The 115,343-nt window shown below is 56.4% G+C and carries 106 protein-coding genes and 1 other RNA gene (1 of these 107 running past the window's edge); 59 read left to right on the top strand and 48 right to left on the bottom strand.

Annotated elements, in window-relative coordinates:
• The coding region (locus tag AACY09_RS13465) for a TRAP transporter large permease (RefSeq protein ID WP_339488729.1) at positions 1-770 on the top strand (770 nt) is incomplete at its 5' end.
• Positions 771-940: 170 nt separating this feature from the next.
• Here AACY09_RS13465 and AACY09_RS13470 read toward each other — a convergent pair.
• Entirely contained in the window at positions 941-2,578 is a 1,638-nt protein-coding gene (locus tag AACY09_RS13470) for an acyl-CoA synthetase (protein ID WP_339488732.1), read from the bottom strand.
• A 275-nt stretch (positions 2,579-2,853) separates the two neighbouring features.
• On the opposite strand from AACY09_RS13470, the gene AACY09_RS13475 reads away from it, so the two are divergent.
• Complete coding sequence (locus tag AACY09_RS13475) at positions 2,854-4,761, top strand: beta-ketoacyl synthase (RefSeq protein WP_339488734.1); 1,908 nt, start codon at positions 2,854-2,856, stop codon at positions 4,759-4,761.
• A gap of 189 nt (positions 4,762-4,950) precedes the next feature.
• On the opposite strand, the gene cysQ is transcribed toward AACY09_RS13475, so the two are convergent.
• Both cysQ and nudE read right to left on the bottom strand, forming a co-directional pair.
• A complete protein-coding gene (gene cysQ / locus AACY09_RS13480) occupies positions 4,951-5,772 on the bottom strand; it encodes a 3'(2'),5'-bisphosphate nucleotidase CysQ (RefSeq protein ID WP_339488735.1) in 822 nt (273 codons plus the stop codon).
• Positions 5,769-6,335 carry an ADP compounds hydrolase NudE gene (gene nudE, locus AACY09_RS13485; RefSeq protein WP_339488736.1) on the bottom strand — a complete coding sequence of 189 codons (567 nt, stop codon included), beginning with the start codon at positions 6,333-6,335 and terminating at the stop codon, positions 5,769-5,771. The genes cysQ and nudE overlap by 4 nt, the downstream gene beginning before the upstream one ends.
• Positions 6,336-6,468: 133 nt before the next feature.
• Between nudE and yrfG the strand changes: the two genes are divergently transcribed.
• On the top strand, positions 6,469-7,131 hold the full coding sequence (gene yrfG / locus AACY09_RS13490) for a GMP/IMP nucleotidase (protein WP_339488737.1): 663 nt from the start codon (positions 6,469-6,471) through the stop codon (positions 7,129-7,131).
• 120 nt (positions 7,132-7,251) lie between these two features.
• Here yrfG and lysM read toward each other — a convergent pair whose 3' ends face one another.
• The gene (gene lysM, locus AACY09_RS13495; protein ID WP_339488738.1) at positions 7,252-7,692 is read right to left on the bottom strand and encodes a peptidoglycan-binding protein LysM; all 441 of its coding nucleotides are present in this window, start codon (positions 7,690-7,692) and stop codon (positions 7,252-7,254) included.
• A gap of 194 nt (positions 7,693-7,886) precedes the next feature.
• On the opposite strand from lysM, the gene AACY09_RS13500 reads away from it, so the two are divergent.
• The 5 genes from AACY09_RS13500 (at position 7,887) to AACY09_RS13520 (ending at position 13,359) form a co-directional block, all read left to right on the top strand.
• Positions 7,887-8,774 carry a LysR family transcriptional regulator gene (locus AACY09_RS13500; RefSeq protein ID WP_339488740.1) on the top strand — a complete coding sequence of 296 codons (888 nt, stop codon included), beginning with the start codon at positions 7,887-7,889 and terminating at the stop codon, positions 8,772-8,774.
• A 120-nt stretch (positions 8,775-8,894) separates the two neighbouring features.
• Positions 8,895-9,740 carry a formate dehydrogenase accessory sulfurtransferase FdhD gene (gene fdhD / locus AACY09_RS13505; RefSeq protein WP_339488742.1) on the top strand — a complete coding sequence of 282 codons (846 nt, stop codon included), beginning with the start codon at positions 8,895-8,897 and terminating at the stop codon, positions 9,738-9,740.
• Positions 9,737-12,073, top strand: coding sequence for an FdhF/YdeP family oxidoreductase (locus AACY09_RS13510; protein ID WP_339488743.1), 2,337 nt, complete (start codon positions 9,737-9,739; stop codon positions 12,071-12,073). The genes fdhD and AACY09_RS13510 overlap by 4 nt, the downstream gene beginning before the upstream one ends.
• Before the next feature lie 224 nt (positions 12,074-12,297).
• On the top strand, positions 12,298-12,783 hold the full coding sequence (locus AACY09_RS13515) for a hypothetical protein (protein WP_339488744.1): 486 nt from the start codon (positions 12,298-12,300) through the stop codon (positions 12,781-12,783).
• A gap of 165 nt (positions 12,784-12,948) precedes the next feature.
• On the top strand, positions 12,949-13,359 hold the full coding sequence (locus AACY09_RS13520; protein WP_339488745.1) for a glycine zipper domain-containing protein: 411 nt from the start codon (positions 12,949-12,951) through the stop codon (positions 13,357-13,359).
• A gap of 103 nt (positions 13,360-13,462) precedes the next feature.
• Here AACY09_RS13520 and AACY09_RS13525 read toward each other — a convergent pair whose 3' ends face one another.
• From AACY09_RS13525 to AACY09_RS13540, 4 genes are all read right to left on the bottom strand, one after another.
• The gene (locus AACY09_RS13525) at positions 13,463-13,900 is read right to left on the bottom strand and encodes an acyl-CoA thioesterase (RefSeq protein ID WP_339488746.1); all 438 of its coding nucleotides are present in this window, start codon (positions 13,898-13,900) and stop codon (positions 13,463-13,465) included.
• A 39-nt stretch (positions 13,901-13,939) separates the two neighbouring features.
• On the bottom strand, positions 13,940-15,103 hold the full coding sequence (locus AACY09_RS13530; RefSeq protein ID WP_339488747.1) for an iron-containing alcohol dehydrogenase: 1,164 nt from the start codon (positions 15,101-15,103) through the stop codon (positions 13,940-13,942).
• 68 nt (positions 15,104-15,171) lie between these two features.
• On the bottom strand, positions 15,172-16,962 hold the full coding sequence (locus tag AACY09_RS13535) for an acyl-CoA dehydrogenase C-terminal domain-containing protein (protein WP_339488748.1): 1,791 nt from the start codon (positions 16,960-16,962) through the stop codon (positions 15,172-15,174).
• Positions 16,959-18,197 (bottom strand): 3-hydroxyacyl-CoA dehydrogenase, encoded by a 1,239-nt coding sequence (locus AACY09_RS13540; protein WP_339488749.1) that lies wholly within the window; start codon positions 18,195-18,197, stop codon positions 16,959-16,961. The genes AACY09_RS13535 and AACY09_RS13540 overlap by 4 nt, the downstream gene beginning before the upstream one ends.
• Before the next feature lie 102 nt (positions 18,198-18,299).
• On the opposite strand from AACY09_RS13540, the gene AACY09_RS13545 reads away from it, so the two are divergent.
• Both AACY09_RS13545 and AACY09_RS13550 read left to right on the top strand, forming a co-directional pair.
• Positions 18,300-19,199 carry a LysR family transcriptional regulator gene (locus AACY09_RS13545; RefSeq protein ID WP_339488750.1) on the top strand — a complete coding sequence of 300 codons (900 nt, stop codon included), beginning with the start codon at positions 18,300-18,302 and terminating at the stop codon, positions 19,197-19,199.
• 107 nt (positions 19,200-19,306) lie between these two features.
• A complete protein-coding gene (locus AACY09_RS13550) occupies positions 19,307-19,561 on the top strand; it encodes a hypothetical protein (RefSeq protein WP_339488751.1) in 255 nt (84 codons plus the stop codon).
• Between the two features lie 3 nt (positions 19,562-19,564).
• Here the strand turns inward: AACY09_RS13550 and AACY09_RS13555 are convergent, their stop codons facing one another.
• Positions 19,565-19,996 carry a DUF3465 domain-containing protein gene (locus AACY09_RS13555; RefSeq protein WP_339488752.1) on the bottom strand — a complete coding sequence of 144 codons (432 nt, stop codon included), beginning with the start codon at positions 19,994-19,996 and terminating at the stop codon, positions 19,565-19,567.
• Between the two features lie 186 nt (positions 19,997-20,182).
• Between AACY09_RS13555 and AACY09_RS13560 the strand changes: the two genes are divergently transcribed.
• Genes AACY09_RS13560 through AACY09_RS13575 form a run of 4 tightly spaced genes read left to right on the top strand, consistent with a single transcriptional unit; the run spans position 20,183 to position 23,644 of the window.
• Positions 20,183-21,328, top strand: coding sequence for an ABC transporter permease (locus AACY09_RS13560; RefSeq protein WP_339488753.1), 1,146 nt, complete (start codon positions 20,183-20,185; stop codon positions 21,326-21,328).
• Positions 21,325-22,113 (top strand): ABC transporter ATP-binding protein, encoded by a 789-nt coding sequence (locus tag AACY09_RS13565; RefSeq protein ID WP_339488754.1) that lies wholly within the window; start codon positions 21,325-21,327, stop codon positions 22,111-22,113. Before AACY09_RS13560 ends, AACY09_RS13565 begins: the two co-directional genes overlap by 4 nt.
• A complete protein-coding gene (locus tag AACY09_RS13570) occupies positions 22,113-23,027 on the top strand; it encodes an MlaD family protein (RefSeq protein ID WP_339488756.1) in 915 nt (304 codons plus the stop codon). The genes AACY09_RS13565 and AACY09_RS13570 overlap by 1 nt, the downstream gene beginning before the upstream one ends.
• Positions 23,024-23,644: an ABC-type transport auxiliary lipoprotein family protein gene (locus tag AACY09_RS13575; protein WP_339488758.1), complete on the top strand. Its 621-nt coding sequence runs from the start codon at positions 23,024-23,026 to the stop codon at positions 23,642-23,644. The genes AACY09_RS13570 and AACY09_RS13575 overlap by 4 nt, the downstream gene beginning before the upstream one ends.
• Here the strand turns inward: AACY09_RS13575 and AACY09_RS13580 are convergent.
• The 6 genes from AACY09_RS13580 to AACY09_RS13605 form a co-directional block, all read right to left on the bottom strand.
• Positions 23,641-25,569: a RecQ family ATP-dependent DNA helicase gene (locus AACY09_RS13580; RefSeq protein ID WP_339488760.1), complete on the bottom strand. Its 1,929-nt coding sequence runs from the start codon at positions 25,567-25,569 to the stop codon at positions 23,641-23,643. The genes AACY09_RS13575 and AACY09_RS13580 overlap by 4 nt on opposite strands.
• A gap of 829 nt (positions 25,570-26,398) precedes the next feature.
• Positions 26,399-27,742, bottom strand: coding sequence for a DUF1329 domain-containing protein (locus tag AACY09_RS13585; protein WP_339488763.1), 1,344 nt, complete (start codon positions 27,740-27,742; stop codon positions 26,399-26,401).
• Positions 27,743-28,199: 457 nt separating this feature from the next.
• Positions 28,200-28,871 (bottom strand): tRNA (guanosine(46)-N7)-methyltransferase TrmB, encoded by a 672-nt coding sequence (trmB, locus tag AACY09_RS13590; RefSeq protein ID WP_339489362.1) that lies wholly within the window; start codon positions 28,869-28,871, stop codon positions 28,200-28,202.
• 171 nt (positions 28,872-29,042) lie between these two features.
• Positions 29,043-29,837, bottom strand: a complete 795-nt coding sequence (locus tag AACY09_RS13595; RefSeq protein ID WP_339488764.1) for a thiazole synthase — start codon at positions 29,835-29,837, stop codon at positions 29,043-29,045.
• Positions 29,838-29,941: 104 nt separating this feature from the next.
• On the bottom strand, positions 29,942-30,142 hold the full coding sequence (thiS, locus tag AACY09_RS13600; protein WP_339488766.1) for a sulfur carrier protein ThiS: 201 nt from the start codon (positions 30,140-30,142) through the stop codon (positions 29,942-29,944).
• Between the two features lie 127 nt (positions 30,143-30,269).
• Positions 30,270-30,647 (bottom strand): DUF423 domain-containing protein, encoded by a 378-nt coding sequence (locus AACY09_RS13605; RefSeq protein WP_339488768.1) that lies wholly within the window; start codon positions 30,645-30,647, stop codon positions 30,270-30,272.
• A 67-nt stretch (positions 30,648-30,714) separates the two neighbouring features.
• Between AACY09_RS13605 and mtgA the strand changes: the two genes are divergently transcribed.
• A complete protein-coding gene (mtgA, locus tag AACY09_RS13610; protein WP_339488769.1) occupies positions 30,715-31,449 on the top strand; it encodes a monofunctional biosynthetic peptidoglycan transglycosylase in 735 nt (244 codons plus the stop codon).
• A gap of 2 nt (positions 31,450-31,451) precedes the next feature.
• Here mtgA and AACY09_RS13615 read toward each other — a convergent pair whose 3' ends face one another.
• From AACY09_RS13615 to ftsY, 5 genes are all read right to left on the bottom strand, one after another.
• A complete protein-coding gene (locus AACY09_RS13615) occupies positions 31,452-32,069 on the bottom strand; it encodes a hypothetical protein (RefSeq protein WP_339488770.1) in 618 nt (205 codons plus the stop codon).
• A gap of 57 nt (positions 32,070-32,126) precedes the next feature.
• Entirely contained in the window at positions 32,127-32,981 is an 855-nt protein-coding gene (gene rpoH / locus AACY09_RS13620) for an RNA polymerase sigma factor RpoH (protein ID WP_339488772.1), read from the bottom strand.
• A 111-nt stretch (positions 32,982-33,092) separates the two neighbouring features.
• Positions 33,093-34,109: a permease-like cell division protein FtsX gene (gene ftsX, locus AACY09_RS13625; RefSeq protein WP_339488774.1), complete on the bottom strand. Its 1,017-nt coding sequence runs from the start codon at positions 34,107-34,109 to the stop codon at positions 33,093-33,095.
• Positions 34,109-34,777: a cell division ATP-binding protein FtsE gene (gene ftsE / locus AACY09_RS13630; RefSeq protein ID WP_010489490.1), complete on the bottom strand. Its 669-nt coding sequence runs from the start codon at positions 34,775-34,777 to the stop codon at positions 34,109-34,111. Before ftsE ends, ftsX begins: the two co-directional genes overlap by 1 nt.
• A gap of 91 nt (positions 34,778-34,868) precedes the next feature.
• Complete coding sequence (gene ftsY, locus AACY09_RS13635) at positions 34,869-36,203, bottom strand: signal recognition particle-docking protein FtsY (protein WP_339488778.1); 1,335 nt, start codon at positions 36,201-36,203, stop codon at positions 34,869-34,871.
• A gap of 363 nt (positions 36,204-36,566) precedes the next feature.
• Here ftsY and AACY09_RS13640 point away from each other — a divergent pair, with 363 nt between their 5' ends.
• The 4 genes from AACY09_RS13640 to AACY09_RS13655 all read left to right on the top strand — a co-directional run bounded on the left by AACY09_RS13640 (position 36,567) and on the right by AACY09_RS13655 (position 41,036).
• Positions 36,567-37,922 (top strand): M16 family metallopeptidase, encoded by a 1,356-nt coding sequence (locus tag AACY09_RS13640; protein ID WP_339488780.1) that lies wholly within the window; start codon positions 36,567-36,569, stop codon positions 37,920-37,922.
• Positions 37,915-39,378 carry a M16 family metallopeptidase gene (locus AACY09_RS13645; RefSeq protein ID WP_339488782.1) on the top strand — a complete coding sequence of 488 codons (1,464 nt, stop codon included), beginning with the start codon at positions 37,915-37,917 and terminating at the stop codon, positions 39,376-39,378. The genes AACY09_RS13640 and AACY09_RS13645 overlap by 8 nt, the downstream gene beginning before the upstream one ends.
• Positions 39,378-39,977, top strand: coding sequence for a 16S rRNA (guanine(966)-N(2))-methyltransferase RsmD (gene rsmD, locus AACY09_RS13650; protein WP_339488783.1), 600 nt, complete (start codon positions 39,378-39,380; stop codon positions 39,975-39,977). Before AACY09_RS13645 ends, rsmD begins: the two co-directional genes overlap by 1 nt.
• A 66-nt stretch (positions 39,978-40,043) precedes the next feature.
• Complete coding sequence (locus tag AACY09_RS13655) at positions 40,044-41,036, top strand: hydrolase (protein WP_339488785.1); 993 nt, start codon at positions 40,044-40,046, stop codon at positions 41,034-41,036.
• Here AACY09_RS13655 and AACY09_RS13660 read toward each other — a convergent pair.
• A complete protein-coding gene (locus AACY09_RS13660; protein WP_339489363.1) occupies positions 41,033-41,692 on the bottom strand; it encodes a TetR/AcrR family transcriptional regulator in 660 nt (219 codons plus the stop codon). The genes AACY09_RS13655 and AACY09_RS13660 overlap by 4 nt on opposite strands.
• A gap of 270 nt (positions 41,693-41,962) precedes the next feature.
• Between AACY09_RS13660 and AACY09_RS13665 the strand changes: the two genes are divergently transcribed.
• From AACY09_RS13665 to ggt, 6 genes are all read left to right on the top strand, one after another.
• The gene (locus tag AACY09_RS13665) at positions 41,963-43,393 is read left to right on the top strand and encodes a coniferyl aldehyde dehydrogenase (protein ID WP_339488787.1); all 1,431 of its coding nucleotides are present in this window, start codon (positions 41,963-41,965) and stop codon (positions 43,391-43,393) included.
• Between the two features lie 63 nt (positions 43,394-43,456).
• A complete protein-coding gene (locus AACY09_RS13670; RefSeq protein WP_339488788.1) occupies positions 43,457-44,002 on the top strand; it encodes a twin-arginine translocation signal domain-containing protein in 546 nt (181 codons plus the stop codon).
• Between the two features lie 67 nt (positions 44,003-44,069).
• Positions 44,070-45,665, top strand: a complete 1,596-nt coding sequence (locus tag AACY09_RS13675) for a GMC family oxidoreductase (RefSeq protein WP_339488789.1) — start codon at positions 44,070-44,072, stop codon at positions 45,663-45,665.
• Between the two features lie 150 nt (positions 45,666-45,815).
• Complete coding sequence (gene coaD, locus AACY09_RS13680) at positions 45,816-46,295, top strand: pantetheine-phosphate adenylyltransferase (RefSeq protein WP_339488791.1); 480 nt, start codon at positions 45,816-45,818, stop codon at positions 46,293-46,295.
• Between the two features lie 177 nt (positions 46,296-46,472).
• Entirely contained in the window at positions 46,473-46,724 is a 252-nt protein-coding gene (locus tag AACY09_RS13685) for a YfhL family 4Fe-4S dicluster ferredoxin (protein ID WP_339488794.1), read from the top strand.
• Between the two features lie 102 nt (positions 46,725-46,826).
• The gene (gene ggt, locus AACY09_RS13690) at positions 46,827-48,521 is read left to right on the top strand and encodes a gamma-glutamyltransferase (protein WP_339488796.1); all 1,695 of its coding nucleotides are present in this window, start codon (positions 46,827-46,829) and stop codon (positions 48,519-48,521) included.
• Between the two features lie 141 nt (positions 48,522-48,662).
• Here the strand turns inward: ggt and AACY09_RS13695 are convergent, their stop codons facing one another.
• The 3 genes from AACY09_RS13695 to ehuR all read right to left on the bottom strand — a co-directional run bounded on the left by AACY09_RS13695 (position 48,663) and on the right by ehuR (position 52,040).
• Complete coding sequence (locus AACY09_RS13695; protein ID WP_339489365.1) at positions 48,663-49,940, bottom strand: TRAP transporter large permease; 1,278 nt, start codon at positions 49,938-49,940, stop codon at positions 48,663-48,665.
• Positions 49,941-49,956: 16 nt separating this feature from the next.
• On the bottom strand, positions 49,957-50,493 hold the full coding sequence (locus AACY09_RS13700; RefSeq protein WP_339488799.1) for a TRAP transporter small permease: 537 nt from the start codon (positions 50,491-50,493) through the stop codon (positions 49,957-49,959).
• Between the two features lie 146 nt (positions 50,494-50,639).
• Positions 50,640-52,040 (bottom strand): MocR-like ectoine utilization transcription factor EhuR, encoded by a 1,401-nt coding sequence (ehuR, locus tag AACY09_RS13705; RefSeq protein WP_339488802.1) that lies wholly within the window; start codon positions 52,038-52,040, stop codon positions 50,640-50,642.
• Positions 52,041-52,310: 270 nt separating this feature from the next.
• On the opposite strand from ehuR, the gene doeA reads away from it, so the two are divergent.
• The 9 genes from doeA to AACY09_RS13750 all read left to right on the top strand — a co-directional run bounded on the left by doeA (position 52,311) and on the right by AACY09_RS13750 (position 62,072).
• Positions 52,311-53,498, top strand: coding sequence for an ectoine hydrolase DoeA (gene doeA / locus AACY09_RS13710; protein WP_339488803.1), 1,188 nt, complete (start codon positions 52,311-52,313; stop codon positions 53,496-53,498).
• A gap of 82 nt (positions 53,499-53,580) precedes the next feature.
• Entirely contained in the window at positions 53,581-54,567 is a 987-nt protein-coding gene (doeB, locus tag AACY09_RS13715) for a N(2)-acetyl-L-2,4-diaminobutanoate deacetylase DoeB (RefSeq protein WP_339489367.1), read from the top strand.
• Positions 54,568-54,605: 38 nt separating this feature from the next.
• Positions 54,606-55,640 carry a TRAP transporter substrate-binding protein gene (locus AACY09_RS13720; protein WP_339488804.1) on the top strand — a complete coding sequence of 345 codons (1,035 nt, stop codon included), beginning with the start codon at positions 54,606-54,608 and terminating at the stop codon, positions 55,638-55,640.
• Between the two features lie 79 nt (positions 55,641-55,719).
• On the top strand, positions 55,720-56,196 hold the full coding sequence (locus AACY09_RS13725; protein WP_339488805.1) for an Lrp/AsnC family transcriptional regulator: 477 nt from the start codon (positions 55,720-55,722) through the stop codon (positions 56,194-56,196).
• Positions 56,197-56,367: 171 nt separating this feature from the next.
• Positions 56,368-57,840, top strand: a complete 1,473-nt coding sequence (locus AACY09_RS13730) for an NAD-dependent succinate-semialdehyde dehydrogenase (protein ID WP_339488806.1) — start codon at positions 56,368-56,370, stop codon at positions 57,838-57,840.
• A 55-nt stretch (positions 57,841-57,895) separates the two neighbouring features.
• The gene (locus AACY09_RS13735) at positions 57,896-59,302 is read left to right on the top strand and encodes an aspartate aminotransferase family protein (protein WP_339488807.1); all 1,407 of its coding nucleotides are present in this window, start codon (positions 57,896-57,898) and stop codon (positions 59,300-59,302) included.
• A 71-nt stretch (positions 59,303-59,373) separates the two neighbouring features.
• The gene (gene eutB, locus AACY09_RS13740) at positions 59,374-60,369 is read left to right on the top strand and encodes a hydroxyectoine utilization dehydratase EutB (RefSeq protein ID WP_339488808.1); all 996 of its coding nucleotides are present in this window, start codon (positions 59,374-59,376) and stop codon (positions 60,367-60,369) included.
• Positions 60,356-61,300, top strand: coding sequence for a cyclodeaminase (locus tag AACY09_RS13745; RefSeq protein WP_339488809.1), 945 nt, complete (start codon positions 60,356-60,358; stop codon positions 61,298-61,300). Before eutB ends, AACY09_RS13745 begins: the two co-directional genes overlap by 14 nt.
• A gap of 1 nt (position 61,301) precedes the next feature.
• Complete coding sequence (locus AACY09_RS13750; RefSeq protein WP_339488810.1) at positions 61,302-62,072, top strand: maleate cis-trans isomerase family protein; 771 nt, start codon at positions 61,302-61,304, stop codon at positions 62,070-62,072.
• A 328-nt stretch (positions 62,073-62,400) separates the two neighbouring features.
• On the opposite strand, the gene AACY09_RS13755 is transcribed toward AACY09_RS13750, so the two are convergent.
• Both AACY09_RS13755 and mutM read right to left on the bottom strand, forming a co-directional pair.
• Positions 62,401-62,748 (bottom strand): multidrug transporter, encoded by a 348-nt coding sequence (locus tag AACY09_RS13755; RefSeq protein ID WP_339488811.1) that lies wholly within the window; start codon positions 62,746-62,748, stop codon positions 62,401-62,403.
• Positions 62,749-62,932: 184 nt separating this feature from the next.
• Positions 62,933-63,745 (bottom strand): bifunctional DNA-formamidopyrimidine glycosylase/DNA-(apurinic or apyrimidinic site) lyase, encoded by an 813-nt coding sequence (gene mutM, locus AACY09_RS13760; RefSeq protein WP_339489368.1) that lies wholly within the window; start codon positions 63,743-63,745, stop codon positions 62,933-62,935.
• A 126-nt stretch (positions 63,746-63,871) separates the two neighbouring features.
• On the opposite strand from mutM, the gene AACY09_RS13765 reads away from it, so the two are divergent.
• The 9 genes from AACY09_RS13765 to AACY09_RS13805 all read left to right on the top strand — a co-directional run bounded on the left by AACY09_RS13765 (position 63,872) and on the right by AACY09_RS13805 (position 74,511).
• Complete coding sequence (locus AACY09_RS13765) at positions 63,872-65,068, top strand: class I SAM-dependent rRNA methyltransferase (RefSeq protein ID WP_339488812.1); 1,197 nt, start codon at positions 63,872-63,874, stop codon at positions 65,066-65,068.
• Positions 65,069-65,540: 472 nt separating this feature from the next.
• On the top strand, positions 65,541-66,659 hold the full coding sequence (locus tag AACY09_RS13770; protein ID WP_339488813.1) for an ABC transporter ATP-binding protein: 1,119 nt from the start codon (positions 65,541-65,543) through the stop codon (positions 66,657-66,659).
• A 133-nt stretch (positions 66,660-66,792) separates the two neighbouring features.
• Positions 66,793-67,866, top strand: coding sequence for an ABC transporter substrate-binding protein (locus AACY09_RS13775; RefSeq protein WP_339488814.1), 1,074 nt, complete (start codon positions 66,793-66,795; stop codon positions 67,864-67,866).
• A gap of 81 nt (positions 67,867-67,947) precedes the next feature.
• Positions 67,948-69,180 (top strand): ABC transporter permease, encoded by a 1,233-nt coding sequence (locus AACY09_RS13780; RefSeq protein WP_339488815.1) that lies wholly within the window; start codon positions 67,948-67,950, stop codon positions 69,178-69,180.
• Between the two features lie 3 nt (positions 69,181-69,183).
• Positions 69,184-70,035 carry an ABC transporter permease gene (locus tag AACY09_RS13785; protein ID WP_339488816.1) on the top strand — a complete coding sequence of 284 codons (852 nt, stop codon included), beginning with the start codon at positions 69,184-69,186 and terminating at the stop codon, positions 70,033-70,035.
• Positions 70,036-70,339: 304 nt separating this feature from the next.
• A complete protein-coding gene (ilvD, locus tag AACY09_RS13790) occupies positions 70,340-72,187 on the top strand; it encodes a dihydroxy-acid dehydratase (protein WP_339488818.1) in 1,848 nt (615 codons plus the stop codon).
• A gap of 137 nt (positions 72,188-72,324) precedes the next feature.
• A complete protein-coding gene (locus tag AACY09_RS13795; RefSeq protein WP_339488820.1) occupies positions 72,325-72,621 on the top strand; it encodes a type II toxin-antitoxin system MqsR family toxin in 297 nt (98 codons plus the stop codon).
• 2 nt (positions 72,622-72,623) lie between these two features.
• Complete coding sequence (locus tag AACY09_RS13800) at positions 72,624-73,025, top strand: type II toxin-antitoxin system MqsA family antitoxin (RefSeq protein WP_339488821.1); 402 nt, start codon at positions 72,624-72,626, stop codon at positions 73,023-73,025.
• A 97-nt stretch (positions 73,026-73,122) separates the two neighbouring features.
• The gene (locus AACY09_RS13805) at positions 73,123-74,511 is read left to right on the top strand and encodes a nucleobase:cation symporter-2 family protein (RefSeq protein WP_339488822.1); all 1,389 of its coding nucleotides are present in this window, start codon (positions 73,123-73,125) and stop codon (positions 74,509-74,511) included.
• A 104-nt stretch (positions 74,512-74,615) separates the two neighbouring features.
• On the opposite strand, the gene argA is transcribed toward AACY09_RS13805, so the two are convergent.
• The 4 genes from argA to AACY09_RS13825 form a co-directional block, all read right to left on the bottom strand.
• Positions 74,616-75,914 (bottom strand): amino-acid N-acetyltransferase, encoded by a 1,299-nt coding sequence (gene argA, locus AACY09_RS13810; protein ID WP_339488823.1) that lies wholly within the window; start codon positions 75,912-75,914, stop codon positions 74,616-74,618.
• 134 nt (positions 75,915-76,048) lie between these two features.
• Positions 76,049-77,221, bottom strand: a complete 1,173-nt coding sequence (gene argE / locus AACY09_RS13815; RefSeq protein WP_339488825.1) for an acetylornithine deacetylase — start codon at positions 77,219-77,221, stop codon at positions 76,049-76,051.
• Between the two features lie 270 nt (positions 77,222-77,491).
• Positions 77,492-78,760 (bottom strand): inorganic phosphate transporter, encoded by a 1,269-nt coding sequence (locus AACY09_RS13820; RefSeq protein ID WP_339488827.1) that lies wholly within the window; start codon positions 78,758-78,760, stop codon positions 77,492-77,494.
• A gap of 38 nt (positions 78,761-78,798) precedes the next feature.
• Entirely contained in the window at positions 78,799-79,476 is a 678-nt protein-coding gene (locus AACY09_RS13825; RefSeq protein WP_339488829.1) for a TIGR00153 family protein, read from the bottom strand.
• Positions 79,477-79,586: 110 nt separating this feature from the next.
• Between AACY09_RS13825 and AACY09_RS13830 the strand changes: the two genes are divergently transcribed.
• From AACY09_RS13830 to AACY09_RS13845, 4 genes are all read left to right on the top strand, one after another.
• Entirely contained in the window at positions 79,587-80,951 is a 1,365-nt protein-coding gene (locus AACY09_RS13830) for a CYTH domain-containing protein (RefSeq protein WP_339488830.1), read from the top strand.
• 236 nt (positions 80,952-81,187) lie between these two features.
• Positions 81,188-82,972 (top strand): GspE/PulE family protein, encoded by a 1,785-nt coding sequence (locus tag AACY09_RS13835; RefSeq protein ID WP_339488831.1) that lies wholly within the window; start codon positions 81,188-81,190, stop codon positions 82,970-82,972.
• Between the two features lie 167 nt (positions 82,973-83,139).
• Positions 83,140-84,063: an SPFH domain-containing protein gene (locus tag AACY09_RS13840; protein WP_339489369.1), complete on the top strand. Its 924-nt coding sequence runs from the start codon at positions 83,140-83,142 to the stop codon at positions 84,061-84,063.
• On the top strand, positions 84,063-84,512 hold the full coding sequence (locus AACY09_RS13845; RefSeq protein ID WP_339488832.1) for an NfeD family protein: 450 nt from the start codon (positions 84,063-84,065) through the stop codon (positions 84,510-84,512). The genes AACY09_RS13840 and AACY09_RS13845 overlap by 1 nt, the downstream gene beginning before the upstream one ends.
• Positions 84,513-84,547: 35 nt before the next feature.
• Here AACY09_RS13845 and gcvP read toward each other — a convergent pair whose 3' ends face one another.
• The 10 genes from gcvP to AACY09_RS13895 form a co-directional block, all read right to left on the bottom strand.
• Positions 84,548-87,424, bottom strand: a complete 2,877-nt coding sequence (gcvP, locus tag AACY09_RS13850) for an aminomethyl-transferring glycine dehydrogenase (RefSeq protein WP_339488833.1) — start codon at positions 87,422-87,424, stop codon at positions 84,548-84,550.
• 209 nt (positions 87,425-87,633) lie between these two features.
• Entirely contained in the window at positions 87,634-88,017 is a 384-nt protein-coding gene (gene gcvH / locus AACY09_RS13855) for a glycine cleavage system protein GcvH (RefSeq protein WP_339488835.1), read from the bottom strand.
• Positions 88,018-88,158: 141 nt separating this feature from the next.
• Positions 88,159-89,241, bottom strand: coding sequence for a glycine cleavage system aminomethyltransferase GcvT (gene gcvT / locus AACY09_RS13860; RefSeq protein WP_339488837.1), 1,083 nt, complete (start codon positions 89,239-89,241; stop codon positions 88,159-88,161).
• A gap of 218 nt (positions 89,242-89,459) precedes the next feature.
• A complete protein-coding gene (locus AACY09_RS13865; protein ID WP_339488839.1) occupies positions 89,460-91,076 on the bottom strand; it encodes an ABC transporter permease in 1,617 nt (538 codons plus the stop codon).
• A 77-nt stretch (positions 91,077-91,153) separates the two neighbouring features.
• A complete protein-coding gene (locus AACY09_RS13870) occupies positions 91,154-92,155 on the bottom strand; it encodes an extracellular solute-binding protein (protein ID WP_339488841.1) in 1,002 nt (333 codons plus the stop codon).
• A 145-nt stretch (positions 92,156-92,300) separates the two neighbouring features.
• The gene (locus tag AACY09_RS13875; RefSeq protein WP_339488843.1) at positions 92,301-93,521 is read right to left on the bottom strand and encodes a 2-octaprenyl-3-methyl-6-methoxy-1,4-benzoquinol hydroxylase; all 1,221 of its coding nucleotides are present in this window, start codon (positions 93,519-93,521) and stop codon (positions 92,301-92,303) included.
• A gap of 9 nt (positions 93,522-93,530) precedes the next feature.
• Entirely contained in the window at positions 93,531-94,019 is a 489-nt protein-coding gene (locus AACY09_RS13880) for a DUF4442 domain-containing protein (protein WP_339488845.1), read from the bottom strand.
• Entirely contained in the window at positions 94,016-95,215 is a 1,200-nt protein-coding gene (ubiH, locus tag AACY09_RS13885) for a 2-octaprenyl-6-methoxyphenyl hydroxylase (RefSeq protein ID WP_339488846.1), read from the bottom strand. The genes AACY09_RS13880 and ubiH overlap by 4 nt, the downstream gene beginning before the upstream one ends.
• Positions 95,208-96,539, bottom strand: coding sequence for a Xaa-Pro aminopeptidase (gene pepP, locus AACY09_RS13890; protein WP_339488847.1), 1,332 nt, complete (start codon positions 96,537-96,539; stop codon positions 95,208-95,210). The genes ubiH and pepP overlap by 8 nt, the downstream gene beginning before the upstream one ends.
• Before the next feature lie 32 nt (positions 96,540-96,571).
• Positions 96,572-97,126, bottom strand: a complete 555-nt coding sequence (locus AACY09_RS13895) for a YecA/YgfB family protein (protein WP_339488848.1) — start codon at positions 97,124-97,126, stop codon at positions 96,572-96,574.
• 284 nt (positions 97,127-97,410) lie between these two features.
• On the opposite strand from AACY09_RS13895, the gene AACY09_RS13900 reads away from it, so the two are divergent.
• The 4 genes from AACY09_RS13900 (at position 97,411) to AACY09_RS13915 (ending at position 98,793) form a co-directional block, all read left to right on the top strand.
• Positions 97,411-97,620, top strand: a complete 210-nt coding sequence (locus AACY09_RS13900) for a TIGR02449 family protein (protein ID WP_339488849.1) — start codon at positions 97,411-97,413, stop codon at positions 97,618-97,620.
• On the top strand, positions 97,617-97,931 hold the full coding sequence (locus AACY09_RS13905; protein ID WP_339488851.1) for a cell division protein ZapA: 315 nt from the start codon (positions 97,617-97,619) through the stop codon (positions 97,929-97,931). Before AACY09_RS13900 ends, AACY09_RS13905 begins: the two co-directional genes overlap by 4 nt.
• Before the next feature lie 31 nt (positions 97,932-97,962).
• A non-coding RNA gene (gene ssrS / locus AACY09_RS13910) (6S RNA) lies at positions 97,963-98,141 on the top strand.
• Positions 98,142-98,196: 55 nt separating this feature from the next.
• Positions 98,197-98,793, top strand: a complete 597-nt coding sequence (locus AACY09_RS13915; protein ID WP_339488853.1) for a 5-formyltetrahydrofolate cyclo-ligase — start codon at positions 98,197-98,199, stop codon at positions 98,791-98,793.
• A 43-nt stretch (positions 98,794-98,836) separates the two neighbouring features.
• On the opposite strand, the gene AACY09_RS13920 is transcribed toward AACY09_RS13915, so the two are convergent.
• On the bottom strand, positions 98,837-98,968 hold the full coding sequence (locus AACY09_RS13920) for a hypothetical protein (RefSeq protein ID WP_339488854.1): 132 nt from the start codon (positions 98,966-98,968) through the stop codon (positions 98,837-98,839).
• A gap of 225 nt (positions 98,969-99,193) precedes the next feature.
• Between AACY09_RS13920 and AACY09_RS13925 the strand changes: the two genes are divergently transcribed.
• Both AACY09_RS13925 and AACY09_RS13930 read left to right on the top strand, forming a co-directional pair.
• Positions 99,194-99,643: an EVE domain-containing protein gene (locus AACY09_RS13925; protein ID WP_339488856.1), complete on the top strand. Its 450-nt coding sequence runs from the start codon at positions 99,194-99,196 to the stop codon at positions 99,641-99,643.
• 32 nt (positions 99,644-99,675) lie between these two features.
• Complete coding sequence (locus tag AACY09_RS13930; RefSeq protein ID WP_339488858.1) at positions 99,676-101,520, top strand: sensor domain-containing diguanylate cyclase; 1,845 nt, start codon at positions 99,676-99,678, stop codon at positions 101,518-101,520.
• 16 nt (positions 101,521-101,536) lie between these two features.
• On the opposite strand, the gene AACY09_RS13935 is transcribed toward AACY09_RS13930, so the two are convergent.
• A complete protein-coding gene (locus tag AACY09_RS13935) occupies positions 101,537-101,950 on the bottom strand; it encodes a flagellar basal body-associated protein FliL (protein ID WP_339488859.1) in 414 nt (137 codons plus the stop codon).
• A 158-nt stretch (positions 101,951-102,108) separates the two neighbouring features.
• Between AACY09_RS13935 and AACY09_RS13940 the strand changes: the two genes are divergently transcribed.
• On the top strand, positions 102,109-103,086 hold the full coding sequence (locus tag AACY09_RS13940; RefSeq protein ID WP_339488860.1) for an NADPH:quinone oxidoreductase family protein: 978 nt from the start codon (positions 102,109-102,111) through the stop codon (positions 103,084-103,086).
• Between the two features lie 46 nt (positions 103,087-103,132).
• Here the strand turns inward: AACY09_RS13940 and AACY09_RS13945 are convergent, their stop codons facing one another.
• The 5 genes from AACY09_RS13945 to AACY09_RS13965 all read right to left on the bottom strand — a co-directional run bounded on the left by AACY09_RS13945 (position 103,133) and on the right by AACY09_RS13965 (position 108,667).
• Entirely contained in the window at positions 103,133-104,101 is a 969-nt protein-coding gene (locus AACY09_RS13945; RefSeq protein ID WP_339488861.1) for a CDP-6-deoxy-delta-3,4-glucoseen reductase, read from the bottom strand.
• Between the two features lie 11 nt (positions 104,102-104,112).
• A complete protein-coding gene (gene ubiD / locus AACY09_RS13950) occupies positions 104,113-105,579 on the bottom strand; it encodes a 4-hydroxy-3-polyprenylbenzoate decarboxylase (RefSeq protein WP_339488862.1) in 1,467 nt (488 codons plus the stop codon).
• 441 nt (positions 105,580-106,020) lie between these two features.
• Positions 106,021-107,280: a transcription termination factor Rho gene (rho, locus tag AACY09_RS13955; RefSeq protein ID WP_087518683.1), complete on the bottom strand. Its 1,260-nt coding sequence runs from the start codon at positions 107,278-107,280 to the stop codon at positions 106,021-106,023.
• A 235-nt stretch (positions 107,281-107,515) separates the two neighbouring features.
• Entirely contained in the window at positions 107,516-107,842 is a 327-nt protein-coding gene (gene trxA / locus AACY09_RS13960) for a thioredoxin TrxA (protein WP_339488867.1), read from the bottom strand.
• Positions 107,843-107,959: 117 nt separating this feature from the next.
• Positions 107,960-108,667 (bottom strand): FadR/GntR family transcriptional regulator, encoded by a 708-nt coding sequence (locus tag AACY09_RS13965; RefSeq protein WP_339488869.1) that lies wholly within the window; start codon positions 108,665-108,667, stop codon positions 107,960-107,962.
• 285 nt (positions 108,668-108,952) lie between these two features.
• Here AACY09_RS13965 and AACY09_RS13970 point away from each other — a divergent pair, with 285 nt between their 5' ends.
• The 5 genes from AACY09_RS13970 (at position 108,953) to ppx (ending at position 113,587) form a co-directional block, all read left to right on the top strand.
• The gene (locus tag AACY09_RS13970) at positions 108,953-109,738 is read left to right on the top strand and encodes a transporter substrate-binding domain-containing protein (RefSeq protein ID WP_339488870.1); all 786 of its coding nucleotides are present in this window, start codon (positions 108,953-108,955) and stop codon (positions 109,736-109,738) included.
• Between the two features lie 29 nt (positions 109,739-109,767).
• A complete protein-coding gene (locus tag AACY09_RS13975) occupies positions 109,768-110,433 on the top strand; it encodes an amino acid ABC transporter permease (protein ID WP_339488872.1) in 666 nt (221 codons plus the stop codon).
• Entirely contained in the window at positions 110,433-111,080 is a 648-nt protein-coding gene (locus AACY09_RS13980) for an amino acid ABC transporter permease (protein WP_339488874.1), read from the top strand. Before AACY09_RS13975 ends, AACY09_RS13980 begins: the two co-directional genes overlap by 1 nt.
• Entirely contained in the window at positions 111,067-111,798 is a 732-nt protein-coding gene (locus AACY09_RS13985) for an amino acid ABC transporter ATP-binding protein (protein WP_339488876.1), read from the top strand. The genes AACY09_RS13980 and AACY09_RS13985 overlap by 14 nt, the downstream gene beginning before the upstream one ends.
• A gap of 286 nt (positions 111,799-112,084) precedes the next feature.
• Positions 112,085-113,587, top strand: coding sequence for an exopolyphosphatase (ppx, locus tag AACY09_RS13990; RefSeq protein WP_339489370.1), 1,503 nt, complete (start codon positions 112,085-112,087; stop codon positions 113,585-113,587).
• On the opposite strand, the gene ppk1 is transcribed toward ppx, so the two are convergent.
• Positions 113,574-115,343, bottom strand: partial view of a polyphosphate kinase 1 gene (ppk1, locus tag AACY09_RS13995; protein WP_339488879.1) — the 3' portion only. The gene runs 441 nt beyond the window's last position; only the last 1,770 of its 2,211 coding nucleotides appear in the window; the start codon falls outside the window, past its right edge — the gene reads right to left on this strand; its stop codon occupies positions 113,574-113,576. The genes ppx and ppk1 overlap by 14 nt on opposite strands.

Consider the following 115,343-nt stretch of genomic DNA (forward strand, 5'->3'; position numbering starts at 1 on the left):
TGGCCGGGGTGATTCCGGGTCTGCTGCTGGGCTTTGCCTTGATGCTGGCGATCTACATCGTCGCACGCAAGATGAACCTGCCAGCCCAACCACGCGCTACCTTCCGCGAATTTCTGACCGCTGCACGCAAAGCCGTTTGGGGCTTGCTGCTGATGGTGGTGATTCTTGGCGGTATCTATTCGGGTATGTTTACCCCGACTGAAGCGGCAGCCGTGGCAGCGGTCTATGCCGGTTTTGTCGCGCTGTTCGTCTACAAAGACCTGACGTTCCGCGATTGCCCGCAGGTGCTGCTCGACTCCGGCAAGCTGACCATCATGTTGATGTTCATCATTGCCAACGCCATGTTGTTCGCCCACGTACTGACCACCGAGCAGATCCCGCAGACCATCACCGCCTGGGTGATCGAAGCAGGCTTGCAGCCTTGGCAGTTCCTGTTGGTAGTCAACATCGTGCTACTGGTCGCCGGTGCCTTTATGGAGCCGTCGGCCATTATCCTGATTCTGGCACCGATCCTGTTCCCGATTGCCGTGCAACTGGGCATCGACCCGATCCACCTGGGCATCATCATGGTGGTCAACATGGAAATCGGCTTGATAACCCCGCCTGTGGGCCTGAACCTGTTCGTGACCTCGGCGGTCACCGGCATGCCACTGACGCAGGTTATCCGCGCAGCATGGCCTTGGCTGATGCTGCTGCTGGGCTTCCTGATGGTGATTACCTACATCCCTGCGGTGTCCATGGCCCTGCCAAACTGGTTAGGCATGAACTAAGCAAAAGTACCGATTGCAACACTTCAGCCCGGCCTTGTGCCGGGCTTTTTTATGGGGTTGAACTGACGCAATGACTGGAAGAACGGCGGACAGCGCGTTTTCGTCCACCTTTTGCCCCTGCATATTCGCGCTATAAACCGTTTCGCTGAACAGGCTTCGTGTTGTCGCACCTAGGTGTTTTTCAATCTTCGCGCCTGCTCACGCAGGACGAACTTCTGCACCTTGCCAGTCGAGGTTTTGGGCAGCTCGCAAAACACCACTTTGCCGGGCACTTTAAAGCGCGCCATATGCTGCTGACAAAACCGCAGCATCGACTCTTCAGTCGATTCAGTGCCCGGTTTCAAAGTGATAAACGCGCAAGGTGTTTCGCCCCACTTTTCACTGTCCATTGCCACCACTGCCGCCTCCAGCACATAGGGGTGACGGTACAAAATGCCTTCGAGCTCGATCGATGAAATATTCTCACCGCCAGAGATAATAATGTCTTTCGAGCGATCCTTAATTTCGACATAGCCATCGCTGTGCCACACGGCCAAATCACCGGAATGGAACCAGCCACCGGCAAAAGCTTCAGCCGTTGCAGTCGGGTTTTTCAGGTAACCCTTCATCACCACGTTACCGCGCATAAAGATCTCGCCAATGGTCTCGCCGTCCTTGGGCACGGGCTGCAGGGTTTCAGGGTCGGCCACCATCAAGGCATCCAACAATGGCGCACGCACGCCTTGGCGTGACTTCAACGTGGCCTGCTGCTCAGGCGACTCCTCATCCCACTCAGACTTCCACTCACAAGCCACACTGGGGCCATAGGTCTCAGTCAGGCCGTAAACATGGGTGACCTTGAAGTCGAGCGATTCCATTGCCTCAATCACTGCTGCAGGCGGCGCAGCACCTGCAGTCAGCACTTTTACCGGCTTGGTTTTCAGCGCCTTGAGCTCATCCGAGGCATTGGCCAGCATGTTCAAGACGATTGGCGCGCCGCAGAAATGATCAACCCCATGCTCGGCCAGTGCCGGGTATATGGCGTCAGCACGAACATGGCGCAAGCACACGCTGGTGCCGATATAAGCGGCCAGCGCCCATGGGAAACACCAGCCGTTGCAATGGAACATCGGCAAGGTCCAGAGGTACACGGGAAAGCGCGTCATGTCCCAGCACATGGCATTCGACAGCGCATTGAGGTGCGCGCCACGGTGGTGGTAAACCACGCCCTTTGGATTGCCCGTTGTGCCCGAGGTGTAATTCAAGGCAATCGCCTGCCATTCATCCGCCGGCAAACTCCAGGCATAGTCGGGGTCACCCTCAGCCAGCAGCGCCTCGTAATCAAGCTCCCCGATGAGCACGCCTTCCAGGTACTCGGCATCATCAATGCCAATAACCAAGGGCCGCTTAGCCATTTGCCCAAGCGCACGCTCAACCGTATCGCTGAATTCCTTATCAACCAGCAGCACTTTGGCCTCACCATGCTGGAGGATAAAGGCAATGGTTTCAGCATCAAGGCGGGTATTGATGGCATTCAACACGGCACCGCACATTGGCACCGCGAAGTGCGCCTCGAACATGGCCTGACCGTTAGGCGCGATCACCGCGACGGTGTCACCCAGACCAATACCACGCTGCGCCAGCGCTGAAGCAAAACGCACACAGCGGCTGTATGTCTCACCCCAGGTTTGCCGCAGGCCACCGTTAATCAGGGCCAGCTTTTGCGGATAGACGAATGCGGCGCGCTCAAGAAAACTCAATGGACTTAATGCCTGAAAATTTGCCGCATCGCGCGGCATGCCGAACTCGTAGGGATTGCTGCTGTTCATTATTGTTCTCCAGCGAAACCAGAAATAGCCCTTGCCAATACAACGCCTGACCACCGTTACAGCTTGTAGTATGGGTCGAGTATTAACCCTAACAGGCGTAAGGTGATGGTGAACCGCTACCTTGGTCGACAACAGTGACTTATAAGTCACCAAATGCGTCAGCATAGGCATCCGAAAATTTAAACACCGCTGCGCGCTAACCGCGCATTCAAGACAGGCTTCATCTTTTCAGCTATGTCGGTCTTGGTTTACCTATTCAAGGAGTTAACTGCGCCATGTCTCGTTTACCCGTTATTGTTGGTTTTGGTGGTTATAACGCAGCAGGACGCAGCTCGTTTCACCACGGTTTTCGTCGCACCGTGATCGAGTCAATGGACCTTGCAAGCCGTCAGGCAACCATCGCCGGGCTGGCGGTGTTGATGAAGCTGATCAAGGTGGTCGGTGGCCAATACCAGACGCTGGAAGATGAGGCGCTGAGCATCGGCCAGATCGACGAGCAGTTTTCTCAGTACATTTTTGCCTCCACGCTGGTGCGCCGCATTGAGAAAAAACATGTGGATGTCGATGCCGCACATTGGCAAAAGAGCATCACCATTGATGCCACAGCCGGTAACCCGCTGAGCTTTATTACCCTGCGCAAGCAATTGCCTGATCCGCTACCGTCCGACTGGGCAGTTGAAGACCTGAGCCCAAGTGAAGTGCGGGTCACGCTGTATGACAGCTGTGATTTCAAGATTGATAGCTACCGCGCACTGCCTGTGAAATCGGCCGGGCAATTGCCGAATGGTTTCGAACCAAGCGAGCTCTATAACGCCCGCTTTCACCCGCGCGGCCTAGCCATGACGGTGGTCGGTGCAACCGACGCGCTGCGCTCTACCGGTATCGATTGGCAGGTAATCAGCAAGCACGTGGCACCGGATGAAGTTGCGGTGTTCTCTGGCAGCATCATGAGCCAGCTCGATGAGAACGGTTATGGCGGCCTGATGCAGTCGCGCCTCAAAGGCGGACGCGTCACCGCCAAACAATTACCGCTGGGTTTCAACAGCATGCCGACTGACTTTATCAATGCCTATGTGCTGGGCAGCGTCGGCACCACCGGCAGTATTACCGGCGCCTGCGCAACCTTTCTCTACAACTTGCAGAAAGGCATCGAACACATTCAGTCGGGCAAGGCGCGCGTAGCGTTAATCGGCAACAGCGAAGCACCGATCACCCAGGAATGCATTGAAGGTTACGGCGCCATGGGCGCCTTGGCCACTGAAGAAGGCCTGCGTCAGATCCAGGGCACTGACGAGGTCGACTTCCAGCGTGCCAGCCGTCCCTTCGGCAAGAACTGCGGCTTCACCCTCGCGGAATCGTGCCAGTACATCATGTTGATGGATGACGAGTTGGCAATGGAGTTGGGCGCAGATATTCATGGCGCCGTGCCGGACGTGTTCATCAACGCGGATGGCTTCAAGAAATCCATTTCTGCGCCAGGCCCGGGCAATTACTTGACCATGGCTAAAGCCGTCGCCTGTGCCCGCCAGTTGCTTGGCGACGAAGCCGTACAACAGCGCAGCTTCGTTCACGCCCACGGCTCAAGCACCCCAGCCAACCGCACCACTGAGTCTGACTTGCTTGACCGCATCGCCGAGGCTTTCGGCATCGAAAGCTGGCCCGTCACAGCGGTCAAAGCCTTTGTCGGCCACTCCCTGGCCACGGCTAGCGGCGACCAAATGATCTCGGCGCTGGGCACCTTCAAATATGGCATTTTGCCGGGCATCAAAACCATCGATGAGGTGGCGGACGATGTGCATCAGCAGCATTTGAGCATTGCCAACCACGACCGCGATCTTGGCGAGCAGGCGATGGATGTGTGCTTTATCAATTCCAAGGGCTTTGGCGGCAATAACGCCAGCGGCGTGGTGCTGGCACCGCATATTGCTGAACGGATGTTGCGCAAGCGTTATGGCGAAACCGCGTTCAATGCTTATTTACAGCGTCGCGAGAAGACCCGCGCCGCTGCCGCCGAATACGACCGCAAGGCCCTGCTCGGCCAATTGGACATCATCTATAACTTCGGCAAAGACCTGATCGACGACCGAGAGATTGAGCTAGGCACCGAGCGCATCGTCATCCCAGGTTTCGAACAGCCGTTGGTGTTCAAGCAGGATGATCGCTACACCGATATGCTCGACTAGGTGACGGCAAGTGGATGACGCCTTTTTCATCCACCCCTTCCTCCGGCACATGCGATTATCGGTTGACCCTTGGTGAACAAGCGTTGCGTTGTCACACCCGACGAAAAGCCGCCGTCGACGCCCCGTCGCGGGTGGTCGACACTTTTTTCGGCCACCATTTCGGCGCTGTGCAGATCGGGATCTACTAAGTTAGCTAATCTCGCGGGCCAAGCTTAATAATTGTCCGCGCCACTGGGCGGAGGCGGGCAAGGCCAGAAAGAACGGGTTGAGCAGCGACTCACGGGCTTCATAAGTCAGCGCATCGCCTTGTAAGGTCAGCACCTCTCCACCGGCGCCTTCAAGCACGCCCTGAGCCGCGGCTGTATCCCACTGCGAGGTCGGCGCAAGCCGCGGATAACAATCGGCAATGCCCTGCGCCAGCTGGCAAAACTTAAGCGAGCTGCCGACACTGACTAACTCCAGATCACCAAACTGCTCAGCCAAACCGGCGAGCAAGCTTTCTTGCTCCGGGCTGGAATGACGGCGGCTGGCGACCACGGTAAAGGCACTGGTCGGGGCAATGCGCACATGAATGGGTTGCGCTTCACCCTGAGCATCTTCACGCCACGCGCCGAGGCCCGGGCCGCCATAAAAACAGTGGTCGTTGACCGGCATGCCAACCACGCCGAATACCACTTGGCCTTTTTCGATCAGCGCGACATTGACCGTAAACTCTTCGCTTCCGGCAATAAATTCCTTGGTGCCATCGAGGGGATCAACCAACCACCAGCGGGTCCATTGCTCGCGCTCACTTAGGGCGATATTTGCTGCCTCTTCCGACAGCACGGGAATGTTCGGCGCTAACGCCTGCAGGCCATCATTGAGAATATGATGGGCCGCCAGGTCAGCCGCAGTGACCGGCGAATCGTCAGCTTTTTGGCTGACTTCGACACCTGACCGCCAGTGCGGCAACGTCGCCTTTCCGGCCTCGCGCACCAGCTTAACAACGGCTGCAATTAAATCATCATTCACTGCGAAAACTCCCCGCGCTGAGTCAAGATATCTCGCGCCAGATACAACGCAGCCAATGCCCGCCCTTCACTGAACAGTGGCTGCTGTACCAAACTCGACAGCTCACGCAGGCTGACTTTATCCACGCGCATCGGCTCAGGCTCATCGCCAGGCAGACGCTCTTCGTACAAGTCAGAGGCCAGCACCACTTGGATTTTCTGGCTCATATAACCCGGTGACAAACTGAGTTCAGTAAGCAGCTCAAGTTTGCGCGCACCATACCCGGCCTCTTCCTTGAGCTCTCGGTTGGCCGCATCCAACACGTCTTCACCCGGCTCGATCAGGCCTTTGGGCAGCGACACCTGATAGTCATCCGTACCGCCGCAATATTCCTCAACCAACAGTGCATGTTCGTCATCAAGCATGGCCACAATCATCACGGCGCCGTAGCCCACGCCTTTACCTACCAAGCGTTCGTAGGTGCGTTCAACGCCATTACTGAAGCGCAGCTGGAGTTCCTCAATACGAAACAAGCGACTGCTGGCGACAATTTCTCGGGCGAGTACGGTGGGCTTCTGACGCATGAAGAGCGCTCCTTAACTATTCTTGCGAGTTATCATACCGTGCTTAGTCGAATATTCAGCCTTGAGATTGCCGAATCACAAGCTGAAATGAATCTTGACCACACAAAACGCACAGACCGACGATGAGCCGCATATGACTGCACTGCCTTGGCGCGACATAGACACCGTTCTGCTGGATATGGACGGCACCTTGCTGGATCTGCACTTCGACAATCACTTTTGGTTGGAACACCTGCCGCAGCGCTATGCCGAACATCACAATATCAGCCGTGAGCATGCTGACGCAGAGTTGATGCCGCTGTTCAAGGAGCACGCCGGACAACTGAATTGGTATTGCACTGATTTCTGGAGCCGCGAGCTTAAGCTTTCGATTCGCGACCTTAAGCGCGAAGTGGCTGAGCTGATTGCCCTGCGTCCAGACGCTGATACCTTTCTGGCTGCCATTCGCGCGGCGGGTAAAAGAGTGGTGCTGATCACCAACGCACACCGCGACTCCCTGTCACTCAAGCTTGAGCGCATCGAACTGGCTGTTTATTTCGAGCGCATGATCAGTTCCCATGATTATGGCTTCGCCAAGGAAAACCAGCAGTTCTGGTTCGCGCTCCAGCAAGACTTGGTATTCGATCCGGCACGCAGTCTGTTTATTGATGACAGTTTGTCAGTGCTGCGCAGCGCCGCTCGGTTTGGCATTTCCCACCTGCTGGCAGTGCGCGAGCCAGACAGCCGCCAAGGGCCGCGTGATACCGGAGAATTTGCAGCGGTTGAGGATTATCGGGCAATACTGCAGGGTTTGTAATCTGATTGGCTCAGCCATATTGCATGGCTAGCCTGAACTCGTGGGGAAATCCTGGCGTTTGAATGCAGCAGCACTCAAACGCCAAGTTGTGATTTAGCGAATCAAGCCAAACTTGACTGCTTATTCCTGTGGAATACGCAGGACCTGTCCCGGATAGATTTTGTCCGGATGGCTAAGCATCGGCTTGTTCGCTTCAAAAATCTTGTTGTAGTCGTTGGCATTGCCGTATTCGGCTTTGGCGATCGCACTGAGCGTATCGCCCTTCTTGACCGTGACAAAGCGCGCTTCCGGAGCCGGTGTGGCAACGGTGATCTTGTCTTCGACTTCAGATACGCCTTCAACGTTACCCAGCGCCAAGAGAATTTTTTCTTTCTCCTCCTGGCTGGCCACTTCTCCGCTGGCAATCACCTTCTCGCCCTCAACACTCAGTTGAATCGCAGGATTGCCCAGGCCAACCTTAGCCACATGCGCCTGAAGTGACTCAGCAGCTTGCGCCTCCTGGCCAACTACTGACTCCCAGAGCTTTACTCCGGCTTCTTTGACGAAACTGAAAATACTCATCGCTATTCCTCTCATTCCTTGGGAAATTCCCGACCCCTTAAGGCCCGGACTCTCAAGTCTAGCGTGAAATCCACAGATGCCAGTCCCGTTCATCCTTGATCGGTAAGATTTGTTCAGATTGATCCAACAGCGACCCGCATGGGGCAAAAAATCGCGCAGCACACTAGAATCGAGCCTCAAGTGGAGGCGAACCCATGGATATCAAACAGCTTAAATTTCTAATTGCTCTGGATGAGACCCGCCACTTTGGCCAGGCAGCCGCACGCTGCCATATCACCCAGCCGACCCTGTCCATGCGCCTGCGGAGTCTGGAGCAGGAACTGGGGCTTGAGCTGGTGCACCGCGGCCAGCGCTTTGAAGGTTTCAGTGAGGACGGCAAACGGATTCTAGCGTGGGCGCGGACCATTATCGCCGCCCATGATGGGCTGTACGCCGAGGCCGCCGCCTGCCGTGGCCAGTTGGTTGGCACGCTGCGCGTAGGCGTGGTGCCGCTTGCCGGTTTTGATCCGATGCGCCTGATCAAACTGTTCGCCGAAACCCATCCTGGCTTGCGGTTTGAGCTGTTCTCACTGAGCAGCGAGCAGGTTCTGGAGCGCTTGAGCAGCAATCAAATTGACCTCGGTTTGTCGTATATAGAGCGACTTGATCGCCAGCATTATCAAAGCCTCGAACTGGCCGAATCACGCATGGGGCTGTTGTATGACCGCCGCCACTTCCAATTTACTCAGCCGCAACTGAAGTGGGAAGATCTCGCAGAACTGCCGCTGGGCCTGCTTTCAAGCGGTATGCACTTTCGCCAGTCCATCGACCACAACCTGCGTTCACGGGGCATCACCCCGGTGCCAAGGCTGGAAACAGATGCGGTTCACCAATTACTACAAGCGGTAAGTGGCGGTATTTGCTGCGCGGTGATGCCATTGAATAGTGGCCTGAGTGACTTCACCGAAAATTTGGCGCTCACACCGATAGAGGACGCCCACACCCTCGCCCCGTTTGGCCTGATTATGCGCGGCAGCGGGCAACGCTCTGCCTTGGCCCAAGCATGCTTTGATCAAGCTAAAGGCTTGTTATTAAAGCTATAAGCTTGTTTCAGCGAGTCTTCATAGAGCGCGTCGATCATACTATCGGCAATAGCGATTAGACGCTCACGCCTTAAAGCAATAGGCTTGATTGAAACCAACGCATTAGTGGGGGAGCCTTGCATGCCCCGTCCTGACACTACCAAAGCTGGCAAAGACGCGACCGACAGCACCGAAAGCCCTGCAGATTACCACTACGCCGAGCTGACCGAAGCCAATGCCACCGATGCCGTGACCCTGGCCGATGAATGTGCACTTGCGATCAGCTACAACGGCATCAATCACGCCGTAATGATGGTTTCGCCATCCTTCGTTGAAGACTTTATCGCCGGTTTTAGCCTGAGCAATTCCCTGGTAAACGGCATCGAAGAAATTTATGACATCCAGCTCGAACGCAGCGGTGATGCTCTTACAGCCCAGGTAACCCTGAGCAACCGTGCCTTTTGGGCGCTCAAAGACCACCGCCGCCAATTGGCTGGCACCAGTGGCTGTGGCCTGTGCGGCGTAGAAGCGCTGGATCAGGCCTTGCCTGCGCTTGCACCATTGCCTGCAAGCCCGCTACCGCCCGCTGAACATCTTCTAGAGCTGCGACAGCGCATCAGTGCCCAGCAGCAACTGGCACGCAGCAGCGGCGCATTGCATGCGGCGCTGATGGTTGATGCCGATGGCGCCATCAAGCTCTGCCGCGAGGATATCGGACGGCACAATGCGCTGGATAAACTGATTGGCGCACTCGCCCATAGATCACTTGATCCACAGCGGGGTTTCGCAGTGATCACCAGCCGCTGCAGCCTGGAGCTCATCCAAAAGGCCATACGTGCAGGGATCAGCACCTTGGTCAGCTTGTCGGCGCCAACAGCACTCAGCGTGCAGTGGGCGAGACGGCATAACCTGAACCTGATTCATTTACCTCACCACAGTTCTCCAAGGGTCTTCAGCCCTGCACCAACAAGGGCGCCTAACCGATGAACATGCAAGTCGTTAACCCACGCTACCAGCCGTACACAGGCCCAGCAGCCGGCTGGGGCGCACTACGCAGCGTGACGCGCTTCTGGCTCAACAGTAAACAGCCTTTAAAAAATCTGCGCGCGCTGCTCAAGACCAACCAGAATGGCGGCTTCGATTGCCCCGGTTGTGCATGGGGCGACTCCGCAGAAAGTGGCATGGTGAAATTCTGCGAAAACGGCGCCAAGGCGGTCAATTGGGAAGCGACCAGCCGCGCGGTCAATGCCAGCTTTTTTGCTCGCTACAGTGTCAGTCAACTGCGTGAACAGAGTGACTACTGGCTCGAATACCAAGGTCGCCTGACCGAGCCCATGCGTTACGACAGCGCAAGCGATCACTATGTGCCGACCAGTTGGGAAGACGCCTTTGCCTTGATCGCCAAGCACCTCAAGGCCCTCGACAACCCGAATCAGGTTGATTTCTACACCTCAGGCCGCGCCAGTAACGAAGCGGCCTACCTCTACCAGCTATTTGCCCGTGCGTTTGGCACCAATAACTTTCCAGACTGCTCGAACATGTGCCACGAGGCCAGCGGTGTGGCCCTGGGTCAAAGCATTGGGATTGGCAAAGGCACCGTCACCTTTGAAGATTTCGACAAGGCCGATGCGATCTTTGTGCTGGGCCAGAATCCAGGCACCAACCACCCACGCATGCTTGAACCGCTGCGAGAAGCCGTGGAGCGCGGCGCCCAAGTGGTGTGTTTCAACCCCTTGAAAGAGCGTGGGCTTGAACGCTTTCAACACCCGCAACACCCCATTGAAATGCTCACCAATGGCTCCGAACCCATCAACACCCATTTCTTTCGCCCTGCACTGGGCGGTGACATGGCGGCCATGCGCGCCATCGCCAAATTCTTGTTGCAGTGGGAGCGAGAAGCGGCAGACAACAACATGCCCAGCGTCTTCGATCATGCCTTTATCGACGCGCACACCCAAGGGATTGATGACTATCTGCAGCTGCTCGACGAGAGCCCTTGGCCTGCACTGGTTGAACAGTCTGGCTTAACCCTGCAAGCGCTGGAGCAGGCTGCAACGCTTTACCGTGAGGCTGAACGGGTGATCATGTGCTGGGCCATGGGCATTACCCAGCATCAACACTCGGTGGCGATCATTCAAGAGATCACCAACCTGCAGCTACTGCGCGGCAATATTGGTCGCCCTGGGGCGGGTTTGTGTCCGGTGCGTGGCCATAGCAATGTTCAGGGCGACCGCACCATGGGTATCAACGAACGCCCATCGGCAGAGCTACTCGATGCGCTGGAGCACCGTTTCAACTTCAGGGCACCACGCCAAGCAGGGCACAACGTGGTTGAAGCTATCAATTCCATGCTGGCAGGCACCACCCGCGTATTTGTTGCACTGGGCGGTAACTTTGCCCAGGCCACACCGGACACGCCACTGAGCCACAAAGCCCTGCAGAATTGCGCGCTGACGGTGCAAATCAGCACCAAGCTCAACCGTAGCCACCTGACCACAGGCGCCGACGCACTGATTCTGCCGTGCTTGGGCCGTACCGATATCGACCGACAGGCGAATGGCCCGCAAGCCATTACCGTTGAAGACTCATTCAGCATGATCCACGCCTCTTACGGTCAGCTAACCCCGCTATCGACGCAGATGCGTTCAGAACCTGCGATTATCGCCGGCATGGCCAAGGCCACACTAGGCGACCATCCGGTCAACTGGAATGAGCTGATTGCCGATTACGGTGAAATCCGTAAGCTGATTGCCGACACCATTCCCGGCTTCACAGATTTCAATCAGCGACTGGAAAATCCCGGTGGCTTCTATCTGGGCAACTCGGCGGCACAACGCCAATGGCAAACCGGCTCGGGCAAAGCCAACTTCAAGGCTAATCCGCTGCTTGACGATTTAATCCCTGAGCAAGCAAAACGCAGCGGCCAACAGGCTGATTTGATCATGCAGACCTTGCGTTCCCATGATCAATACAACACCACGATTTATGGCTTGGACGATCGCTATCGCGGCGTCACCGGCCAGCGCAAGGTGATATTTGCCAATGAGGCAGACATTATCCGTTTAGGTCTAAAACCGGGTCAGAAAGTCGATGCAATATCACTCTGGGACGATGACATTGAGCGCAAGATTGTGGGTTTCACAGTGCTCGCCTTTGATATACCGGCAGGCCAGGCGGCAGCTTATTACCCGGAAGCAAACCCGCTAGTGCCTTTGCAGAGTTATGGCAGCGGCAGCTTCACCCCGACCTCAAAATTCATCGCCATCCGCTTGTTTGCCAGCGTGGCCGATAAACAAAGCATTGAGCTCAAAAGCGCCTGAAATCACAGCCCGCGATAGTGGCGGGTTGATCTCAAAACTAGCCGAAAGTAGCTCAGACTTGAGCTAGGCAAGTAATCTCAGACACCCCCAGATCTAACAAAGTTCTCGTTTAAAAACATATATTTACGATATGTGGAAATGTCAGGTTATTGGTCGGATTATGCTTGCGCAGTCAGCCACACAACAAGAGGATCGCGGCATCAACTTCCATTGAGTGACCGGTTATGAAGTACTCCTCAATTATCCTTCTAAGCCTTGGCATGAGCCTGGGCAGTACCAGCGTGTTTGCCGGTGGCACTGAGGCAGGCCTGGGTGGCGCCCTAGGTGGCGTATTAGGCGCAGCTGTTGGTCAGCAATTTGGTGGCAGCACTGGCGCAGCTATTGGTGCGGGTGTTGGCGGCGCAGCGGGGGGTGCTGCCGGGGCGGATCGGCGCAACCGCACGGAAGCAGCTATTGGCGGCGGCCTTGGTGGTGCAGGCGGCAACATTGCCGGGCGCAGCGTTGGAGGCACCAATGGCGGCCTGGTTGGCGCGGCCTTAGGTGGTGGCGCAGGCGGCGCGCTGGGTAACTATTATGCGAATGAAAGCCGCGCTGATGACCATGAGAGTTATCGCCGGGATCAACATCATCGCGACCGCGATCGCCATGGCAGGAAGCACGGTAAACATCATCACAAAAAACACGGCAATCGCAGCTGGCACCGTCGCTAGGGCCTGATTTCGCTGTGGCTTCCCAAGCCACGCCACCTAGCGGATTGACTGAACTCCCGCGGCATATTGCCATCAGACTTATCAGTAACGCCGTATTGACTGTTTTTAAACAGTCCATGCGGCCAGTGCCCCGCGGGTTGTGGGCGTCTGTATAAGGAGATTTCTATGCGCAAGTTAATCACAGCACTAACGCTGAGCGCCTTTGTGCTGCCAACGGCTTTCGCCGACGACGGCAAGACCGCGATAGGCAGCGGCGTTGGCGGAGCACTGGGTAATGTAATCGGCGGACAAGTCGGCGGAAGCACTGGCGCAGCCGTCGGTGCGGGTTTGGGTGGCGCTGCCGGTGGTGCAGTATCGTCAGACAAGGGCAGCAAGACTGAATCTGCTATCGGTGGTGGATTGGGCGCGGCTGGCGGCTCGGTGCTGGGTAACCAACTAGGCGGTAGCACCGGTTCGGCCATTGGCGCTGGGGTTGGCGGCGCTGCGGGTGGCGCGCTGGGTAACAACCTTGGTGATGATGACGATCACGACAGCCACGGCAAGAACAAGCACAAGAAACACAAAAAGCATCACTGAACCCAGACTACGCGATGCAAAAGCCCGCAAAATTGTGGGCTTTTTGTTGGATGACTTTTGCTTGGCTACCGAGGTTGGCCAAGCAAGCAACAACCCACGCGGACTAGGACTCGACCACAAGTTCGGCCAAAGCACTGCGTAAAGAGTCGGGAATTGCCACTGGCCGATTCGTTTGCCGGTCAACGAATACATGGACAAAGCGCCCCGCCGCACAGGCCAGCTCTTCGCCTTGCTTAAATACTGCCAGTTCGTACTGCACCGAGCTATTGCCCAGTTTGCCGACTCGCAGCCCGAGTTCGATCTGGTCCGGGAACGCGATGGAGGAAAAGTAATCGCAGCTGGAACTGACCACAAAGCCCACCACTTCACCCTGATGAATGTCCAAACCACCGACCTCGATCAGGTAGCTGTTTACCGCACTGTCGAAGTAGCTGTAATAGGTCACGTTATTCACATGGCCGTAGATATCATTGTCATGCCAGCGGGTGGTGACTGCTTGCAGGTGACAGTAGTCAGTGCGCAGGTGTTGGGCTTGGTTCATGCAAAATCCTTATCCGAAATGGCCATGCGCGGCGATCGATCAATAGGCTGACTGGTAGATTGCCAGTGCGTGCTGTTCGGTCATCTCAACCGGATTGTTAACCAACAAACGCTGTTGCAGCATGGCATCGCGGGCCAGTTGCTCAAGCATGTTCTGGCCAACGCCAGCGTCACGCAACCGGGTTGGCAAGCCGCTGCGCTCACTGAAATCTGCCAGTTCCATAATAAATTGCTCGGTGTGATCAATCGCCGTCCCGCTGCGTAGTTTCTCGCCCAACACCAGGGGTGCCAGCTCAGCGTAAAGCGGCGCCGCGACGCTGGCGTTAAAGCCCAGCACATGGGGCAATACCAAGGCGTTGCTCAAGCCATGGGGAATGTGAAAATGCCCGCCCAAGGGATACGCCAGTGCATGCACCGCGGCAACAGGGGAATTGGCGAACGCCTGCCCGGCCAAGCAGGCACCAAGCAACATAGCCTGACGCGCTTCGCGATTGGCGCCGTTGTGTACCACCTCATCAAGGTTCGCAGCTAGCAGACGCAAGGCTTCGCGCGCCAGCATGTCAGACAGTGGGTTTTTCTTGTGCACGCTGGTGTAGGCCTCAATCGCATGCACCATGGCATCAATGCCGGTGGCAGCGGTGACCGCTGGTGGTAAACCCAAGGTCAAATCAGCGTCCAACAACGCCAAATCAGGCAGCAATAGCGGCGAGACTGCGCCCATCTTGGTCGTTTCGCCAGTGGTGACAATCGCCACCGGGGTGACTTCAGAGCCGGTGCCAGCCGTCGTAGGCACTTGAATCAGCGGCAGACGCTGGCCGGTCGCGTTGGCTACACCATAGATTTCAGACAACTGCTGGCTACTCTGTGGATGCGCCAGCAAGGCGACCAGCTTGGCAACGTCCATCGAACTGCCGCCACCGAAACCAACAATCAATTCGGCTTGCAGCGCACGGGCTTGTGCAACAGCGGCTAAAACGATGGCTTCGGGCGGGTCCGCCACAACCTGATCAAACACCTCGAACGCCACCTGCTCGCTGGCGAAACCCGACAGCACCGAATCCAATAACCCCAGTTTGGTGATCCCGGGATCGGTCACAATCAATACACGTTTACCGCCACGTTCACGGCATAGCGCCGCCAGGCGACTCGAAGCACCGGGCTCGCAGATAATCTGTGCGGTTGTAGCAAAACTGAATGGGCGCATGATCGTTGTCCTCTTATTATCTGTTCTAGGCGGGCAGCGCTATTTAGCGGCGCTGCCACTTTCAGCCATTAAAACGCAAAGCTGGCCTCAGGCATGGCCATCAGACAGTCGGCACCGCCCAATATCGCTTCACGGTGCATGCTGGCGCGCGGCAGAACACGTTGCAGGTAGAAATTGGCGCTGTGCAATTTAGCTTGATAGAACTCGGCATCCGTATCGCTGCCCTCGAGCTGGTCTTGGGCACGCGCCGCAGCCTGCAACCAGAAGCCTGCCAACAACACATAGGCGGAATACTGCAAGAAGTCCACTGAGCAGGCGCCAATCTCTTGCGGGTCACGCTGGCAGGCACTGATCACGACGCCGGTTAGCTCACGCCATTGGTCGATACGCGCCTGTACAGTTGCAGCCATCACCTGCAAGGCTGGACGCTTATCCTGAGCAGCGCAAAGCTGGCTGAATTCATCACAGAGTGCAGTCAACTGCTGTCCTCCATCGCCCAGCAACTTACGACGGATGTAGTCCAACGCCTGAATACCGTTGGTGCCCTCATAAAGCTGGGTGATACGACTGTCGCGCATCAATTGCTCGATGCCCCACTCGCGTATGTAACCGTGCCCGCCGTAGACCTGCACCGCATGACTGGCGACTTCCTGGCCCATGTCGGTGAAGAATGCTTTGACGATCGGAATCAGCAGCGCCACGCGTTTGCCGGCGGCTTTACGCTCAGCCGCTACAGGGTGGCCATGCTCCAAATCGAGCAAACGTGCGGTATAGGCCGCCAACATGCGTGAGCCTTCGACCAGGGTCTTCTGCGTCAACAGCATGCGCCGCACATCCGGGTGGACGATGATCGGGTCGGCTGCTTTTTCCGGGGCGACGGGGCCGGTGAGTGCGCGCGACTGCAAACGCTCGCGGGCATAACTCAGCGCCCCCTGAAAAGCCGCTTCAGCCACGCCCAGGCCTTGCAACCCGACCTGAAAACGCGCGTCGTTCATCATCGTGAACATACCCGCCAAGCCCTGATTGGCCTCGCCGATCAGCCAGCCGGTAGCGCCATCGAAGTTCATAACGCAGGTCGCCGCGCCCTTGATACCCATCTTGTGTTCGAGGGCGCCGCAGCTCAATGCGTTACGTTCACCCACGCTACCATCGGCATTAGCGGTAAACTTGGGCACCAGCAACAAGCTGATGCCTTTGACCCCAGCGGGGGCATCTGGCAGGCGAGCCAATACCAGATGGACAATATTCTCACTGAGGTCCTGCTCACCACCGCTGATAAAAATCTTGTTGCCGCTAATCCGATAGCTGCCATCCGCTTGCGGCTCAGCTTTGGTCCGCAGCAAGGCCAGGTCAGTCCCAGCCTGCGGTTCGGTCAGGCACATGGTGCCGGTCCATTCGCCACTGACCAGCTTGTGCAGATAGGCCTGCTTCAGTTCCTCACTGCCGTGGGCATTGAGCGCCAGCACCGCACCTTCGGTGAGGCCCGAATAGACCCGGAACGACAAGCTTGCGCCCATCAACATCTCGTGAAAATTGCAGGCCAACAGTTGCGGCAGTGCCTGGCCGCCAAAATCGGCGGGGCCGGTCATGCTTGCCCAACCGTTCGCCACATATCGCTGGTATGCCTCACGGAAGCCATCCGGAGTCGTCACCTCGCCATTGGCAAGACTGGCACCCTGCTCGTCGCTATTGCGATTGAGCGGCGCGACTACTTCACCGGCATAGCGCGCGGCTTCTTCCATCACGCCATCAATCAGCTCGCGATCAAGGCCATTGCCCAACACCTGGCAGTGACCACTGATATCGAATAATTCGTGCATGACGAAACGCATGTCACGCAGCGGCGCCTGATAACTCATAGCGAACCCTCTTGCACATCAGCGAAACGTTTCTGCTGCTCGGCCAGTTGTGCAATTAATCGAGCAGGTTGCCAATGCTCGCCATGGATGGCCTGCAAATGCTCCAGTCGTGCCTTGATATCGGCCACGCCTTGGGTATCCGCCCAACTCATCGGCCCACCTTTGTCAGCCGGGAAGCCATACCCATTGAGATAGACCAAATCGATATCATGGCTATTGGCAGCGATATTTTCCTCAAGGATTTTCGCCCCTTCGTTGACCAGCGCCAGCAAGCAACGCTCGAGAATCTCTTCCGGGCCTATATCGCGGCGCCTGAAGCCAAGGGACTCGGAAACCTTGAGCACCAGCGCATCCACTTCAGGGTCTTGCTCGGCCTGACGACTGCCTTCGGCGTAGCGGTAATACCCCATGCCTGCCTTCTGACCGAAGCGGCCCAATTCACATAGGCGATTATCGACTTGAACCACAGGTTGGTCCTGACCTTTGCCAGCCAATTCGCGCGCCCGCCATTCCAGATCGATACCGACCACGTCGTACATGCGGAACGGCCCCATGGCGAAGCCAAAACCTTGCAGCGCAGCGTCTACCTGATGCGGATAGGCGCCTTCAAGCAACATCATCCGTGCCTCACGAACATAAGTGCTGAGCATGCGATTGCCAATAAAGCCGTCGCAATTACCGGCCACCACACTGACTTTGCCAATCCGCTTACCCAGCGCCAGCGCAGCATCGAGTACTGCCTTTGAGGTTTTATCGCCGCGCACAATTTCCAGCAGTTTCATGATGTGCGCAGGGCTAAAGAAGTGCAGGCCCAAGACGTGATCGGGACGCTGGGTCACAGCAGCAATGGCATCTATATCCAAAGCCGAGGTATTGCTGGCCAAAATCGCTCCCGGCTTGAGCGTGGCATCCAGGGTGCGGAAAATTTGCTGCTTAAGTTCGAGATTCTCGTAAACGGCCTCGATCACCAGATCGGCATCTGCCAACGCCGCATAATCAGCAACCGCTGTAATACAGGCATAGCGCGCAGCCGACTGTTCAGCAGTGATGCGCTGCAATTCAACGTTGCGCGCGTTGGTCTTGGCGACCGCGTCCAGCGCCTGCTCCAGCATTTGCGCATTATTGTCGAGCCAAAGAACCTGAATGCCCGCATTTGCCAGGCTCATGACAATGCCACGGCCCATGGTTCCGGCGCCAATAACGGCGGCTCGCTGAATATCAAAAACACTGCTCATGATTATCCCTCTTGTAATTGAGCGAGCAAAAGATCGCCCATCACAATAAGCAACGCGCTACTATTTTTGAAATTTAGTCTTGTGATACTTATTATTCAGCCGATGAATATACTTAGTTTCGACCTCAACCTGCTGCGGGTGCTGGATGCATTGATGCGCGAGAAGAATGTCTCGCGGGCCGCAGAACGCCTGGCCTTGAGCCAACCCGCAGTAAGCAATGCGCTGAACCGCTTGCGGGTCTTACTGGATGATCCACTGCTGGTGCGTACCGGCCGCAGCATGCAACCAACCCCCCGGGCCCTGGCATTGGCCGGACCGATTCGGCTGGCGTTGCAACAAATCGAGCAAAGTTTGACGGCTGGCCAGACATTTGAACCGGCCAGCAGCACTCAACACTTCAGCATCGCCCTGACCGATTATGTCGAACTGATTTGCATGCCGCAGTTAATGCGTAGGCTCAGTGAAACGGCGCCGGGGATTCGCATTGATATTCACCATCTTGATCCGCGCTTACCGATCGAGGCACTGGATAACGGCGACCTGGATCTGGTTTTGGGACGTTTTCATGATATCCCCGCCCGCTTCAGCCGCCAGCACTGGGGCAGTGAAACCCTGCAGTTGGCTGTGCGTAAAGGCCACCCCCTGATCACCAACGGTGTTGACCTCGAGCTGTTTCTCAAGCTTCGCCAGTTGTGGGTACATGGCGGACAAACCCGCGGCATGGTTGATCAATGGTTAAACGAACAAGGCTTACAACGTGATGTGGTGTACACCACGCCAAACTACCTCCAGGCCGCGCACATCGTCGCCAGTAGCGATCTGGGCGCCGTGCTCCCAGACCAACTGGCCAAGCACTTTGCCGCACTGCTGCCACTGCAACTGTTCGATTTACCTTTCGAGCTTGAAGCCTTTCACCTCGAGGTGGTGAGCCTCAGCCAGCGTCAGCGCGACCCCGCCCTGCAATGGCTTATCGAACAACTGCTGAGCGTTGCAGCGGACTAGGCCAGCGTATTCAAAAGACACTGTAATCGTCGGGCACAAGCCAGCTTGAGCGGCTAGGCTTGGAGTAAACCCAGCCAACACTGCGCACCGACCATGGAGTTGTCCGAATGATACCGCTCAAACATCTTTACCTGTATTTCCAAGATGGCCAACGCTTGGCGATGCGTTTCCCTCAGCAAAGCAAAGACCCAGTAGAGGTAGCACGCGGTATTCGCAAACAGCTCGAATCGCCGTTTTTATCCATCGAGGTCGATGGCGACTTGCTGATGATTCCCCGTGAAAGCATCAAGTACCTGCAAATCTCGCCAGCCCCTGTAGCCCTGCCCGATCCAGTAATCGCCGGTGCCGAGATGATTGACTAGTCCCTAGTGGAAGGTTTGGCCGTCATGCTTGAGCCAACCATCAACATGACGGCGCCCCGGGTCGCGGTGCGTCCAGTGCACAACTCCGCCTTTGTCGGTCCACTCGTATTCGCCATAAAACTCAACCCTGTCGCCGGCACGTAAGCCACGGATACGCGGCGCGAGGTCAATGTTGTGGGCGATCAAGATGCTCGGACCATTAGCGATTTTGAGAATAAATTTCTGGTGCCGCGAGCCTTTCAAATCATCGCGCAGAACCTTGACCACAACCCCCTCGCCCATCACCTGCACATCACTCTGCTGGCGACTGTAGGCCTGCAACAACGCAGCATTCGAGGTTGTTGCAGGGGTACTCCCTGGCAGTGAAATCCCCTGCTCTTTGGCAAAGCCGTAGGCCAGCACCAGGGCAATAATCAAATAGGCAAATTTTTTCATAAGTAGTGGCAATCCATACGCTGCGCCGAGCACGGCGACTGTCCATTGGCTATTTAGCGATTCTAGCCGGACAACGGAAGGCCGCGCTGCAAATACCCTGCAGACGTCGCTGAATCTATCGACGGGTGATGGCTGCGCGCCGAGTCTGTTACTGTTAGCCGTAACGCAAGCAGGCTAAGTCAGGACATGACCACAGCACCCTTTATTAACCCGCTTCAATCAGACCGCAAGGATGCAGGCTCTGGCTTGCACGTGGGCGGTGATTGGACCTTGGCCCACTTCGCTGCGCTTGAGCCGCAAGTCATGAGCGCCCGTGAAACAATGGCTGCTGATGCGACAATCGATCTCAGCGAGATCAACCAGTTAGATACCGCTGGCGCCGCCTTGTTGGTCGACCTACTCGGCGCAGCACGGCTAGAGAGCCTGGCGGTTGATTCACCGCAATTAAGCGCCGAACGCCGGCTGCTGCTACAGAGCGTTGGCCATGCGATAACTGAGTCCCGTCGGACACCGCCGGCGAAAAGTCCTTCGGCAATTTCTGAGTTTTTCGGCCACGTTGGCATGGCGGTCGATGATGTCTTTTGCAAAGCCCGCGAGCTGCTCGGATTCTTTGGTTTGACCGTCAGCACCATGCTCAGCGTGTTGTTCAAACCCAACCGCTGGCGCATTACCTCGCTGACTTCACACCTGGAACAAACCGGGCTCAATGCAGTGCCCATTGTGGCGCTACTGACCTTTCTGGTCGGCGCGGTAGTGGCATTTCTAGGTGCAACCATTCTTGCTGACTTCGGCGCCAGCATTTACACCATCAACTTGGTGGCGTTCTCTTTCCTCCGGGAATTTGGCGTACTGCTCACAGCCATCTTGATGGCGGGACGCACTGCCAGTGCCTTCACCGCGCAAATTGGCTCAATGAAGGCCAATGAAGAAATTGATGCAATCCGCACGCTTGGCCTGAGCCCGATTGAAATACTGGTGGTGCCACGGGTCTATGCCATGCTGATTGCCCTGCCGATCCTGACATTTATCGCCATGATCTGCGGCATCGTCGGCGGCGCCATGGTCTGCGCCTTGACTCTGAATATCTCGGTCACCAGCTTTATCAGCATCTTTCACGAAAGCATCGAACTTAAGCATTTTCTGGTGGGCATGATCAAAGCGCCGATCTTTGCTTTCCTGATTGCGATTATTGGCTGCCTAGAAGGTTTCAAGGTCACCGGCAGCGCCCAGTCCGTCGGTGAGCGCACCACCTCCAGCGTGGTTCAGTCGATCTTCGTGGTGATTCTGTTGGATGCCATCTTCGCGCTGTTTATGGTGGAGATGGGCTGGTGACCAAAGAAACGGTGATTGAAGTGCGCGGCCTGTGCAATCGCTTTGGTGCGCAGAGCGTGCATGAAAACCTCGACCTCGACTTATACCGGGGTGAAGTGCTCGGCGTGGTGGGCGGTTCAGGTACGGGCAAGTCGGTGCTGCTGCGCTCGATTGTCGGCTTGCGCGAACCCAATGCAGGCAAGATTGATGTCTTCGGGCAAACCTTGCTGGAGCTGGACGACCATCAACGCTCCTTGATTGAGCGACGTTTCGGCGTGCTTTACCAGCGCGGTGCTTTGTTTTCGTCACTCACCGTCACCGAGAACATTGCCCTGCCACTCATTGAGCACGCCAAACTCAGCCGCGCCTCGGCCGAGCGTCTGGCGCGGGTTAAAATAGCCATGGTCGGATTACCCTGTGTAACCGGCGACAAGTACCCCTCGGAGTTGTCCGGTGGCATGATCAAACGTGCGGCCTTGGCGCGAGCATTGGCACTTGAGCCTGACATTCTGTTTCTAGATGAACCCACGGCTGGTCTGGACCCCATTGGCGCCGCCGATTTCGACCGGTTGATTCTGACCCTGCGCGACGCCCTTGGCCTCAGCGTATTTCTGGTCACCCACGACCTCGACACCCTTTACACCATTTGTGACCGCATCGCCGTGCTCTCACAGAAACGCGTGCTGGTCGCTGACACTCTGGAAAACGTCGCGGCAACTGACGACCCATGGATTCAGCAGTATTTTCACGGCCCGCGTGGACGCGCGGCCAAGCAGGCGGCGGATAACGCGCCACGGAGAGCTTAATGGAACCTCGCGCACATCATGTTTTGATTGGCCTGTTTACCGTGCTGGTGGTCAGCGCTGCGCTGGTATTTGCAATCTGGCTAAGCAAGCACTCTGCCGACCAGCAGTACAACGAATACAGCGTGGTGTTCAATGAGACGGTTAATGGCCTGTCACGCGGCAGCGCTGTGCAATACAGCGGCATTACCGTCGGCGATGTTCAGCGCTTGTTCCTCGACCCAAAAGACCCGCGCAAGGTCATAGCCTGGATTCGTATCGCCAGCAATACCCCGATCAAAACAGACACCCGCGCACGCCTCTCGATTACCGGCATTACGGGCACGGCAGTGATCCAAATGCACAGCGGCACACCGCAAAGCCCACGCTTGCTTAGCAAAGAAGGCGAGCGCCCCCAAATCATTGCTGACCGTTCGCCACTGGCCAAATTGCTCGCCAATGGGGATGACCTGGTGTTCAACGTCAATCACTTGATCAATCAGGCCAATCACCTGCTCAACGATGAAAATCTGGACAACGTAGCCAAAACTCTGAACAACCTTGAAGCGGTCACCGCGATGGTTGCAGAGCAGCGCGACACCCTGAACAAGACCGCGAATCAGATCAGCATCGCCAGCACTGAAACCGCCACCCTGATGCGTAATGCCAACAAGCTGCTCACCACCTCAGGGCGCAAGAGCTTTGACAATATTGAGCGGATCAGCGAATCGCTGGAGCGCAGCAGCAACAATATCGAACGTATTCTTAGTGAGAACCGCAACGCACTGCGCCAAGGCATGCAGGGTGTAAGCAACCTGGGCCCGGCGATCAATGAGCTGCGCGACACCATGGGGGCCATCCGCTCCTTCTCGCGCCGTGTCGAGGACGATCCGGCCTATCTACTGCGCAGCGATACCATCAAGGAGTTTCAGCCATGAGCCGGTTTATCAGCATCAGTGCTCTTGCCTTCAGCACGCTTATGCTCAGCGCCTGCTCTATCTTGCCGGAGCCTGAACAGCTGCATGTTTATCGCTTGCCAAGCACTGTACCTAGTGCGGCCGCCAGCGCAAGCCGCAGCCCCATGACCTTGCAGATCAACCGGCCAAACAGCAATCAGATTCTCGATAGCTCGCGCATTGTGGTGCTGCCCGACGGCAATCAAGTCAGCACTTACCAAGGCGTGCGCTGGAGTGACCGGGCACCGACGGTGCTGCGTGATCGCTTGATCGACGGCTTCGTCAACGCCAACCGCTTTGCCGCGGTGAGCAGTGACGACAATCACTTGCAAACCGATCTGCAATTGGTGAGTAGCCTGCGTGCCTTCCAAAGTGAATACCGCAACGGTGCACCACAGGTGCAAATTCAGTTGGATGCTCAGTTGGTGAACAGTCACCAGCAGATTATCGCCAGCCGACGTTTTAATGTCAGCCAAGGCGCCACAGACACGGCTATCGACAATGTAGTTGCAGCTTTCGGTAGCGCGGCGGACAGCTTGTCCACACAGGTGATCGAGTGGACGGTCAGGCAGAGCAAAACCGCCTCAAAGCAGCCCTAACCGGCTTCAACCCATGCCCGCACCTGGGCATAAGGGTATTGCTGCAGCGCTGCGAACCCGGCCACGTTGCGCGCCTTGAGCTTGGTCAGCAGGGGCACGCTAATACCGCAGAAAAAGCGGGTTAAGCATTCGCTACTCGGGGTGCCGCCTTTGGCCGCTTGGTAACGCAGAATAAATTCAGCCGCCAATGCGCTTACAGACTGCTGAGCAAGAGGCGCCAATGCTGGCGGCTCCGGCAGGCGGGCAACCTGGCCCTCGCACACGGAACAATGACCACACTGCAACGGCGCATGTTCGTCTCCAAAGTAACTGGCAAGACGCTGACTCAAGCATCTGTCACTGGCGAATAGGTCGAGCATGGCGTGGATCCGTTCAATCTCACTGTGCTCTTGCTGCTTGAAGTAGCGGTGCAGATCCTCGCTCAGTTGGCCGGGATCAAACTCCGTATCGAGCAGTGCATAGACATCGGTCATTTGCTTGCTTTCAAGCTCGATCCAGCCGCTCTCGTGAAAATAATCCAGCGCTTTTATCACCCGCGCACGCTCGGCTTGGTATTGCTGGTACAGCTGATCGAAGTCAACCGTACACCAGGTTCGCGCGCGCTTGGATGACTCCACCAAAGCCGCAACAAAGGCTTGGCGCTCGCCTTCGAACTTGGCGATCAGCTGTTCAGGCTCAATCAGATATTTGAAGCGATACTCCGCGAAGTAGGCGTATTTCGGGGCAATAATCTGCCGAAGCTCAAGCTGCACCAACAAGGTTTTCAAGGCCAACAGGCGAATATTGCTCTGCTCTGAAAGTGCATTGAAGGTCAGCTCCCACTGGCCGTCAGCGCAGCTGGCGAGCAACTCGTCGAGTACATAGGCGATACCGTCCAACTCCGGCGTATCACCGTAGACGAAGTTTTCCAGCACATTCAGGCTGTCCCGATTGGCCATGACCCAACAGTCCGAAGGCTGGCCATCACGCCCTGCACGTCCGATTTCCTGACTGTAATTTTCCACCGATTTGGGTAAGTCGTAATGCACCACATTGCGAATATCACTTTTATCGATGCCCATGCCAAAGGCGATAGTGGCGACAATGCAATTCAACTCGCCGCCCATAAACTGGCGCTGGATAGACTCCCGTCGTTCATGGGGCATACCGGCATGGTAAGCGCTGGCAGGGAAGCCTTTGGCAGCGAGCAAATCAGCCACCTGCTCGGCGGTTTTCTGCTGGGTGACATACACGATACTGGGCTGTCCGACTTTGGCAGACAGCCACTCGACCAGGCGCCGCTGCTTGTCAGCCCCGGCAACCGGCTCCACCAGTAAGTTCAGGTTGGGCCGGTAGAAACCGGTGGTCACCACATCTGACTCGGCGATTTCGAACTTGCGCTGCATATCAGCGATGACCGGCGGCGTAGCGGTCGCGGTAAGCAGCAACACCTGAGCAATGTTGAACTGCCGGCGATACTCGGGCAGTTTCAAGTAATCCGGCCGGAAGTTATGACCCCATTCCGAGATACAGTGGGCCTCATCGACCACCAGCAACGAGATCGGCACTTGCTGGATAAAATTGCGGAAGCGTTCGTTCTTCAGCCGTTCCACCGAAATCATCAAGACTTTTAATTCACCGCTTTTGGCGTCGCGCATGACCTGCGCGGTCTGCTCGCGGCTCTGGGCAGAATCAATGCTCGCCGCCTTGATCGAGTGACGTTGCAAGAACCCTAATTGATCCTGCATCAACGCCAGCAGAGGCGAGACCACCAAGGTCAGGTGCGGCAGGTGCATAGCGGGCAACTGGTAACACATCGACTTACCGGAGCCGGTCGGAAAGATTGCCGCAACAGACCGGCCAGCCATGATGGCGTTGATCGCCGCCTCCTGGCCGGGGCGAAATTGTTGGTAGCCAAAGATGCGTTGCAGGCTCTCGTAAATCAACAGTCTCTCCTTTTGAATCATGCACAGGATGCAATGTGACAGCTGGAACCTCAGGCGAACACCCTCTCGACGACTGGTCAGTTGCAAGCGGATGCAGGATTTCAGCTCAACCACCCGCATTTACTGGGCCCGACTGTCCCTCAATGTCTTAAAGAAATATCAGTCCGCTGGCTATGCCCAATCCTTCTAACGGCGGTGCTGAGCTTGGGGTAGATTAGGTTCATGAACAGTTGCACAGGAGATCAATATGAAGGAATCGGCTTTTACGGCAGCTTGTCTGCTTTGAACTGAACCATCAACAAAGCGGGCCGAACACCCTACGCACCTAACGCTTTTGCCTTGCAGGAGCCGGTACACGAGGCCAACGACCTTGCCACTGGTTGAGTATCAAAACCCTCAAGTTAGCCGACAACTGGGCCTGGAAACTCGACGTCACGTTGCCATATCAACGTTCGGCACCAACAGTTTGGAGCGGCACACCGGCATTCGTCTGATGACGACCAGTAAATCTGGAGCTGGCAGCGCACAAATGAGTTGGATCTACTGTAGAACCAAGAATGCCAACGCTACTCAGTCTTCAGCGCACAGCACATAGGCAGGACTTATAGCCGTGATGAGCGGCCCCGTTTCAACCGTATCTCCATCGTTTCATCCGCGTAACGTGTAGGAACTGTATCAGCAGTCACTCACAAAAAGCCGCCTTAAGGCGGCTTTTCCGCGTCTGGCTGGCCGTCCTGCTCAGCGGCTGAAGGAGCCAGCGTAATGCCCTGCAAAAACAAAACACCCCGCGCAGTTCCCTTCGCAGGGTGCTGGGTCACGCGGGCGCGCTTCAGTTGCCCGAGCGGCGCAACGCCTGGGGCGTGAAATCACGCGGCGTCAGGTCGGCATTGAAATTGTACATCGGCTCATTGTTATCCAGACCATCGACAAAATAGCGCTCGCCTTTGAAGTCATAGATGGTTTCCAGCGTGCTGCCAAACATGGGCACATCGTAGTAACTGATCGGATGGCTTTCTTGCAAGCCGCTCAACTCGCCGTCCTTGTTGTACAGGTCAACCGCCAGAATCTGCCAGCTGTCTTCATCAATGTAGAAACGGCGTTTGGCATAAGGGTGGCTGAAGCCCTTGCGCAACTCCGCCTCCACAACCCATACCCGATGCAGCTCATAGCGTAGCAACTCAGGGTTGAGCGTGCTGCGCTTGAGAATTGTCTCGTATGGGATACCTTGCTGATGCACCGCGTAGCTGTTGTACGGCACGATCATTTCTTGCTTGCCCAGCAGCTTCCACTCGTAACGGTTTGGCGCACCGTTGTAGGAGTCGACTACGTCGGCAGTGGCCATGCCATTGGTGTCAGGTTGCAAGGTGTCATACGCTAGCATTGGCAAACGGCGCACGCGACGTTCACCGCGGTTGAAGCGCCAGGCTTTGCGAATCGCCAGAACCTGGTCGAGGGTTTCCTGCACAACCAACGCAGAACCAGCCAGCTTGGATGGCGCGACCACCTTGTATTTGTAATAGAACAAGGTGTTATTGAGGTCTTTCGGCGTCACGCCCTCGCGGCCGTATAAAAAATAAACGTCACGCTCGAGCTTGAGCAGGTTGTAAGAGCCGTTCGCAAGCACCGCCGCCTGATTGGTGACAAAACTGATCTGGTCTCCACGGTAACGCATGATGTGGTTCCAGATGGCTTCCTGGCCGTTTTGCGGCAACGGGAACGGTATGCCCGAGGCAACACCGTCCACGCCATTGCCACCGGATATCAGCTCGGCGTTAACTGCGTTATACCGGGTGGCATCGTAAATACGTTGCGGCGCAGCAGCGCTTCGATGAGTGGGGAATACCTGCAGATAATAATCTGGGTGCTTCTCCAGCAGTACCTTGAGGCCCAAGGGCAACTGCGCTTGGTACTGGCTTATGTTTTGACTATTGACCTGATACAGCGGCTGCTCGCCAGCGTATGGATCAGGATGATGCATGCCTGCCGAGTAATTGGCGGGTGGCTTGGCCAAGCCGCCTTCCCAGCGGGGAATAGTGCCAGCGGCGTTGCCGGCTATTTCACCACCGAGCGGGGTCAGGTCCTGGCCAAGCCGGTTAGCCTGACTATTATCAACCTTGGCTTGGGCGTTCAGCGCCACTGCAGCCAACAACAGAATCGAGAATTTGCGCAACACAGTACTCTCCCACAGCGCAGACTACTTTCATGCACCGCTGTTTTTTATCCCAAGCAATGGCTTGGCTTTATTGGTCAGTCTTGGTGAGAAGCCATCCTGGCGCCGAGTCCTCCCGGCTTTGTGCTCATCCTTGAGTTGACGTATCAGCCTGGCGGTTACTGACTCAAGTGCCTGCACTAAGGGCAAACACAGGCGACCTACGGCTAAAAGTCGGGCGCAGTCTACCCTTTCAAACAAGCATTTGCTTTGGGTGCGAGGTAAATTTGTTACTCAGGGCGCGGTGTGGCGCACATGCGGTGCAAGCAAGGCTTGAATCACGGGCGATTGGGCGGATCAGCGCAATTGCAAATTTTTGTAAACGACGCTGCTTCGCGCGGTGTTTAACATCATCGCTCAGCCACGTTTAGAAAACAGACCGGTGCAGCCTGTGCCGGGACACAGGCTGCTGGCTGAAGGCCTAGTCCTGGCGCTCGAACTTTAAGTCCCAGACACCATGGCCCAGGCGCTCACCACGGCGTTCAAACTTGGTGATTGGTCGCTCTGCAGGACGTGGAACCCAGGTGCCGTCGTCCGCCAGGTTTTTGTAACCGGGCGCCGCGTTCATCACTTCCAGCATGTACTCGGCATAAGGCTCCCAGTCAGTGGCCATGTGCAGCACACCGCCGACTTTAAGCTTCTGCCGAACCAGCTCAGCAAACTCGAGCTGAACAATGCGCCGCTTGTGGTGACGCGCCTTGTGCCATGGGTCCGGAAAAAACAGCATCAGCCTGTCGAGGCTGTTGTCGGCAACACAGTTGCGCAGCACTTCCAAGGCATCGCAGCTATAAACGCGGACGTTACTTATGTTCTGCGTCAGCAAACCATTAAGCAAAGCGCCCACGCCAGGACGGTGCACCTCGACCCCGATAAAGTCGTGCTCAGGCGCCGCTGCAGCCATCTCAAGCAAGGAATGGCCCATGCCAAAGCCAATTTCAAAGGTGCGTGGCGCTTGACGCCCGAACACGGCATCAAAATCCTGAGGGCCGTCTTCAAGCTTTAAACCAAACTTGCTCAAACCCTGATCCAGACCCCGCTGTTGTCCTTCGGTCATGCGCCCAGCGCGCATAACAAAGCTCTTGATGGTGCGCAGCTTAGGCGAAGTGTCAGGGGTGGCCTGTGGAGAATCAGTCATTTCGTACTCTTACTCGGGGGTACTGCGTCTGCCGGCGCCAAGGCTTAGCCCGACGCGGGTAGACAATTAAGGAAAACTGGAGCTTGGTAAATTGCTTACAACGCAGCGCAGTAGTTTTTCCGTGATTTATTAGCGGATCATACCGTCCAGGGGCGATGAAGCACTGGCATACAGCTTCTTCGGCATGCGCCCCGCCAAGTAAGCCAGACGACCGGCTTCAATGGCGTACTTCATGGCTTCAGCCATCATTACCGGGTTTTGTGCATGGGCGATTGCGCTGTTCATCAGCACGGCTTCACAGCCCAGTTCCATGGCGATGGTGGCATCCGAGGCAGTGCCCACGCCGGCATCAACCAGCACCGGCACTGTGGCTTCTTCGAGGATGATGCGCAGGTTGTACGGGTTGCAGATACCCAAGCCAGTGCCGATCAAACCGGCCAGCGGCATCACCGCGATGCAGCCCATCTCGGCCAGCAGGCGAGCGATAATCGGGTCGTCGCTGGTATACACCATTACATCAAAGCCATCTTTGACCAGAATTTCAGCGGCCTTGATGGTTTCGATCACGTTCGGAAACAAGGTCTTCTGATCGGCCAACACTTCAAGCTTGACCAGATTGTGGCCATCGAGCAGTTCACGGGCCAGGCGGCAAGTACGCACAGCCTCGGCAGCATCGTAACAACCTGCGGTATTCGGCAGAATGGTGTAGCGATCAGGGGAAATGACATCAAGCAGGTTTGGCTCGCCCGGGTTCTGGCCGATGTTGGTGCGACGCACCGCTACGGTGACGATCTCTGCACCAGAGGCCTCAATGGCGACCCGGGTTTGCTCCAGATCCTGGTACTTACCGGTGCCCACCAATAAACGCGATTGATAGGTACGACCGGCCAGCGTGAAAGGTTTGTCGTTACGAACTTGGCTCATCGAAAACTCCTCGTGCGGGTTGCGCTCTATAAGCCTGAGCTTGAGCACCTAGCAAAATTGGCGGGATGTAACACCTACTGATCCGCTGAAAAGGCAGCGCGTGCTTAGCCGCCACCGATTGCGTGGACAACTTCTATTCGATCACCTTCTGCCAACACAGTGCTGGCATGCTGGCTGCGAGGCACAATATCCAGATTGAGTTCGACCGCCACGCGGCGGCCCGTCAGATCCAGCTGAGCAATCAGCCCAGCGACAGTCTGGCCATCGGTAAGCTCAAGTGGCTCACCATTGAGTTGAATGCGCATGAAGTAGCGGTCCCAAATTCAAAGGGGTCAGCATTCTAGCCCGATCAACCGCTACGACCAAGGCCAAAGCGCATCATTCTCGCTATTTTCTGACGCGCGAGTCAGCTTGCATACATTGGCAGCTTTCTCAGTTCGGCGTTAAGCGCCAAGCGGCCAAGCCCAGGCATAACCAACCCAGCAAAAATGCCAAACCACCGAAGGGAGTGATTATCCCCAGCTTGCCGATTCCACTGAGGCTCAAGGCATACAAACTGCCGGAGAACAGCGCGATGCCTGCGCAAAAGAACACGCCCGCCAAGGTCACCCAGCGCCCCGGCGCGTACAGCGCAAGCAAGCCGACACCAAACAGCGCCAAGGCATGAATCAACTGGTAATGGGTGCCGGTTTGGAACACCGCCAAATAGTCGCTGCTGAGGGTCTTCTTCAGGCCATGGGCAGCAAATGCACCAAGGCCCACACCGGTGAAACCGGCAACAGCTGACAAGATTAACCACAAACGCGCCATCGATCACTCCAGACAAGGCCAGTATGATCGTTATAATGGCCTGCAAACTCAGCCGGGCCAAGCACGCATGTTTCAAACCATCCGCCGCATTCTGTTTAAATCCCTGCTCTGGTTCATGGCCGGTTCGGCCCTGCTGGTTTTGGTGCTGCGTTGGGTGCCACCACCGGGCAGCGCGCTGATGGTCGAGCGCAAGGTGCAATCATGGATGAATGGCAAGCCCATTGACCTGCAACGCACATGGCGACCGTGGAAAGAGCTGCCTGATGATTTGAAAATCGCCGTGATCGCCGGTGAAGACCAGAAATTTTCTGAGCACTGGGGCTTTGACGTTGCCGCGATCCGCGCAGCGATTGAACACAATCAGGAAGGCGGCAGCATGCGCGGCGCCAGCACCCTGAGCCAGCAAGTGGCGAAAAACCTGTTTCTCTGGTCAGGCCGCAGCTGGCTGCGCAAAGGCATCGAGGTCTGGTTCACCGGCCTGCTCGAGTTGCTTTGGCCTAAACAACGAATTCTCGAAGTCTATTTGAACACCGCCGAATGGGGCGTCGGTGTATTCGGCGCACAGGCCGCAGCAGAGCATCACTTTGGCACTGGCGCATCCTATTTATCAGCACACCAGGCCAGCTTACTTGCGGCCGTGCTGCCGAACCCGCGCGAATGGAGTGCCAGCAGGCCAACCGCTTATATCAACCGGAGGGCGAGCTGGATTCGCCGGCAAATGCGCCAACTCGGTGGCAGCCATTACCTGAATCAGCTCAGCCCTTCAAAACCACAGTGGATGGCGGACGCGCTGGGCAAGTAAGCTCAGGGCGCAAGCAGGCGCTGGGGCACGGCAAACAGCAATTCGACATCGTCATCAAGGGTGTGCACGGTAATCCCGAACTGTGGATAAACCAGAGCCTGCCCGCCTTCCTTCAGTTCGAGACGTAGTTTCGGCTGACCCAGGGTACTGACTATTTGCTCAATGCTGACGGCATCCAAGGGCTTGAGGCTCAGGTAAATAATCTCGTAATGCCCAAGCTGCCTGACCAATTGCGCACTCAGTGGCTGCTCCTCGCCTTTCTCGTCAACGCCCGCCGCCGCCATCAGGCTAGTCAACTCATCATCACTCAGGGCGATACGGGCTTCGACTGTCCAGACCTGATCATCAGCCTGTAACTCACTGCGGTAAAGCAGCCGAGAGCCGTCGAGACGTGGCTGCAACCAAAGCTCACCGTCGTCTTCAACTTCACCGCTCAGGCCGGACAAGGAGAGTTGATCAGCGGCCAATGGATCAAAAATATCGGTCTGCCATTTCTGCAGCCATGCCAGCGGCTCGACCGTTTGTGGGCCGCGCATCAGCCATGCGCCCCAGCTAAAAAAGATCACCGCGACACCTGCAAAAATTAACCAGTGTTGAACACGCAACGGCGGCAACTTCATATTTTTCCTCAGGCAGAAAAAAGCCGCACTGATGTGCGGCTTCTTGAATCCCTAGGCTCAGGCAGCAATTGAGCCTTTGAGCTTACTCATAGCATTTTTCTCTAACTGGCGAATGCGCTCAGCAGAAACATTGTACTTCGCCGCCAAGTCATGCAGCGTGGCTTTTTCTTCTGATAACCAGCGCTGATAGAGAATATCGCGACTGCGTTCATCAAGGCCGTCCAGCGCTTCGTGCAGGTTAGCCGTAGAGCTATCACTCCAATCCGCGTCTTCAAGCTGCACCGCTGGATCGTAGCGGTGATCCTCAAGGTACTGAGCGGGTGTCTGGAATGCGCGGTCGTCATCATCGTCAGCCGCCGGATCGAAGGCCATGTCGTGACCAGTCAGACGACTTTCCATTTCGCGCACTTCACGGGGTTCAACACCGAGGCTTTCAGCCACTGCGTTGACCTCATCATTGTTCAACCAAGCCAGACGTTTCTTTTGGCTGCGCAGGTTAAAGAACAGCTTACGCTGAGCTTTGGTGGTTGCCACTTTGACAATGCGCCAGTTGCGCAGGATGAACTCGTGAATTTCTGCACGAATCCAGTGCACGGCAAAGGACACCAGACGCACACCCATTTCTGGGTTGAAGCGTTTAACCGCTTTCATAAGGCCGACATTGCCTTCTTGGATCAGGTCAGCTTGCGCCAAGCCATAACCCGAGTAGCTACGTGCGATGTGCACGACAAAGCGCAGGTGAGCGAGCACCATTTGCCGTGCAGCCTCTAAATTCTGTTGGTAGAAGAGACTTTCGGCCAGCTCGCGCTCCTGCTCAGGCGTCAGCAGCGGAATGCTGTTGACCGCATGCACATAAGCCTCCAGGTTGGCGCCTGGAACTAAAGCATGAACAGGTTGCAAGGAAGTGGACATTTGTATCCTCCAAACGACTTAACAGGTGCAGCTTACCACTGCTCGATATGACTTAGAACGCCTCTACAAGTTCCGTCACTAATAGTCAATATCAATCAAATCAATAACTTGTCACTTAGGTGCCAGCTCGCGCAGATGACGCGCTACCGCTAGCCAGGCGCCAATATAACCGAGCAATACCGCGCCGAGTAGTAGTGATAGACCATCGGCTACTGCGACACCGCCCAAACTGAAATCGCTGCCATACAAATCGGCCAACCGGACCACGGCTCCGTCCAGCCAATTCAGACCGTATGCAAGCACCAGCCACGCCAGCACGCCGGCGCCGAAGCCATAGAGCGCGCCCATATACAGAAAGGGCCTGCGCACGTAGCTGTCGGTACCGCCGACCAGCTTGATGACTTCAATCTCGGTGCGGCGATTCTCAATATGCAGGCGGATGGTGTTACCGATAACCAGCAGCAGCGCCATAATCAGCAGCAAGGTCAGCCCGAAGATAAAGCGCTCGCCAAGCTTGAGAATGGCGGTTAAGCGTTCAACCCAGAGCAAGTCCAACTGTGCCTGCTGCACCTTGGGCAACGCGGCAAGCCTTTCACGCAGGGCCTCAAGGCCGACTTTGTCGACCTCTTTGGGCGTGACCAGCACCACGCCTGGCAGTGGATTTTCCGGCAACTCTTTCAAGGCCTGACCTAAACCAGATTGCTCTTGGAACTCGGATAAGGCCTGCTCGCGGCTGACCCAGTCGGTCTGCGCGACATCGTCCATTTTGTCGATTTGCTCGCGCAGCGCCTGACCATCAGCGTCGCTCGCATCAATCTGCAGAAACAGCGAGATCTGTGCTGCGCGCTGCCACGAGCCACCCAAGCGCTCGACATTGTTGAGCAGCAGGGACAACCCCATCGGCAGGCTCAGGGCAACCGCCATGACTAAACAGGTAAAGAAGCTGCCAATCGGCTGCTTGCCCAAACGGCGCAGGCTATCCGCCAAACTGGCACGGTGGTTCTCCAGCCAGGAGTGCAGCTGGGTCTTGAAGTCCGGGCCGTCTTCAAGGCTGTTGTGTTCCGCTTTTTTCGGCGCAGCACCTACCCGCTGGGCAGGCTGCGGCGGAGGCATACGAGTCGCACTCATTAGACGGCGTCTCCATCACCAATCAAACGGCCGCGCTGCAATGTCAGCATGCGGTGACGCATGCGTGCGATCAACGCCAAATCGTGGCTGGCAATCAGCACGCTGGTGCCCAGCCGGTTTATGTCTTCAAACACACCCATGATCTCGGCAGCCAATCGCGGGTCAAGGTTCCCGGTTGGCTCATCCGCAAGCAGTAAAGCCGGACGGTGGACGATGGCCCGGGCAATGCCGACCCGTTGCTGCTGTCCAGTGGAAAGATCACCCGGGAACTGCTCGGCTTTATCCGACAGCGCCACACGCTCCAATGCCGAACCGACACGCTCACCAATCTCGGCCTTGGACAAACCAAGGATCTGCAACGGCAAGGCCACGTTGTCGAAAACACTGCGGTCGAACAGCAACTGGTGATTCTGGAACACCACGCCAATCTGGCGGCGCAAGAATGGAATCTGCGCGTTGGTGATTTGGCCCAGGTCCTGGCCCGCCAGCAACAGTTTGCCGCTGGTTGGCCGCTCCATCGCCAAAATCAGGCGCAGCAAGGTACTTTTGCCCGCGCCAGAGTGGCCGGTGACGAATAAAAACTCACCACGACGCACACGAAAGCTGAGTTCGTGGAGCCCGACATGTCCATTCGGATAACGCTTACCGACCTGCTCGAAACGAATCATCGAGGGTGTGTCCTAGTTATGTTGCAAAAACAATTGAGCATCTTTCGAGCAACCTATTGACGCTGCTCCTCGAAGGATCCTAGGCACAGATTCAACGCTCGGCAAACAGCGCCTTAACGAAGTCATCTGCAACAAAGGTGCGCAAATCGTCGATTCCTTCACCAACACCGATATAACGAATCGGCAAACCGAACTGTTTGGCCAGAGCGAAGATCACGCCACCTTTAGCGGTGCCATCCAGCTTGGTCAAAACTAAACCGTTCAAGTTCACGGTTTGGTTGAATTGTTTCGCTTGATTGATCGCGTTCTGCCCGGTGCCGGCATCCAGTACCAGCAACACTTCGTGCGGCGCGGTGTCATCCAGCTTGCCCATGACCCGACGGACCTTCTTCAATTCTTCCATCAGGTTGTCTTTGGTATGCAGGCGGCCTGCGGTATCTGCGATTAACACATCGACGCCGCGAGATTTGGCCGCTTGAACCGCATCGAAGATCACCGATGCGGAGTCAGCGCCGGTATGCTGGGCAATGACCGGGATGTTGTTGCGCTCACCCCAAACCTGTAACTGCTCAACAGCCGCCGCGCGGAAGGTGTCGCCCGCCGCGAGCATGACTTTCTTACCGTCCTGCTGAAGCTTTTTCGCCAGTTTACCGATGGTCGTGGTCTTACCCGCGCCATTGACACCTACAACCAGAATTACATATGGGGTTTTGCTGCTGTCGATTACCAGTGGTTGCTCAACCGGTTTGAGCAGCGCAGCCAATTCGTCCTGCAGCGACTTGTACAGCGCGTCGACCTTGGTCAGCTCTTTACGGGCGACCTTCTGGGTGAGGTTCTGAATGATCAGCGTCGTTGCCTCGACACCGACGTCAGCCACAAGCAAACGGGTCTCAATTTCGTCGATCAGGTCGTCATCGATGGTCTTCTGGCCGAGAAACAACCCCGCCATCCCTTCGCCAAGGCCCGCACTGGTCTTCGACAGACCTTGCTTGAGGCGATTAAACCAACCACTTGAAGTGCTCGGTGCTTCTTGCTCATCGACGACTACCGGCGCGGCTGCAACAGGTTCAGGCGCGGGTGACGGTACATTTGGCTGGGCGAGCGCCTGCTGAACGGGAGCGGGCTGGTCTGTAGGCGGTATAACCACCTCAACAAGCGCTGGCTCAATAGGCGTGGGCGCATCAGGCTCGTCGGTAACGGGCGCAGGTGCAGGCACAGCAGGCTCAACTGCTGGCGGGACGGGCTCGGCGGGTTCGACCACAGGCGGCAGCGTCTCAGGCTGCACCGGAGAAGGTGTCGGCTCCTGCGGTTTCTTCCGCAACCAGCCAAACAGGCCTTTCTTTTCGGCAGTTTTGTCAGCAGTTTGCACGGGTGTATTCGTGTCAGGCGCTGCTGGGGCCTTCTTATCGTCGTTGGAACCAAACATGGAGGCCGGCTATCTCACAGAAGCGACGCGCCAGTATCTGCGCTAAAAACCTAACAGTTGCAGGACAAATAGTCGCAGCTGACTGTTCGATGGTGGTTTTTAGTGACTTTTACAGGCATGGTCGGCAGTAAAACGGATGAGTATCCTAGCACCTCAGCACCCGCAGACGCTAAGCCCTCGTGACCAGCCGCTGCTCTTAGCTGTTTAACCACTGCTTCATGTGTGATGATCTACCAAGGCGCAGGCTTGAGCTGGAGAAGAGCTACATATGGGCTCAGCATCAGACTCAACGCCTCAGGCATGCAGATTTGCGCTCCACTCATCCTAACCTGGCGAACCTTTATCTTCGGTGACCACCCCCTTATGAATACGATTGCCCGCCGCGCTACCGGCTTGCTGATGGGTATGCTTTGCATACCGCTCTCAGCATTTGCCGCCGAGCCCCAAGCCACTCATGAGTTCAGCCTCGATAATGGCCTCAAGGTTATTGTCCGCGAGGATCACCGCGCGCCAGTAGTGGTTTCCCAGCTCTGGTACAAAGTGGGTTCCAGCTTTGAGACTCCTGGGCGCACCGGTCTTTCACACGCCCTTGAGCACATGATGTTCAAAGGCAGCAGCAAACTCGGCCCAGGCGAAGCGTCCCATGTATTGCGCGACCTCGGCGCTGAAGAAAATGCCTTTACCAGCGATGACTACACCGCCTATTACCAAGTGCTTGCCCGCGACCGCCTAAGCGTTTCGATGGAGCTTGAAGCCGACCGCATGGCCACATTGAAACTGCCTCCCGAGGAGTTCAAGCGCGAAATAGAAGTGATCAAAGAAGAACGCCGCCTGCGCACAGATGACAAGCCGAGCAGCTTGGCTTACGAACGCTTCAAGGCCATGGCCTACCCTGCCAGCGGCTATCACAACCCGACGATCGGCTGGATGGCCGACCTGCAGCGCATGAGCGTTGATGAGCTGCGTCAGTGGTATGAATCTTGGTACGCGCCGAATAACGCCACCCTGGTGGTGGTGGGTGATGTCAGCGAAGCTGAAGTTAAAAAGCTCGCGCAGAAATACTTTGGCCCGATTCCGAAGCGCGCCGTGCCGTCGGTCAAGATCCCTAAGGATCTCGACGAGCCCGGTGAGCGCCGCCTGACCCTGCACCTCAAGACCCAACTGCCGAGCCTGATGATGGGCTTCAACGTGCCGGGCCTGGCCACCGCTGAAAAGCCACGCAATGTGCATGCCCTGCGCTTGATCGCAGCCCTGCTTGACGGCGGCTACAGTGCACGCCTGCCGACTCACCTTGAGCGCGCCCAGGAGCTGGTCTCTGGAGCATCGGCCTGGTATGACCCCTATCCGCGTGGCGACAGCTTGTTCATGCTGACGGCCACACCGAACACGCAAAAAGGTAAAACCATCGAGCAAACCGAAGCCGGCCTGTGGAAGGAATTGCAGGACCTGCAAAACAACCCGCCATCGGCTGAAGAAGTGGCCCGGGTAAGGGCGCAAGTGATTGCAGGCCTGGTCTATGAGCGTGACTCGATCACCAGCCAAGCCACCTCCATTGGGCAACTGGAGACAGTTGGCCTGTCCTGGAAGTTGATGGATAAAGAGCTCAGCGAGCTCGAAGCCGTAACCCCAGCAGATATCCAAGAGGCGGCGAAGAAATTCTTTACCCACGACCGCCTCAGCGTCGCCTATGTTTTGCCAGAGGAGAAGAGCGATGAATAAGCGCAATTACCTGCGCCCAGGCTTGTTAAGTCTGGCCTTGTTGTCAACGCTCTCGATTACCAGCCTCAGTGCCAACGCCGAGTCCGCTGATGCGAAAAGCGGCAGCAAGCTGCAGTCCCTCAGCGAAATGAGTGAGACTGTCAGCCACCGTCAACTGGACATCCAGATCTGGAAAACCAGTGAAGGCGCAAAGGTTCTGTTTGTTGAAGCGCACGAACTGCCAATGTTTGACCTACGCCTGACCTTTGCGGCTGGCAGCAGCCAGGATGGCGACGCCCAGGGTCTGGCCATGCTCACCAACGCCATGCTCAATGAAGGCGTACCGGGCAAAGATGTCGGCCAAATTGCCGCCGGTTTTGAAGACCTCGGCGCAGATTTCAGCAACGGTTCGTACCGCGACATGGCAGTTGCAGGCTTGCGTAGCCTGAGCGCGAAAAAAGAACGCGAACCCGCGTTAACCCTGTTTAATCAGGTGATCGGCCAGCCGACATTCCCCAAAGACTCATTCGCCCGAATCAAGAATCAGGTGCTTGCCGGCTTCGAATACCAGAAGCAGAACCCAGGCAGCCTGGCCGGCATTGAGTTGTTCGAGAAGCTCTATGGCAAGCACCCCTATGCCCACCCAAGTGACGGCACTGAGAAGTCCATTCCGCCCATCACTGTTGAGCAGCTGGAAGCCTTTCATGCCAAAGCCTACAGTGCTGGCAATACGGTTATCGCCCTTGTGGGCGACCTGAGTCGCAGTGAAGCTGAAGCGATTACCGCAAAAGTCTCTGCGGCACTGCCAAAAGGCCCGGCGTTGCCTGCGATTGCTGAGCCGCAAAAGCCTGTCGCCAGCAGCAACCACATCGAGTTCCCCTCCAAGCAAACGCACCTGATGCTGGCACAACTTGGCATCGACCGTGCTGATCCGGATTACGCGGCGCTGTATATGGGCAACCAGATTTTTGGCGGCGGTGGCTTCGGCACCCGCTTGATGGAAGAGGTTCGCGAGAAGCGCGGCTTGACCTACGGGGTTTACTCAGGCTTCACCGCAATGCAGGTGCGCGGTCCATTTATGATCAACTTGCAAACCCGTGCAGAGCTTAGCGAAGGCACGCTGAAACTGGTCAAGGACCTGCTCCGCGACTACCTGAAAAACGGCCCAACCGAGAAAGAGCTGGACAATGCCAAGCGCGAAATGGCCGGCAGCTTCCCGCTATCCACTGCGAGTAACTCAGCGATTGTCGGCCAGTTAGGCGCTATCGGCTTCTATAATCTGCCACTCGACTACCTCGAAACCTTTATGCAGAAAGTTCAGGCACTGACCGTCGAGCAGATTAAAACCGCCATGGCCAAACACCTTGACCCAGATGCACTGGTCATAGTCACCGCCGGCCCGACAGTGGCCCAGCAACCCTTGCCGCCACCTACTGACACCCCGGCCGAGCAACCACTTGGCGTTCCGGAGCATTAATGAGCAAACAAGCTAGCAGAACAGGGGCCCACGGCGGGCTCGGCCATGTACGCATTATTGGTGGCGAGTGGGGCTCACGACGCTTCACTTTCCCTGATGCGCAGGGCCTGCGACCAACACCTGATCGCGTGCGCGAAACCCTGTTCAACTGGTTGGCACCGTACATCGAGGGCGCGCGGGTACTCGACCCCTTTACCGGTAGCGGCGCGCTGTATCTCGAAGCGCTGTCTCGCGGAGCGGCCAGCGCGCTGGCACTCGACTTGAACCCAGACTCAGTTGCATCGCTGCGCGGCCACCTGCAAACCCTGCGCTGTGAAAATGGCCAACTGCTGCAAAGTGATGCACTTAATTACCTGCAGAACCAGCCTGCGACTGGGTTTGATGTGGTCTTTCTCGACCCACCCTTTCACCAGGACTTACTGGTTCCGGCCTGCGAGTTGCTCGAGTCCCGCGGCTGGCTAAGCGATGATGCCTGGGTCTATTGTGAAAGCGAGAAGGCGCCGTCGAAGCTGGGTTTACCGGGAAACTGGCGCTTACACCGTGAGAAAAAGTCCGGACAGGTCTATTACTCATTATGGGAGCGATCACTCGCTGCCTGAAATACGGCCCGCATCCGGTATGCGGGCTGAACACCAAGCCCATGTGTTCCTCCACTGGCAAACCGCATGAATACACCCTTCAAACCTGCATGGTGGCTTCCCAGCGCGCACTTACAGACGCTATGGAATTCCATGTGCCGCACGCCGCCAAAACTCGAACGTCACCGCGAGCGGATGTGGCTTGAAGACGGTGATTTTCTCGATATGGACTGGTACGGTCCGCACCAGGCCGACACTCCACTGGTCCTGCTGCTGCACGGCTTGACCGGTTCATCCAGCTCGCTGTACATACTTGGCGTGCAACAGTCCCTCGCCGCCCAGGGCTGGGCCAGCGTTGCCTTGAATTGGCGCGGCTGTTCGGGAGAACCCAACCTATTACCCCGTGGCTACCACTCCGGCGCCAGCGAAGACTTGGCTGAAGCCGTCAAGCACCTGCGCGCGCAGCGGCCTATGGCACCGCTCTACGCGGCGGGCTATTCGCTGGGCGGCAATGTACTGCTCAAATACCTGGGCGAAACGGGCGAAGCAAGCCAGTTGCAAGGCGCGATTGCGGTGTCGGTTCCATTCAGGCTCGACCAGTGCGCAGACCGAATCGGCATGGGCTTCTCAAAGGTGTACCAGGCGCACTTTATGCGTGAGATGGTCGCCTACATCAAAGACAAACAGCGCCTGTTCAGCCACAGCGGCCAGGCCGATCAGCTGTCGATCATCGACAAGCTAGGCCCGCTTGATGGCATGCGAACTTTCTGGGACTTTGATGGCAAAGTTACCGCACCACTCCATGGATTCAGCGATGCAGAGGATTATTACAAGCGCTCTTCGAGCCGCTACTTCCTCGGCAAAATTTGCACGCCGACCTTGTTGATTCAAGCCAAAGACGACCCGTTCGTGTTCCCGCACAGCCTGCCAGAGCCCCATGAACTTGCCCAGTGCATCGAATTTGAATTGCACAGCAAAGGGGGACATGTTGGGTTCATTGAAGGCACACCGCAGCGTCCGGACTATTACCTTGAGCGGCGTATTCCGCAGTGGTTTGGCCAGCGTGCAGGGCGCGACTAAATCAGCTCATCGAGGGGAACATAATAGGTCTGATGAAGGGTTTCGACCTCAGCCCGTGCCGACGGAGCAATAAATCCGACCTCTAGCGCCAGCACCTGGTAGATACCGCGCCGCAGCATCTGCTCGCTGAGATCCCCAGAGGTGCGGTGCGCGGTACACAAAAAGCGTACCCACGAGGTGAGGATAATCCAGCCATTTAGCGTCAACGCCTCAATCTGCAGCGTGGTCATCAACAGAATGCCAACATCGCTGAAGCCCTGGTAGATCGCCTGAGCACTGCGCACACAGCGCTGAGAAAATGCCTGATAGCGCTCAGACAGCAGCGGATCACTGTCGAGCAGATGCTCAAGATCGCGGTGTAGAAATCGATACCGCCACATCGCTTCGAGCAATGACTCTAGGTAGAAGTTCTTGTCTGCAATGCTAGGCTCACGGCCTTCAGGCAAGCGTAAAAAGCCCTCTACGTCAGACTCGTAACGACTAAATATCTCAGCAATGATCGCCTGCTTATTGCCGAAGTGGTAATACAGATTGCCAGGTGAAATCGCTAAAAACTCAGCGATATGGTTGGTCGTAACGCTACGCTCGCCCTGACTGTTAAAGAGTTCAAGACTGGCTTGGATGATCCGTTCACGGGTTTTCGGCGCAGCTGCCATAAGCAACAAGATCTCACTACATAATCAGAATTTACCGCTCTTAAGAGCAGTACAGCTTGGGCGAAAGATACAGGTAGAGGCAGAAGAAGTGTTACCGCACAGGCCGTTTCAACAAAGATTCACCGCCTCGCCCCAACTTTTTGTCCAGCTACGCGACACAGCTTTAAACACTATGCTATTTGACATCCTAGAGTAATTGCTCTAAAAATTCACCTCAACGCGTCTTAGCCTTGTGCTAGTGCCCAAACAAGAACAGCAGAGAGCATAATCATGGTCGCCAACGTCGCTTACCTCGAACAAAATCAAGAACAAATTAATCAGTTGGACGGCACACTAGCCCTGCAGCGCCAAGCTTATCAGGCCAACCCGATGCCGCCTGCCGAGCAGCGCATTCAATGGCTAAATGCGTTGTGCGAACTGATTAAAAACGAGCAGCAAGCGCTGATCAACGCTATCTCTACAGACTTCAGCAACCGCTCGGCAGATGAAACCTTGCTGGCGGAAATCATGCCCAGCCTGCACAACATCCATTACGCCACCAAGCGCATTAAAAAGTGGATGAAGCCTTCGCGACGCAACGTAGGCATGCAATTCATGCCGGCATCGGCCAAGGTTATTTACCAGCCGCTTGGCGTCGTCGGCGTTATCGTGCCGTGGAACTATCCCCTGTTCCTGGCCATTGGGCCACTCGTCGGCGCGCTGGCTGCTGGCAACCGGGTCATGATCAAGATGAGCGAGTCGACCCCCGCCACCTCGCAACTGGTCAAAGACCTGCTGGGCAAAATATTCCCAGAAGACCTGGTCAGCGTTGCACTGGGCGAAGCCGAAGTCGGCATGGCGTTCTCCAAGCTCCCGTTCGACCACCTGCTATTCACCGGTGCAACCAGCATCGGTAAACATGTAATGCGCGCGGCCGCTGAAAACCTCACTCCAGTCACTTTGGAGCTGGGCGGCAAATCACCGGCGATCGTCGCCAAGGATGCCCCTCTGGACGATGCGGCTGAACGCATCGCCTTCGGTAAAACCATGAATGCCGGCCAAACCTGCGTAGCACCTGACTATGTACTGGTGCCTAAAGGGCAAGTTGATGGCTTCATTGAGGCCTATCGCAAAGTGGTGCTGAAGTTTTATCCAACGTTAGAAAACAACCCTGATTACACGGCGATCATCAATGACCGCCAGCAAGCGCGCCTCAATGGCTACCTCAGCGACGCCGAGAGCAAAGGTGCCAAGCTGATTCCGTTGTATGCCAATGCGCAAGGTCGGCGCATGCCGCAAACCCTGCTGATCAACGTCAATGACGACATGAAAATCATGCAGGACGAGATCTTCGGCCCACTGCTGCCAATCGTGCCTTATGACCGCATCGAAGATGCTTTTGCCTACGTCAATCAGCGCCCGCGACCCTTGGCGCTGTACTACTTCGGTTATGACAAGGCCGAGCAGCAACGCGTGATGCACGAAACGCACTCAGGCGGCGCCTGCATCAACGACACCCTGCTCCACGTTGCCCAGGACGATATGCCGTTTGGCGGTATTGGCCCATCGGGCATGGGTCATTATCACGGTCATGAAGGTTTCCTGACATTTAGTAAAGCCAAAGGGATACTGATCAAACAGCGACTTAACGCGGCGAAAACCATCTACCCGCCTTATGGCAAGTCGATTCAGAAGATGATCTACAAGATGTTCGTGCGTTAAAACGACTCGCCGCTCAGGGCCTCGCTGTGAGCGGCGCATGCAACCCAGACGGTAATAATAAAAATGACAGACACCACTCTGAACAGCGCTGATCTGAGCCGCCGGGGCTTTTTAAAAACCGGGCTGATGGGCACAGCGTTGCTTGCAACAGCAGGACTCACTGCCACGCTCAGCGGTTGCTCCGCCAGCACGCCAGCCCAGGGCTTTCGCGTGCTTCGCACCGCCGATGTAGCCCTGCTCTCGGTAATCATCCCAGTGATCATCGAAGGTTCCGCACCTCCAGCGAATATGCCGCAAGCCGTAAAAGGCACCCTGCAAAGTCTCGACAACAGCCTCAGCTACCTTTCGCCTGAACTGCTGAAACTGACCGTGCAGCTGTTCGATGTGCTTGCATCACCGCTAACCCGCGGCCCGCTGACCGGGGTATGGGGCAGTTGGGAAAACGCCAGCACGCAGGATGTCCGTCACTTTCTGGAACGCTGGCAGAACAGCTCTATCGGCCTGCTGAAAATGGGTTACGACTCGCTGATAAAACTGGTGCTGATGAGCTGGTACAGCCGCCCCGAATCCTGGGCTCATTGCGGCTACCCGGGTCCGCCAACCGTTTAAGCAACAATGTGTTCAGTTGGGCCCAAGCGCCTACCTCTAATAAGAATCAAACAGAGAACTGCCGACTATGCCTGTACCTGATCTTTTTGCCGAAGGCCTGGCCCGCGGCTGGAAAACCCATAACGGTTCACGCCTTGAGCAAGACCTGACGCTGGAAGCTGACATTGTTATCGTCGGTACAGGCGCGGGCGGCGGCACCAGTGCTGAAATTCTCAGCGCTGCCGGTTACAAGGTTCTGCTGATTGAAGAAGGGCCGCTGAAAACCAGCAGCGACTTCAAAATGCTGGAATCCGAAGCCTACCCGACGCTCTATCAAGAAGGGGTCGGGCGCATGAGCAAGGACGGCGCCATCATGATTTTGCAGGGGCGTGCCGTGGGTGGCACAACCTTGGTCAACTGGACCTCAAGTTTCCGCACCCCCCACCAAACCCTCGAGCACTGGGCCAAGGAGCACAATGTCAAAGGCCACAGCGAGACTGAAATGGCGCCGTGGTTTGAGCAAATGGAGCAGCGTTTAGGTATCGCGCCATGGGCTGTACCGCCCAACGCCAACAATGATGTGATTCGCAGCGGCTGCGAGAAACTGGGCTACAGCTGGAAGGTTATTCCACGCAATGTCCGTGGCTGCTGGAATCTGGGATATTGCGGCATGGGCTGCCCGACCAATGCCAAACAATCAATGCTGGTGACCACCATTCCCGCCACGCTGGAAAAAGGCGGAGAGCTGCTTTACCTCGCGCGAGCCGAACGCCTGATCCACGACGGCAACAGCGTGAGTGGCTTGGAGTGCGTCGCCATGGATGAGCGCTGCGTAGCGCCCACTGGCCGCAAGATTCGAGTTAAGGCACGCCATTACATTCTCGCAGGCGGCGGCATCAACACCCCAGCCATTCTTAAGCGCTCTGAGGCGCCGGACCCTCACGACCGCGCAGGGAAACGGACCTTTATCCACCTGGTTAACTTCTCTGCGGCGCTGTTCGATAAAGTCATCAACCCGTTCTACGGTGCACCGCAATCGATTTATTCCGACAATTTCCAATGGAACCAGGGCACCACCGGCCCCCTCTCCTACAAACTTGAGGTGCCGCCGCTTCAACCGGCCCTGACCACGACACTGGTGGGCGAATTCGGCGTCGACAATGCCATGCGCATGGAGCAACTGCCGCACACCAATATGATGCTGGCGCTGATGCGTGATGGTTTCCACCCCGAAAGCGCAGAAGGCACGGTCGAGTTACGTGACGACGACAGTCCGGTCCTTGATTATAAAATGACCGATTACACCTGGGACGGCATTCGCCGCGCATTTCACAGCATGGCGGAGATCCAGTTTGCCGCTGGCGCGAAGTCGGTTATGCCGCTGCACGCCGACGGCCAATATGCGAAATCGTTGGCCCAGGTGCGCAGCCAGATCGACGACCTGAGCATGGAGCTCTACCGCACGCGCCTAGGCAGCGCGCATGTCATGGGCGGCTGTTCTATGGGAGAAGACGCCAAGCTGGCGGTAACCGACAGCCTTGGCCGCCACCACCAACTGAGCAATCTGTCGATTCACGACGGCTCGCTCTTTCCCACCAGCATTGGTGCCAACCCACAGTTGTCGGTTTACGGACTGACTGCCAAGCTATCCACCCTGCTGGCTGAGCGTCTGAAAACTGCTTAACGCCATCATCCGCAGCCCGATAAAAAGTTTTTTACTAACAACAACCCATCTAAAATAGGGCTTAGGCGCAGGGCAAAGCCACTCAGGCTTGGCCGCTGCGCACTGCTGCGCTACCATCCGACTCCCTAACGGACTCGCCAGGACGTCACGATGAATCGAGTGTTATACCCGGGCACCTTCGACCCCATCACCAAAGGTCATGGTGATTTAGTTGAGCGCGCTGCGAAATTGTTCGACAGCGTGATCATTGCCGTCGCGGCCAGCCCGAAGAAAAACCCTCTATTCCCGTTGGAGCAACGCGTTGCTCTGGCCCAAGAGGTCACCAAGCACCTGCCAAATGTTGAAGTGGTTGGATTTTCCAGCCTGCTTGCACATTTCGCCAAGGAACAAGGCGCCAATGTATTCCTGCGTGGCCTGCGTGCAGTGTCCGACTTCGAGTACGAGTTTCAACTGGCAAATATGAATCGCCAACTGGCGCCAGATGTCGAAAGCCTGTTCCTGACGCCGTCTGAGAAATACTCGTTCATTTCCTCGACCCTGGTCCGCGAAATTGCCGCATTGGATGGCGATATCAGCAAGTTTGTCCACCCAGCCGTTGCTGATGCCCTGAACCAACGCTTCAAGAAATAAACGCCTGTTCAGCTACACTAGGCAGGTACTGAAAGCGTGCGCCCTAAACCCAAGCTAGTGGCCCCATACCGCGCTGGCTTGGCGTGAACAATGGCGCATGTCGTGACAATCCGGCACAATTCGCGTCTCGAAGTTAGAAATCGTCGAAGCCGCTCGCCTCGACAGGAGCCGTACCGCATGTCCCTGATCATCACCGACGACTGCATCAATTGCGACGTCTGCGAACCTGAGTGCCCGAACGCAGCCATCTCTCAAGGCGAAGAGATCTACGTTATCGACCCTAATCTATGCACCGAATGCGTCGGCCATTACGACGAACCACAGTGTCAGCAAGTATGCCCGGTTGACTGCATTCCACTCGACGAAAATCACGTCGAGAGCAAAGATGAACTGATGCAGAAATACATGATCATTACCGGTAAGGCGTGATTCATCGCGGTATTTTGTCGCCCTGCCCCGTAACGGCTGATTACAGGTAATATGACCTGCGACCCAGTCAGACCTTCGCTGCGACAACAACCGACGGTTCCCATGACTCGACAGTTATTTCTCTGCGCTCTACTGCTCCTCAGTTCCTTCAACCTGCATGCCGCTACCCGCCCGGGTCAGGCTGCAGTGGCCAGCGCCCACCCTGCGGCAACCGTAGCAGGTGAAGAAACCCTGGCCCACGGCGGCAACGCCTTCGACGCAGCAGTAGCCGTCAGCGCAGCGCTGGCGGTGGTTGAGCCCTATAGCTCAGGTTTAGGTGGCGGCGGTTTCTTCCTGTTACGCCAAGCTGGCGAACAACCCACTTACCGATTTCTCGATGCTCGCGAGCGCGCTCCCTTGGCCGCGCACTCGGACCTGTACCGGCGCGACGGCAAGATCCAGCCCGAACTGTCTCTCAATGGCCCTCTTGCGGCGGCAATTCCCGGCTTACCCGCAGCCTTGGTCGAGCTTGCACAGCGCTACGGCCGCCTGCCCCTGAAAGACTCGCTGTTACCGGCAATTCGCCTGGCGCGTGACGGCGTATCCTATGACCGGGTATACCGTGAGCGTGCCAGTTGGCGTTTGGCAGCGATGCGCGACGACCCGGAAACAGCGCGCATCTTCCTCCACGATGGCGAGATTCCAAGCGAGTTTGGCTTGCTCCGTCAGCCCGATCTGGTGCGTACCCTTGAACGTATCGCTCGCGATGGCAAGGCGGGCTTCTACGGCGGTGAAACCGCGAGCAAGCTCGTCGATGGCGTGCGCAAGGCCGGTGGTATCTGGACCTTGCGCGACCTCAGCGAATATAAGGTGGTCGAACGCTCGCCGTTACGCTTCCCATTGGCTGACGGCCGCGAACTTATTACTGCGCCCCCGCCATCGGCTGGCGGTATCGCCATCGCCCAAAGTCTGGCGATGTTGCAACAGCTGCCATGGCAACAAGCTGAACCCGTGCAGCGCACCCACTTTGTGGTGGAAGCCCTACGTCGTGCTTATCGCGACCGCGGCCTGATTGGCGACCCTGATTTTGTAAAAAACCCCGCCCCACAATTACTCAACGGTGCTTACCTGACCAAACTCGCCGCTGGCATTGATCCACAACGCGCCACGCCAAGCGCCAGCCTGCCGCCAGCGGGCAAGCTGCATGAAGGCAATCACACCACCCATTTCACTGTACTCGATGCTGATGGCAATGCCGTATCGGCCACGCTGTCGATCAACCTGCCCTTTGGCGCCGCCTTCGTTGCCCCTGGAACCGGGGTGCTGCTGAACGATGAAATGGATGACTTTGCCGCTGATATTGACGGTTCAAATGCCTACGGCTTAACCGGCAGCCGCGCCAATGCGGTGGATGCAGGCAAACGTCCGCTGTCGAGCATGAGCCCGACATTTATTGAAAGCAGTGATGACTTCGCCAGCTTTGGCACGCCGGGCGGCAGCCGTATTCCAAGCATGGTGCTGTTATCGATTCTGCAATATCTGGATGGCAAACCTATCGCCACCTGGCCAAGCGTGCCGCGCTATCACCACCAGTATCTGCCGGATCTGATCGAGCACGAGCCCGCGACCTTTAATGCCAAACAGATCGCAGAGCTGCAGGCGCGCGGCTACAAACTCAAAGCGCTAGAGCGCCAATATGGCAATCAACAGGTGCTGTTCTGGCATAAACGCAGCAATTTGGTTGAGGCAGCCAGTGACCCGCGTGGCATTGGCACCGCGCAAATTATCAAACAGCTGCCCAGCGCCCCGGCCCCGTGAAGCCAAACGCATAATCTGCTGGTATTCGTAGGGAGCGACAAGGCGAAGCTTGGCCACCATCGCCCGCGAAAAAACCCGAGTATTCGAGAACGAAATGGCGGCCGAAAACAGCGCCGGTCACCTTACAGAAACATCTGCAGGCTAACGAAATGCTAGGTCGCGCAAGAACAAGGTGATCGGTGGAAACATGATCAGCAATACCGACATCAACATAAGAATGGCGAAGAACGGCAGGCTGCCACGAATCACTTCAAGATAAGGCCGTCTAAATACTGCAATGGCGGTAAAGATGTCGCAACCGAAGGGCGGCGTTGCTGAGCCTATGGCCGCCTGCAAGGTGATGATGGTGCCAACGAGTACCGGGTCGAGGCCCGATACACGCACTGCTGGTGCGAAAATGGGTACCAAAATCAGCATCACCACAATCGGGTCAACAAACATGCAGCCGATAAAGAACGCGACCGAAATAATCACCAGCAACTCGGTCGGCGACGCACTCATGATGCCGATGCCACTGAGAATCTGCTGGGGTATCTGGGCAAAAGAGATCACCCATGAAAACGCAGAGCCCGCCGCCACCAAAATAAATACCACGGCGGTGATAAGCCCCGTAGACAAGGCGATTGAAGACAGCTCACTGAGCTTGACCCGGCGGAATATCAGCACTTCAAGAATCAATGCATAGAGCACTGAAACAGCGGCCGCTTCGGTTGGGCTGAACACCCCGGTGTAAATACCGCCAATGGTCATCACCGGCAGCAGCAAAGGCAATATCGCCCGGCGACAGGTGACCAAACGCTGCATCCAGGTGAACTTCTCTCCAGATGGAATGCCGGTTATGCGCGCATAGATATAACAGTAGCCGCACAGCAAAACCATCAGCAGCAGGCCAGGGCCTATCCCTGCAATAAACAGCTCGGCAACCGAGGTCCCGGACACCACGCCATAGATGATCATGCCGATGCTCGGCGGAATCAGCAGAGCAATGTCGGATGCGTTGATGATCAATGCCATGGCAAAACTATCTTTGTAGCCCTGCTGCAACATCTTCGGCCGCATAATGCTGCCGACTCCCACCACCGTCGCCTGCGTTGACCCGGACAGCGCACCAAATAGCGCGCAACTCAATGCCGTGGTCACGGCCATACCGCCGCGTACATGGCCGACAAAGGCCATGGCCACATCAAGCAAGCGATTGGCTGTAGCACCACGGGTGATGATGTCCGCTGCCAGGATAAACATCGGCACCGCCACCAGCGCTGCTGGGCGTATACCGGCAATCATCTGCTGAATGATGAACTCCGGCCCCATGGTGAAAAACAGGGTAAAGCCAGCCGCCGAGGCAGCCAGCAATGTGGTCATCATCGGAAAACCGCAAAGCAGAAGCACCAGCATGATAAGTAACAGCGTGGTCGTCATATCCATGGGTGCGGGCTCAGTGCTGCGAAGGGATGGTGGCGTCGACGTGCAGTGCTGGAGCCTCGCGGCGCCCCAACAGGACTTGCAGTTGGATGTAGGCGTGGCGCGCAAACTGCAACCCCGTCATGCCCAACCCAAAAGGGATCACCACATAGATGTAATGCAATTGCACCTGAAGCGCTGGCGATGAGCGGCCAACTTTCGCTGCAGACTCTACATAGGCTATCGACGCCCACGTCAGCCAAAACATCAAAGCGGCGGTGAGTGCATTGATAGTCAGCAGGGTGGCAGCTGCGGGCTTGCCGGTGAGGTGCTCGATAAATGCGTTCATGCTGATGTGTCGGCTGTTGCGCGCGGCATAGCTGCAGCCAACGAAGGTTACAAAAATCAGCAGAAACTGATTGAGCTCTTCAGAGAAGTAGATGCTCTGGTTGAACAGATAACGTCCGAACACGTTGCCGACCGAATTGAGCGCCATGAGCAAAATGCCGCTGGCGAGGATGAAGGCTTCAAGCTTTTCCAGCATCCGATCCAACTTACGCAGCCAAGACATAGCTACCTCCGGCCCGGCTCAAATGAGCGGACACTGTTCTTGTTGTGGAGGCCAAACCTTATAACCGAGAAAAAATCATGTCAATTATTTATTTGAATCATTACAAATGCTCGATAACCGGGCACTTGTAATGATTATGCCCTGCTTTAGAACACAAAATGCATCGGTGGAGGCGTTTCGGCCATCAGCCCATTCAGGGTGGTTAGACCGGCGACAACCCGCGAACGACTTTGCTCTGCCCCCACGCTAATGCGCACGCGCTGATTGCTCCGGTCAGCAGCCGCGAGGAAGGGCTCGGCGGGGAAAATCATGACCCCTTCTTGTCGCGCGCGACGGGCAAACTTCTCGGGTGACCAATGCCCAGGCAGCTCCGCCCAGATGTGCATGCCATTGGGATCGGCCTTGAACTGACACGCGGTCAAGTGCTCGCGAGCCATGGCCTGGCGCACGGCAAACTCCTGCTGCTGGAAGCTCACCATACGGTCCAGGGTACCGTCCTGCATCCACCAACTGGCAATTTCAAATGGCATCAGCGTTGCCATCCAAGTGGTGCTGCGCAACCGGCCTATTGCCTGCTGCACCAGATTCGGTGGAGTCACCAGATAACCTGCACGCATGCCCGGCAGCGATATCTTGGTCAGGCTGGTCGCATAAAAACTGCGCTCAGGAATAAACGCCGATAACGGCGGGTGCCGATCAGGCTGCAGGGCGCCATAGACATCATCCTCAACCACGATCAAGTCGTATTTGCGCGCCACGTCAGCAATTGCCTGACGCCGCTCAATACCCATGGTGTCGGTGGTCGGGTTGTTCATCGTCGGAGTGCAAAACAGCACGCGAGCCCCGCCCTGCTTGCAGGCTGTCTCTAATGCCTCCGGCAACAGGCCTTGGTCGTCGGCAGCCAAGCCCTTGAGCTTGAAGTGCAGGGTCTGCGCCAAGGCCATTAACAACATGCAGGTTTCCTGCTCACAGAGCACGGTATCCCCGGGTTTCAGCACCGTTGCCATGGCTATCGTCAGGGCATGTGCAGCGCCATTGCAGAACAGCATATGGTCAGGGTCAGCCGGCAGTTTTTGCTGCGCCAGCCAGTCACACACCACCTCGCGATGCTGAGTCAAACCCTGCGTCGGATGGAACGAGGTGATGAAGTCATCCCGGCCCTCGCGGGCCAATCGCTCAAGGCTTTCGCGATAAAGTTTGACGTGGCGTGGCGTACACACCGGGTGCGCTGTGGACAGATCAATGCCACGACTCGGGTCTTCATGCTCGTCGGTCGACAAGTAATCAGACTCATGGCTGACATGCCGGCTGCGGACAAAGGTACCACTGCCCACTTGCGCATAAATCGCGCCCTGCTTTTCAGCATGGGCATAAGCATTGCTAACGGTTTGCACGCTGACACCCAGCGTCTCCGCCAACTCACGGTGAGTCGGCAATTTGCTGCCAGGCACTAAGGCACCGGTATTAATGGCTTCAGTGAGTGCATTACCAATAGCGAGGTATTTCGGCTGGCCGGGGCGAAGAAAGGGCGCCAGGTCAATTGTCATAGTTCAATAAATCCCTTGACGATAATTGTAATGGTCATGATATTGATCCCGAAACGTATTGACCTGTATTTGTCCCAGTTACTTTAGCAGGCTTCAGTACAATTTCTCTATCGAGTGCGCGCAAGTAATAGCAGTGAAGCACCCGTGGAGGACTCATCGAAGCGCGCTCAGGCGTAAACCGATGGGTTGCAGCACAGGCGTCCGTCTGGCGTTGCCAACGGGCTGATTGAGTTCTGAGCGCATTGTTGCGTTCGTTATCGAGATGCTGTCATGAGTGAAATTGCTTTAAATTTCAGCCGTGAAGAGTTCGCCCAACGTCTGGCCAAGGTGCGCGCTGCCATGGCCACAAAAGGGATCACAACTCTACTTGTTCACGACCCATCCAACATGGCCTGGCTGACCGGTTATGACGGCTGGTCGTTCTATACACCACAGTGCGTGGTGGTGGGCGAGGAAGGTGAGCCTCTGTGGTTCGGACGCGGAATCGATGCCAATGGCGCCCGGCGCACCGTTTACCTGGCGGAAGAAAACATCAGCTCATACAGTGACAACTATGTGATGAACCCGCCCCATCACGCACTCGATTACCTGTGCGAGCAGGTACTGCCAGCACGCGGCTGGACCCAAGGCGTGATCGGCGTCGAAATGGACAACTATTACTACAGCGCCACCTCGCATCAGGCGCTGCAGCGCGGCCTGCCGCAGGCACGACTGGTAGACAGTACAGGGCTGGTCAACTGGTGTCGGGCGATCAAGTCCAGCCAGGAAATCGAATACATGGGGATCGCCGCGCGCATCGTTGAAAACATGCACCGGGCCATCCTTGAGATGATCGAACCGGGGCTGCCGAAAAACCTTCTGGTTGCAGAGATCTATCGCGTGGCCTGTACCGGCCATGAAGGCAAGTTCGGTGATTATCCGGCCATTGTACCGATGCTGCCCTCTGGCAAAGACGCCTCAGCGCCGCACCTGACGTGGGACGACCGGCCCTTCCTGAAAGGTGAAGGCACGTTTTTTGAAATTGCCGGGTGCCACAAACGCTACCACTGCCCGCTGTCACGCACTGTCTATCTGGGCGAGCCATCGGCGGCATTTCGCAAAGCTGAAGAAGCGATTAATGCGGGCTTGGAAGCGGGTCTTGCGATGGCTAAACCCGGCAATACCTGTGGCGATATTGCCCGCGAACTCAACAGCACACTGCGCCGTTACGGCTATGACCGTGGCGACAACCGCTGCGGTTACCCCATCGGTCTAAGCTACCCGCCTGACTGGGGCGAACGCACCATGAGCCTGCGTGAAAGCGACACCACGGTGTTGCAACCGGGCATGACCTTTCACTTTATGCCCGGCCTGTGGCTGGATGACTGGGGCCTGGAAACAACCGAGAGCATCCTGATTACCGAAACCGGTGCTGACACCCTTTGCGATTATTCGCGCCAACTGTTTGTGAAGGCTTGAGATGAGTATTGCAGCAACCAACATTTCGCCCGAGGCCGAACAGCAGGTGGCTAACCTAGCGGGAGCAGTCGCGGCAAGCACCATGAGCGTGACCGTTGATTTTACCCAGGACGGCATACAGCACGGCTTTCTGAAACTGCCCTACTCCCACGATTTGTCGGCGTGGGGCTGCATTATGATCCCCATCACCGTGGTCAAAAACGGTGAGGGTCCGACAGCCCTGATGACCGGTGGCAACCATGGCGATGAATATGAAGGCATCACCGCCCTGCTGAAACTGGCCAACGAACTGCGCGCAGAAGATGTGCAAGGCCGCGTGATCATCATTCCAGCGATGAACTATCCAGCCGTGCAAAACGCCAGCCGCACTTCGCCAATCGACAAAGGCAATATGAATCGCTCGTTTCCCGGCAATCCATACGGAGGGATGACCGAAAGGATTGCTGACTATTTTCAGCGCACACTGATTCCACTGTGCGACTACGCGCTGGATATTCACTCCGGCGGCAAAACCTTGGATATCCTGCCGTTTGCAGCAGCTCATCGTTTGCCAAACCCAGAGCAAGAAGCCAAATGTATCGAGGGTGCCAAGCTGTTTGGCACAGCCGCGAGCATGATCTTGTTTGAGTTGGATGCTGCCTCGCTGTACGACACCGCAGTCGAATCTCAGGGCAAAGTGTTCGTTACCACCGAACTGGGCGGCGGTGGCACCAGCACCCCGCAAACCATCGCCTTGGCAGACCGTGGCGTGCGTAACTTTCTCAAGTTTGCGGGCATCACCCAAGGCCAACTGGAGCCCGCGGACCAGCCATTAATCCAGCTGGATATGCCCGATGCCAGTTGCTACGTGCAAAGCCTGCATCGCGGCATTCTCGAACTCAATTTGAGTATCGGCGACCGCGTCCGTTATGGCGATTTGGTCGCACGGGTGCATGCATTTGAGCGCACCGGCACACCGGCGGTTGAGTACCGTGCAGAACGTGACGGTTTGCTGGTGGCAAGGCGCTTTCCAGCGCTGGTGGATATTGGCGATACCCTCGCAGTGATTGCCGACATAGTGGACAACTAACACAACCCTGCACTTAAAAAAATAATGGAGACAACACCATGAGAAAGTTCAGCACTCTGAAAAAAGCAGCGTTGGCAGCCGCCATGGGCTTGGTTCTGGCAGGCCAAGCGAGCTTGGCAGCGGCAGAAGAATGGAAGTTTGCGCTCGAAGAAATCAGCGGCAGCGTACAAGACGCCTACGCGCAAAAATTCAAACAACTGGTTGAAGAGAAAAGCGACGGTAAAATCACCGTGACCGTGTATCCGTACGGCTCACTGGGCGAGTCGGAAGACCTGACCGAATTGGTTGCCAATGGTGTTATTCAGTTCACCCACGGCTCCACCGGGATTCTCGGCTCCACTGCGCCATCCATGCAGGTGTTCTCGGTGCCATACCTGTTGTCACAAGACAACAAGGTCAACCTCAAGGTGCTCACCGAAAGCCCGACTATCTACGGCCCAATGGCGGACAAATTAAAAACCCGCAACCTGCGTCTGCTGACCATGTACCCGGAAGGCGAAATGGTCTGGACGACCAACAAAGAAATCCACAAGCCAGCGGATTTCGCCAACGTAAAAATGCGCGTAATGGCATCCCCCATGCTGGTTGAAGCCTACAAAGCCTTTGGCGCCGTGCCAACGCCACTGCCTTACTCCGAGGTTTATGGCGCGCTGCAGTTGAAGATGGTCGACGGTCAGGAAAACCCGATCTTCGCCATCGAAGAGATGAAGTTCTATGAGGTCAACGACGTGCTGACCTGGTCGGGCCAGCAGCAGTTCACCGTTGCAGTGCTGTCCAGCGAATCCTGGTATCAGGGGCTGCCTGCTGATCAGAAAAAAATTATCGATGACACCGTCGCCGAACTCGGCCCGTACATCTTCGATACTCAGGAGCAGTACAGCAAATCACGCTTGGAAAAAATCAAAAAGGCCAAGCCAGATATCAAGATCGTTCACCTGACCCCGGAAGAAAAAGAAGTCTTCCGCAAAGCGAGCCTGCCGCTGCGAGAAAAGCTGGTTGAACTGGCTGGTCCAGATGCTGGCACCGCTCTGAAGTCGTTGGAAAAAGAAATTTCCGATCTCGAAAAAAAGTAAGCGCTGAACCAGCAGCCGGCGAGATGTCTCGCCGGCTTTTTACATCAAGTGCGCAGCTTTTCTGCGCCGGAGCACGGGTATGCGTCTGGACAGTTACGACCTGAAGATTTTGCAAATTCTTCAGCACAACGGCCGTATCACCAAATCCAGCTTGGCCGACGCCATCAACCTGTCGATAAGCCCCTGCTGGGAGCGCGTCAAGCGCTTGGAGGAAGCCGGAATCATTCGCGGCTACGGCGCCCGGCTAAACCCCGAGGTGCTGATCAAGCGGACCTCGGTGATGGTCGAAATCAGCCTGAAACAGCACAACCGTGAAGCCTTTCAGCGTTTCGAACGCGCCATCAATGAGTGCCCCGAGGTGACCGAGTGCTATGCCACCGGCGGCGGTATCGACTACATCATCAAGGTCATGGCCCGTGATATCGACCAGTACCAACGCTTGATCGACCGTTGGCTAATGGCCGACCTGGGCATTGAACGCTACTTCACCTACATCGTCACCAAAACCATCAAGCACTGTGAGCCGCCTTTGGAAATAGACAGCGATCCGGGCTGAGAATCCGACCCAAAAAAACACCATGCTGAACACCTGCAAAGCAAAAAAAACACAGAGCAAAGCCGTTCGAAGAGAAAAAAACGATAGCCAATCCCTCCTAAAGTGGAAGCCATAAACACGCACCACGCCCCCCAATTAATTGCGGGCAGGCCAGTTGAGAGGATGCATTGCATGCACAACTTCGAAGATCCGCGTTTGATTCGTCAGTTGGCTTATATCAACGGCAAATGGACCGCAGGCACCACCGGTCGCGATGAAGCGGTAATCAACCCCGCCACCGAAGAAACCATTGGCCGCTGCACTCAGCTCGACGAACCGCAAATAGTGCAGGCGATTGATGCCGCGTCAGCAGCCTTTCCGGCGTGGCGGGCGATGTCACTTGAGGCCCGTGGCGCGATTCTCAACAAGTGGCACGACCTGCTGCTCGAAAACAAACAAGACCTTGCGCGGCTGATGACGCTGGAACAAGGTAAACCCCTGTTTGAAGCGCTGGGCGAGATCGACTACGCCGCTTCGTTTATCAGCTGGTTCGCTGAAGAAGCACGCCGTGCCTATGGCGAAACCATCCCTAGTCATATCAGCAACGCCCAACTCGGCAGCCTGCGCGAGCCCATTGGTGTTGCCGCCTTGATTACGCCATGGAATTTCCCCTGCGCAATGATCACCCGTAAAGCCGCTGCCGCGTTGGCCGCTGGCTGTACCGTGCTGGTTAAACCTGCTGGTGAAACGCCGCTTTCAGCACTGGCCTTGGCCGAGTTGGCGGAGCGAGCAGGATTCCCGGCGGGTGTATTCAACGTCATCGTCGGTGAACCGCAGATGGTTTCCAAGGTGCTTTGCGCCAGCGATAAGGTCAAAGCCTTGTCGTTTACCGGCTCGACCCGCGTAGGGCGTTTGCTGCTGGAGCAGTCTGCGGCGACAGTAAAGAAATGCTCAATGGAGCTCGGTGGCAATGCACCCTTTATCGTGCTGCCCGACATGGATGTTGAACAAGCGGCACAGGCGGCTATCGACGCTAAATTCCAGACCACCGGCCAGGATTGCCTAGCCGCAAACCGGATCTTCGTCCATCACGCCTTGTACGAGAAGTTCTTGGCGGCTTTCGCTCGACGCATGGGCGAGCTGATACTGGGAAATGGTTTGGTTCGCGGTGTCAATCAAGGTCCACTGATCAACCACAAAGCCGTGAGCAAGGCCCAGGAAATCGTCGACGATGCCGTGGCCAAAGGCGCCCGACTGCTGGTGGGCGAGCAAGATCAGGCGCCGGGTCGCAACTTCTTTGTGCCGACCTTGCTGGCCGATGTCACCCCTGAAATGCGCGTGTATCGCGAAGAGAACTTTGCCCCCATTGCCGGCGTGTTGCCATGGGACGACCTGAACCAATTGATCAGCCAGGCCAATGACACCGAATACGGCCTAGCCGCCTACGTTTACGGCTATGACATCCGCCAGATCTGGCAGCTTATGCGCGGCTTGGAGTACGGCATGGTCAGCATCAACTCAGTGAAGATGACCGGCCCGCCCGTGCCATTTGGCGGGGTCAAGCAGTCCGGTCTTGGCCGCGAAGGCTCAAGCCATGGCCTCGATGAATACACCCAAATCAAATACTACTGCCTGGGTAACTTGCCCAGTGTCAGCGGCTGTTAATTGCGCTCAGTCCGCTGAACGCCACCCTATCAACCTATAAACGAAGGACAGCATCATGACCCTCGACACCCAGAAAATAATCGAGATTGATCGCCAGAACGTGTTTCATGCTTCGACTCATCTCAAGCAACATGCCCACGGCGAAAGCCCGGCGCGCATCATTACAGGCGCTCAAGGCATCCGTATTCAAGACTCGCTCGGTAACGAATTTATCGACGGTTTTGCCGGTCTGTACTGCGTCAATATTGGTTACGGCCGCACTGAAATGGCTGAAGCCATTTACGAGCAGGCCAAGCAGTTGGCGTACTACCACACCTATGTTGGCCACACGACTGAAGGCATGGCGCAGCTGTCCGAGCGCATCGTCAAACTCGCCGGCCAAGGCATGAGCAAAGTCTATTACGGCATGTCCGGTTCGGACGCCAACGAGACCCAGCTCAAACTGGTTTGGTACTACAACAATATCCTCGGCCGCAAAGACAAAAAGAAAGTCATCTCCCGAGATCGTGGCTACCACGGTTCAAGCATCGCTTCAGGTTCAATGACCGGCCTGCCGGTATTCCATGCGCACTTCGACCTGCCACTTGAGCGGATCAAACACACTGTCGCACCGGTTTACTATCGCCGCGAAGATGACGGGATGAGCGAGCAGGAATTCTCGGTTTACTGCGCGCAAAAGCTCGAAGAGATGATCCTTGCGGAGGGCCCTGACACCGTTGCGGCCATGATCGGCGAGCCGGTCCTTGGCACCGGCGGAATCGTGCCACCCCCTAAGGGATACTGGACCGAAATCCGCAAAGTGCTGGATAAGTACGACATCCTGCTGATTGCTGACGAAGTAGTCTGTGGCTTTGGTCGTCTGGGCGTGGACTTCGGCTCGCAGTACTACGAAATGAAGCCTGACCTGATCACAGTCGCCAAGGGTTTGACCTCAGCCTACCAACCGCTTTCCGGGGTGATTGTCGGTGAGCGCGTCTGGCAAGTGCTTGAGCAAGGCACTGATACCTACGGCGCCATCGGTCATGGCTACACCTACTCCGGTCACCCAATGGGCATCGCCTCGGCGATCGCCAACCTGAATATCATCGACCGCGAAAACCTCACCGGCAATGCCCGCGATACCGGCGCCTACTTGCAGCAACGCATGCAGCAAACCTTCGGCGACCACCCGCTGGTGGGCGAGGCTCGCGGTATTGGCCTGCTGGCCGCCTTGGAGTTCTCCAGCGATCGCAGCAAGCGCCAGCACTTAGATCCGAACTTGAAAGTCGGTGCGCAGATTTCAGCCGCCTGCCTGGAAGAAGGCCTTATCGCACGCGCCATGCCCCATGGCGACATTCTCGGGTTCGCCCCGCCACTGATTGTCAGCCGCGATGAAGTGGATGACATCGTCGCCCGCGCCGAACGTGCGGTGAACAAAGTCACCGACAAATTGATTAGCAGCGGCGACTGGCAAGCCAAATAACAGCCGCCAGAGAACCCGGCCGGACACTTCCGCGAGTCTCCGGCCTTTCCAAGTTTTGGACGGGAAATCACATGCCAGCTGAACTGACCCTTAAAGACATATACCTCGCGCAGCAGCGCATTGCGGTTCTGGCTGAACGTACGCCACTGCTGCGTAGCGAGTCACTGTCACGCCGCTGGAGTTGCGACGTCTGGCTTAAGCTCGACAACCTTCAGCCCACCGGCGCATTCAAATTGCGCGGCGCCGTCAATGCATTGCTCGGGCTCGATAAAGCCCAACGAACACGGGGTGTTGTGACCATGTCGACCGGCAATTTTGGTCGCGCTCTGGCGTATGCCGGACACCATTTAGGGATTGCCGTGACAGTGTGCATCTCGAAACTGGTGCCGGATAATAAGGTCTGCGCCCTGCGCGAAAGCGGTGCACAGGTGGTGATTATCGGCGCCACCCAGGACCACGCTGATATCGAAGCGCGACGGCTGCAGCAGGAACAAGGCCTGGCTTATATTTCGCCGTTCGATGACCCTTTGGTAATCGCCGGCCAAGGCACTTGCGGGCTGGAGATCATGCAGCAGCAACCACAGATTGATACGCTCTTCGCCGGGCTGTCTGGGGGGGGCCTGATCGCCGGAATTGGCTTGGCGGTCAAGTCCATCAATCCCCGCGCCGAGGTGTTTGGCGTGAGTATGAATCAAGGCGCGGCGATGCTTGAAAGCCTGGCCGCGGGCAAGCCGGTGCAAGTCGAGGAAGTCGCCTCGCTGGCGGACAGCCTAGGTGGCGGCATCGGCCTTGAGAATGCGTGGAGCTTCGCCATGACCCAGCGCTATATGGACAGGGGTTATCGAGTCGATGAACAACAGATTGCCCGCGCCATGCTGCACCTGTTCAACCACGAGCGACTGATAGTCGAAGGCTCGGCAGCAGTCGGCATTGCCGCCGTGGAACAACATCAAATCGACCTGCGCGGGCGGCATGTAGCCCTGGTCCTTAGCGGCCAGAATTTATCCAACGCCACCTTTACCCAAGCCTGCCAACTGGCCGGGGAGCCAAGCTATGCAGATTTATAACCGTGAGCAGATTGCCGCAGTGGTCAAGCTCGACTCAGCGGCCCTTGAGGCAGTCGAGTCGGGCTTCAAAGCGCTAGGCCGTGGCGAAGTAGAAATGCCGCCGATTCTGAGCATGAATATCGCCGAAAACAACGGCGAAGTAGACGTCAAGACCGCGCATATTCATGGCTGGCCGCGTTTCGCGATCAAGATCAGCCCCGGCTTTTTCAACAATCCAGCATTGGGTCTGCCCAGCCTCAACGGTTTGATGCTGCTGTTCTCAGCCAAAACCGGGCTGGTGGATGCAGTGCTGTTTGATGAAGGCTACCTGACTGATATTCGCACCGCGCTGGCCGGAGCAATTGCCGCCAAACACTTGTCACGCAGCAACTCCCAGCGGGTTGCGGTAATAGGCGCGGGTTTACAGGCAGAACTGCAGGTCGCAGCCCTGCGTCTGGTGCGTGATATCCGCGAAGTACATGTCTACACCCGCGACCCAGGCAAGGCGCAAGCCTATGCCGCACGCATGCAGCAACACTACGGCCTCACTCTGAGCATCCATGACAGCGCTGCCAGTGCCTGCGCCCAGGCCGACATCGTGGTCACAACCACGCCCGCGCGCGAACCGGTCTTACACTGGGCAGATCTGCCCAAAGGGGTTCACGTCACCGCCATGGGTTCGGATAATCCGCATAAAAACGAATTACACCCAACGATTTTGGCCAGCGCCGATGTGCTGGTGGTTGATCGCATCAGCCAGTCACGCGCGCTTGGCGAATTGCATCACGCACCGGCATTGCAACGCGACGTATTTGAACTGGGCAGTCTGATCAGCAGCCAGCAAAGGGCGCGCACCGATGATCAGCAAATCAGCGTCTGCGACCTGACCGGCACTGGCGTACAAGACACGGCGATCGCCAATTATGCCGCACGTCTGCTTGAAGGGGCATGACATGACTGAAACCTTTGCCGAGTTTCAGGCCATGCAACATCAGTTCGAGCATCAACCCAGCGAGGACAACGGCCGCGTGCGTATTGGCCTGGTGCAATTGGCCAGTGACTTCACCCTGGAGAACGAATGGCGCCAGCTACTCGGCGAGCGTGTTGAGCTCTACAGCACACGCACCCCCTGCAGCCCGACCGTGACGCCAGACGGTTTGCGCAATATGGCGCAGAACCTGACCCAGTCCAGCGCCTTGCTGGTACCGGGGATGCCACTCGATGTACTGGCCTTCGGTTGCACCTCGGGCAGCATGCTGATTGGCGAGCAGGAAGTCAGCCGGTTGATTAATCTGGCGCGTCCCGGTGTTCCGGTGACCAACCCCTGGACCGCAGTCCGAGCGGCGTTGCGTGAGTTGAGCGCAAAGAACGTCGCTGTACTCACACCCTATATTGGCGAAGTTAACTTCCCGATTTACCTCGGCTTGCAGCAATCAGGTCTACACGTCAGCACCTTTGGCACCTTCTCGGTACTGGATGACGCCATGATTCCGCGCATTCCTGAAGCTGCAATTACCCGCGCAGCTGAGCAACTGCTGCTCGGCAGCAAGGCCGACGCGTTGTTCCTGTCATGCACTAATCTGCGCACCCTGGGCTTGCTGGATGATTTGGAGCGGCGTTTAGGCGTGCCGGTCATCTCCAGTAATCAGGCGCTGCTGTGGCACGCGCTGCAACTGACCAATTGCATTCACCGCCCGCAAAACTTTGGCAGCTTGCTGCGTTAAAACATGTCTGGCACGGGCCTTTTCAGCGTGTGGCAACGCGAAGGCCGTCCATCGTTACGTTGTAGACTCGTAAATATGCGTGGCCGCAAATGGTGGCCGAAAAGAGCGTCGACCACCCGAGAGCATCACCCGTTCGGACGCCGATGTTGGCTCTGCGTAGGGTGTGACAACGCGAAGCTTGTCCACCATGAGTCAATCGATAATCGAATGTGCCGGCGCAAATGGTGGATGAAAAAGCGTCACCCACGAGGACATAACCAATCGTCAGGCACAAAAAAGCCGGCGCTTCGATTATGAATTCGCCGGCTTTTTTGAACCTGAGTAGAACTCAGTTGCCGCCTTTGTAACCCACGCTGGTGCAGCCCAGGCAACGCTGGAAAGCCTCACGGCCCGGCTCTTGAATCAGCGCGGTGGCCGCTTCATCAATATTTCCGCCCAAAGCAGTGAACGGCAGGCTGACGATAAAGGCCGCCGTGCCGATGATGGTCGCACCGATCAGCAGCGGACGGGCAATCAGCAGGTCGCCAATCATCGAGTAGGCTTTAGGGGCATTGGCGGTGTAGATAGGATCGCCACTGGTGTTAACGTCTTCCTGAACCACTTCAGCCGACGCCGGTAGTGCCAGCAGGCCAGAGGAAAGCGCCAGGACAACAGCGATCGAGCGAAACAGATTCATGGAATAATCCTTCAACGATACAGAGTCAGTTCATATAACTATATCAGCGCTGCGCCAATTGTCAGCGTGATTAACTTCAATATCCGTGAACAAGCACCGCCAACTGGTTTTTTCGCAGACTGCATCACTCTTTAGCGGCTATTTACCCACGCCTCAATCGCCCTAAACCCAGGCCATTGATGCCCTAACGCTGACACTGCGGGCAGTAAACACTGGCGCGCTGCCCCAGCTTCAGCTCACGCAAGGTGCTGCCGCACACTTTGCAGAACTCGCCGCCACGGCCGTACACGAACAATTCCTGCTGGAAGTAACCGGGCTGACCGTCTCCACCGATAAAGTCGCGCAAGGTGGTGCCCCCCCGTTCAATTGCGTGGGCCAGAATGCGTTTAATCTCCAGCGCCAATTTGACGTACCGCGCCTTGGAAATGCTGCCGGCCTCACGGCGCGGATCAATCCCGGCGGCGAACAACGCTTCGGTCGCATAAATATTGCCCACGCCGACCACCACCGCGTTATCCATGATGAAGGGTTTAACCGCCATCGAGCGGCCCCGCGATTTCTCAAACAAGCGCTCACCCGCAAAGGCATCGGTCAATGGCTCCGGGCCCAGCTTGCTCAGCAGCACATGTTCAAGTGGCGTGTTGCTCCAGAGCAGCGCGCCGAAACGGCGGGGGTCTGTGTAGCGCAGCGCCATCCCCGATTCGAGTTCGATATCAACATGCTCATGCTTGGCCGCAGGCGCGCCGCAAGGTACTAAACGCAAATTGCCAGACATGCCCAAATGGCTAATCAAGCTGCCGGTTTCGAGCTTGATCAGCAGGTACTTGGCGCGCCGCTCGACGCCTTCAATACGTTGGCCTGAGACCAATACATCCAGGTCTTCCGGGATCGGCCAGCGTAAACGCCGGTCGCGCACTATTACCCGGCTGATACGCTGGCCAACGAGATGCGGTGCAATACCGCGACGGGTGGTTTCGACTTCAGGTAATTCGGGCATATGCCGCCAACTCAGTAGCTGTTTCAGCTGATAATTTTCCCACTTCCCCATGCTTAAAACCAGCTCGCCCAGGCGCCAGGGACAGCGACTGCGCTATAATTCCGCTCTTTTCCCGGAGAGTAGCCAATGTCCCTGCCCAGCCTGCGCCTGAAAGCCAATGCCGACCGACGCCTGCGCGCCGGCCATCTTTGGGTCTACAGCAACGAAATTGATGTGGCCGCCACCCCGCTGAATGGCTTCGCCGCTGGTGATCAGGCGATACTGGAAGCCGCTGGCGGCAAGCCGCTCGGTGTTGTCGCTCTCAGCCCGAATAACCTGATCTGCGCACGTTTGCTGTCCCGCGACGTCAAACATGTGCTGGATAAATCCTTGCTGGTGCATCGCATCAATGTGGCCCTGAGCTTACGTGACCGGCTGTTCGACAAGCCCTGTTATCGCTTGGTTTATGGCGACTCTGATCTGCTGCCAGGCCTGGTGGTGGATCGCTTCTTCGACATTTTGGTGGTGCAGCTGGCTTCCGCGACCATGGAGCGGCACAAAGATGACGTACTGGCAGCGCTGATTCAGGTGGTCAAACCAAGCGGTATCTTGCTTAAAAATGACTCAGCAGCGCGTGATGCCGAAGGCCTTGAGCGCTATGTCGACACCGCTTTCGGCGTGGTGCCTGAATGGGTCGCGCTGGAAGAAAACGGGGTGAAGTTCGAAGCGCCGGTCATTGAAGGCCAGAAAACCGGCTGGTTCTATGACCACCGCATGAACCGTGCGCGTCTGGCACCTTATGTAAAAGGCAAGCGGGTACTGGATCTGTTCAGCTACATCGGTGGCTGGGGCGTGCAAGCTGCTGCTTTTGGTGCCACTGAAGTGATGTGCGTTGATGCCTCAAGCTTCGCCCTCGATGGGGTTGAGCGCAATGCCACGCTCAACGGTTTGTCTGAGCAAGTGGTCTGCGTTGAAGGCGATGCCTTCGCCGCGCTGAAGGAATTGAAGTCCGCTGAAGAACGCTTCGATGTGGTGATCGTGGATCCACCTGCGTTTATCAAGCGTAAAAAAGACATGAAGAACGGTGAAGCCGCCTACCGCCGCCTCAATGAGCAGGCTATGCGTTTGCTGAATAAAGACGGCATTCTGGTCAGCGCATCCTGCTCCATGCACCTGCCGGAAGACGACCTGCAGAATATTCTGCTGACCAGCGCCCGTCACCTTGACCGCAACATCCAGTTGCTTGAGCGCGGCGCGCAAGGCCCGGATCACCCGGTACACCCGGCCATCGTTGAAACCCGCTATATCAAGAGCCTGACCTGCCGCTTGCTGCCGAACAGCTAGGATCCCAACGCAGGCTCTCTACAGCTGCGCCCGGTAGGAGGACCATCACCTACCGGGCGCAGTTGTTCCATCCTCCCTTACTTGCGGCTAGCGCCTCATTACTCACGTCACTCACTGCCGTTGAGCGGACTTAGCCGCGACACATTGCTGACGCTAGGCGCCGCCCCCTCACCTCCATCCCGGGCAACCACGCACCGATACTGTGCGGGTATTAGGGTGCCTAATGCTGTGCACTTGTTACAACTTCCCACACCCATAGTGGCTAAAAGCCCGTCGGCAACTAGGCTTAACGACAAAGCGATGCTTGAAACAGGCTCTCTGTTTTGCTTGGCGTAGTAATTGCTTTGTACTCCGTTATTAGGGCGTATCAATAACAGCAGATCGCAGATGAGCAGGCGCTACTGCTGGTAAAAAAATACACAGGTGCTGGCCGCAAGCCAGGACTTGTTTTCGTTTTCAGGTGGGGAGTTGTATGGCTGAGCAAGCTGGGGACAAACCGTTCCTGCGATTCACCGGTGTAAAAAAGACCTACGACCACAAGAGCCTGGTGGTCAAAGACTTCAACCTTGATGTGGCCAAGGGCGAATTTATTACCCTGCTCGGCCCATCTGGCTCAGGCAAAACCACCTGTTTGATGATGCTTGCCGGCTTTGAGGACGTGACCAGCGGCGAAATCCTTATTAATGGCCGCTCGGTTAATAGCATCGCACCCTACCAGCGCAATATCGGCATGGTCTTCCAACAATATGCCCTGTTTCCGCATATGACCCTGCGCGAGAACCTCGCGTATCCGCTGAAAGTCCGCAAGATGGGCAAAGACGAAATCAATGCCAAGGTTGATGAGTATCTGGCGTTGGTTGAGTTGCAGGCCTTTGGCAACCGCCACCCCGGACAACTTTCCGGTGGCCAGCGGCAGCGCGTCGCACTGGCCCGCGCACTGATTTTCGCACCGGATATCGTGCTCATGGATGAGCCGCTTGGCGCGCTCGACAAAAAGTTGCGTGAGCAGATGCAGTTCGAAATCAAACGCCTGCATGCACAGCTGGGTTTCACCGTAATTTACGTCACCCACGACCAGACCGAAGCGCTGACCATGAGCGACCGCATCGCCGTATTCAACAACGGGGTCGTCCAGCAATGCGCCGCGCCACACGTGCTGTACGAAAGCCCGGCCAATTTATTCGTGGCTGATTTCATCGGTGAGAGCAACAAGCTCAATGGCACCATTGCCGCAGTCGAAGCTGACACTGTCACCGTGCGCCTCGAAGACGGTGCGCAGGTCAGTTGCCTGAAAGCCAACTGCACAGAGATTGGCGCGCCGACCACTATTTCCGTGCGCCCCGAGAAGCTGACGTTCACCGATCGCCTGGGCAGCACCGGTAACCAGATCAAGGCCCGCTTCGTCGCGCGTCACTATGTCGGTGAATACATTCGTTACCAGTTCCAAGCCGCAGACGGCACTGAATTGGTGGTCAAGAACCTGAACGACAGTTCTGCACCGCAATTCAGCGCCGAAGATGAGGTTGCCCTGGCCTGGCTTGCTCAAGACAGTCAGGCGCTGGACCGGCCTGGGCCACAGACCACAATTTAACCAAGCGACACCCACTCTGCCGCCGTAGAAAAGAGTCGGTAGAAAAGAAGCCGTAGAAACAGAGAGCGCAGTGGTTTTCATAGACTCCCAGAACGGCATACCAACACACAACAACAGGCAATGGAGCACTGATATGGCTAGATCACTGAGCACCAGTATTTCCGCATTCGCCCTTACGGCTGCCATAGGTTTGGCGTCGTTTAGCGCACATGGCGAAGAGAGTTTGACTGTAGTTTCATGGGGCGGCGCTTACGGCGCAGCGCAAAAAAATCACATGATTGACCCCTTCCAGAAAGACACTGGAGTCAAGGTACTGTTCGAAGATTACTCCGGCGGTGTGGCTGAAATGAAGGCTCAGGTCGAGTCCGGCAATATTCAGTGGGACGTGGTCGACGTTGAAGTAATCGACCTTGAGCGCGCCTGCTCTGAAGGCCTGCTCGAAACCATTCCACACGACATTCTGCCCGCCGGCGTAGATGGCACACCGGCAGAAAAAGATTTTATCCCGGATGCGTTATCCAACGAATGTGCGATCGGTAACATCGTCTGGTCGGTGGTATTTGCCTACAACGAGAAGACCATTGGCGACACCAAGGCAACCAGCATTGGTGATTTTTTCGACACCGCAAAAATCCCCGGCAAACGCGCCATGCGCAAGCGTCCACAGGTGAACATGGAATGGGCTCTGCTGGCTGACGGCGTAGCGCCAAAAGATGTCTACGAAGTGCTGGCCACACCTGAAGGTCAGGAACGCGCCTTCAAAAAACTCGACACCATCAAAAAAGACATCGTCTGGTTCGACTCATGGTCGCAAGCGCCGCAACTGCTCAATGACGGCGGCGCCGTGCTGGTGCAATCGGCAAACGGTCGCTTCTATGACTCGATCCGTAAAGAAGGCAAACCCTTCGTGATCGTTTGGGATGGCCACGTCTATGACCTCGACGCCTGGGCTGTGCTGAAAGGCTCGCCGAAGAAAGACCTGGCATTCAAGTTCATCGCTTACGCCACCCAGTCCAAGCCATTGGCGGGGATGAGTGATGTGGCCTACGGCCCAACCCGTAAGTCTTCGACGCCCATGATGGATCCGGCTGCAGCGCCGCACCTACCAACGGCTCATCTGGACCAAGGTATCCGCGCCGGCTCTGAGTTCTGGGCAGACTACGGCGAGTCACTCGGTGAGAAATTCAACGAGTGGTTGCTCAAGTAAATAATGCTCCATCCGCCGGGCTGCGACGCCATCGCCGCCCGGCTGGTTTTAGCCCTTATCGCAGATTGATGGAGTTCAGGCTTGTCATCGTTAACCACCACTGAAGCCAGACAAGCAGCCAGCGCGTACCGCAAAAAACGCATTACCGCGTTTATGTTTGTGGTGCCACTGCTGGTGTTTATTTTACTGACCTTCGTTGCCCCAATCGCCAGCATGCTCTGGCGCAGCGTGCACCACCCGACTGTGGCCGAACTGATTCCGCACACCCTCAATGCACTGAAAGACTGGGACGGCAAGGAAGTCCCCAACCAACACACCCTGCAAATTTTTGCTGTCGAGCTTAATGGCCTGGCCAAAGAACGCCTGTCAGGCAAGCTCGCAGAAGAGATCAACCGCGCCTACACCGGCATGTCCAGCGTGGTTAAGTCCACCGCCCGGAAAGTCGGCAAACTCAAGGGCGATGACCTCATCGATAAAGGCGCCAAAACCTTGCTCGCCGCCAGCCCCAAGTGGCAGCGAGCCGACCTGTGGTATGCCATCCAGCGTGCCGGCGAAAAATACACTTATGACTATTACCTGACCGCACTGGACCTCGAGCTAAAACCCGACACCGGAATTCAAGTGCGTGAAGAAACCCAAATCTACCTGCAGCTTTACAGCAAAACCCTGAGCATGGCGCTGGTGATCACCCTGCTCTGCGCTGCACTGGGTTACCCGCTGTCTTATTACCTTGCGAGCCTATCCGAGAACCGCGCAAATCTGCTGCTGGTGTTGGTCTTGCTGCCCTTCTGGACCTCACTTCTGGTGCGCACCACGGCCTGGATTGCCCTGTTGCAAACCAATGGCGTGATTAACTCATTCTTGATGGGCATCGGCTTGACCAATGAGCCGTTCGAAATGCTCTACACCTCGTTTGCCACAGTGGTGGCGATGACCCATATTCTGTTGCCCTTTATGATCTTGCCGCTGTACAGCGTGATGCGTGGTATCGACCCCAGTTATATGCGCGCCGCCTTGTCGCTGGGGGACAAACCGATCCCGGCCTTTGCCAAGATTTACTTCCCCATGACCCTGCCTGGCCTTAGTGCTGGGGCCTTGCTGGTGTTTATTATCTCGGTTGGCTACTACATCACCCCGGCGCTGGTCGGCGGTACCGATGGCCAAATGATCAGCAACATTATCGCTTTCCATATGCAGCGCTCGAACAACTGGGAGCTGGCCGCTGCGCTGGGTTCGCTGTTGCTCGCGCTGATTCTGTTGCTCTACTGGCTGTACGACCGTTTTGTCGGCGCCAGCAATATCAAGTTGGGTTAGACCATGGCCAAGGCTCCTGCATATTTCGGTTTCTGGTATCACCTTGGCAGCTGGCTTCTCAAAGGCAGCTCATGGTTGGTGCTGTTCTTCTTGATCATGCCGATTCTGGTCATTATTCCGCTGTCGTTTAACGTCGAACCCTTCTTTAGCTTCACCAAGGGCATGCTGACATTCCAGCCTGAGGCGTACTCGTTACGTTGGTACAGCGCAATTTTCAGCGATCCAAAATGGATTCTGGCAATCAAGAACAGTTTCTTTATCGGCATTTGCGCGACCCTTATCGCCACAATATTGGGCACCTGCGCAGCAGTTGGACTGGCCCGCGATGACATGCCTGCACGGCGATTGATCACTGCGTTGCTGTTGTCACCAATGATTGTGCCGCTGATCATCACCGCCGCCGGCATGTTCTTCTTCTATTCAGACCTGGGTTTGGCCGGCAATTACCTGGGGGTAATTCTGGCCCACGCTGCACTCGGCACGCCCTTCGTGATTATTACCGTGACGGCGACCCTGGCTGGCTTCGACTACTCTCTGGTGCGCGCCGGGTTAAACCTTGGTGCTCGGCCGGTGCGGGTGTTCTGGGACATCATCATGCCGCTGATACGCCCCGGCGTTATTTCCGGCGCGCTATTCGCCTTTATTACCTCCTTCGATGAAGTCGTGGTGATTCTGTTTATGGCCGGCCCGCAACAACGCACCATTCCCCGACAGATGTTCTCGGGCCTGCGTGAGCAGATCAACCCGAGCATTCTGGCGATTGCCACGCTGCTGATCTTGCTCTCAATTATCATGCTGGTGACCCTCGAACTGCTGCGCCGACGCTCAGCGCGTTTGCGCGGCGTCGAGGCGTAATCGACGGGTGAAGTGCGCACGCAACGTGCGAGTAACCCGTCCATCAGTCGCCCAAACCCTTTCGCCAACACGCTTGCAGGGATTAGAATCAGAAGTCTCCTGCCCCACCTCGGCGGAGCTGGTCGTCTCGCGCCCACCCCGCGCCACCGACGGCCTCAGACCGACATCCGGATATTTCCGTTTGCGTTGTGCCTGAACCCGGCTCACCCTACGTATTTAAGGGCGCTTGTAAAAACCACTGCGTTACCCGCCACAGTTGTTTTTACAGGCGCCCGCCAACCGTTATTAGCTGCAGGAAACCGTCATGCCTGATTATCGCTCGAAAACCTCCACCCACGGCCGCAACATGGCTGGCGCCCGTGCCCTTTGGCGTGCCACTGGCATGAAGGATGAGGATTTCAAGAAGCCGATTATTGCCGTCGCCAACTCATTCACTCAGTTCGTGCCTGGCCACGTCCACCTCAAGGACATGGGCCAGCTAGTCGCCCGCGAGATCGAAAAGGCCGGCGGCGTGGCCAAGGAATTCAACACCATCGCGGTCGATGACGGCATCGCCATGGGTCACGACGGCATGCTGTATTCGCTGCCAAGTCGCGAAATCATCGCCGACTCAGTTGAATACATGGTTAACGCCCACTGTGCCGACGCCATTGTCTGTATCTCCAACTGCGACAAAATCACCCCCGGCATGTTGATGGCCGCGTTACGCCTGAACATCCCAGTGGTGTTCGTTTCTGGCGGCCCAATGGAAGCCGGTAAAACCAAGCTCGCCAGCCACGGCCTGGACCTAGTTGACGCCATGGTGATTGCCGCTGACGAAAGCGCATCAGATGAGAAAGTCGCCGAATACGAGCGCAGCGCCTGCCCAACATGCGGCAGCTGCTCGGGTATGTTCACCGCCAATTCGATGAACTGCCTGATGGAAGCACTGGGGCTGGCATTGCCAGGCAACGGCTCGACGCTGGCCACCCACTCTGACCGGGAGCAGTTGTTCCTGCGCGCCGGCCGCCTGGCTGTTGAGCTGTGCCAACGCTACTACGGCGAAAACGACGACTCGGTACTGCCGCGCAATGTCGCCAACTTCAAGGCGTTCGAGAACGCCATGAGCCTGGACATCGCCATGGGCGGTTCGACCAACACCATCCTGCATTTGCTGGCCGCGGCGCAAGAAGGCGAAATCGCCTTTGACCTGCGCGATATCGATCGCCTGTCACGCAAGATTCCACAGCTGTGCAAAGTCGCACCCAATATCCAGAAATACCACATGGAAGATGTTCACCGCGCCGGCGGTATCTTCTCGATCCTTGGCGAACTGGCGCGCGGCGGCTTGCTGCACACTGACGTTTCGACCATCCACAGCCCGAACATGGCCGAGGCGATCGCGCAGTGGGACATCACCCAGACTAAAGATGAAGCGGTGCACACCTTCTTCCGCGCGGGCCCTGCTGGTATTCCAACACAGACCGCATTCAGCCAGTCGACCCGCTGGGATACTGTCGATGACGACCGTGAAAACGGCTGCATCCGCAGCGTCGCCAATGCCTACTCGCAAGAAGGCGGCCTGGCTGTGCTGTACGGCAACATCGCACTTGATGGCTGCGTAGTGAAAACGGCGGGTGTCGATGAGTCGATCCACGTGTTCGAAGGCAGCGCGAAGATCTTCGAGAGCCAGGACAGTGCGGTCAAAGGCATCCTCAATGACGAAGTCAAAGAAGGCGACATCGTTATCATCCGCTACGAAGGCCCGAAAGGCGGCCCGGGCATGCAGGAAATGCTCTACCCAACCAGCTACCTGAAATCCAAAGGTCTGGGCAAAGCGTGCGCACTGCTCACCGACGGTCGTTTCTCCGGCGGCACATCGGGTCTGTCCATCGGTCACGCTTCACCAGAAGCTGCCGCCGGCGGTGCGATTGGTCTGGTGCAGGAAGGCGACAAAGTGCTGATCGACATCCATCAGCGCAGCATCAACCTGTTGATCAGCGATGAGGAAATGGCTGCACGTCGCGCCGAGCAAGACAAAAAAGGTTGGAAGCCAGTAGCGCCGCGGACCCGCAAGGTGACCACTGCGCTAAAAGCCTACGCCCTGCTCGCCACCAGCGCCGACAAAGGTGCAGTGCGCGATAAGGCCCTGCTGGATAAGCTGGTCGGATAACCCCACCACCTGCACTGACAAAAGCCGCTATTTAGCGGCTTTTGTCGTTTTATCCGACGCAAAATTCCCCTGCTTAGCGCCTCAGACTAAATTCACCTAGTTGCCAAATATAAACCTAGTAGGTTAATCTTTAGCACATGGAAAAAGGAACTCCTCACTGCAAACTAGCAGTGGTTAAAGCCTTAATTAAGGCCGGCAAGGTACGCACGACCCACTCGGCCCGTATCGGCGCAAGCGAGCTGGGGCTCGAGTTCTGCGACATGCTGGAAGTGCTGATGGCGCTTACCACTGCAGACTTTTACAAGAGTATGACCACTCAAGCAGACCATAGGATTTGGCAAGATGTTTACCGCCCAAGCACAGAGGTGGGTGCCCTGTACCTGAAACTGACGGTGATTGATGACGTGCTGATCCTGTCATTCAAGGAGTTATAAAGATGAAATGCCCTGTTTGCGGTGCTGCGCATCTTGTTCGCGATAGCCGCGATGTCCCCTATACCTACAAGAGTGAAACCACTGTTGTTACCAAGGTGACGGGGGATTTTTGCCCAGCCTGTGGCGAATCGGTGCTTGATGCCGCTGAGTCAGATCGGGTGATGCGTGAAATGCGCGCCTTCTCGAAGCAGGTCAATGCGAACATTGTCGACCCTGACTTCATTGCACGCGTACGCAAGAAACTAGTACTCGATCAGCGCGAGGCTGCCGAGATATTTGGCGGTGGGGTGAATGCCTTCTCACGTTACGAAAATGGTAAAACCAAGCCGCCACTGGCATTGGTGAAGTTGCTTAGACTACTTGACCACCATCCCGAGCTGCTCAACGAAGTCAGAACAGCATAGAACGGGGTTCAACAGCGCCTCGCCAAACCTCAAGTCGGCAAGCTATCGTCCGTTCAAGCTCAACGCTGTAGAATCGCGGCTTTTTGCGGACGGCGGTATGACTTCCCCAACAGATTCTCCTACCCAAGCAGCGGCGGCTAGCGAGCTGGTCTATGGTCCTGATTCGCGGCCAAAGCCTTTTATCGCCTTGATTGCCGCTTTGCAGCACTTGCTGGCGATCATCGTGCCGATTGTCACCCCCGGCCTGCTGATTTGTCAGGCGCTGGGCGTGTCTGCCCGCGACACTAATTTGATTGTGTCGATGTCTTTGGTGATTTCAGGTATTGCCACCTTTGTTCAGTGCAAGCGCTTCGGCCCTTTTGGCGCGGGCTTGCTGATTGTGCAAGGCACCAGCTTCAACTTTGTCGGCCCGCTGATTGCGGGCGGCGCGCTGATGGTCAAGCAAGGCACACCCGTGGAAGCGGTGATGGCGGCGATTTTCGGCGTGGTCATCGCCGGCTCATTTGTCGAGATGGGCGTATCGCGCATCCTGCCATTTGTGAAGCGCCTGATTACCCCGTTGGTCACCGGCATTGTGGTGCTGATGATTGGCCTGACCCTTATCAAGGTCGGCCTGATCAGTATGGGCGGCGGTTTTTCGGCGATGGGCAACGGCACTTTCGCCAATGCCGAAAACCTGATGCTTTCGGGTACTGTGCTGGCGATCATCGTAGTACTTAACCGTATCCCTGTGGTGTGGATGCGCAGTTGCGCAATTGTCATCGCGCTGGCCGCAGGCTACGCAATGGCGGCGTATATGGGCCGTCTGGACTTCACAGGCATGCATCAGGCGGCTGTATTTCAAGTTCCGCTGCCGTTGCATTTCGGCCTTGGGTTTTCCTGGTCGCTGTTTATTCCAATGCTGGTGATTTATCTGGTGACGTCGCTGGAAGCCATTGGCGACATCACCGCCACCAGCAAAATTTCCGGCAAACCGGTGGATGGCCCGCAATGGATGCAACGAATCAAGGGCGGCGTACTGGTTAATGGCGCTAACTCGTTGCTGGCAGGTGTTTTCAATACCTTCCCAAGCTCGGTATTTGCGCAAAACAACGGCGTGATTCAATTGACCGGCGTTGCCAGTCGCCATGTTGGCCTGTGGATTGCCGCGATGCTGGTATTGCTCGGCCTGTTCCCCAGCGTTGCCGGGATCATCCAGGCTGTACCTGAGCCCGTACTGGGCGGTGCGGCGCTGGTGATGTTTGGTGCCGTTGCTGCTTCGGGCATCAACATTCTCGCCAGCACCCAACTCGATCGCCGTGCCCTGTTGATTATTTCGGTGTCATTGGCCTTGGGGCTGGGCGTATCGCAGGTGCCAGAATTTCTGGCCCATATGCCCGCCGCACTGCGCAATGTGCTGGAATCCGGAGTTGCCACCGGCGGCATCAGCGCCCTGCTGCTCAACTGGTTTTTGCCAGAGCAGCCAAGACCAGCTACGGGCGCTTGACGCTGTGTTGCTTTAGGCTTTGGTAGGGTGGCTGACGCTGTTCTCAGCCACCATTTCGCACCAAACCTCATGCCCGGCGGGACTTGATTTAGGCATCGCCGACCTTACAGCGGTTTCTCAAACACCTTGGAGTTACGCTGGAAGTTATACAGCGAAGCCCGTGCCGCTGGCAGTCGCTCGACGCCACTGGGGCTGAAGCCACGCTCACGGAACCAGTGCGCGGTACGTGTGGTGAGGACCATTAAATTTTTCAGGCCCATGGCTCTAGCTCGGTCTTCAATGCGCTCCAGCAGTTCATCGCCGCGGCCGCCGTGGCGATAAGCCGGGTTAACCGCCAAACACGCCAGCTCGCCGTAATCGGAGTCGGCAATGGGATACAGCGCGGCGCACGCAATGATCAGCCCTTCACGCTCGACGATGCTGAACTGCTCGATTTCACGCTCCAGCACCTCACGCGAGCGTCGCACCAGAATGCCCTGGTCCTCAAGCGGGCTGATCAACTCGATCAAACCGCCGACATCTTCGATGGTTGCCTCACGGATCGACTCAAACTGCTCCTGCGCAACCAGCGTGCCGTTACCGGTACGGGTGAACAGCTCATTGAGCAGCGCACCGTCTTCGATATAACTGACAATGTGGGTGCGCTGTACGCCGTCGCGGCAAGCCTGAGCGGCGGCATCGAGCAATTCGGCCTGATAATTACTGCCCAGACGCTGCACATAAGCCGGCACCTGCTGCGGCAGCAATTCACGCACCAGCTTGCCATTCTCATCGAGCAGGCCAAGTTCCGGGCTGTACAGAATCAACTTGTCTGCCGCCAGGTCGATAGCGGCGCGCGTCGCAACGTCTTCACAGGCCAAATTGAAAATTTCACCGGTTGGCGAATAGCCCAACGACGAGAGCAAGACAATGCTGCGCTCATCGAGCAAACGACCAATGCCCTTGCGGTCGATGCGCCGCACTTCGCCGGTGTGGTGATAATCAACACCATCAACCACGCCAATCGGCCGAGCCGTAACAAAGTTGCCGCTGGCAATGCGCAGCCGTGCACCCTGCATCGGAGAGGCGGCCATGTCCATCGACAGGCGCGCCTCAATGGCGATACGCAACTGACCCACCGCATCAATCACACATTCCAGCGTCGGGCTGTCGGTGATGCGCAGGTCACGGTGATAATGCGGCGTCAGCCCACGAGCATTGAGCCGCGCTTCAATTTGCGGGCGAGAGCCGTGGACCAGCACCAAGCGCACACCCAAGCTGTGCAACAGCACCAGGTCGTGGACGATATTACCGAAGTTCCCATGAGCAACGCCGTCGCCGGGCAGCATCACAACGAATGTGCGGTCCCGATGAGCGTTGATGTAAGGCGAAGCATGACGTAACCAATTTACGTAATCGTGCATTCAATAAAACCTGTGAGTCGAGAACATGACGCAGAACACGGCGCGCTACAGAGAGCTTAAGACGCCAGACAGATGAAAACGCAAAGCCTTGCCGTTTTATCGTCGCAGTTGAGACTTCGTCACGCTTGGACTCCTCAAGATAATTGGCCTAAGGCACGGTTGTCGTGGGTAAGACAATAGCTTTTAATCAATTCACGTAACAGACGTACTGTCGGCTCAAGACGTGACATTTCCAGGAACTCTCCCGGCTGGTGGGCGCAGTCAATATCACCGGGGCCAAGCACCAGCGTCTCACAGCCCAGTTGCTGAAGATAAGGCGCTTCAGTACCAAAGGCTACCGCTGCGGCCTGATGCCCGGTTAAACGTTCAGCCAAACGCACTAATTCGGCATCTGCCACCTGCTCAAACGGTGGCACGCTGGGAAATAGCGGCGCGTAATCAATCTTCACCTGATGCTGCTCAGCCAATGGCTTGAGCCTTTGCTTGATTGTGCTGCGCAATGCCTCGGGCTCCATGCCCGGCAGCGGGCGCAAATCAAACTCCAGTGAACACTGCCCACAAATGCGGTTGGGATTGTCACCACCGTGAATACAACCCAAGTTGAGTGTGGGTTGCGGCACGCTGAATTGCGGATTGCGATACTCAACCTGCCATTGCTTGCGCAGCTGCTGCAGCTCGCCCATGACCGCCTGCATGGCCTCAAGCGCGCTATGACCCAGGCTTGGGTCGGATGAGTGCCCACTCTGACCCAGGATATCAATGCGCTCCATCATAATGCCCTTGTGCATGCGGATCGGCCTTAAGCCGGTCGGCTCGCCAATCACCGCCGCGCGGCCAAGCGGACGTCCTGCGTCAGCCAAGGCACGTGCACCTGACATCGAGCTTTCTTCATCGCAGGTGGCCAAAATCAGCAAGGGCTGCTTGAACGGCTGATCCAGCAAAGGCTGCACGGCCTCGATAATCAACGCGAAAAAGCCCTTCATGTCGCAACTACCAAGCCCCAACCAGCGGCCATCGACTTCAGTCAACTTCAGTGGATCGGTTTGCCACAACGCGGCATCAAAGGGCACGGTATCGCTGTGTCCAGCCAGCACTAAACCGCCAGGCCCGGAACCATAGCTGGCGAGCAGGTTAAACTTACCCGGCGTGATTTCCTGTAGTTCGCAAGCAAACCCAAGGTCTTCGAGCCAAGTCGTTAACAGGTCGATAACCGGGCGATTGGTCTGGTCCCAATGGGCTTGGGTGCAACTCACCGATGGCGCTGCAATCAGCGCGGCGAATTGTTCTTTAAAGCTGGGCAGGGTCATGGCTGTCTCCGCTTGCGAGACCCCATCATAGAGGCAAGGCTTAAGTAGTTTAAACCCTCAAATTCATTTACCACTGCCAGCCCAGAATTGGCGCGGCAAAAAACGCTGTTCCCGCTCGGTGGCTGCCGCTATTGTAGGGTGGTTGACGCTTTTTTCAGCCACCATTAACGGTCATAAATATCTGCGAATATTCGAAACCCATGGTGGCCAAGCTTCGCGTTGACCACCCTACGACCGCCACCATTCGGAGCTGGCAAAACTTCCGCCTTATCAGACTCCGCCGAAAATCGCGCGCAGGATAAAGAAGAAGAAAATCGACAGTGCGGCGCCAATCGGCAGGGTGATCAACCACGACATGAAGATCTTGCCGATCACACCCAGATTCAAGGCACCAATGCCCCGCGCGATACCGACACCCAATACCGCACCAACCAAGGTGTGCGTGGTCGAGACCGGCAAACCAATGGCCGAAGCACCGACCACAGTGGTCGCAGTCGCCAACTCGGCAGCAAAGCCACGGCTTGGCGTCAGCTCGGTGATTTCCTTACCGATTGTGGCGATCACTTTGTAGCCGTAAGTCGCCAAACCGATAACGATACCCACCGCCCCCAGCAGCAACACCCAGCTCGGCAGGGCCGCTTTCGCACCGACCATTTCACCACCGGAATTAATCACCCCGACAATAGCAGCCAAGGGACCAACAGCGTTGGCTACATCATTGGAACCGTGGGCGAACGCCATCGAACAGGCAGTGAAAATCATCAATACTGCGAAAACTTTCTCAACACTGGCGAAGTGGAAATCTTTATCGGCTTCGACGTCAACCTTGATCCGGCTGAGCAGGATAATGCCCAAAACCATCACCACAAGACCCACGCCAACCGAAAGCATAAAACCTTCGGCACCGGTGAGATCCAGGCCGATGTGTTTAAGGCCTTTGGTCATGGTCATGATCGAGACCATGAAGCCGGTTGCGAACATATACAGCGGCACATAACGCTTGGCGTTTACGAAAGGCTCATCCGTGTCGATGATCAGCTTCTGTACGCTCATAAACACGCCAAACGCGACCAGACCTGACAGCACAGGCGAGATCACCCAGCTCGCCACAATCGGCATCACACCCGACCAATGCACCGCATCGAAGGACACCCCAACTGCAGCAAAACCTATCACCGCACCGACAATCGAGTGAGTGGTAGAAACCGGCCAGCCTTTAGTGGACGCCACCAACAACCAGGTTCCGGCTGCCAGCAAGGCCGACATCATCCCAAGTACCATCAATCCCGGGCTGATCATCGACGCATCGACAATTCCGCTTTTGATGGTTTCCGTTACTTGTCCGCCGGCCAGATAGGCGCCGGTGAACTCGAAGATCATGGCGACGAAGATCGCTTGTTTAATCGTTAAAGCACGTGAGCCAACCGAAGTTCCCATGGCATTGGCAACATCATTGGCACCCACGCCCCAGGCCATAAAAAAACCGAAAAGGCAGGCAAGGACAAGAAGCACGAAGCCGTAGTCCGCAATCAAAGACATAAAATAATTTCCGTCATTCCCAGAAAGAACACTGACGCTTAGCGCGCCAGCAGTTGTTCCAGTCGGTTACCTACACGCTCAGCGCGGTCGGCTACATCGCCAAGCCATTCGATGACCTTGTAGAGAAACATCACATCGACTGCAGGAAGATCCTTTTCCAATTTGAACAGCGCACGGCGAACAGACACCTGCATGACGTCGGTTTCGCGCTCGATTTCTTCAAGCTCCATTACCATCGACTCAACCAGCGTTGCTTCGCGGCCACCGAAACCAGCCTCCAACAGCGAGTCGAGTTCTTTCATTGCTTTCAGCGCCTGAGCACTGGCATCAACACAGCGCTGCACATAAATGCGCATTTCCGGCTGCAGTGAAGCGGCAATGGTCATTCGACGGCCAAGCATCAGCCCGGCAATGTCCTTGGCCCGGTTAGCGATTTTGTCCTGTACACTCAGCAGTTCAAGCAGGTCCGAACGAGGCACTGGCAGGAACAAGTTTTTCGGCAAGTGTAAGCGCACGTCCTTTTTCAGCTTGTCGGCTTCATTTTCAAGCCGAGCCATTTCCTGTTGTACCTGTTCTACCTTGTCCCAATCTTCAGCCATAACGGCTTCGAAAAAAGGTACGAGGTTCGCCGCGCACTCGTGGGCTTTGGCGATATGTTGCTGCATAGGGCCGATGGGTGAACGACCGAACAGGCTTACAAACGGATTGATTGGCATAGGGTGGACCCCTGATTAAAGAAGGCGGCAAGTATACGGATCGCACCTTATGCTCGCCAGCACGGTCATCGGACTGTCACAAATTATAGTAGGCGTAAAAGCGCACCATCATGCTCAAAGAAACAGAAATTAAGTTACGCATCAGCCGCGAGACCTTAGAGGCCTTGCGTGCCCACCCTTTGCTGAAGAAGCGCAGTAAGGCGGGCTGGGAGCAACATGAGCTATTAAATCAATATTTTGATACCCCTGCTCGTGACCTGGCTCAAGCTAAAGTTGCTTTGCGCCTACGCCGCGACGGCGACGCCTTTATTCAAACACTGAAAAGCCGTGGGCAAAGTGTAGCCGGTCTGTCAGAGCGCAATGAGTGGGACTGGCAGCTGGCTAAAGCCAAGCTCGATCTGAAGAAGCTTGACGAAAGCTGCTGGCCGGCGGAACTGGCTGAGCTCGACAAAAAACTGCTGAAGCCCATCTTCACCACTGACTTTACCCGCCAGAAAACGGATATCGCGTGGGGCCGTGGCAAAAGCAAAGTGATAATCGAAGCGGCGCTGGACCTCGGCAAAGTCATCGCCGACGGTAAAGAAGAAGAAATCTGCGAATTGGAGCTCGAGCTGCGTCAAGGCGAGCCAGAAGCCCTGCTCGAATTGGCAGCCGAGCTTGCTGCTGACTTGCCGTTAATGCCCTGCGACATCAGCAAAGCTGAGCGCGGCTACCGCCTGTTTGATGCCAATAGCTACTCCCTGAGCCTGCCAGCACCTGAGCTGAACGGCGAGCTAAGCCTTGATGACAGCCTAACTGCCATCGCTTGGCACTTGCTCGGTAGCAGCCAGCGCTTGGCCGAGCAATACCGTTTCAACGGCCACTGGCGCTTGCTCAACGATTGGCTTGAGCAACTGATTGACCTGCGCGCATTGCTCGGCAGCCTCGGCCAAGCTGCGCCACGCTCAAGCAGCAGTGAGCTGCGCCAGATTCTCGACAACCTGCTCAATGACTGGCGTCCACGCCTGCACGCTGGCCAGTGGGATGAAGCGGCGCGTGCAAATGCTCCGGCTCAGTTTGCTGAAGAGCTCAATAACACCCGCTGGGGCCAGTTGTCGCTGAACCTGTCGCGTTGGTTGCTGGCGCGTAGTTGGACGATCGAACGTAATAACCGGGGTAATCGTCAAGGCGCCGCGCCGCTGGCCAACTGGTTGCCAACCTTGATCGCTGAAGAAGGCGCTAGCCTGCAACTCAAGCGTTACCAGCAGCAACCGGAAGACCTCGCCGAGCAACTGCCTCGCATCGAGCGTTTACTGGCGTGGCTACGTCTGGCACGCAGTATTCTCGAGGTGGCCGAGGTTGATCGTCTGTACGGCGAAATGATCAAACTCAGCGAATTGGCGCATCGGGAAATTGATGAAGAGTGCTTAAGCGCGCGCAAAGCTCAGGCAATTGCCGTTGCCAGCCTTAAATCTTGGCGTCAACTGGTCAAATAAGCACCCACTCAGCCGCGCCTGCAAGGGGCGCGGCGACTGCTTGACTGAACATCGCGCAGTTGTTGATTGTCTCGCTTTCGCCCATTCCAAGTACCACACCCCGCCGCATGGCTCAGACTATATCCTGCCCGAACTCTGGCGCAGCCGACTACTCTACAGAATCAAGTGCTACTAGCTGACAAGTCGATCACTAAGCTTCAAGCTAGACGAATCTCGCAATAACTGCAGGAAACCCAATGTCCGTATTGACCTCGTCCACACCCGACCGCGTACTTGACCTCGGCGACCTGTTACGTGAGCTGGTGACGCAAGGCCGGGCCGATCAGGACAGCGCCGAGCAGTGTTTGGCGATCCGGCGAAGTGCAATCAAGAACCAGCAACACCCACTCGAGTTTCTTGCTGCACAGCAATTGGACGATCTAGCCCGCCCCGGCAAAAAGCTTGACCTGGAAAGCCTGACGGTTTGGCTGGCTGAATACGCGGGGCAGCCGTATATGCGCATCGACCCGCTGAAGATCGATGTCGCCTCTATCACCCCGCTGATGTCCTACGCCTTCGCTCAACGCCATAAGATTCTCGCCGTGGCGGTAAATCAGGAAGCCGTCACCATCGCCAGTGCCCAGCCGCTGATGCGCAGTTGGGAAGATGACCTGCGCCATGTGCTCAAGCGACCAATCAAACGCGTGGTGGCTAACCCGGTTGATATTCAGCGCTTCACTGTCGAGTTTTACCGGCTGGCCAAGTCAGTAACCGGCGCCACTGCGGTGGATATGAAAGTCAGCGGCACCGGCAACTTCGAACAGCTGCTTAACCTGGGCGCGCAGGACCAGGAGCCCGACGCCAATGATGCGCACATCGTCAATATCGTTGACTGGCTGTTCCAGTACGCCTATCAACAGCGCGCCAGTGATATCCACATCGAACCACGCCGCGAGCAAGGCAGCGTGCGCTTTCGAATCGACGGCGTGCTGCACACGGTCTATCAATTCCCGCCGCAAGTGACCATGGCGGTGGTTAGCCGCTTGAAAAGCCTGGGGCGGATGAACGTTGCAGAAAAGCGCAAACCCCAGGACGGTCGGATCAAGACCAAAACCCCGGATGGCGGCGAAGTCGAGCTTCGCCTGTCGACCATGCCGACCGCATTCGGGGAAAAACTGGTGATGCGGATTTTCGACCCGGAAGTGCTGCTCAAAAGCTTCGATCAATTGGGCTTCTCCGCAGACGACCTGAAACGCTGGACCGGCATGACTGGCCAACCCAATGGCATCATCCTGGTGACCGGTCCGACCGGTTCAGGTAAAACCACCACGCTTTACACCACCCTGAAGCAGCTGGCGACCGATGAGGTCAACGTCTGCACCATTGAAGACCCCATCGAAATGATTGAGCCGGCCTTCAACCAAATGCAGGTGCAGAGCAATATTGACCTGACGTTTGCCAGCGGTGTGCGCTCACTGATGCGGCAAGACCCGGACATCATCATGGTCGGAGAGATTCGTGACCTCGAGACGGCTGAAATGGCGATTCAGGCCGCACTCACTGGGCACTTGGTGTTGTCCACACTGCACACCAACGACGCCCCCAGCGCCATCACCCGTCTGCTGGAGCTGGGTGTGCCGCATTACTTGCTCAAAGCCACCCTGTTGGGGGTTATGGCGCAGCGTTTGGTGCGCACCCTTTGCCCACATTGTAAAACCCCGCACGAGCTCAATGAAGATGACTGGCAAAGCCTGACCAAGCCCTGGAATGCCCCGCTGCCAACGGGCGCGCACAAAGCGGTGGGTTGCTTGGAGTGTCGCGATACCGGCTACCGCGGCCGTGCTGGGGTTTATGAAATCATGCTGCTCAATGACGGGATTAAGTCGCTGCTCAGCGCCGAAACCGATCTGGTTGCCCTGCGCCGCCAATCATTTAAGGAAGGCATGCGCAGCCTGCGTTTGTCAGGGGCACAAAAAGTCGCTGCCGGGCAGACTACGATAGAAGAAGTGCTGCGCGTTACCCCGCAAAGTGAACAACGGTAGCGCCTAACTCGCTTAAAAACAGTTGCGCAGCGCTATAAAGCTGAAATGTTCAGATTTTATAGTGCTGCGGTGCCCCTGCTGAGAGCCACTTGGCGACATTAAAAAACCAGCCGTGTTTAGATGACCGGCTAACAACGCCAGACCAGATCAAGGATTACTATATGGACATCGGTAGCGGCAGTGTCATCTTCCTCTTCGTCGGCCTCGCCGTCGCCGTGGTATTCATGGGCTTCAAGGTTGTGCCGCAGGGTTCACAATGGACGGTTGAACGGTTCGGTCGCTACACCAACACCCTCAAACCGGGTCTGAACATCATCGTACCGCTGGTTGACCGTATCGGCCGCAAGCTCAGCGTGATGGAAACCGTGCTCGATATTCCGCCGCAGGAAGTGATCAGCGCCGACAATGCCATCGTGCAGATTGATGCGGTGTGTTTTTCACAGGTGATCAACGCCGCCCAAGCCGCCTATGAGGTCAACAACCTCGATCACGCCATCCGCAACCTGGTGATGACCAACATCCGCACCGTGCTCGGCTCCCTGGAGCTTGACGCCATGCTCAGCCAACGGGATGCCATCAACGAGCGCCTGCTGCGCACCGTCGATGAAGCCACCGCGCCGTGGGGCATCAAGATCACCCGCATTGAAATCAAAGACATCACCCCACCCGCTGACTTGGTCAACGCCATGGCGAGCCAGATGAAAGCCGAGCGTTTGAAGCGCGCACAGATCCTAGAGGCAGAGGGCTCACGCTCCGCTGCTATTCTGACCGCTGAAGGCAAGAAGCAGGGGCAGATCCTTGAAGCCGAAGGTGAACGTCAAGCTGCCTTTCTCCAGGCAGAAGCCCGTGAGCGAGCCGCTGCTGCAGAAGCGGAAGCTACGCGCATGGTCTCCGTGGCAATTGCCCAAGGTGACGTGCAGGCGATCAACTATTTCGTTGCGCAAAAATACATTGATGCCCTAGGCAAGTTGGCCAGCGCCGACAACAGCAAAGTGGTGTTAATGCCACTTGAAGCCAGCCAGCTCATCGGTTCAGTTGGCGGCATTGGTGAAATTATCAAAGCCACCTTTGGCGACAAGCAGGCCAAGTAATGCTCAATTTTCTACAACACCTGACATTTTGGGATTGGTTGGCGCTTGGCACCCTGTTGTTGATTCTGGAAGTCTTCGGTGCCGGCGGCTACCTGTTGTGGATTGGCGTTGCAGCGGCCGGTGTCGGCATCGTCACCTACGTGATTCCGACATTGCCCTGGGCACTGCAATTCATGTTGTTTGCGGTGCTCTCAGTGCTTACTGCGGTTTTGTGGTGGAAGCGCCAGCGCACCGCCGGGAAAATCTCGGATCAACCCGGTCTCAACGATCGCGGCAGCGAGTTGGTCGGCCGCCAGTTCACCCTGCATGAAGCCATCAGCAGTGGCCGTGGCAAAATCAAAGCAGGCGATAGCCTGTGGCTGGTCAGCGGCCCCGACCTGCCAGCTGGCAGCACGGTGCGCGTCACCGGGCAAAATGGCGTATTACTACTGGTTGAACCCAGCCAGTAAACGCTTGTAGCGCCAAGCTTGGCGCTACAGGCCAATTAATCGCGATAAGCGTCTAGGGGCACGCAGGCGCAGAACAGGTTGCGGTCGCCATAGACGTTGTCGACACGGTTAACCGCCGGCCAGTATTTGTGCGCGCGTGTATGTTCGCTTGGGGTTACCGCCTGCGCGATGCTGTAGGGTCGTTCCCAGATGCCGACTACGTCGGCCAGCGTGTGTGGCGCACGGGCCAGCGGATTGTCATCTTCTGGCCAGTCGCCATTTTGCACCTTGGCGATTTCTGCGCGGATACACAGCATGGCCTCGATGAAGCGGTCCAGCTCGTGCTGTGACTCACTCTCGGTGGGCTCAATCATCAGGGTGCCGGGCACCGGAAATGACATGGTTGGCGCGTGGAAACCATAATCGATCAGCCGCTTGGCCACATCTTCCTCACTCACCCCGGTCTGTGCTTTGAGCGGGCGCAAATCAATGATGCATTCATGGGCCACACGGCCATTGCGGCCACTGAACAGTATCGGAAAGGCATCCTTGAGTTTATCCGCCAGATAATTAGCGCTGAGTATCGCCACTTCCGTAGCGTCGGCTAATTGTGGGCCCATCATGGCGATATACATCCAACTGATGGGCAGAATACTCGCACTGCCCCACGGCGCAGCGCACACCGCTGTATTTTCAGGATTAGGACCTTTGAGCTCTATCACCGGGTGGTTGGCGACAAACGGCGCCAAATGCGCCCGCACACCAATTGGCCCCATACCCGGACCACCGCCGCCATGGGGAATACAGAAGGTTTTATGCAGATTCATGTGCGAAACATCAGCGCCAATATCTGCCGGGCGTGCCAGCCCAACCTGGGCATTGAGGTTAGCGCCATCCATATAAACCTGGCCACCCTGGTCATGAATCACCTGACAGATCTCAACGATGCCCTCCTCATAGACACCATGGGTTGAAGGATAGGTGGCCATCAAGCACGCCAGCTGATCACCCGCCTCGGCGGCTTTAAGCTTGAGGTCTTCAAGGTCGACGTTACCTTCACTGTCACACTCGACGATCACCACACGCATGCTGGTCATCTGCGCGGAGGCTGGGTTGGTGCCATGGGCCGAAGCCGGAATAAGGCAGATATTGCGCTGCGTATCACCGCGACTCTGGTGGTATTTGCTAATCGCCAACAAGCCAGCGTACTCGCCCTGAGCGCCGGAGTTGGGCTGCATGCAGATCGCATCAAAACCGGTAATTGCGCGCAGCCATTCATCCAGCTCATTGATCATCAAGGCATAGCCCTGGGCCTGCTCCAGCGGTGCAAAAGGGTGGATATTGGCAAACTCGGGCCAGGTGATCGGGATCATTTCGCTGGTGGCGTTGAGCTTCATAGTGCATGAACCCAGCGGGATCATCGCCTGATTCAGCGCCAGATCCTTATTCTCAAGTTGCTTGATGTAGCGCAGCATCTCGGTTTCGCTGTGATGGGTATTGAACACCGGATGCGTCAGGTAATTCGCGCTGCGCTGCAGGTTGCCTGGAATGCCCTCGACAACCTCGCCTGCATCCAGCTCAGCAACACTCAAGCCATGGTCGGCGCCCAGAAACACTGCAAACAGCTGCTCAACCCTGTGCTCGTCGCAGCTTTCATCCAGGCTCACCCCGAGCTTGCCACGGCCCAGAATGCGCAGATTAATCTCCACCCCCTGCGCCGACTCAATGATCGCGGTCTGACTGCCGCCGACATCCAAAGTCAAGGTGTCGAAGAAATACTGATTATCGCGTTTCATCCCTTTGCTTTGCAGGCCGGCTGCCAGAATTGCGGTGAGCCTGTGGATGCGCTGAGCAATGCGCTTGAGCCCTTGCGGCCCGTGATACACCGCATAGAAGCTGGCGATATTGGCCAGCAGCACCTGCGCGGTACAGATGTTCGAATTGGCTTTCTCGCGGCGGATATGCTGCTCGCGGGTTTGCAAGGCCATGCGTAGCGCCATATTGCCGCGCGAGTCTTTTGACACGCCGATGATCCGCCCAGGCATCGCCCGTTTGAAGGCATCGCGCGTCGCAAAAAATGCGGCATGAGGGCCACCGTAACCCATGGGAACGCCAAAGCGCTGAGCTGATCCCAACACCACGTCCGCGCCCAACTCACCGGGCGGAGTCAGCAGCAGCAAACTCATCAGGTCCGCTGCGACACAGGCCAATGCCTGCTGGGCATGTAATTGGCTAATCAATGGCTGCAGATCGCGGATCTCGCCATGGGTGTCTGGATACTGCAGCAACGCGCCAAATACCTGATGCTCGCCAAGGGTCGCGACATCAGCAATGACCAGCTCAAAGCCGAAGCCTTCAGCGCGGGTCTGCACCACGGAAATAGTCTGAGGGTGGCAATTGTGATCGACAAAGAACAGGTTGCTTTTCGACTTGGCAACCCGCTTAGCCAGTGCCATCGCCTCGGCGGCCGCAGTGGCTTCATCCAATAGCGAGGCGCTGGCCAGCTCTAGACCCGTCAGGTCAATGGTCATCTGCTGAAAGTTAAGCAGCGCTTCGAGGCGGCCTTGGGCGATTTCCGGTTGATACGGCGTGTAGGCGGTGTACCAGCCTGGATTTTCCAGCACGTTACGCAAGATAACAGTCGGGGTAATGGTGTTGTGATAACCCATGCCGATCAGGCTGGTCCACAGTTGATTCTGCTCGGCATAGCCGCGCAACTTGGCCAGCGCGGCTTGCTCATCCAGCGCAGCAGGTAATTCCAAGGGGCGATTCAAGCGGATCGACGGCGGCACTGTCTGTTCGATCAACGCGGCTCGGCTGGGCACCTGCAGCGCAGCCAGCATGGCGTGTTGCTCGGCGGCATCGGGGCCAATGTGGCGGCGTAGAAATGCATCCGACTGCTTGAGTTGCGACAATGACGGCGTTGCAGGCATGTTGAGAACCTCTAAAAATGACAAGACCCCTGATTGCGCGCGCCTCACCCATCCAGGTGCTCACGCGCTGCAATACGAGGCCTTATTAGCTTAGAAAACTCTCAACTATCTGCACGCATTTATCTAGCAAAGGGTATTAAACCCTGGTGTCGATAACTACAGCGCAGCGCAAAGGGAAGGCGCAGCTGCGACACACCTTTGCAGCGCTTTTAGGCGTCAGCTGAAGCTTTATAGGCACCCGCATCAAGCAGCTTTTCGAGTTCGCTGACATCGCTTGGCTTAAGTTTGAAGAACCAGTTGCCGTACGGGTCGGTGTTGACGCTCTCCGGGCTGTCTGCCAGCGACTCATTAATCGCGATCACTTCACCGCCGACCGGTGAATAAATATCCGATGCCGCCTTTACCGACTCAACCACACCCGCTTCCTGACCTGCAGCCAGGGTTTTGCCAACCTCTGGCAACTCGATAAACACTACGTCGCCCAGCGCTTCTTGCGCGTGGTCGGAAATACCTACTGTTACGCTGCCATCGGCTTCTAAACGAGCCCATTCGTGGCTGGAGGCGTAACGCAGTTCGGCGGGGATATTGCTCATGTCGGATTCCTCAATAAGGCATGACGGCGACCGCGCCGTCAGGAAAATTTAGCAGGGCTTGGCAACTTCGACAGCGTTCCGCTAAACCGTTGGTCATACAAACCGGTTTTGGAAGGCAATTTCAGCGCCGTTATATAACGATTAAATCAGGGCTTTGCCGTGGCGCACAAACGCGGGCTTGACCACACGAACGGGATACCATTTACCGCGGATTTCGACTTCAGCACGTTCACAGGTCGCTACCGGCAAGCGCGCAAGCGCAATCGACTTATTCAGCGTAGGGGAAAAACTTCCGCTGGTGATTTCACCCTCACCGACACCGTCAACCCGCACCACTTGGTGCGCACGCAGTACACCGCGCTCTTCAAGGACCAGCCCGACCAATTTTGTCGAAACACCGCGCTGCATCTGCTGCTGCAAGGCGTCACGCCCGACAAAGTCACGGTTAGCCGGTTCCCACGCCACACTCCAGGCCAGGTTCGAGGCAAGAGGCGTCACACTTTCATCCATATCTTGGCCGTAAAGATTCATTCCTGCTTCAAGGCGCAAGGTGTCACGTGCGCCCAAGCCTATCGGCGAAATCCCGGCCCCCACCAATTCATTGAAAAAGGCTACAGCCTGATCGCTGGGCAACATAATTTCCAAGCCATCTTCGCCGGTATAACCCGAGCGCGCGATAAACCAGTCGCCTTCCGGCAACCCCTGAAAGGGCACCAACTCATGGATAAGTGCAGCGCAGGCCTGGCTGACTTGCTCGCAGGCTTTCTCACGGGCATGTGGGCCTTGAATGGCAAACATCGCAAGATCGCTGCGCTCATGCAACTGTACAGCAAACCCATGGGCTTGCTGGTTCATCCAGGCCAGGTCTTTGTCACGCGTTGCCGCATTGACCACAACGCGGTAACCGAAACCCGTGCGATAGACCATCAGGTCATCAACCACACCGCCCTCGGTGTTGAGCATACTGCTATACAGTGCTCTACCCGGCCCCTGCAAACGCTCAACATCGTTGGCCAGCAGGCGCTGCATATATAATTTTGCTTGGTCGCCGTGAATATCGACCACGGTCATGTGCGAGACATCAAAAACGCCGCAGTCGCGGCGCACTTCATGATGCTCTTCGACTTGCGAGCCGTAATGCAGCGGCATATCCCAGCCGCCGAAATCGACCATCTTGGCACCCAAAGCAAGGTGCAGGTCGTAAAGAGGTGTGCGCTGCCCCATGAGGTTCTCCTTCCGGGCTTTGGCAAAACTACAGCACTGTTTGCGAGTCCGCGCGGCAAGGCGTGGAGTCAGGGTGCAAACACCCATCCTGATGAGGTTGGCTGCAGCGAATGGCGTGCATTGTATCCACAAGGTGCGAGCAGGTCATCTTGGCTGTGTTCATCTGCATCACGAACGTCAGGGCAATTTGCCCGTACCGCACTGAAATAGCCCACTACTCAGCCGCGCGTCTGCGCAGAGCGGCGAATCAAAGCGACAACTGGTAGCAAACTCACCGCTATCAATGTCAACGCCGGTAATGCCGCGCGGGCCCACTCACCTTCACTGGTCATTTCAAAAACTCGCACCGCTAAGGTGTCCCAACCGAACGGACGCATCAGTAGCGTAGCGGGCATTTCCTTTAGCACATCGACAAATACCAAGAGTGCCGCAGATAACGCCCCTGGCAGTAATAAAGGTAGGTAGACCCGGAAAAACAACCCCAGCCCACCCACACCCAGGCTGCGCGAGGCTTCAGGCAATGACGGGCGAATTCGACCAAGACTGTTCTCAAGCGGCCCGTAAGCCACCGCCATAAAGCGAATCAAATAGGCCAGCACCAGCGCAGCCAAACTGCCCAGTAACATACGCCCACCAGCGCCACCAAGCAGGTTTGAAAGTGGGATCACCAGTTTATTATCGAGATAACTGAACGCCAGCATGATGGCCACCGCCAACATCGAGCCCGGCAAGGCATAACCCAAATTGGCCAAGCTTACGGTTGAGCGCATAAGCCGGGTTGGGGTTAAGCGCCGAGCAAAGGCCAGCAGCATGGCGACGCTGACAGTCACCAAAGCAGCCAACGCGCCGAGATACAAGGTATGCAGGATCAGCGCAGCGTAGCGCTCATCCAGATCGAAGCGGCCGCGCTGCCAAAACCACACCAGCAATTGCGCCAGCGGTATAACAAAGGCGCAGGCAAACACCAGCAAGCACCAACCGCTGGCTGCAAACGCCTTGAAACCGGTGAGGTTGTATAGCGCCTCTCTTCGCGGCCGTTCATTGGCGGGGCGCACAGCACCGCGCGCGCGCCGCTCACCATAGAGCACCAGCATTACCACCAGTAATAACAAACTGGCCAATTGGGCAGCACTGGTCAGGCTGTAAAAGCCATACCAAGTCTTATAAATCGCCGTGGTGAAGGTGTCGAAATTAAACACTGAAACAGCGCCAAAATCGGCCAGTGTTTCCATGATCGCCAAGGCCAGCCCCGCGCCAATAGCCGGGCGCGCCATCGGCACAGCCACACTCCAGAATGCCTGCCAAGGACTGTGTCCGAGCACCCGGGCAGCCTCCATCAGGCCTTTACCCTGAGCAAGAAAGGCATTGCGCGCGAGCAGATATACGTAGGGGTAAAACACCAGCACCAAAACGATAATCACGCCGCCGGTCGAGCGCACCCGCGGAAAACGTACGCCATTGCCAAACCACTCTCGCATAAGCGTCTGTAACGGCCCGGAAAAATCCAGCAAGCCGACGAAGACAAAGGCCAGAACGTAAGCAGGAATGGCAAAAGGTAGCATCAACGCCCAGTCCAGCCAACGCCTGCCTGGAAACTCACAGAGGCTGGTTAACCACGCCAAACTCACGCCCAGCACGGTGACGCCCACTGCCACACCGGTCACCAAAATCACGGTATTGCTAATTAGCCGGGGCAGTTGCGTTTGCCACAGGTGCGACCATATCTGGAGGTCAATATCATGCCAACTCAATAGCATCACCGTCAGCGGCAGCAGCACCAACACGGCAACCATAAAGGCAATGGGGTACCAGCGACGCTGGGCAGGATGGGCCACGAAAATCCTCAAATCACAAATAACAACGCCCCAGACCAGGCTGGGGCGTCGAATAGCGCGGGCATCAAACGGCTGCTTTAGTTCCAGCCAGCGCGATCCATCAGCATGATGGCTTGGGCTTGACGCTTACCGGCCACCTCAACTGGAATGGCATCGGCCTTGAATGTGCCCCAGGCCTGAACTTCTTCGGATGACGGGACTTTCGGGTTAGCCGGGAATTCCTGATTCAAGCCTGCGAACAACGCCTGGGCCTCTTCCGAGGTCATCCACTCCAACAACTTTTGCGCAGCCTCAGCATGGGGTGCATGCTTGGTTATACCGGCGCCAGCCAAGTTGACGTGCACACCACGGTCTTGCTGGTTAGGCCAGAACGGCTTGACCTTAAGCTGCGGCTTTTCTTTGTGCAGACGGCCGTAATAATAGGTATTGGTGATACCGACATCACATTGGCCTGCGTCGATTGCCTGCAACAGTGCGGTGTCATCCGGGAATACATCGGTCGCCAGGTTGTGCACCCAGCCTTTGATGATTTCTTCGGTTTTCGCCTCGCCGTGGGCTTCAATCAAAGTGGCGGTCAGCGACTGGTTGTAGACCTTCTTGCTGGTGCGCAGGCACAGACGGCCTTCCCAGTTTTTGTCAGCCAGTGCTTCGTAGGTCGACAACTCGCTCGGCTTGACCCGCTCGGTGGAGTAGAAGATGGTCCGCGCACGCAGCGACAAACCGGTCCAGCTGTCAGTGCTGGAGCGGTACTGAGGCGGAATATTGGCATCGATGGTGGCCGACTTGAATGGCTGCAGCACGCCAGCTTGCTCAGCCTGCCAAAGGTTACCGGCATCCACGGTGATCAGCATGTCAGCTGGCGTGTTGGCGCCTTCGGCTTTCAGGCGCGCAATCAGCGGCGCTTCTTTGTCGGTGATGAACTTGACGGGAACGCCGGTTTTCGCCGTGTATGCATCAAACACAGGCTTGATCAGTTCGTCGATCCGCGAAGAGTAAACCACCACTTCGTCAGCGGCTTGAGCACCGCCTGCAAGGGCGGTCAGGGTGAACGCGGCGAGTAATCGCTTGCTTGGCTGCATGGGCGTTGTCTCTTGCTCTGATTGTTGAGTTAATCTGCAAATGATATTGAATAGCATTTAGCATCTCAACAAACCGCTGCCCAGCAGTTGTTACGGCGGATTACACTTTCGCTACAAGTCAGCGCTGGCGCGCCTCACAACCTGCTCAGGATTTGGCCAAAGGGGGCAAGTCACCACTTAAACCGAGCGCCTGGCGCACAAACAGGGCTTTTGCTTCGGGTAATTCATCAACCCAGTTGAGCCCTGCATTGCGTAACCAGCGCACCGGTAAGGGATCGGCCTGAAACAAGCGCTCAAAGCCCTCCATTGCCGCCATCATGCCCAGATTGTGCGGCATACGCCGACGTTCATAGCGGCTTAGCACCCGCTCATCGGCTGGGGATTCGCCGCGGGCCAATGCATGTTGCAGCACATCAGCCAGGACAGCAGCATCAAGGAAACCCAGATTAACCCCCTGCCCGGCCAATGGATGAATGCTATGCGCCGCATCGCCAATTAATGCCAAACCCTGTTCAACATAACGCTTGGCGTGACGCTGGCGCAGTGGAATAGCCACCCGCCGATCGCTGTGCAAAACCTTGCCCAAGCGCAGCTCGAAAGCCTTGCCAAGTTCAGTGCAAAACTGTCCGTCATCCAACGCCATCAAGCGCTCAACCTCAGTTGGCGTTGCTGACCAGACAATCGAAGACCAATACTCACCGGGCTTATCACTGACCAGCGGTAAAAATGCCAGTGGGCCATCATCCGTAAAACGCTGCCAAGCAGTGGCCTGATTCGCTTGCTCGGTGCGCACACTGGTGACTATGGCGTGATGCAGGTAATCCCACTCCCGCGTCGCACTGCCGACCAAACGGCGTACCGCAGAGTTGGCGCCATCCGCCGCAATCAATAAGGGCGCGCGCAGTTCACGGCCATCCTCAAGTGTCAGCAACCACTCATGCCCAGAGCGACGCAGTTGCTCCAGCTTGGCGTTGGCCAACAGGCCGATGTTGCTTTCATGCAGCTGCTCAAGCAGCGCATCCTGAACCACTCGATTTTCGACGATATGGCCCAGGGTTTCGGCGTGCACGCTGGCGGCGCTGAAATGAATATTGCCGGTCCCGGCGCCGTCCCATACGTGCATATCGCGATAGGCACTAGTGCGACGTGCCGCTATGCCCGGCCAGACATTGAGTCGCTCAAGTACCCGCTGACTGGCCATAGACAATGCGCTGACCCGCGCCTCGAATGGGGCTGCAGAGTCGAATGGCTCCAGGCTTAATGAGCTACCATCGATAACCAGAATGTCCAGACCGCTGTCTTGCAGGGCCAAGGCCAACGCACTGCCTACCATTCCGGCCCCGACGATGATCATATCCGCGTGCATATTCATTCCTTAAGCAGCCTGCCTGACGCGAGACTTTAATCGCACGTACAAGGTTTTGTGCACCTTGGCGACCAAGGTGCCTGCGTCATCACGCACCTCAACCTGCAGCTCGGGCAGGTACTTGTCCCCGCTTGCAGTACGCTCGCGAATCTCTTCGAGCAGGCCATCGTCAATGCTGAACTCAGCAAACACCGGGCCTTTGCCAGGCGCAATAAAATCGATATTGGCAGCCTTATCCCAAACGATGTAATCGCTGCCGAGGTTTTCCATCAACAGCAGCATGTAAAATGGATCGGTCATCGAATACAGGCTGCCGCCGAACTGGGTGCCAACGTAGTTGCGGTTATACCAACCCAGCCCCATTTTTACCCGGAGCTGCTTAAAGTCTGCGCTTATATGCCGCACACGAATGCCTGCGCCTAAATAAGGCGGATAGACATTCAGTGCCCAGCGCAGAAAACGCGCCTTTCGCGCCAGCTCTTTGGCGGTTCGGCTCATGCTTGCGACCGCGTGCCGATGCCCATGGCCTGACGGGCAAACCAGCGCTTGGCGGGCGGCAACAGATCAAGCCCGAGCAAACCCAGATTACGCCCGGCAACTTGCAGCGGCTCACCTGAACTAAACAGGCGAGTCACTTGATCAGAGAAACCCACGGTCAGTTGTTGATCGAGTTGCTGGCTACGCAAATAACCCTGCAAAGTGGCGAAATCCCCGAGTGGTGCGGTACTGGCGAGCAGGCAATCGGCCAGGGCGATGGTGTCGCGCAGGGATAGGTTATAGCCCTGCCCGGCGATGGGATGCAGGCTGTGCGCGGCATTGCCCAGCACAACAAGGTGCGGGCGAACCTGCTCCTGCGCCTCAACCAGCGCCAGTGGATACAAATGCCGCTCGCCTATCTGAGTAATGGCGCCGAGGCGATAGCCAAAGGCCAATTGCAACTCAGCGATAAAGGCAGCGTCAGGCAAGCCCATCAAGCGTTCGGCATCCGCTGTGGCGCGGGTCCATACCAGCGCGCTGCGATTGCCCGCCAATGGCAACATGGCCATCGGTCCGTCCTCAGTGAAACGCTCGAACGCCTGCCCAGCAGGGGCGTCGCGGGTACTGACATTGGCGATCAAAGCACTCTGATCATAGGGCGTCTGTTTGACGTTAATGCCCAGTTGTTCACGCAAGCCCGAGCGCCCCCCTTCGGCCAGAATGGCCAAGTCGCTATCCAGCACAGCGCCATCTTGCAGCGTGAGCCGGTAACCGTTATCCAACGCTTCCAGCCGAGTCACTTGGGCGGGGCTGCGCCAACTCACCACTGATTGATCGAGCGCTTGCCACAAGCACTCGCCAATCCAGGCGTTCTCAACCACATAGCCCAAGGCGGGCACGTTCTCTTCACGGGCACTCAGGCGGGCGGCGGCGAAACGCCCACGGTCAGAGACATGGATATGCTGAATCGGCTCGGCATGCTCGGCGATCTGCTGCCAAATACCCAAGCGCTGATACAGTTGCTGGGAACCATAAGACAAGGCGGTCGAGCGGGCGTCATAACTCGGCTGATAACCCGAACCCGGGGTAAACGGCTCGATCAGGCAGATCCGCCAGCCGCGCTTTTTCGCCTCGCCTTGCAGCGCCAGCGCCAGGCTGGCGCCGACCAGACCGCCCCCAATAATCGCCAGCTCGACGCGCGGCGTTGACTCAGACAACTTGGGGCGCGCCGGCCATCAGCGCCTCGATTTCAGCGACAGTCTTAGGCACGCCGGTGGTGAGGATTTCACAACCGGCCTTGGTCACCACAACATCATCTTCGATCCGTACGCCGATGCCACGCCATTTTTTTGCGACGTTTTGATTGTCAGGGGAAATATAAATACCCGGCTCAACTGTCATCGCCATGCCGACTTCCAGCACCCGCCATTCGCCGCCGACTTTATAGTCGCCCACATCGTGCACATCCATCCCCAGCCAATGACCGGCGCGGTGCATGTAGAACGCCTTGTAGGCTTCGCTGGCGATGAGTTCATCAACATCGCCATCCAGCAAGCCCAGCTCAACCAAGCCAGCAGTAATAACCTGCACTGTGGCTTCGTGCGCCTGATTCCAGTGCTTACCGGGGCCAATTTCGAGGAATGCAGCTTCTTGCGAGGCCAGCACTAACTCGTAGATTGCTTTTTGCTCAGGCGAAAATTTACCGTTCGCCGGGAATGTGCGGGTGATATCGCTGGCGTAGCAATCAATCTCACAGCCGGCATCAATCAGCACCAGATCCCCGTCCTTCAAGGCCGCATCATTCTCGTGATAATGCAGGATGCAGGCGTTTTTACCGGTGGCGACGATAGAACCGTAGGCAGGCATTTTTGCCCCACCTTTACGGAACTCATAATCCAGCTCGGCTTCGAGGTGAAATTCGAATAAACCCGGACGACTGACGCGCATCGCCTGTACATGGGCGCGGGAGGAAATCTGCGCCGCTTCGCGCATCACCTTGACCTCGTTTGCACTCTTGTACAGGCGCATGTCGTGGAGCAAGTGATTGAGCGCGACAAACTCATTGGGCGGCTGTGCGCCTTGGCGCGCTTTAGACCGGATGACGTTGATCCAGTCCATCAAGTGGCGGTCAAATTCTTGATTGGTGCCCATGGAGTAATAAACCCGCTCACGGCCCTCAATCAGGCCCGGCAGAATATCGTCAATATCGCCGATGGGGAACGCGTCATCCGCGCCAAAACGACTCACAGCGCCATCCTGACCCGCGCGCAGACCGTCCCATAGCTCACGCTCGGGATCACGCTCACGGCAGAACAACACGTACTCACCATGCTCACGCCCTGGAATCAACGCAATCACCGCGTCAGGCTCCGGGAAGCCTGAGAGGTATTGAAAATCGCTGTCCTGACGGAAGATGTGTTCGACGTCGCGATTACGGATGTACACCGGTGCAGCAGGCAAAATTGCGATGCTGTTGGGTTCCATCTGCGCCATCAGCGCCTTGCGCCGACGGGCATATTCCGACTTTGGGATGCTGATCATGGCTGACGGGGTCCGCTAGTTGAGACTTAAAATCAATGCAGCGACGGCTTCTCGGTCGGCGCTTCAGGTTTGGCAAACTCGCTAAACAACAGCAACGGCGCTACGCGTAGGTATTCCATGACTTCCATATAGTCATTTTCACCGTCCTCGGATTCCTCTAGGGCGTTTTGTACCTGAGCAATGGCCGACAGGTCTTGCAACACTTCCATCGCTTCGGTGCTCAACGCGGTATCACCGGCAACCAGACCAAATCCGCCAAGGAAACCCTGACACCATTGACCCAGCGCAACCGCTCGCTCGCTCAGCGGCGCATCATCAGATGGCAGCAGCAACACCAGGGTAACGTCGCTACCGGTGAGCTCTGTTTTGACCATTTCCTGCAGCCCAATCAGGGCCTGGCGAACGTTATCAACCGGTGCAGCGCCGAGCAGCTCTGCGGCATCGACCAGCCAACCGTCGACCTCAAAACCCGCGCCAGCGCAACTGCGCCCCAGCAGCAAGCCTTGCAGTTCGGCAGGAGAAATAGAAAACCCGTTGCTGTTGAGCAACGCGGCAAATGCAGAATAAGGAGAACTAGAAGTTGGCATAGATTACTAGGCGCTAGACGGCGCAATCACTAGAATAGAGGCTTAGTATCCTAGCATTGGCAGGTACGCCAAGACCATCAACGCGACATGAGTCTTACCGATCAGCGCGCTCAAGGTGCTTAGCGAATGGATGTTGCAGCAACTTGCCATGCCCTGAGGATGCCCAGCCTGTCGTATATTGGCACATGCGGTTTGACCCCGAACGGCATCAGGCCTATATCCTAGGGTTACAACAACGCTTACGCAGACCTACTCCCGATCAATTTTTGTCTTAGCGAGACCCAATGGAAGACGCCGATCTGCAAGCCCTGACGAGCAAACTGGAACTCCTTGTCCAGCGTGTCGAGCAGCTCAAGGCTCAGAACCGAGTACTGGTTGCACACGAGCAAACATGGCGCGAGGAGCGCGCTCATCTGATTGAAAAGAACGAATTGGCCCGGCATAAGGTCGAATCAATGATTTCGCGCCTTAAAGCCCTGGAGCAGGACTCATGACACAGTCGAATACCGTAAACGTTCAGATCCTCGATAAAGAATATTGCATCAACTGTCCGCAGAGCGAACGAGCCAATCTAGAAGGCGCCGCGCGCTATCTGGATGCAAAAATGCGTGAGATACGCAGCAGTGGCAAAGTCATTGGAGCCGACCGTGTCGCGGTGATGGCCGCACTCAATATCACCCACGAATTACTGCACAAGCAAAGCGACCTGGATGTGCAGACTTCATCAACCCGCGAACAGGTACGCGACCTATTGCAACGGGTCGATAATGCACTTGCTGATGACGTAGGTGGTCAGCCGGGCTGATCAATGCGTTGCTTTCAGGTATACTCGCCCCTGCTCCCTGGAGTGTGCGCCAGTTGGTCATGTCCCTGAGCCGATACGCACAACCCCGGGGGTTGCAAGTTGGGGCCGGTGTGCATGTCCGCTCGACGGAAAGCCTGAACGCCTCCTTCAACCTCCACCTTGAACTTTCGGGTTCAAGGGCTACACCGACAGCGGCACGTCGGGGAGTCATTATTTCCAAGCTTGCTGCCTGCCTTGGCAGCAAGCGATCTGGCAGACGTCACTGATGCTCGATCCAGCCCTTCTCAGCCGCAAACAATTGCGTCGCACATTGCGCCAGGCACGCCGGGCACTCACACCTGCACAACAGCAGCGCGCCGCCCAAGGCGTATACAGGCAACTTGCCCAGCACCCGGTATTTCGCCGCGCTAAGCACATCGCCCTGTATTTACCCAATGATGGAGAGATCGACCCGCGCCTACTGATGCGCGCGGCTCAGAAGCGCGGCAAAGCGACTTACCTACCCGTGCTGAATGCATGGCCACGCACCAAAATGGTGTTTCAACGCGTTCGCCCAACAGACAAACTGCACGCCAATCGTTTTGGCATTGCCGAGCCACGGGCAAATCCAGCACAGCAACGCAAAGTCTGGGCGCTCGATTTAATTTTGCTACCGCTGGTCGGTTTTGACCGCGAAGGCGGACGCCTCGGTATGGGCGGCGGCTTTTACGATCGCAGCCTGGCCTACAGGGCAAGGCGCAAGAATTGTCACAAGCCGACGCTTCTGGGCTTAGCGCATGAGTGCCAGCAGGTCAAAAAGCTGGCCATGGCCAGTTGGGATGTGCCGCTGAATGCGACAGTGACTGATCGAAAATGGTACTAGGTTGAGGCTGCGCCGCATCCTGCAGCGCCATTCAATACCGCGACTAAGACTGCTGCGACTCACTCACAGAAGTATCCGCCTGGCGATCCCAAAGACTCTGGGTATAACCCGTTGTCACCACGCCCAAACTGAACAAAATCACTAATACCCACAACAAATCTGGTTTACGTCTCATAGAATGCCTCCCCCTTTGAGGCAATCTGCGCACGGTGTATCCGGCGGCATTTTTATATAACTAACTCGCAAAGGCTCAAACCCACAAAAGCGCTGGCATTGTCTGCTTGTGTTTAGCGCTCGGCAATTGCAAGTGCCCAACGGTCACCTGTTGGACATTTTCTGCAGATTACCTCGCTGCGGGTATCCTTAAGGACCTAAGGACACAATCGATGGAGCAAAGTTCATGCCCAATTGGCTAATGAAATCAGAACCTGATGAGTTTTCAATTCACGACCTGCAGCGCTTAACAGTTGCGCGCTGGGATGGGGTGCGTAATTATCAAGCTCGCAACTTTATGCGCAGCATGAACAGTGGGGACTTATTTTTCTTCTACCACTCAAGTTGCCCGGAGCCAGGCATAGCGGGCATCGCTCGAATCAGCCGCGAAGCCTACCCTGATCCCACCGCACTGGATAAGCAAAGCCATTACTTCGATACCAAAGCCACAGCCGAAAGGAACCCATGGAGCGCCGTCGACATCGAATTCGTAGAAGCCTTCAAGCAGGTTATCAGCCTCACCGACCTTAAAGCACAGCACGCCCTGCTGGAGTTGCCACTTGTGCAAAAAGGTAGCCGTTTATCCGTAATGCCAGTATCAGATACCCACTGGCAAGCAATTATGCAGATGCGTTAAGTCACCACAATTAAACCAGCGGACTCAGCTCTATGGCGCAACGCCTGTCACAGACATGGATAGCTCGATTTGCATTGGCAGTACTCTTGAGCGGGCTCTATTTTGCCAGCCTGACCGTTTGGCAACAAATGGTCCATGATCAACAGCAATCCATCGCTGAGCGGGTGAGCTTCCAGGCCAAAGACCTTGCAAGACGCTTGCAAAGCAGCCTGCACGACCAAGTTGAGGACCTCGATCGCATTGCCCAACTGTGGAATTACCGTGGGCGCGTCCCCAAGGACCAATGGCTGCTTGAAAGTCAGTTCTCCCTGGAGCACTTCAAAGCCTATCAGTCGATTCAGTGGCTGGGCCCTGATCTGCATATGCACTGGGTAATGCCCGTTACCGGCAACGAGGCAGCGCTCAATTTTGTACTCAGGCCGGAGCACCCCAACTATTCGCTTGCCTTGCGCGCGCGCGACACCGGCACTGCTCAATTTTCCAATAGCTTTGCCCTGGTTCAGGGCGGCCGCGGTTTTGTGTTGTACACCCCGCTGTATATCAAGAACGAAGAGGGTAAGCGGATATTTGACGGCTTTTTGCAGGGCGTGTTTAAAGTCGAGCAACTGATGGATCAACTGCTCTCAGAAGTGGATCGCGATTACTTCAGCGCCGAGCTGCTGGAAAATGGCAAGCCAATCTACAGCCGGGAGCAACCCAACACCAAGGCTAAGTTTGAACAGAGTATTGCCCTGCACCTGTTAAATAATCAAAATTTCGCTCTCACCCTGAAGCCCAGCCAGAAACTGCTGAATGTATTGAGCACTCCGCTGCCCACGTTCGTACTTAGTGCCAGTCTGATCATCAGCACATTGCTGGTCGCCGCATTGGCGCTGGTACTGCAAAGCCATCAACGCGCCAATGACTTGCAAAGCAGCAACCGCCGCCTGAATAAAGAGATCGCCCAACGCGAGCACATTGAACGCGTGCTGATAGAAAGCCGCGAACGCTTGCAGCTGGTTATCGACATGACCGACTCAAGCAGCGATGGCCTGTTTATCGTGAACCCGAGCAGCCGTGAAATTCTCTATATGAATCGCGCCACCCACCGCTCGCTAGGCTATAGCGCCGAAGCGTTCAGTCGATTATTCAAAGAGAACCCTGACCGCTTGCTGCCTAACTTTACCAACTGGCTCAGCGAGCTGCGCGCCTCCCAAGACAGCAGTCCATCGCAGATGTCCCAGCACCACCTGCTCCGGCGCGATGGCAGCGTACAGGCGGCAGAAATCAGCGCACAGTTGGTGGTGATCAATGAACACGAATACTTGATTTGCGTCTCGCGCGATAACAGCGAGCGGCTTAAATTCGAGGCGCAGTTGCAAACCCTTTCACAGCAAGATGGCTTAACCGGACTGTTTAACCGGCGCTACTTTGACAACCAGTTGGCCAGTGAATGGCGACGCTTGAAGCGCACCGGTTCACCGCTGACATTGATGATGCTCGATATCGACTACTTCAAAGCCTATAACGATCAGCGCGGCCACCTAGCGGGGGACGATGCCTTACGCCATGTTGCCAAAATCATGCAGAGCTGCTTGCAGCGTGAAGGTGATTCAGCCTGCCGCTATGGCGGTGAAGAGTTCGTGATCATCCTGGCAAATACCGATGCCGAAGGCGCCAGTCACATAGCTGCCCAGCTGCATCAGCAACTGGACGAGGCGCGGATTAAACACCTCAGCAGCCCGTTCGGCAGACTGACCCTGAGCATTGGCATTGCCAGCACCACCGCTGACAACGACGATCTGCCGGACAGCCTTATCGAACGCAGTGACCAGGCGCTCTACCAAGCCAAGCACGAGGGACGCAATCGCACCTGCATTGCCCACGCTGCCAGTTGAGCGAGGCCGCAAGCGCCTACTGCTGAAGAATCAGGTTATTGAACAGCAAATCCTCAACCAAGGGCTCGCCCTCCTCCTGTGTCAGCACCTGCTGAACTTGCTTCAAGGCTTCTTCGCGCAGTTTTTCCTTGGCATCCGGCGCATTCAAGGCCTCCTCCGTTTGCTGGGAGAACAACATCACTAGTTGATTGCGAATCAACGGCTCATGGTGAGTGACCTTGGCCTCAGCCTCTGGCCCGGCTACACGAAGCGACACATCGGCTTTGTAAAATTTCAACTTGGGTCCTGAGCCAAAGTTACCCACTAATGCCGGCGTGAGGTTGATATAGGCGACCTGGGGCACTGCAGCCTCACCTTCGACTTCAGCTTCTTCAGCCATTGCGTGCAGGGGTAAGCTCAGGGCAAACAATAATGCGAGGATGGCTTTCACAGGTCTCACTCTCCGTTAGGGTTATGCCAAGCATAGCGATTACTACGTCCGCGCCCAAGCACAATGCTTATGCTGCACCATTACAAGCAACCATGCTCGTTGACCCAACCTTTCAGCGCTCTACACTGCGCCCCATAACTTGAAAAAGGATGCGCCCGATGAAAGCTGTGTTATGCAAAGCCTTTGGCCCAGCTGAAACGCTGGTTGTGGAAGAGACCGCTAACCCTGAAGCGAAGAAAAACGAAGTGGTCATCGACGTGCACTGCGCCGGCGTCAACTTTCCTGACACGCTGATCATCGAAGGCAAATACCAGTTCAAGCCCCCCTTCCCGTTCTCCCCAGGCGGCGAAGCATCTGGAGTCGTGAGTTCTGTGGGCGAAAAAGTCAGCCACCTCAAAGTCGGCGACCGGGTCATGGCGCTGACCGGCTGGGGCAGCTTTGCCGAACAAGTGGCAGTGCCCAGTTACAACGTGATGCCAGTGCCCAAGTCGATGGATTTCCCAAGCGCGGCCGCTTTCGGCATGACCTACGGCACCTCTATGCACGCCCTTAAACAGCGCGCCAACATTCAGCCAGGCGAAACCCTGCTGGTACTCGGCGCATCCGGCGGTGTGGGTCTCGCAGCAGTCGAAATCGGTAAAGCCATGGGCGCCAAAGTCATTGCCGCCGCCAGCAGCGCGGAAAAACTCGCAGTGGCAAAAGCCGCAGGGGCGGATGAGCTGATCAATTACAGCGAGAGCAACCTCAAAGAGGAAGTGAAACGCCTTACCGGTGGCCAGGGCGCCGACGTGATCTACGACCCGGTCGGTGGTGACTTATTTGATCTGGCGGTGCGCAGCATTGCCTGGAATGGTCGCTTGCTGGTCGTGGGCTTTGCCAGTGGCCGCATTCCTGAAGTGCCGGTGAACCTGATGCTGCTAAAAGGCGCATCGGTGGTCGGTGTGTTCTGGGGCTCATTTGCCCAGCGTCAGCCGCAAGACAACTTGGCCAACTTCCAGCAACTCTTCGCCTGGCACACTGAAGGCAAGCTCAAGCCCCTTGTCTCCGAGACCTTCGCGCTGGAAAAAGCGGCTGACGCCATCAACCTGCTCGGCCAGCGCAAAGCTGTCGGCAAGGTCGTGGTTCAGGTTCGATAGACTTAAAGGCTGCCTGGCTAATGCTGCCAGGCAGCATTAGCTTGATTTACTCGCGCGGCGCATAGGCGAATACATCGGCGCGCATTTGGTGTGCATCCATCCCCGCATCAACCAATGCATCAAGAGTACCGTAAACCATCGGCGGTGAGCCGCTGGCATAGACGTGCAGCGCCTTGAGGTCGCTAAAGTCCTCGCTGACCGCTTCATGTAACAGGCCACAGCGGCCCTGCCAACCACACTGATCACTGACGACTTTGTGCAGGGTCAGGTTCTCCAGTTGCTGCCAATCGGCCCAGTGCGGCAAATCATAAAAATCATCCGGGTTGCGAGCCCCCCAATACAGATGTACCGGGTGCTTAAAGCCGGTTTCGCGGCAGTGCTCGATCAAACTGTGCATCTGCGCCATGCCGGTGCCCGCGGCGATCAACACCAAGGGCCCTTCAGGCAACTCGGCCAAATGAGTATCGCCAAAGGGCAACTGCACCCGAACAAAGCCCTGTTGTTGCAAGCGCTTGATCAGGGCCTGGGTTTCTTCATCACGGGCTAGGATATGCAGCTCAAGATCGCGTCCCGCGTGCGGAGCAGAAGCCAGGGAGAAGGCGGCGTAGTCATCTTCAGCGCGCTGCAACAGCAAATACTGACCGGCGTGATAACGCGGCAGCTTGCCCGCAGGCGCACGCAAGCACAGGCGATAAACATCACCACCGACATCTGCGCAACTGACAATCTGACAAGAGAAGTCGCGCACCGGTAATTCACCCGGTGCCAGCACACCATCCCAAAGCAGCACGCAGTCCTCTAGCGGCTCAGCCAGACAGGTGAATAATTCACCGTGGTCAATCTCGCTGCCGTTTTGGCTAACCCGGCCTTCAACCAGCAACGCGGCACAGATATGGCAATTACCGTTACGGCAGCTCTGTGGACAATCAAAGCCCTGACGCCTCGCCGCATCGAGAATGCGCTCTCCGGGCTGTACGCTGACTTCGGCGCCCGAAGGCTGCAAGATAACGTTCATCGTGCGGTCCATCAGTCAATCCCTAGCTCGGCCCACATGTCATCGATCTTACGCTTGACGGCATCGTCCTGCACAATCGCCCGACCCCACTCGCGAGTGGTTTCCCCAGGCCATTTGTTGGTGGCATCCAGTCCCATCTTCGAACCCAGACCTGAAACTGGAGAAGCGAAATCAAGGTAATCAATCGGCGTATTCTCGATCATCACGGTGTCGCGTGCCGGGTCCATGCGAGTGGTGATTGCCCAGATAACATCATTCCAGTCACGGGCATTGACGTCATCATCGGTGACGATAACAAACTTGGTGTACATAAACTGACGCAAGAATGACCACACGCCGAGCATCACGCGCTTGGCATGCCCTGGATACTGCTTCTTGATGGTCACCACCGCCATGCGATAGGAGCAACCTTCCGGCGGCAGATAGAAATCGGTGATTTCCGGAAACTGCTTTTGCAGAATCGGTACGAACACCTCATTGAGTGCCACACCTAAAATTGCCGGCTCATCCGGTGGCCGGCCGGTGTAGGTGCTGTGATAAATAGGCTTTTGCCGACGGGTAATACGCTCAACGGTAAAGACCGGAAAGCTGTCCACTTCGTTGTAGTAACCCGTGTGGTCGCCATAAGGGCCTTCGTTAGCCATCTCGCCCGGATGGATCACTCCCTCAAGGACAATTTCAGCACTGGCTGGCACCTGCAAGTCACTGCCACGGGCCTTGATCAGTTCGGTTTTGTTACCTCGCAACAAACCGGCAAAGGCATACTCAGACAAGCTGTCCGGCACCGGCGTTACGGCGCCGAGAATAGTCGCCGGGTCGGCGCCCAGGGCAACAGCCACCGGATAGGGACGATCCGGGTACTTCTGGCACCACTCGCGAAAATCCAATGCGCCGCCACGATGGCTGAGCCAACGCATGATGACTTTGTTGCGGCCGATCACCTGCTGGCGATAAATACCCAGATTCTGACGTTCTTTGTTCGGGCCCTTGGTGATGGTCAGCCCCCACGTGATCAACGGGCCGACGTCGCCTGGCCAGCAGGTTTGCACGGGCAGCTTGGTCAGGTCGACGTCATCGCCTTCTTCGATCACTTCCTGGCAGGGGGCGTCTTTGAGTACCTTGGGTGCCATCGACAGCACTTTGCGGTAGATCGGCAGTTTGTCCCACGCATCTTTCAGCCCTTTAGGCGGCTCGGGCTCCTTGAGAAACGCCAGTAACTTGCCAATTTCGCGCAGCTCACTCACCGCCTCTGCCCCCATGCCCAGCGCCACCCGCTGCGGCGTGCCGAACAGATTGCCGAGCACCGGCATCTCGAACCCGGTCGGGTTCTCGAACAGCAACGCAGGCCCTGCTTTACGCAGAGTACGGTCACAAATTTCAGTCATTTCCAGCACGGGAGAAACCGGTGTCTGGATACGCTTGAGTTCGCCGCGCTTTTCCAAGCCGCTGATAAAGTCGCGCAGATCGCGATACTGCATGCAGGAGCCTCGTGTCAGGCAGAGCCATCGAAGCGCAAAGTTTAGCGCCCCACTCAGTTATTCAGAAGTGCAAAAGCCAATTCACACAAACACAAAAGCCGGGAGATACCCGGCTTTTGCTAGATCTAGCCACTTCAGGACTGCAACAAACCGCTTGTGCGCTTTCTCAAAGTCCGAGGTCGCGCGTGCAAAGGTCAGGCAAGGCGAAAATCGTCGAAGAAGCGCAGTGTACGTCTGTACATGAGCATTCTGAGCCGGCTTTCAACGCAGCATCACCGCAGCACGCACGGCCGCAAGCCAATCACTCAAAGTCCGAGGTCGCGTGTGCAAAGGTCAGGCAAGGCAGAAATTACCGAGGCCGCGCAGTGTACGAGTAGTACATGAGCACGCCGAGGTAACTTCTAACGCAGCATCACCGCAGCACACACGGCCGCACGCCAATCACTTACGCTTCATGGACATGAAAAACTCTTCATTAGTCTTGGTCGCCTTAAGCTTGTCGATCAAGAACTCGATGGCAGCGATCTCATCCATCGGGTGCAGCAACTTACGCAGAATCCAAATGCGCTGCAGCTCGTCTTCTGCAGTCAGCAACTCTTCGCGGCGGGTACCGGAGCGGTTGATGTTGATTGCAGGGAAAACGCGCTTCTCGGCGATACGACGATCCAAAGGCAGTTCCATGTTACCGGTACCTTTGAATTCTTCGTAAATCACTTCATCCATCTTCGAGCCGGTTTCAACCAGCGCGGTCGCAAGAATGGTCAGCGATCCACCTTCTTCGATGTTACGTGCGGCGCCGAAGAAACGTTTTGGCTTCTCCAGGGCGTGGGCATCAACACCACCAGTCAGTACCTTGCCGGAGCTAGGAATAACAGTGTTGTAGGCACGCGCTAGACGGGTGATCGAGTCGAGCAGAATGACCACATCTTTCTTGTGCTCAACCAGACGCTTGGCCTTCTCGATAACCATTTCTGCAACCTGCACGTGGCGGGTTGGCGGCTCATCGAAGGTCGAAGCAACCACTTCGCCGCGCACCGTGCGCTGCATTTCAGTTACTTCTTCCGGGCGCTCATCGATCAACAGAACGATCAGGTGACACTCAGGATTGTTGCGTGTGATGTTGCTGGCAATGTTCTGCAGCATGATGGTCTTGCCCGCTTTTGGCGGCGCAACAATCAGACCACGCTGACCTTTACCAATCGGCGCACACAGGTCGATAACGCGACCGGTGATGTCTTCCGTGGAGCCATTACCGGCTTCCATGACCAGACGCTTAGTTGGGAACAGCGGCGTCAGGTTTTCGAACAGAATTTTGTTCTTCGCGTTCTCAGGACGATCGTAGTTGATCGTGTCGACCTTGAGCAGTGCGAAGTAGCGCTCGCCCTCTTTCGGCGGGCGAATTTTACCAACGATGGTATCGCCGGTGCGCAGGTTGAAACGACGGATCTGGCTTGGCGAGACGTAAATATCGTCTGGGCCCGCGAGATACGAGGCATCAGCGGAACGGAGGAAGCCGAAACCGTCCTGGAGAATTTCCAGCACGCCATCACCGGAAATTTCTTCGCCGCCTTTGGAATGTCTTTTCAGTAACGAGAAGATCACATCCTGCTTGCGCGAGCGGGCCATGTTGTCGATGCCCATCTGTTCTGCCATTTCCAGCAGTTCAGTGATCGGCTTTTGCTTGAGTTCGGTCAGATTCATAGGAATGACGTAATCATTGTGAGGAGGGAAAATAAGCTATTAGCTTGGGAGGCCGCGCCGCACTTGAAGGCGACTGGATCGCGAAATGATTCGTAAAGGAATGCGTCGGCGACGGCTATGCAGGGGGCTGTATAGGAAATACAGCGAGACCGAATGTAACATCGTGCAAATGCGCACGTCTAGCCTTTAAATACAAAAAAGCCCCGATATTTTCGGGGCCATTTCACAAAACTGCTTAGATATTGCTATCTAGAAACGCTGTCAGTTGCGACTTCGACAGTGCGCCAACCTTGGTCGCTTCAACGTTGCCATTCTTGAACAGCATCAGCGTTGGAATACCGCGAACGCCGTACTTAGGTGGCGTGTCTTGGTTTTCGTCGATGTTCAGTTTGCAGACCTTGAGCTTGCCTTGGTAAGTCTGGGCAATCTCGTCGAGAACCGGTGCAATCATTTTGCACGGGCCACACCACTCAGCCCAGTAGTCGACCAGAATAGCGCCTTCGGCTTGAATAACTTCTTGGTCAAAGCTTGCGTCGCTGACGTTGGTGATGAATTCGCTCATGGAAATCTCCGTGTTCGGAAGCAACAAAATTGGCAGACATCATAGCGCGGCTTTTCCATCACAGCTAGAAAAGCACAATTGCGTTTTTCAATGATCCAATACAATTTCCGTATCGAACTAGTCCCCAAGCGTGATGAAAGCTATTCCGGTGCGCAGTGCTGCAGCCCGTATATGTTGCTGCATAGCCTTCTGCGCCGGTGCTTTTGCCCGACGCCCAAGCGCCTTGAGGATCTTAGTATGTTCGCGCCAGGTTTCCAGCGCACGCTCGGGACGGATAAAGGGCAATTTCTGACTTTCGAGGAAAATTTCGGCACTCGAGGTGACAATTCCGAGCATCGCCTGATTACCACTGGCCTGCAGAATTCGTCGATGAAAGTCAAAATCCAGCTCGGATGCCCGCTCAAAATCACCTGCCCGCAGCTCTAAGCGCATCTGCTCGACGTTATCTTGAAGAGCGTCCAACTCTTGCGCGCCTAATGTCACGGCCGCCAGACCGCAGGCGAAGCCCTCCAGCGCATAACGAAGCTGAAAGGTGTCGGCTGCCGATATCTGCGCCGCAAACGGCCACGCGAAACCAATGTTGGCTGTGCTTTGTAATGGCGGCGCCTGGACAAACACCCCTTTACCCGGCTGCACACTGACCATACCCAGCGCACTCAGGGACGACAAGGCTTCGCGTAATGAGGTGCGGCTGACGCCAAGGCGCTGCGCCAAATCCCGCTGGGAGGGCAGTGCATCACCCGCGCGATAATCTTCTTGTTCAATCAGATCGCGGATGGCTTGCAAGGCATATTCGGGTACAGCGCGGGGCGTGGGCGCATGCATAACTGTTCGGGCCGGTCAGTCCAGTGAGACTGCCTTTGTAAGGCCATTTAGCCCTCGCTGGCAAGCTGCGCCCCGCGATCGCTCAGGGGGTTGAGTCGGTGCACCGAGATGAAGCGCATATGCTTTCGACCGATCGGTCAGATTCGCCAACTGTTCAGACCAGTAAGACCTTGTTTTGCAAAAGCAATAATCGTAAGTGCATGAATCTACTGGCTATTGGCATAACTGATGCAATCGAACATTTATCGAATTGTTCGAATTTTATTAGCCAGTCGGGAGACAGCCATGATCCAAGCTAACCGCAGCCTACTCAGCGTCCTGTTCGCCAGCCTGATGCTGAGCATTACTTCAGCCCATGCTGACGGCCTCAGTGACATCAGCGAGCGCGGCGTATTGAAAGTTGCAGTGCCGCAAGACTTTCCGCCTTTTGGCTCGGTCGGCCCAGACCTGAAACCTCGCGGTTTGGATATCGACACCGCACAACTGCTGGCAGACAAACTCTCGGTCAAACTTGAACTGACGCCAGTCAACAGCACCAACCGCATCCCATTTCTGACCACTGGCAAAGTCGATCTGGTCATTTCCAGCTTGGGTAAAAACCCTGAGCGCGAATCAGTGATTGATTTCTCTGATGCCTACGCGCCGTTTTATTTAGGGGTATTTGGTCCTGAGGACAGCGCCGTGACCTCATTGGCTGATCTGTCAGGTAAAACCATCAGCGTTACCCGTGGCGCGATCGAAGATATCGAACTGAGCAAAGTTGCACCTAAAGACGCCACTATCAAACGTTTCGAAGACAACAACTCAACCATTGCCGCTTACCTCTCGGGCCAAGTTGACCTTATCGCCAGCGGCAACGTGGTGATGTCAGCCATCGCCGAGCGCAATCCCAAGCGCGTGCCGTCAATGAAGCTGAACCTGAAAAACTCACCGACCTATGTGGGCATGAACAAAAACCAACCCGCTTTGCTCGACAAGGTTAACCAGATCATCGGCGCTGCCAAGACCGACGGCAGCCTCAATAGCATCAGTGAAAAATGGTTGAAGCAGCCCCTTCCTGCCGACCTTTAAGCCTTCAACCTTGATGGAGGCCTGACTCGATGGCGTACCAATTCAACTTTCTTCCCGTTCTTGAAAATGCTGATCTGTTGCTGCAAGGCGCAATGTTTACCCTCGGCCTGACCCTGATTGGTACTGTGCTCGGTGTTGGGTTAGGGATTGTCGGTGCAGGATTACGTGCCTGGCAGATCAGCCCCTTCAACCGGGTCTTTGCGCTCTACGTTGAGTTGATACGCAACACGCCATTTATTGTTCAGCTGTTTTTCATTTTCTTCGGCCTGCCAGCACTTGGCGTGCGCATGAATGAGTGGGAAGCCGCCGTGCTGGCGATGGTGATTAATTTGGGCGCCTACTCAACGGAGATCATCCGCGCCGGCATTCAGGCCGTGCCGTCCGGTCAACTCGAAGCAGCATCTGCATTGGCCATGAACCGCCTTGAGACGTTTCGCTATGTGGTCTTACGCCCAGCTTTGAGCAAGGTCTGGCCCGCGCTATCAAGCCAGATAATCATCGTCATGCTGGGCTCATCGGTGTGCTCGCAGATATCCACCGAAGAGCTGTCGTTCGCCGCCAACTTTATCCAGTCACGCAACTTTCGCGCCTTCGAAACCTACCTGGTGACGACGCTGCTGTACTTGACCATGGCGATCATCATTCGCCAATTACTCGCGTGGCTTGGCCGACGCTTTATTGTTGGAGCACGCTAATGGATTTCACCCTTTGGGACATTCTGCGCAACTTGCTCACCGGCTTGCAGTGGACACTGTTGTTGTCATTGGTGGCCTTTGTCTGCGGTGGAATTGCCGGGCTTCTGGTTTTGCTGGCGCGTATCGGCCCCTTTCAGTCATTGCGGGTTCTGGCATACGGCTACATTGAGCTGTTCCAGGGCACGCCGCTGCTGATGCAGCTATTTATGGTGTTTTTCGGCGTTGCCCTGCTGGGTATCGACGTTTCACCTTGGCTCGCCGCCGCCATCGCCCTCACCCTTTTCACCAGCGCATTTCTCGCCGAAATTTGGCGCGGCTGTGTCGAGTCAATCCCGCGGGGCCAGTGGGAGGCTTCAGAAAGCCTAGCGTTGTCGCGCTTGGAAGTCCTACGTCACGTGGTGCTGCCACAAGCCATGCGCATTGCTATCGCACCCACTGTTGGCTTCTCGGTGCAGGTCGTCAAAGGCACCGCTGTCACCTCGATTATTGGCTTTACCGAACTGACCAAAACCGGCGGCATGCTGGCAAACGCCACCTTCGAACCCTTCATGGTGTATGGCTTCGTTGCGCTGGGTTACTTCTTGCTTTGCTTCCCCCTATCGTTTGCTGCTCACCGCCTGGAAAGGAGGCTCAATGTCACTGCTTAATGTCAGCGCCTTGCACAAGTACTATGGCGATAATCACGTGCTCAAGGGCATCGACCTTGAAGTTGCCGAAGGCGAAGTCGTCGCCATCATCGGTCGCAGTGGCTCGGGTAAAAGCACCCTGCTACGCACCCTTAACGGGCTGGAATCGATCAATGACGGGGTTATCGAAGTCGACGGCGAATACCTTGATGCCGCGAGGGCCGATCTACGCAGCCTGCGGCAAAAAGTCGGAATGGTCTTTCAGCAATTCAATCTATTTCCTCACCTCTGCGTGGGCGAGAACGTGATGCTCGCACCCCAGGTGGTTAAAAAGCTGCCCCGTGAAAAGGCCGCAACGCTTGCTAAACAGATGCTTGAGCGAGTCGGACTTGGCGAGAAGTTTTCTGCCTTTCCGGAGCAGCTTTCCGGGGGCCAGCAGCAACGCGTAGCTATTGCACGAGCCTTGGCCATGTCACCCAAGGTATTGCTCTGCGACGAGATCACCTCGGCGCTGGATCCGGAGCTGGTGAATGAGGTGCTTGCGGTGGTCAAACAATTGGCAAGCGAAGGCATGACCCTGATCATGGTCACCCATGAGATGCGCTTCGCCCGTGAAGTCGGTGACAAGCTGGTGTTTATGCATCAGGGCAAAGTGCATGAGGTGGGCGATCCAAAACAGCTATTTGCCGAACCGCAAACCGTCGAGCTGCGCAATTTCATCAGTTCTGTTCATGCATGAGCGAAAGACTCGACAGGACCTTGGCGCTGCGTGCAGAACCCTTGACCCCGCAAGGCGTTTGAACCCTTCGGTGATGAGCAAGACCTAAAGCAACCGCTGTGGGTCTCGCTATAATAGGTTTCTTAAGATTTATTCAGGCATGACTGAAACCCTTGGCAAGTGCAAGCTTGCCAGCGTCGTAGGCGTTGATAACCCGTAAAAAGATCGGCTGCCAGAGTGCTAGGCGTTGGCGTGATCAGTTGATCGTGGCACGATGGGCGCGTTCAGCATCGAGATATCCAATGCCATGCCAGAAAACGCTAATGAGTCATTCCCATTGATTGCCGCTATCGACCTTGGCTCCAACAGCTTTCATATGGTGTTAGCCAAAGCGGATCATGGCGAAATTCGCATTCTTGAACGCCTCGGTGACAAGGTGCAACTCGCCGCAGGTATCAATGAGGAGCGGCTTCTCAACGAAGAGGCCATGCAACGCGGTATCGACTGTTTGCGCCGGTTTGCCCAGCTCACCGCCAATCTGCCCCAAGGTGCAGTCCGCGTCGTGGCCACCAATGCCTTGCGTGAAGCACGCAATCGCGCAGAATTTATTCAACGTGCAGAAGAGGTGCTTGGCCACCCGGTTGAGGTCATTTCTGGACGTGAAGAAGCGCGGCTGATCTATCTGGGTGTATCCCACAGCATTGCCGACACGCCCGGCAAGCGCCTGGTCGCTGATATCGGCGGCGGCAGTACCGAGTTCATCATTGGCCAACGCTTCGAACCGTTGCTGCGCGAAAGCCTGCAAATGGGTTGCGTCAGTTATACCCAGCGCTTCTTCAAAGATGGCAAAATTACCCAAGCGCGTTATGCCCAAGCCTATACCGCTGCACGGCTGGAGATCATGGGTATCGAGCATGCACTGCGACGCCTGGGCTGGGAGGAAGCCGTGGGTGCTTCTGGCACCATCAAGGCGATCGGTCTGACCATTCAAGCGGCAGGTTTGGGTAAAGGCGAGGTGAACAGCGAAGGACTGGCCTGGCTCAAGCGAAAAGTGCTCAAGTTGGGTGACGTGGATAAACTTGATTTCGACGGGATCAAAGTTGATCGGCGCAGCATCTTCCCTGCAGGTTTGGCGATTATGGAGGCCATCTTCGACGCCTGCGAACTGAGCAGCATGTCGCACTCCGAAGGCGCTCTGCGTGAAGGCGTTCTCTATGACTTACTCGGTCGCCATCATCACGAAGATGTCCGTGAGCGCACGCTGAGCGCGCTGATGGAGCGCTATCACGTTGACCTTGATCAAGCTGCCCGCGTCGAGTCCAAAGCCCTCGAAGGCCTTGCACAGGTTGAAAAGGCGTGGTCGCTGAAAGAGGACTGGCATAAAGAATTACTGGTCTGGGCGGCACGGGTCCACGAACTGGGACTGGATATAGCCCACTATCAGTATCACAAGCACGGCGCCTACCTGGTTGAGCATTCAGATTTGGCCGGCTTTTCACGCATCGACCAACAGATGCTGGCATTACTGATACGCGGTCACCGGCGCAATATTCCCAAGGATAAGCTCGCTGAATTCGGCAAAGAAGGCATCAAGCTGATTCGGCTGTGCGTACTGCTGCGCTTTGCGATCCTGTTCCACCACATTCGCAGCACTCAGGAAATGCCCCAGGTTGAGCTGAAAGCCTCTGGGCAAAGCCTTGAATACCGCTTCCCGGATGGCTGGCTGGAAGCCAACCCGCTCACCCAGGCTGACTTCACCCAAGAAGCCGAATGGCTGAAACGGGTCGGTATCGAACTCAGCGTGCGCTGACCAGCGGGACTGTCAGTTTATCCAGCAAGCCGGCCTGCGCACTGCGCGGGTTCTGGTTGCCGGTCGGACTGCTGCGCAAGTAACGCCCGTCAGGCTGCAATACCCAGCTGTGGGTGTTGTCGCTGAGGTACATTTCCAGCTCTTTCTTGACCCGCAAAATCAGCTTCTTGCCTTCAACCGGGAACGCAGTTTCCACGCGTTTATCAAGGTTGCGCTCCATCCAGTCGGCACTCGACAGGTAGATTTTTTCTTCTCCTTCATTGAGAAAGTAGAAGACCCGCGTGTGCTCAAGGAAGCGACCAATAATCGAACGCACCTGAATATTGTGCGAAACCCCGGGGATCCCTGGCCGCAGGCAGCACATGCCGCGCACCACCAGATCAATTTTGACCCCGCTCTGGCTGGCTTTGTACAAGGCCCGAATAATTTTCGGATCCGTCAGCGAGTTGAACTTGGCCATGATGTGCGCCGGCTTGCCTTCGGTGGCCAGCAAGGTTTCTTTGGCGATCATGTCGAGTAAGGTTTTCTTCAGGGTAAACGGCGCATGCAGCAACTTCTTCATGCGCAGGGTTTTACCCATGCCGATTAACTGGCTAAACATTTTCGAAACGTCTTCACAGAGCGCAACATCTGCCGTTAACAAGCTGTAGTCGGTATAAAGGCGTGCGTTACCCGCGTGATAGTTACCCGTTCCCAAGTGGGCGTAGCGAACGATGTCTCCACTTTCACGGCGCAGGATCAGCATCATCTTGGCGTGGGTTTTAAAGCCAACAACGCCGTAAATCACCACAGCGCCCGCGGCCTGCAAGCGGCTCGCCAGTTGCAAGTTGGACTCTTCATCGAAGCGGGCACGCAGTTCAATAACCGCCGTAACCTCTTTACCGTTACGCGCCGCTTCAACCAGCGCATCGACGATTTCCGAGTTAGCGCCCGAGCGATACAGGGTTTGCTTGATTGCCAGGACGTGCGGGTCTTTTGCCGCTTGGCGCAGCAGGTCTACGACCGGAGTAAAGGACTCAAAGGGGTGTAACAAGAGGATATCTTGCTTGCTCACCACGTTGAAAATGTTATCGCTGTTCTGCAGCAGCTTTGGAATAACCGGGGTAAACGGGGTGTACTGCAGCTCTGGATGGCTTTCCAAACTGGTGACGCTGAACAGGCGGGTCAAGTTGACCGGGCCGCTTACACAGTACAGCTCACTCTCGGCCAGACCGAATTGCTTGAGCAGGTAATCACTGAGATTTTTCGGGCAGCTGTCCACAACCTCAAGGCGCACCGCATCACCATAGCGGCGCGAGAACAGTTCGCCACGCAGAGCACGCGCCAAGTCTTCAACGTCCTCGGTATCCACCGACAAATCGGCGTTGCGTGTAAGGCGGAACTGGTAGCAGCCCTTTACTTTCATGCCGACGAACAAATCATCGGCATGGGCGTGGATCATTGATGACAAGAACACATAATTGGCACCCGGACCGCCAACCTCTTCCGGTACCCGGATAATCCGCGGCAGCAGCCGTGGCGCCGGGATAATCGCCAAACCCGAGTCGCGACCGAAGGCATCAATCCCTTCCAGTTCAACAATAAAGTTCAGGCTTTTGTTCACCAGCAGCGGGAACGGGTGCGTCGGGTCAAGACCAATAGGGGTGATGATGGGAGCGATCTCGTCGCGGAAGAAACGCCGCACCCACGCCTTGATCTTGGTGTTCCAGTTGCGGCGGCGGATAAAGCGCACATTGTGCTTTTCCAGCGCGGGTAA

Source organism: Pseudomonas sp. EL_65y_Pfl2_R95, from assembly GCF_963971045.1.
In the GTDB taxonomy this organism is placed as follows: domain Bacteria; phylum Pseudomonadota; class Gammaproteobacteria; order Pseudomonadales; family Pseudomonadaceae; genus Aquipseudomonas.

Bases quoted from the DNA above. Each gene is read 5' to 3' on its own strand.
- AACY09_RS13470 (WP_339488732.1), bottom strand. From the start codon at position 2,578: ATGAACAGCAGCAATCCCTACGAGTTCGGCATGCCGCGCGATGCGGCA.
- AACY09_RS13475 (WP_339488734.1), top strand. From the start codon at position 2,854: ATGTCTCGTTTACCCGTTATTGTTGGTTTTGGTGGTTATAACGCAGCA.
- nudE (WP_339488736.1), bottom strand. From the start codon at position 6,335: ATGCGTCAGAAGCCCACCGTACTCGCCCGAGAAATTGTCGCCAGCAGT.
- yrfG (WP_339488737.1), top strand. From the start codon at position 6,469: ATGACTGCACTGCCTTGGCGCGACATAGACACCGTTCTGCTGGATATG.
- lysM (WP_339488738.1), bottom strand. From the start codon at position 7,692: ATGAGTATTTTCAGTTTCGTCAAAGAAGCCGGAGTAAAGCTCTGGGAG.
- AACY09_RS13500 (WP_339488740.1), top strand. From the start codon at position 7,887: ATGGATATCAAACAGCTTAAATTTCTAATTGCTCTGGATGAGACCCGC.
- fdhD (WP_339488742.1), top strand. From the start codon at position 8,895: ATGCCCCGTCCTGACACTACCAAAGCTGGCAAAGACGCGACCGACAGC.
- AACY09_RS13510 (WP_339488743.1), top strand. From the start codon at position 9,737: ATGAACATGCAAGTCGTTAACCCACGCTACCAGCCGTACACAGGCCCA.
- AACY09_RS13515 (WP_339488744.1), top strand. From the start codon at position 12,298: ATGAAGTACTCCTCAATTATCCTTCTAAGCCTTGGCATGAGCCTGGGC.
- AACY09_RS13520 (WP_339488745.1), top strand. From the start codon at position 12,949: ATGCGCAAGTTAATCACAGCACTAACGCTGAGCGCCTTTGTGCTGCCA.
- AACY09_RS13525 (WP_339488746.1), bottom strand. From the start codon at position 13,900: ATGAACCAAGCCCAACACCTGCGCACTGACTACTGTCACCTGCAAGCA.
- AACY09_RS13530 (WP_339488747.1), bottom strand. From the start codon at position 15,103: ATGCGCCCATTCAGTTTTGCTACAACCGCACAGATTATCTGCGAGCCC.
- AACY09_RS13535 (WP_339488748.1), bottom strand. From the start codon at position 16,962: ATGAGTTATCAGGCGCCGCTGCGTGACATGCGTTTCGTCATGCACGAA.
- AACY09_RS13540 (WP_339488749.1), bottom strand. From the start codon at position 18,197: ATGAGCAGTGTTTTTGATATTCAGCGAGCCGCCGTTATTGGCGCCGGA.
- AACY09_RS13545 (WP_339488750.1), top strand. From the start codon at position 18,300: ATGAATATACTTAGTTTCGACCTCAACCTGCTGCGGGTGCTGGATGCA.
- AACY09_RS13550 (WP_339488751.1), top strand. From the start codon at position 19,307: ATGATACCGCTCAAACATCTTTACCTGTATTTCCAAGATGGCCAACGC.
- AACY09_RS13555 (WP_339488752.1), bottom strand. From the start codon at position 19,996: ATGAAAAAATTTGCCTATTTGATTATTGCCCTGGTGCTGGCCTACGGC.
- AACY09_RS13560 (WP_339488753.1), top strand. From the start codon at position 20,183: ATGACCACAGCACCCTTTATTAACCCGCTTCAATCAGACCGCAAGGAT.
- AACY09_RS13570 (WP_339488756.1), top strand. From the start codon at position 22,113: ATGGAACCTCGCGCACATCATGTTTTGATTGGCCTGTTTACCGTGCTG.
- AACY09_RS13575 (WP_339488758.1), top strand. From the start codon at position 23,024: ATGAGCCGGTTTATCAGCATCAGTGCTCTTGCCTTCAGCACGCTTATG.
- AACY09_RS13595 (WP_339488764.1), bottom strand. From the start codon at position 29,837: ATGAGCCAAGTTCGTAACGACAAACCTTTCACGCTGGCCGGTCGTACC.
- thiS (WP_339488766.1), bottom strand. From the start codon at position 30,142: ATGCGCATTCAACTCAATGGTGAGCCACTTGAGCTTACCGATGGCCAG.
- AACY09_RS13605 (WP_339488768.1), bottom strand. From the start codon at position 30,647: ATGGCGCGTTTGTGGTTAATCTTGTCAGCTGTTGCCGGTTTCACCGGT.
- mtgA (WP_339488769.1), top strand. From the start codon at position 30,715: ATGTTTCAAACCATCCGCCGCATTCTGTTTAAATCCCTGCTCTGGTTC.
- AACY09_RS13615 (WP_339488770.1), bottom strand. From the start codon at position 32,069: ATGAAGTTGCCGCCGTTGCGTGTTCAACACTGGTTAATTTTTGCAGGT.
- rpoH (WP_339488772.1), bottom strand. From the start codon at position 32,981: ATGTCCACTTCCTTGCAACCTGTTCATGCTTTAGTTCCAGGCGCCAAC.
- ftsX (WP_339488774.1), bottom strand. From the start codon at position 34,109: ATGAGTGCGACTCGTATGCCTCCGCCGCAGCCTGCCCAGCGGGTAGGT.
- ftsE (WP_010489490.1), bottom strand. From the start codon at position 34,777: ATGATTCGTTTCGAGCAGGTCGGTAAGCGTTATCCGAATGGACATGTC.
- ftsY (WP_339488778.1), bottom strand. From the start codon at position 36,203: ATGTTTGGTTCCAACGACGATAAGAAGGCCCCAGCAGCGCCTGACACG.
- AACY09_RS13640 (WP_339488780.1), top strand. From the start codon at position 36,567: ATGAATACGATTGCCCGCCGCGCTACCGGCTTGCTGATGGGTATGCTT.
- AACY09_RS13645 (WP_339488782.1), top strand. From the start codon at position 37,915: ATGAATAAGCGCAATTACCTGCGCCCAGGCTTGTTAAGTCTGGCCTTG.
- rsmD (WP_339488783.1), top strand. From the start codon at position 39,378: ATGAGCAAACAAGCTAGCAGAACAGGGGCCCACGGCGGGCTCGGCCAT.
- AACY09_RS13655 (WP_339488785.1), top strand. From the start codon at position 40,044: ATGAATACACCCTTCAAACCTGCATGGTGGCTTCCCAGCGCGCACTTA.
- AACY09_RS13660 (WP_339489363.1), bottom strand. From the start codon at position 41,692: ATGGCAGCTGCGCCGAAAACCCGTGAACGGATCATCCAAGCCAGTCTT.
- AACY09_RS13665 (WP_339488787.1), top strand. From the start codon at position 41,963: ATGGTCGCCAACGTCGCTTACCTCGAACAAAATCAAGAACAAATTAAT.
- AACY09_RS13670 (WP_339488788.1), top strand. From the start codon at position 43,457: ATGACAGACACCACTCTGAACAGCGCTGATCTGAGCCGCCGGGGCTTT.
- AACY09_RS13675 (WP_339488789.1), top strand. From the start codon at position 44,070: ATGCCTGTACCTGATCTTTTTGCCGAAGGCCTGGCCCGCGGCTGGAAA.
- coaD (WP_339488791.1), top strand. From the start codon at position 45,816: ATGAATCGAGTGTTATACCCGGGCACCTTCGACCCCATCACCAAAGGT.
- AACY09_RS13685 (WP_339488794.1), top strand. From the start codon at position 46,473: ATGTCCCTGATCATCACCGACGACTGCATCAATTGCGACGTCTGCGAA.
- ggt (WP_339488796.1), top strand. From the start codon at position 46,827: ATGACTCGACAGTTATTTCTCTGCGCTCTACTGCTCCTCAGTTCCTTC.
- AACY09_RS13695 (WP_339489365.1), bottom strand. From the start codon at position 49,940: ATGACGACCACGCTGTTACTTATCATGCTGGTGCTTCTGCTTTGCGGT.
- AACY09_RS13700 (WP_339488799.1), bottom strand. From the start codon at position 50,493: ATGTCTTGGCTGCGTAAGTTGGATCGGATGCTGGAAAAGCTTGAAGCC.
- ehuR (WP_339488802.1), bottom strand. From the start codon at position 52,040: ATGACAATTGACCTGGCGCCCTTTCTTCGCCCCGGCCAGCCGAAATAC.
- doeA (WP_339488803.1), top strand. From the start codon at position 52,311: ATGAGTGAAATTGCTTTAAATTTCAGCCGTGAAGAGTTCGCCCAACGT.
- doeB (WP_339489367.1), top strand. From the start codon at position 53,581: ATGAGCGTGACCGTTGATTTTACCCAGGACGGCATACAGCACGGCTTT.
- AACY09_RS13720 (WP_339488804.1), top strand. From the start codon at position 54,606: ATGAGAAAGTTCAGCACTCTGAAAAAAGCAGCGTTGGCAGCCGCCATG.
- AACY09_RS13725 (WP_339488805.1), top strand. From the start codon at position 55,720: ATGCGTCTGGACAGTTACGACCTGAAGATTTTGCAAATTCTTCAGCAC.
- AACY09_RS13730 (WP_339488806.1), top strand. From the start codon at position 56,368: ATGCACAACTTCGAAGATCCGCGTTTGATTCGTCAGTTGGCTTATATC.
- AACY09_RS13735 (WP_339488807.1), top strand. From the start codon at position 57,896: ATGACCCTCGACACCCAGAAAATAATCGAGATTGATCGCCAGAACGTG.
- eutB (WP_339488808.1), top strand. From the start codon at position 59,374: ATGCCAGCTGAACTGACCCTTAAAGACATATACCTCGCGCAGCAGCGC.
- AACY09_RS13745 (WP_339488809.1), top strand. From the start codon at position 60,356: ATGCAGATTTATAACCGTGAGCAGATTGCCGCAGTGGTCAAGCTCGAC.
- AACY09_RS13750 (WP_339488810.1), top strand. From the start codon at position 61,302: ATGACTGAAACCTTTGCCGAGTTTCAGGCCATGCAACATCAGTTCGAG.
- AACY09_RS13755 (WP_339488811.1), bottom strand. From the start codon at position 62,748: ATGAATCTGTTTCGCTCGATCGCTGTTGTCCTGGCGCTTTCCTCTGGC.
- mutM (WP_339489368.1), bottom strand. From the start codon at position 63,745: ATGCCCGAATTACCTGAAGTCGAAACCACCCGTCGCGGTATTGCACCG.
- AACY09_RS13765 (WP_339488812.1), top strand. From the start codon at position 63,872: ATGTCCCTGCCCAGCCTGCGCCTGAAAGCCAATGCCGACCGACGCCTG.
- AACY09_RS13770 (WP_339488813.1), top strand. From the start codon at position 65,541: ATGGCTGAGCAAGCTGGGGACAAACCGTTCCTGCGATTCACCGGTGTA.
- AACY09_RS13775 (WP_339488814.1), top strand. From the start codon at position 66,793: ATGGCTAGATCACTGAGCACCAGTATTTCCGCATTCGCCCTTACGGCT.
- AACY09_RS13785 (WP_339488816.1), top strand. From the start codon at position 69,184: ATGGCCAAGGCTCCTGCATATTTCGGTTTCTGGTATCACCTTGGCAGC.
- ilvD (WP_339488818.1), top strand. From the start codon at position 70,340: ATGCCTGATTATCGCTCGAAAACCTCCACCCACGGCCGCAACATGGCT.
- AACY09_RS13795 (WP_339488820.1), top strand. From the start codon at position 72,325: ATGGAAAAAGGAACTCCTCACTGCAAACTAGCAGTGGTTAAAGCCTTA.
- AACY09_RS13800 (WP_339488821.1), top strand. From the start codon at position 72,624: ATGAAATGCCCTGTTTGCGGTGCTGCGCATCTTGTTCGCGATAGCCGC.
- AACY09_RS13805 (WP_339488822.1), top strand. From the start codon at position 73,123: ATGACTTCCCCAACAGATTCTCCTACCCAAGCAGCGGCGGCTAGCGAG.
- argA (WP_339488823.1), bottom strand. From the start codon at position 75,914: ATGCACGATTACGTAAATTGGTTACGTCATGCTTCGCCTTACATCAAC.
- argE (WP_339488825.1), bottom strand. From the start codon at position 77,221: ATGACCCTGCCCAGCTTTAAAGAACAATTCGCCGCGCTGATTGCAGCG.
- AACY09_RS13820 (WP_339488827.1), bottom strand. From the start codon at position 78,760: ATGTCTTTGATTGCGGACTACGGCTTCGTGCTTCTTGTCCTTGCCTGC.
- AACY09_RS13825 (WP_339488829.1), bottom strand. From the start codon at position 79,476: ATGCCAATCAATCCGTTTGTAAGCCTGTTCGGTCGTTCACCCATCGGC.
- AACY09_RS13830 (WP_339488830.1), top strand. From the start codon at position 79,587: ATGCTCAAAGAAACAGAAATTAAGTTACGCATCAGCCGCGAGACCTTA.
- AACY09_RS13835 (WP_339488831.1), top strand. From the start codon at position 81,188: ATGTCCGTATTGACCTCGTCCACACCCGACCGCGTACTTGACCTCGGC.
- AACY09_RS13845 (WP_339488832.1), top strand. From the start codon at position 84,063: ATGCTCAATTTTCTACAACACCTGACATTTTGGGATTGGTTGGCGCTT.
- gcvP (WP_339488833.1), bottom strand. From the start codon at position 87,424: ATGCCTGCAACGCCGTCATTGTCGCAACTCAAGCAGTCGGATGCATTT.
- gcvH (WP_339488835.1), bottom strand. From the start codon at position 88,017: ATGAGCAATATCCCCGCCGAACTGCGTTACGCCTCCAGCCACGAATGG.
- gcvT (WP_339488837.1), bottom strand. From the start codon at position 89,241: ATGGGGCAGCGCACACCTCTTTACGACCTGCACCTTGCTTTGGGTGCC.
- AACY09_RS13870 (WP_339488841.1), bottom strand. From the start codon at position 92,155: ATGCAGCCAAGCAAGCGATTACTCGCCGCGTTCACCCTGACCGCCCTT.
- AACY09_RS13875 (WP_339488843.1), bottom strand. From the start codon at position 93,521: ATGCACGCGGATATGATCATCGTCGGGGCCGGAATGGTAGGCAGTGCG.
- AACY09_RS13880 (WP_339488845.1), bottom strand. From the start codon at position 94,019: ATGAGCCGAACCGCCAAAGAGCTGGCGCGAAAGGCGCGTTTTCTGCGC.
- pepP (WP_339488847.1), bottom strand. From the start codon at position 96,539: ATGATCAGCATCCCAAAGTCGGAATATGCCCGTCGGCGCAAGGCGCTG.
- AACY09_RS13895 (WP_339488848.1), bottom strand. From the start codon at position 97,126: ATGCCAACTTCTAGTTCTCCTTATTCTGCATTTGCCGCGTTGCTCAAC.
- AACY09_RS13900 (WP_339488849.1), top strand. From the start codon at position 97,411: ATGGAAGACGCCGATCTGCAAGCCCTGACGAGCAAACTGGAACTCCTT.
- AACY09_RS13905 (WP_339488851.1), top strand. From the start codon at position 97,617: ATGACACAGTCGAATACCGTAAACGTTCAGATCCTCGATAAAGAATAT.
- AACY09_RS13915 (WP_339488853.1), top strand. From the start codon at position 98,197: ATGCTCGATCCAGCCCTTCTCAGCCGCAAACAATTGCGTCGCACATTG.
- AACY09_RS13920 (WP_339488854.1), bottom strand. From the start codon at position 98,968: ATGAGACGTAAACCAGATTTGTTGTGGGTATTAGTGATTTTGTTCAGT.
- AACY09_RS13925 (WP_339488856.1), top strand. From the start codon at position 99,194: ATGCCCAATTGGCTAATGAAATCAGAACCTGATGAGTTTTCAATTCAC.
- AACY09_RS13930 (WP_339488858.1), top strand. From the start codon at position 99,676: ATGGCGCAACGCCTGTCACAGACATGGATAGCTCGATTTGCATTGGCA.
- AACY09_RS13940 (WP_339488860.1), top strand. From the start codon at position 102,109: ATGAAAGCTGTGTTATGCAAAGCCTTTGGCCCAGCTGAAACGCTGGTT.
- AACY09_RS13945 (WP_339488861.1), bottom strand. From the start codon at position 104,101: ATGAACGTTATCTTGCAGCCTTCGGGCGCCGAAGTCAGCGTACAGCCC.
- ubiD (WP_339488862.1), bottom strand. From the start codon at position 105,579: ATGCAGTATCGCGATCTGCGCGACTTTATCAGCGGCTTGGAAAAGCGC.
- rho (WP_087518683.1), bottom strand. From the start codon at position 107,280: ATGAATCTGACCGAACTCAAGCAAAAGCCGATCACTGAACTGCTGGAA.
- trxA (WP_339488867.1), bottom strand. From the start codon at position 107,842: ATGAGCGAATTCATCACCAACGTCAGCGACGCAAGCTTTGACCAAGAA.
- AACY09_RS13965 (WP_339488869.1), bottom strand. From the start codon at position 108,667: ATGCATGCGCCCACGCCCCGCGCTGTACCCGAATATGCCTTGCAAGCC.
- AACY09_RS13970 (WP_339488870.1), top strand. From the start codon at position 108,953: ATGATCCAAGCTAACCGCAGCCTACTCAGCGTCCTGTTCGCCAGCCTG.
- AACY09_RS13975 (WP_339488872.1), top strand. From the start codon at position 109,768: ATGGCGTACCAATTCAACTTTCTTCCCGTTCTTGAAAATGCTGATCTG.
- AACY09_RS13980 (WP_339488874.1), top strand. From the start codon at position 110,433: ATGGATTTCACCCTTTGGGACATTCTGCGCAACTTGCTCACCGGCTTG.
- AACY09_RS13985 (WP_339488876.1), top strand. From the start codon at position 111,067: ATGTCACTGCTTAATGTCAGCGCCTTGCACAAGTACTATGGCGATAAT.
- ppx (WP_339489370.1), top strand. From the start codon at position 112,085: ATGCCAGAAAACGCTAATGAGTCATTCCCATTGATTGCCGCTATCGAC.